This is a genomic window from Leucobacter sp. USHLN153, from assembly GCF_037145615.1.
GTDB lineage: Bacteria > Actinomycetota > Actinomycetes > Actinomycetales > Microbacteriaceae > Leucobacter.
In genome coordinates, this window is record NZ_JBBCXE010000005.1 from 56,907 (window position 1) to 170,055 (window position 113,149).

At 68.7% G+C, this 113,149-nt stretch carries 102 protein-coding genes, 1 tRNA gene and 1 riboswitch (1 of these 104 running past the window's edge); of the genes, 66 read left to right on the forward strand and 37 right to left on the reverse strand.

The window, feature by feature from the left end; translation table 11 throughout:
- The 5 genes in view from WFH00_RS10150 to WFH00_RS10170 are tightly spaced (each overlapping or abutting the next) and all read right to left on the reverse strand, a layout consistent with a single transcriptional unit that may run on beyond the window.
- Window positions 1-25, reverse strand: the 5' portion of a protein-coding gene (locus WFH00_RS10150; RefSeq protein WP_336660720.1) for a D-sedoheptulose-7-phosphate isomerase. It extends 644 nt beyond the left edge of the window; the window shows 25 of its 669 coding nt (coding positions 1-25); its start codon is at window positions 23-25; its stop codon lies off the left edge, out of view.
- Entirely contained in the window at window positions 22-1,311 is a 1,290-nt protein-coding gene (locus tag WFH00_RS10155; protein ID WP_336660721.1) for a glycosyltransferase, read from the reverse strand. Before WFH00_RS10155 ends, WFH00_RS10150 begins: the two co-directional genes overlap by 4 nt.
- The gene (locus WFH00_RS10160; RefSeq protein WP_336660722.1) at window positions 1,308-2,429 is read right to left on the reverse strand and encodes a glycosyltransferase; all 1,122 of its coding nucleotides are present in this window, start codon (window positions 2,427-2,429) and stop codon (window positions 1,308-1,310) included. Before WFH00_RS10160 ends, WFH00_RS10155 begins: the two co-directional genes overlap by 4 nt.
- Complete coding sequence (locus WFH00_RS10165; protein WP_336660723.1) at window positions 2,429-3,511, reverse strand: glycosyltransferase family 9 protein; 1,083 nt, start codon at window positions 3,509-3,511, stop codon at window positions 2,429-2,431. Before WFH00_RS10165 ends, WFH00_RS10160 begins: the two co-directional genes overlap by 1 nt.
- A complete protein-coding gene (locus tag WFH00_RS10170) occupies window positions 3,508-4,068 on the reverse strand; it encodes a D-glycero-alpha-D-manno-heptose-1,7-bisphosphate 7-phosphatase (protein ID WP_336660724.1) in 561 nt (186 codons plus the stop codon). The genes WFH00_RS10165 and WFH00_RS10170 overlap by 4 nt, the downstream gene beginning before the upstream one ends.
- 123 nt (window positions 4,069-4,191) lie before the next feature.
- On the opposite strand from WFH00_RS10170, the gene WFH00_RS10175 reads away from it, so the two are divergent.
- A complete protein-coding gene (locus tag WFH00_RS10175; protein ID WP_336660725.1) occupies window positions 4,192-5,169 on the forward strand; it encodes a glycosyltransferase family 9 protein in 978 nt (325 codons plus the stop codon).
- A 15-nt stretch (window positions 5,170-5,184) separates the two neighbouring features.
- On the opposite strand, the gene WFH00_RS10180 is transcribed toward WFH00_RS10175, so the two are convergent.
- The gene (locus tag WFH00_RS10180; protein WP_336660726.1) at window positions 5,185-6,021 is read right to left on the reverse strand and encodes a sigma-70 family RNA polymerase sigma factor; all 837 of its coding nucleotides are present in this window, start codon (window positions 6,019-6,021) and stop codon (window positions 5,185-5,187) included.
- 231 nt (window positions 6,022-6,252) lie between these two features.
- Here WFH00_RS10180 and WFH00_RS10185 point away from each other — a divergent pair, with 231 nt between their 5' ends.
- Window positions 6,253-7,773, forward strand: a complete 1,521-nt coding sequence (locus tag WFH00_RS10185) for an FAD-dependent oxidoreductase (protein WP_336660727.1) — start codon at window positions 6,253-6,255, stop codon at window positions 7,771-7,773.
- Here WFH00_RS10185 and WFH00_RS10190 read toward each other — a convergent pair.
- Window positions 7,770-8,291 (reverse strand): DUF6098 family protein, encoded by a 522-nt coding sequence (locus WFH00_RS10190; RefSeq protein ID WP_336660728.1) that lies wholly within the window; start codon window positions 8,289-8,291, stop codon window positions 7,770-7,772. The two genes, WFH00_RS10185 and WFH00_RS10190, sit on opposite strands and share 4 nt — an antisense overlap.
- Window positions 8,292-8,676: 385 nt before the next feature.
- Here WFH00_RS10190 and WFH00_RS10195 point away from each other — a divergent pair, with 385 nt between their 5' ends.
- From WFH00_RS10195 to WFH00_RS10205, 3 genes are all read left to right on the forward strand, one after another.
- Window positions 8,677-8,943: a DUF7218 family protein gene (locus tag WFH00_RS10195; protein WP_336660729.1), complete on the forward strand. Its 267-nt coding sequence runs from the start codon at window positions 8,677-8,679 to the stop codon at window positions 8,941-8,943.
- 57 nt (window positions 8,944-9,000) lie between these two features.
- Window positions 9,001-9,882, forward strand: a complete 882-nt coding sequence (locus tag WFH00_RS10200) for an SDR family oxidoreductase (RefSeq protein WP_336660730.1) — start codon at window positions 9,001-9,003, stop codon at window positions 9,880-9,882.
- Between the two features lie 183 nt (window positions 9,883-10,065).
- Window positions 10,066-10,626, forward strand: a complete 561-nt coding sequence (locus tag WFH00_RS10205) for a TetR/AcrR family transcriptional regulator (protein ID WP_336660731.1) — start codon at window positions 10,066-10,068, stop codon at window positions 10,624-10,626.
- Window positions 10,627-10,695: 69 nt separating this feature from the next.
- Here WFH00_RS10205 and WFH00_RS10210 read toward each other — a convergent pair whose 3' ends face one another.
- Together WFH00_RS10210 and WFH00_RS10215 are read right to left on the reverse strand one after the other, a co-directional pair.
- The gene (locus WFH00_RS10210; protein ID WP_336660732.1) at window positions 10,696-12,720 is read right to left on the reverse strand and encodes an NADPH-dependent 2,4-dienoyl-CoA reductase; all 2,025 of its coding nucleotides are present in this window, start codon (window positions 12,718-12,720) and stop codon (window positions 10,696-10,698) included.
- 199 nt (window positions 12,721-12,919) lie between these two features.
- Window positions 12,920-13,123 (reverse strand): cold-shock protein, encoded by a 204-nt coding sequence (locus WFH00_RS10215; RefSeq protein WP_336660733.1) that lies wholly within the window; start codon window positions 13,121-13,123, stop codon window positions 12,920-12,922.
- A 314-nt stretch (window positions 13,124-13,437) separates the two neighbouring features.
- On the opposite strand from WFH00_RS10215, the gene WFH00_RS10220 reads away from it, so the two are divergent.
- The 5 genes from WFH00_RS10220 to WFH00_RS10240 are packed head-to-tail and all read left to right on the forward strand — an operon-like array spanning window position 13,438 to window position 19,761.
- Window positions 13,438-14,451 carry an NUDIX hydrolase gene (locus WFH00_RS10220; protein ID WP_336660734.1) on the forward strand — a complete coding sequence of 338 codons (1,014 nt, stop codon included), beginning with the start codon at window positions 13,438-13,440 and terminating at the stop codon, window positions 14,449-14,451.
- On the forward strand, window positions 14,448-15,800 hold the full coding sequence (nadA, locus tag WFH00_RS10225) for a quinolinate synthase NadA (protein WP_336660735.1): 1,353 nt from the start codon (window positions 14,448-14,450) through the stop codon (window positions 15,798-15,800). Before WFH00_RS10220 ends, nadA begins: the two co-directional genes overlap by 4 nt.
- Window positions 15,797-17,617, forward strand: a complete 1,821-nt coding sequence (locus tag WFH00_RS10230) for an L-aspartate oxidase (RefSeq protein WP_336660736.1) — start codon at window positions 15,797-15,799, stop codon at window positions 17,615-17,617. Before nadA ends, WFH00_RS10230 begins: the two co-directional genes overlap by 4 nt.
- On the forward strand, window positions 17,611-18,459 hold the full coding sequence (gene nadC / locus WFH00_RS10235; protein WP_336660737.1) for a carboxylating nicotinate-nucleotide diphosphorylase: 849 nt from the start codon (window positions 17,611-17,613) through the stop codon (window positions 18,457-18,459). The genes WFH00_RS10230 and nadC overlap by 7 nt, the downstream gene beginning before the upstream one ends.
- A 45-nt stretch (window positions 18,460-18,504) precedes the next feature.
- Complete coding sequence (locus tag WFH00_RS10240) at window positions 18,505-19,761, forward strand: cysteine desulfurase family protein (protein WP_336660738.1); 1,257 nt, start codon at window positions 18,505-18,507, stop codon at window positions 19,759-19,761.
- Here WFH00_RS10240 and WFH00_RS10245 read toward each other — a convergent pair.
- The 4 genes from WFH00_RS10245 to WFH00_RS10260 form a co-directional block, all read right to left on the reverse strand.
- The gene (locus WFH00_RS10245; RefSeq protein ID WP_336660739.1) at window positions 19,721-21,073 is read right to left on the reverse strand and encodes a DUF4192 family protein; all 1,353 of its coding nucleotides are present in this window, start codon (window positions 21,071-21,073) and stop codon (window positions 19,721-19,723) included. The two genes, WFH00_RS10240 and WFH00_RS10245, sit on opposite strands and share 41 nt — an antisense overlap.
- A gap of 170 nt (window positions 21,074-21,243) precedes the next feature.
- Window positions 21,244-21,714, reverse strand: a complete 471-nt coding sequence (gene sufU, locus WFH00_RS10250) for a Fe-S cluster assembly sulfur transfer protein SufU (protein ID WP_336660740.1) — start codon at window positions 21,712-21,714, stop codon at window positions 21,244-21,246.
- Window positions 21,711-23,030, reverse strand: a complete 1,320-nt coding sequence (locus WFH00_RS10255; RefSeq protein WP_336660741.1) for an aminotransferase class V-fold PLP-dependent enzyme — start codon at window positions 23,028-23,030, stop codon at window positions 21,711-21,713. Before WFH00_RS10255 ends, sufU begins: the two co-directional genes overlap by 4 nt.
- A gap of 104 nt (window positions 23,031-23,134) precedes the next feature.
- Window positions 23,135-24,439 (reverse strand): MFS transporter, encoded by a 1,305-nt coding sequence (locus tag WFH00_RS10260; RefSeq protein ID WP_336660742.1) that lies wholly within the window; start codon window positions 24,437-24,439, stop codon window positions 23,135-23,137.
- A 211-nt stretch (window positions 24,440-24,650) separates the two neighbouring features.
- Between WFH00_RS10260 and rsmI the strand changes: the two genes are divergently transcribed.
- From rsmI to WFH00_RS10290, 6 genes are all read left to right on the forward strand, one after another.
- Window positions 24,651-25,469 (forward strand): 16S rRNA (cytidine(1402)-2'-O)-methyltransferase, encoded by an 819-nt coding sequence (rsmI, locus tag WFH00_RS10265; RefSeq protein WP_336660743.1) that lies wholly within the window; start codon window positions 24,651-24,653, stop codon window positions 25,467-25,469.
- Window positions 25,470-25,667: 198 nt separating this feature from the next.
- The gene (locus tag WFH00_RS10270; protein ID WP_336660744.1) at window positions 25,668-26,720 is read left to right on the forward strand and encodes an FKBP-type peptidyl-prolyl cis-trans isomerase; all 1,053 of its coding nucleotides are present in this window, start codon (window positions 25,668-25,670) and stop codon (window positions 26,718-26,720) included.
- Between the two features lie 237 nt (window positions 26,721-26,957).
- The gene (gene dxr, locus WFH00_RS10275; protein ID WP_336660745.1) at window positions 26,958-28,046 is read left to right on the forward strand and encodes a 1-deoxy-D-xylulose-5-phosphate reductoisomerase; all 1,089 of its coding nucleotides are present in this window, start codon (window positions 26,958-26,960) and stop codon (window positions 28,044-28,046) included.
- A gap of 58 nt (window positions 28,047-28,104) precedes the next feature.
- The gene (locus tag WFH00_RS10280) at window positions 28,105-29,535 is read left to right on the forward strand and encodes a M50 family metallopeptidase (protein WP_336660746.1); all 1,431 of its coding nucleotides are present in this window, start codon (window positions 28,105-28,107) and stop codon (window positions 29,533-29,535) included.
- A gap of 116 nt (window positions 29,536-29,651) precedes the next feature.
- The gene (ispG, locus tag WFH00_RS10285; RefSeq protein WP_336660831.1) at window positions 29,652-30,782 is read left to right on the forward strand and encodes a flavodoxin-dependent (E)-4-hydroxy-3-methylbut-2-enyl-diphosphate synthase; all 1,131 of its coding nucleotides are present in this window, start codon (window positions 29,652-29,654) and stop codon (window positions 30,780-30,782) included.
- Window positions 30,783-30,931: 149 nt separating this feature from the next.
- A complete protein-coding gene (locus WFH00_RS10290; protein ID WP_336660747.1) occupies window positions 30,932-32,011 on the forward strand; it encodes a TIGR00730 family Rossman fold protein in 1,080 nt (359 codons plus the stop codon).
- Here the strand turns inward: WFH00_RS10290 and WFH00_RS10295 are convergent.
- On the reverse strand, window positions 32,008-34,362 hold the full coding sequence (locus WFH00_RS10295; RefSeq protein ID WP_336660748.1) for an excinuclease ABC subunit UvrA: 2,355 nt from the start codon (window positions 34,360-34,362) through the stop codon (window positions 32,008-32,010). The genes WFH00_RS10290 and WFH00_RS10295 overlap by 4 nt on opposite strands.
- 81 nt (window positions 34,363-34,443) lie before the next feature.
- On the opposite strand from WFH00_RS10295, the gene WFH00_RS10300 reads away from it, so the two are divergent.
- The gene (locus WFH00_RS10300) at window positions 34,444-34,830 is read left to right on the forward strand and encodes a hypothetical protein (RefSeq protein ID WP_336660749.1); all 387 of its coding nucleotides are present in this window, start codon (window positions 34,444-34,446) and stop codon (window positions 34,828-34,830) included.
- Window positions 34,831-34,917: 87 nt separating this feature from the next.
- Window positions 34,918-35,751, forward strand: a complete 834-nt coding sequence (locus tag WFH00_RS10305) for a CPBP family intramembrane glutamic endopeptidase (RefSeq protein WP_336660832.1) — start codon at window positions 34,918-34,920, stop codon at window positions 35,749-35,751.
- A 31-nt stretch (window positions 35,752-35,782) separates the two neighbouring features.
- Here the strand turns inward: WFH00_RS10305 and aroQ are convergent, their stop codons facing one another.
- Window positions 35,783-36,223, reverse strand: coding sequence for a type II 3-dehydroquinate dehydratase (gene aroQ / locus WFH00_RS10310; RefSeq protein ID WP_336660750.1), 441 nt, complete (start codon window positions 36,221-36,223; stop codon window positions 35,783-35,785).
- 163 nt (window positions 36,224-36,386) lie between these two features.
- Between aroQ and trmB the strand changes: the two genes are divergently transcribed.
- Window positions 36,387-37,133, forward strand: a complete 747-nt coding sequence (trmB, locus tag WFH00_RS10315; RefSeq protein ID WP_336660751.1) for a tRNA (guanosine(46)-N7)-methyltransferase TrmB — start codon at window positions 36,387-36,389, stop codon at window positions 37,131-37,133.
- Between the two features lie 196 nt (window positions 37,134-37,329).
- Window positions 37,330-38,313, forward strand: a complete 984-nt coding sequence (locus WFH00_RS10320; protein WP_336660752.1) for an NAD(P)H-dependent flavin oxidoreductase — start codon at window positions 37,330-37,332, stop codon at window positions 38,311-38,313.
- A 144-nt stretch (window positions 38,314-38,457) separates the two neighbouring features.
- On the opposite strand, the gene WFH00_RS10325 is transcribed toward WFH00_RS10320, so the two are convergent.
- The 5 genes from WFH00_RS10325 to WFH00_RS10345 all read right to left on the reverse strand — a co-directional run bounded on the left by WFH00_RS10325 (window position 38,458) and on the right by WFH00_RS10345 (window position 43,599).
- Window positions 38,458-39,201, reverse strand: coding sequence for a FadR/GntR family transcriptional regulator (locus WFH00_RS10325; protein WP_336660753.1), 744 nt, complete (start codon window positions 39,199-39,201; stop codon window positions 38,458-38,460).
- Between the two features lie 11 nt (window positions 39,202-39,212).
- Window positions 39,213-40,004, reverse strand: a complete 792-nt coding sequence (locus WFH00_RS10330) for a 3-oxoacyl-ACP reductase (RefSeq protein ID WP_336660754.1) — start codon at window positions 40,002-40,004, stop codon at window positions 39,213-39,215.
- Between the two features lie 58 nt (window positions 40,005-40,062).
- Complete coding sequence (locus tag WFH00_RS10335; protein ID WP_336660755.1) at window positions 40,063-41,418, reverse strand: aldehyde dehydrogenase family protein; 1,356 nt, start codon at window positions 41,416-41,418, stop codon at window positions 40,063-40,065.
- A complete protein-coding gene (locus tag WFH00_RS10340; RefSeq protein ID WP_336660833.1) occupies window positions 41,415-42,140 on the reverse strand; it encodes a gamma-glutamyl-gamma-aminobutyrate hydrolase family protein in 726 nt (241 codons plus the stop codon). The genes WFH00_RS10335 and WFH00_RS10340 overlap by 4 nt, the downstream gene beginning before the upstream one ends.
- An 88-nt stretch (window positions 42,141-42,228) precedes the next feature.
- Window positions 42,229-43,599, reverse strand: a complete 1,371-nt coding sequence (locus tag WFH00_RS10345; RefSeq protein WP_336660756.1) for a glutamine synthetase family protein — start codon at window positions 43,597-43,599, stop codon at window positions 42,229-42,231.
- Window positions 43,600-43,808: 209 nt separating this feature from the next.
- Between WFH00_RS10345 and WFH00_RS10350 the strand changes: the two genes are divergently transcribed.
- The 6 genes from WFH00_RS10350 (at window position 43,809) to WFH00_RS10375 (ending at window position 53,400) form a co-directional block, all read left to right on the forward strand.
- A complete protein-coding gene (locus WFH00_RS10350; RefSeq protein ID WP_336660757.1) occupies window positions 43,809-45,359 on the forward strand; it encodes an amino acid permease in 1,551 nt (516 codons plus the stop codon).
- Window positions 45,360-45,648: 289 nt separating this feature from the next.
- Window positions 45,649-45,748, forward strand: a riboswitch (glycine riboswitch).
- A gap of 154 nt (window positions 45,749-45,902) precedes the next feature.
- Window positions 45,903-48,779 (forward strand): aminomethyl-transferring glycine dehydrogenase, encoded by a 2,877-nt coding sequence (gene gcvP / locus WFH00_RS10355; RefSeq protein ID WP_336660758.1) that lies wholly within the window; start codon window positions 45,903-45,905, stop codon window positions 48,777-48,779.
- Window positions 48,780-48,789: 10 nt separating this feature from the next.
- Window positions 48,790-49,989 carry a glycine cleavage system aminomethyltransferase GcvT gene (gene gcvT, locus WFH00_RS10360; protein WP_442918834.1) on the forward strand — a complete coding sequence of 400 codons (1,200 nt, stop codon included), beginning with the start codon at window positions 48,790-48,792 and terminating at the stop codon, window positions 49,987-49,989.
- Window positions 49,990-50,067: 78 nt separating this feature from the next.
- Window positions 50,068-50,454: a glycine cleavage system protein GcvH gene (gcvH, locus tag WFH00_RS10365; protein ID WP_336660759.1), complete on the forward strand. Its 387-nt coding sequence runs from the start codon at window positions 50,068-50,070 to the stop codon at window positions 50,452-50,454.
- Window positions 50,455-50,471: 17 nt separating this feature from the next.
- A complete protein-coding gene (locus tag WFH00_RS10370) occupies window positions 50,472-51,914 on the forward strand; it encodes an L-serine ammonia-lyase (RefSeq protein ID WP_336660760.1) in 1,443 nt (480 codons plus the stop codon).
- A 91-nt stretch (window positions 51,915-52,005) separates the two neighbouring features.
- Window positions 52,006-53,400: an MFS transporter gene (locus WFH00_RS10375; RefSeq protein ID WP_336660761.1), complete on the forward strand. Its 1,395-nt coding sequence runs from the start codon at window positions 52,006-52,008 to the stop codon at window positions 53,398-53,400.
- A 216-nt stretch (window positions 53,401-53,616) separates the two neighbouring features.
- Here the strand turns inward: WFH00_RS10375 and WFH00_RS10380 are convergent, their stop codons facing one another.
- On the reverse strand, window positions 53,617-55,725 hold the full coding sequence (locus WFH00_RS10380) for an NAD-dependent epimerase/dehydratase family protein (RefSeq protein WP_336660762.1): 2,109 nt from the start codon (window positions 55,723-55,725) through the stop codon (window positions 53,617-53,619).
- A gap of 208 nt (window positions 55,726-55,933) precedes the next feature.
- Here WFH00_RS10380 and WFH00_RS10385 point away from each other — a divergent pair, with 208 nt between their 5' ends.
- Window positions 55,934-56,434: a CinA family protein gene (locus WFH00_RS10385; protein ID WP_336660763.1), complete on the forward strand. Its 501-nt coding sequence runs from the start codon at window positions 55,934-55,936 to the stop codon at window positions 56,432-56,434.
- Window positions 56,435-56,505: 71 nt separating this feature from the next.
- Window positions 56,506-57,684, forward strand: a complete 1,179-nt coding sequence (locus tag WFH00_RS10390) for a zinc-dependent alcohol dehydrogenase (RefSeq protein ID WP_336660764.1) — start codon at window positions 56,506-56,508, stop codon at window positions 57,682-57,684.
- A gap of 113 nt (window positions 57,685-57,797) precedes the next feature.
- Here WFH00_RS10390 and WFH00_RS10395 read toward each other — a convergent pair whose 3' ends face one another.
- The gene (locus WFH00_RS10395) at window positions 57,798-58,604 is read right to left on the reverse strand and encodes a DUF1206 domain-containing protein (RefSeq protein WP_336660765.1); all 807 of its coding nucleotides are present in this window, start codon (window positions 58,602-58,604) and stop codon (window positions 57,798-57,800) included.
- A 77-nt stretch (window positions 58,605-58,681) separates the two neighbouring features.
- Here WFH00_RS10395 and WFH00_RS10400 point away from each other — a divergent pair, with 77 nt between their 5' ends.
- Both WFH00_RS10400 and WFH00_RS10405 read left to right on the forward strand, forming a co-directional pair.
- The gene (locus WFH00_RS10400) at window positions 58,682-59,098 is read left to right on the forward strand and encodes a GNAT family N-acetyltransferase (protein ID WP_336660766.1); all 417 of its coding nucleotides are present in this window, start codon (window positions 58,682-58,684) and stop codon (window positions 59,096-59,098) included.
- A 168-nt stretch (window positions 59,099-59,266) separates the two neighbouring features.
- Window positions 59,267-60,628 (forward strand): APC family permease, encoded by a 1,362-nt coding sequence (locus WFH00_RS10405; protein ID WP_336660767.1) that lies wholly within the window; start codon window positions 59,267-59,269, stop codon window positions 60,626-60,628.
- Window positions 60,629-60,813: 185 nt separating this feature from the next.
- Here the strand turns inward: WFH00_RS10405 and WFH00_RS10410 are convergent, their stop codons facing one another.
- Window positions 60,814-61,695 carry a manganese catalase family protein gene (locus WFH00_RS10410; protein ID WP_336660768.1) on the reverse strand — a complete coding sequence of 294 codons (882 nt, stop codon included), beginning with the start codon at window positions 61,693-61,695 and terminating at the stop codon, window positions 60,814-60,816.
- A 318-nt stretch (window positions 61,696-62,013) separates the two neighbouring features.
- Here WFH00_RS10410 and WFH00_RS10415 point away from each other — a divergent pair.
- The 10 genes from WFH00_RS10415 to WFH00_RS10460 all read left to right on the forward strand — a co-directional run bounded on the left by WFH00_RS10415 (window position 62,014) and on the right by WFH00_RS10460 (window position 74,450).
- A tRNA-Arg gene (locus WFH00_RS10415) sits at window positions 62,014-62,086 on the forward strand.
- Window positions 62,087-62,213: 127 nt separating this feature from the next.
- On the forward strand, window positions 62,214-63,884 hold the full coding sequence (gene argS, locus WFH00_RS10420) for an arginine--tRNA ligase (protein WP_336660769.1): 1,671 nt from the start codon (window positions 62,214-62,216) through the stop codon (window positions 63,882-63,884).
- 26 nt (window positions 63,885-63,910) lie between these two features.
- Window positions 63,911-64,678 carry an LmeA family phospholipid-binding protein gene (locus WFH00_RS10425; RefSeq protein ID WP_336660770.1) on the forward strand — a complete coding sequence of 256 codons (768 nt, stop codon included), beginning with the start codon at window positions 63,911-63,913 and terminating at the stop codon, window positions 64,676-64,678.
- Window positions 64,679-65,049: 371 nt separating this feature from the next.
- Window positions 65,050-66,486 carry a diaminopimelate decarboxylase gene (lysA, locus tag WFH00_RS10430; protein WP_336660771.1) on the forward strand — a complete coding sequence of 479 codons (1,437 nt, stop codon included), beginning with the start codon at window positions 65,050-65,052 and terminating at the stop codon, window positions 66,484-66,486.
- 69 nt (window positions 66,487-66,555) lie between these two features.
- Complete coding sequence (locus WFH00_RS10435; protein ID WP_336660772.1) at window positions 66,556-67,875, forward strand: homoserine dehydrogenase; 1,320 nt, start codon at window positions 66,556-66,558, stop codon at window positions 67,873-67,875.
- A complete protein-coding gene (thrB, locus tag WFH00_RS10440) occupies window positions 67,872-68,855 on the forward strand; it encodes a homoserine kinase (protein ID WP_336660773.1) in 984 nt (327 codons plus the stop codon). Before WFH00_RS10435 ends, thrB begins: the two co-directional genes overlap by 4 nt.
- A 153-nt stretch (window positions 68,856-69,008) precedes the next feature.
- On the forward strand, window positions 69,009-71,222 hold the full coding sequence (gene rho, locus WFH00_RS10445) for a transcription termination factor Rho (RefSeq protein ID WP_336660774.1): 2,214 nt from the start codon (window positions 69,009-69,011) through the stop codon (window positions 71,220-71,222).
- 94 nt (window positions 71,223-71,316) lie between these two features.
- Entirely contained in the window at window positions 71,317-72,396 is a 1,080-nt protein-coding gene (prfA, locus tag WFH00_RS10450) for a peptide chain release factor 1 (protein WP_336660775.1), read from the forward strand.
- 56 nt (window positions 72,397-72,452) lie between these two features.
- Window positions 72,453-72,992, forward strand: coding sequence for a GNAT family N-acetyltransferase (locus WFH00_RS10455; RefSeq protein WP_336660776.1), 540 nt, complete (start codon window positions 72,453-72,455; stop codon window positions 72,990-72,992).
- A 69-nt stretch (window positions 72,993-73,061) separates the two neighbouring features.
- Complete coding sequence (locus tag WFH00_RS10460; protein ID WP_336660777.1) at window positions 73,062-74,450, forward strand: MFS transporter; 1,389 nt, start codon at window positions 73,062-73,064, stop codon at window positions 74,448-74,450.
- Between the two features lie 84 nt (window positions 74,451-74,534).
- Here WFH00_RS10460 and epsC read toward each other — a convergent pair whose 3' ends face one another.
- Both epsC and cysK read right to left on the reverse strand, forming a co-directional pair.
- Window positions 74,535-75,104 carry a serine O-acetyltransferase EpsC gene (gene epsC / locus WFH00_RS10465; protein ID WP_336660778.1) on the reverse strand — a complete coding sequence of 190 codons (570 nt, stop codon included), beginning with the start codon at window positions 75,102-75,104 and terminating at the stop codon, window positions 74,535-74,537.
- 10 nt (window positions 75,105-75,114) lie between these two features.
- Window positions 75,115-76,050 (reverse strand): cysteine synthase A, encoded by a 936-nt coding sequence (gene cysK, locus WFH00_RS10470; RefSeq protein WP_336660779.1) that lies wholly within the window; start codon window positions 76,048-76,050, stop codon window positions 75,115-75,117.
- 200 nt (window positions 76,051-76,250) lie between these two features.
- Between cysK and prmC the strand changes: the two genes are divergently transcribed.
- From prmC to WFH00_RS10535, 13 genes are all read left to right on the forward strand, one after another.
- Window positions 76,251-77,159 carry a peptide chain release factor N(5)-glutamine methyltransferase gene (gene prmC / locus WFH00_RS10475; protein WP_442918835.1) on the forward strand — a complete coding sequence of 303 codons (909 nt, stop codon included), beginning with the start codon at window positions 76,251-76,253 and terminating at the stop codon, window positions 77,157-77,159.
- 34 nt (window positions 77,160-77,193) lie between these two features.
- Window positions 77,194-77,859, forward strand: a complete 666-nt coding sequence (locus WFH00_RS10480; protein WP_336660780.1) for an L-threonylcarbamoyladenylate synthase — start codon at window positions 77,194-77,196, stop codon at window positions 77,857-77,859.
- Between the two features lies 1 nt (window position 77,860).
- Window positions 77,861-79,066 carry an MraY family glycosyltransferase gene (locus tag WFH00_RS10485; protein ID WP_442918837.1) on the forward strand — a complete coding sequence of 402 codons (1,206 nt, stop codon included), beginning with the start codon at window positions 77,861-77,863 and terminating at the stop codon, window positions 79,064-79,066.
- Window positions 79,063-79,542, forward strand: a complete 480-nt coding sequence (locus WFH00_RS10490) for a 3-oxoacyl-ACP reductase (protein WP_336660781.1) — start codon at window positions 79,063-79,065, stop codon at window positions 79,540-79,542. The genes WFH00_RS10485 and WFH00_RS10490 overlap by 4 nt, the downstream gene beginning before the upstream one ends.
- A 136-nt stretch (window positions 79,543-79,678) precedes the next feature.
- Window positions 79,679-80,503, forward strand: a complete 825-nt coding sequence (gene atpB, locus WFH00_RS10495) for a F0F1 ATP synthase subunit A (protein WP_336660782.1) — start codon at window positions 79,679-79,681, stop codon at window positions 80,501-80,503.
- Window positions 80,504-80,551: 48 nt separating this feature from the next.
- On the forward strand, window positions 80,552-80,776 hold the full coding sequence (gene atpE / locus WFH00_RS10500; protein ID WP_336660783.1) for an ATP synthase F0 subunit C: 225 nt from the start codon (window positions 80,552-80,554) through the stop codon (window positions 80,774-80,776).
- A gap of 37 nt (window positions 80,777-80,813) precedes the next feature.
- A complete protein-coding gene (locus tag WFH00_RS10505; protein ID WP_336660784.1) occupies window positions 80,814-81,365 on the forward strand; it encodes a F0F1 ATP synthase subunit B in 552 nt (183 codons plus the stop codon).
- The gene (locus WFH00_RS10510; protein WP_336660785.1) at window positions 81,365-82,141 is read left to right on the forward strand and encodes a F0F1 ATP synthase subunit delta; all 777 of its coding nucleotides are present in this window, start codon (window positions 81,365-81,367) and stop codon (window positions 82,139-82,141) included. Before WFH00_RS10505 ends, WFH00_RS10510 begins: the two co-directional genes overlap by 1 nt.
- A gap of 54 nt (window positions 82,142-82,195) precedes the next feature.
- Window positions 82,196-83,824: a F0F1 ATP synthase subunit alpha gene (gene atpA / locus WFH00_RS10515; RefSeq protein WP_336660786.1), complete on the forward strand. Its 1,629-nt coding sequence runs from the start codon at window positions 82,196-82,198 to the stop codon at window positions 83,822-83,824.
- A gap of 81 nt (window positions 83,825-83,905) precedes the next feature.
- Window positions 83,906-84,796, forward strand: coding sequence for a F0F1 ATP synthase subunit gamma (locus WFH00_RS10520; protein ID WP_336660787.1), 891 nt, complete (start codon window positions 83,906-83,908; stop codon window positions 84,794-84,796).
- A 22-nt stretch (window positions 84,797-84,818) separates the two neighbouring features.
- Complete coding sequence (atpD, locus tag WFH00_RS10525) at window positions 84,819-86,279, forward strand: F0F1 ATP synthase subunit beta (protein ID WP_336660788.1); 1,461 nt, start codon at window positions 84,819-84,821, stop codon at window positions 86,277-86,279.
- Between the two features lie 3 nt (window positions 86,280-86,282).
- A complete protein-coding gene (locus WFH00_RS10530) occupies window positions 86,283-86,540 on the forward strand; it encodes a F0F1 ATP synthase subunit epsilon (protein ID WP_336660789.1) in 258 nt (85 codons plus the stop codon).
- Between the two features lie 79 nt (window positions 86,541-86,619).
- Window positions 86,620-87,396, forward strand: coding sequence for a YaaA family protein (locus tag WFH00_RS10535; RefSeq protein ID WP_336660790.1), 777 nt, complete (start codon window positions 86,620-86,622; stop codon window positions 87,394-87,396).
- Window positions 87,397-87,424: 28 nt separating this feature from the next.
- On the opposite strand, the gene WFH00_RS10540 is transcribed toward WFH00_RS10535, so the two are convergent.
- From WFH00_RS10540 to WFH00_RS10575, 8 genes are all read right to left on the reverse strand, one after another.
- Window positions 87,425-88,669: a M20 family metallo-hydrolase gene (locus WFH00_RS10540; protein ID WP_336660791.1), complete on the reverse strand. Its 1,245-nt coding sequence runs from the start codon at window positions 88,667-88,669 to the stop codon at window positions 87,425-87,427.
- Complete coding sequence (locus tag WFH00_RS10545) at window positions 88,666-89,631, reverse strand: PfkB family carbohydrate kinase (protein WP_336660792.1); 966 nt, start codon at window positions 89,629-89,631, stop codon at window positions 88,666-88,668. Before WFH00_RS10545 ends, WFH00_RS10540 begins: the two co-directional genes overlap by 4 nt.
- Window positions 89,624-90,571 carry a nucleoside hydrolase gene (locus WFH00_RS10550; RefSeq protein ID WP_336660793.1) on the reverse strand — a complete coding sequence of 316 codons (948 nt, stop codon included), beginning with the start codon at window positions 90,569-90,571 and terminating at the stop codon, window positions 89,624-89,626. The genes WFH00_RS10545 and WFH00_RS10550 overlap by 8 nt, the downstream gene beginning before the upstream one ends.
- Window positions 90,571-91,320: a glutamine amidotransferase gene (locus WFH00_RS10555; protein ID WP_336660794.1), complete on the reverse strand. Its 750-nt coding sequence runs from the start codon at window positions 91,318-91,320 to the stop codon at window positions 90,571-90,573. The genes WFH00_RS10550 and WFH00_RS10555 overlap by 1 nt, the downstream gene beginning before the upstream one ends.
- Before the next feature lie 12 nt (window positions 91,321-91,332).
- On the reverse strand, window positions 91,333-92,394 hold the full coding sequence (locus WFH00_RS10560; RefSeq protein WP_336660795.1) for a phosphotriesterase family protein: 1,062 nt from the start codon (window positions 92,392-92,394) through the stop codon (window positions 91,333-91,335).
- Window positions 92,391-93,395: an ABC transporter permease gene (locus WFH00_RS10565; RefSeq protein ID WP_336660796.1), complete on the reverse strand. Its 1,005-nt coding sequence runs from the start codon at window positions 93,393-93,395 to the stop codon at window positions 92,391-92,393. Before WFH00_RS10565 ends, WFH00_RS10560 begins: the two co-directional genes overlap by 4 nt.
- A gap of 6 nt (window positions 93,396-93,401) precedes the next feature.
- Entirely contained in the window at window positions 93,402-94,136 is a 735-nt protein-coding gene (locus WFH00_RS10570; RefSeq protein ID WP_336660797.1) for an ATP-binding cassette domain-containing protein, read from the reverse strand.
- A gap of 71 nt (window positions 94,137-94,207) precedes the next feature.
- Window positions 94,208-95,173, reverse strand: coding sequence for a substrate-binding domain-containing protein (locus WFH00_RS10575; protein ID WP_336660798.1), 966 nt, complete (start codon window positions 95,171-95,173; stop codon window positions 94,208-94,210).
- 116 nt (window positions 95,174-95,289) lie between these two features.
- Between WFH00_RS10575 and WFH00_RS10580 the strand changes: the two genes are divergently transcribed.
- Together WFH00_RS10580 and WFH00_RS10585 are read left to right on the forward strand one after the other, a co-directional pair.
- Window positions 95,290-96,318 (forward strand): LacI family DNA-binding transcriptional regulator, encoded by a 1,029-nt coding sequence (locus WFH00_RS10580; RefSeq protein WP_336660799.1) that lies wholly within the window; start codon window positions 95,290-95,292, stop codon window positions 96,316-96,318.
- 85 nt (window positions 96,319-96,403) lie between these two features.
- A complete protein-coding gene (locus tag WFH00_RS10585) occupies window positions 96,404-97,324 on the forward strand; it encodes a PP2C family protein-serine/threonine phosphatase (protein ID WP_336660800.1) in 921 nt (306 codons plus the stop codon).
- A gap of 122 nt (window positions 97,325-97,446) precedes the next feature.
- Here the strand turns inward: WFH00_RS10585 and WFH00_RS10590 are convergent, their stop codons facing one another.
- Window positions 97,447-98,823: an aminotransferase class III-fold pyridoxal phosphate-dependent enzyme gene (locus tag WFH00_RS10590; protein WP_336660801.1), complete on the reverse strand. Its 1,377-nt coding sequence runs from the start codon at window positions 98,821-98,823 to the stop codon at window positions 97,447-97,449.
- A 48-nt stretch (window positions 98,824-98,871) separates the two neighbouring features.
- Between WFH00_RS10590 and WFH00_RS10595 the strand changes: the two genes are divergently transcribed.
- The 4 genes from WFH00_RS10595 to rsmA all read left to right on the forward strand — a co-directional run bounded on the left by WFH00_RS10595 (window position 98,872) and on the right by rsmA (window position 102,893).
- The gene (locus tag WFH00_RS10595) at window positions 98,872-99,348 is read left to right on the forward strand and encodes an OsmC family protein (protein ID WP_336660802.1); all 477 of its coding nucleotides are present in this window, start codon (window positions 98,872-98,874) and stop codon (window positions 99,346-99,348) included.
- Between the two features lie 112 nt (window positions 99,349-99,460).
- Complete coding sequence (gene metG, locus WFH00_RS10600) at window positions 99,461-101,047, forward strand: methionine--tRNA ligase (protein WP_336660803.1); 1,587 nt, start codon at window positions 99,461-99,463, stop codon at window positions 101,045-101,047.
- Entirely contained in the window at window positions 101,044-101,958 is a 915-nt protein-coding gene (locus tag WFH00_RS10605; protein ID WP_336660804.1) for a TatD family hydrolase, read from the forward strand. Before metG ends, WFH00_RS10605 begins: the two co-directional genes overlap by 4 nt.
- Window positions 101,955-102,893: a 16S rRNA (adenine(1518)-N(6)/adenine(1519)-N(6))-dimethyltransferase RsmA gene (rsmA, locus tag WFH00_RS10610; RefSeq protein WP_336660805.1), complete on the forward strand. Its 939-nt coding sequence runs from the start codon at window positions 101,955-101,957 to the stop codon at window positions 102,891-102,893. The genes WFH00_RS10605 and rsmA overlap by 4 nt, the downstream gene beginning before the upstream one ends.
- 37 nt (window positions 102,894-102,930) lie before the next feature.
- Here the strand turns inward: rsmA and WFH00_RS10615 are convergent, their stop codons facing one another.
- Together WFH00_RS10615 and WFH00_RS10620 are read right to left on the reverse strand one after the other, a co-directional pair.
- Window positions 102,931-103,419 (reverse strand): MarR family winged helix-turn-helix transcriptional regulator, encoded by a 489-nt coding sequence (locus tag WFH00_RS10615; RefSeq protein ID WP_336660806.1) that lies wholly within the window; start codon window positions 103,417-103,419, stop codon window positions 102,931-102,933.
- 3 nt (window positions 103,420-103,422) lie between these two features.
- Window positions 103,423-105,165 (reverse strand): MDR family MFS transporter, encoded by a 1,743-nt coding sequence (locus WFH00_RS10620; protein ID WP_336660807.1) that lies wholly within the window; start codon window positions 105,163-105,165, stop codon window positions 103,423-103,425.
- 217 nt (window positions 105,166-105,382) lie between these two features.
- Here WFH00_RS10620 and WFH00_RS10625 point away from each other — a divergent pair, with 217 nt between their 5' ends.
- From WFH00_RS10625 to WFH00_RS10645, 5 genes are all read left to right on the forward strand, one after another.
- Window positions 105,383-106,309, forward strand: a complete 927-nt coding sequence (locus tag WFH00_RS10625) for a 4-(cytidine 5'-diphospho)-2-C-methyl-D-erythritol kinase (RefSeq protein WP_336660808.1) — start codon at window positions 105,383-105,385, stop codon at window positions 106,307-106,309.
- A gap of 97 nt (window positions 106,310-106,406) precedes the next feature.
- Entirely contained in the window at window positions 106,407-107,123 is a 717-nt protein-coding gene (locus WFH00_RS10630; RefSeq protein WP_336660837.1) for a DsbA family oxidoreductase, read from the forward strand.
- A gap of 19 nt (window positions 107,124-107,142) precedes the next feature.
- Window positions 107,143-107,352: a hypothetical protein gene (locus WFH00_RS10635; protein WP_336660809.1), complete on the forward strand. Its 210-nt coding sequence runs from the start codon at window positions 107,143-107,145 to the stop codon at window positions 107,350-107,352.
- Window positions 107,353-107,495: 143 nt separating this feature from the next.
- Window positions 107,496-108,374 (forward strand): hypothetical protein, encoded by an 879-nt coding sequence (locus WFH00_RS10640; RefSeq protein ID WP_336660810.1) that lies wholly within the window; start codon window positions 107,496-107,498, stop codon window positions 108,372-108,374.
- Window positions 108,375-108,472: 98 nt separating this feature from the next.
- Window positions 108,473-110,320: an ABC-F family ATP-binding cassette domain-containing protein gene (locus WFH00_RS10645; protein ID WP_336660811.1), complete on the forward strand. Its 1,848-nt coding sequence runs from the start codon at window positions 108,473-108,475 to the stop codon at window positions 110,318-110,320.
- Window positions 110,321-110,368: 48 nt separating this feature from the next.
- On the opposite strand, the gene WFH00_RS10650 is transcribed toward WFH00_RS10645, so the two are convergent.
- Window positions 110,369-111,259, reverse strand: coding sequence for an FAS1-like dehydratase domain-containing protein (locus tag WFH00_RS10650; protein WP_336660812.1), 891 nt, complete (start codon window positions 111,257-111,259; stop codon window positions 110,369-110,371).
- Between the two features lie 287 nt (window positions 111,260-111,546).
- On the opposite strand from WFH00_RS10650, the gene WFH00_RS10655 reads away from it, so the two are divergent.
- On the forward strand, window positions 111,547-112,251 hold the full coding sequence (locus WFH00_RS10655) for a hypothetical protein (protein ID WP_336660813.1): 705 nt from the start codon (window positions 111,547-111,549) through the stop codon (window positions 112,249-112,251).
- Window positions 112,252-112,339: 88 nt separating this feature from the next.
- Entirely contained in the window at window positions 112,340-113,116 is a 777-nt protein-coding gene (locus WFH00_RS10660) for an electron transfer flavoprotein subunit beta/FixA family protein (RefSeq protein WP_336660814.1), read from the forward strand.
- Window positions 113,117-113,149: the final 33 nt, after the last annotated feature.

Sequence of the window (113,149 nt, forward strand, 5' to 3'; positions counted from 1 at the left end):
TGGGGAGAGTCTGGGTCGTAGTCACAGTGCGGCCTCCGCGAGTCGTGCGCCCGAGGCGCTGGTGGGGTGCTGGCTGCGATCCTGGCGGACGCGCTGCAGCACTCGTTCATAGATGCGTTCGGTGCGGGAGGCGACGCGCTCCCAGCTGTAGCGGGACTGCGCGCGGGCCTGACCTGCGGCGCCGAGGGCCGAGCAGAAGACGGGATCGGCACGGAGACGCTCGACGGCACCCGCGAGCGCCTCGGGATCCTGCGGCGGCACCAGCAGGCCCGTGCCGCCGTCGACGACGCTGTCGCCGAGACCGCCGACGTTCGCGGCGATCACGGGCGTGCCGCACGCCATGCTCTCAAGCGGGACGATGCCGAACGGCTCGTACCAGGGCGTGCAGACGACGGCGTCGGCCGCGCGAATGAGGGAGGGCACGTCCGCCCGATCCACGCGGCCGAGGAAGTGGATCTGCTCCGCCACCCCGAGGCTTTCTGCGAGCTCGCGAAGGCGCAGCGTCTCGGCGTCCGGCCCGATCCACCCCTCGGGAGCATCGCCCGTGCCGACGATGCGCAGTTCGACATCGGTCACCCCGCGCGAGCGCAGGAGCGCGATCGCGCGGATCGCGAGGTCGACGCCCTTTCGCGGCACGAGGCGGCCGAGGCTGAGCAGTTGGAAACCGGGTCCTCGTTCGGCGACCGGGCCGGTCGCGTGGAACACCGAGAGGTCGACGCCGCACGGGGCCACGTCGATCCGCTCGCTCGGGATGCCGAGCGCCGTGAGCTCCGATACCTCATCGGGACAGGTCGCGATCACGGTGTCGACGCGCTGGCCCACGAGAGGCTCGAGGTGTTCGCGCTCCGCGGGGCTCGTGTCGGCCGCGCCCTGGTGCCGGCGCTTCACCGAACCGAGGGCGTGGAAGGTGTGCAGCACGGCCGGGCGGCTGCCGCCCCGCGCCGCGAGCGACTCGACGGCGTCGAGGGCGGCGATGCCCGACATCCAGAAGTGGCTGTGCACCACGTCCGGCGGGTCGAAGCGCCACGCCGCTGCGAGGCCCTCGGCGAGGGCGGGGAGGTGGGGGAGGAGCTCATCCTTCGGTACGTGCCGCATCGGGCCCGCAGTGAGGTGCACGACCTCGACTCCCGGGCACATCTCGACGCGCGTCGGCGTGTCGGGGTTGTCGCGGCGGGTGAACACGGTGACGCGGTGGCCGCGTTCGGCGAGAGCCCGTGAGAGGGCGGCGACGTGCACGTTCTGACCCCCGGCGTCGACGCTTCCGGGCGTCGCGAGCGGGTTGGCGTGTTCCGAGACCATGGCGATGTTCATCGAGCGATCCCTTCCGTGATCAGTGAGGGCTCGGCGCCGGGTGTGGCGTCGTGCGGAGCGCTGTCGGCCGCGTGGGCGCCGCGGGCGCGGGATACAGAGGCAGTGACCGCTGACGCTGCGGCGATGTCCGGCACCGCGAGATCCGGCACCGCGAGCAGCGGCCCGCGACGCCCCCGCGTGTCCAGGGTGTCCGCGAGCACGGCGTCCCAGTCCTCCAGGAAGCGCGTCAGGTTGTAGCGCGAATGCACGGCCTCGCGGGCGATGACGCCCCGTCGCCGCGCCTCGTCGGGATCCGCGAGCAGCAGGTCGGCCGTCGCCACGAGCTCTGCGGGATCGGCCGAGATCGCGCCCGCCTCCGGCGGTACGGCTCGCGCGGCCTCGGTCGTCGCGAGCGCGAGCACCGGCATTCCGAGGTACATCGCCTCGAGCAGCGACAGGCCGAGCGAGGTCCAGCGCATGGGGTGCACGTACGCGCGGCGGCGGGCGAGCGCGGCGTGCATGTGCGCCGTAGGGAGGTCGCCGACGACGCGCAGCTGATCCTCACCCAGCCCGAGCGCCTCGGGGAGCTGATCCGTGTGGATGCCGAAGCAGTCGAGCCGGCCCGCGCTCGCGAATGCCGGCAGCAGGTCGGTCCCCGTGATGCGCCCGCGCCGCACGGGCTCGTTGATGACGACGCCGAGCGCGCGCTCCTCGCCCGTGTAGAGGGCGCCCGGGTCCGGGATCCCGTGCTCGATCACCACGGTCGGCGCGTCGCCCGAGTCCCACGCGAGGCGGTTGAAGTGCGTGACGTGCACGACCGGGATGTCGGTGCGATCAGCGAGGAAGTGGCGCTCCGACACCGGGGACTGCTTCGGCGTGTTGTGCTCGATGAAGATGGCCGGGACGTCGCGGCCGAGACGGCGCCCGAGCATGTCCTCGGCCCATCCGAGCTCCTCTGTGCGCTGCAGCACGACAACGTCGATCTCTGCATCCGCGACCTCGCTCGGCTCGATGCGGCGAGCGTTCGGCGGGAGCTCGGGGAGCTCGCGGCCCGGCTCAGCCGGCACGAGATACTCGTGCGAGCCGCGCAAGAACGCCTGCATGTAACCGCCGTGGAGATACCACACGAGAATGCGCATCAGTGTCCTTCCTGCTCGGGCGTCGCGGAGGAGGCGGCCTCAGCCGCGCTCTCATCTCGCGAGCGGCCCAGCGGTTCGAGTTCGAGAGCGGCGGCGAACGCCGTCTCGGGGGTGACTCCGGCGAGGCACGGGTGCCCGGTGATCGGGCACTCCCTCGCGCGGGAGTTTCTGCACGGAGCGTTCTGGTCTCCGAGGAGCCGCACGGGCACGCCGTAGGGCGCCCACTTCACGGCGGGAACGACCGGGGAGAACAGGCTCACGACCGGGGTCCGCACGGCCGCTGCGAGGTGCGCGGGGCCGCTGTTGCCCGACACAAGCACGTCGGCACGAGCGAGCACCCCCGCGAGTTCCTGGGGCGTGCACGCGCCCGCGAGGTCCACGGCGTCAGGCGCCGCATCGCGCACCCGAGCGGTGAGCATCGCCTCGCCCGCGCCTCCCGTGATTACGACGCGACGCCCGGAATCGGTGAGGAGCCGCGCCAAACGCGCGAAGTGTTCGACGGGCCAGCGGCGAGCGGGCACGGCCGCTCCGGGGTGCAACACGATGTATGGTGCATCCCCCGTGAGCGCGGTCGTTTCGGGCGGAGGCACGACCGCGAGGCGCCCGTCGTCGAGGCTCGGGAACCCTGCCGCCTCCGCGATCGCGAGGGCGCGCTCGGGCTCGGGGAGATCCTCGGGCAGGTCCTCGCCCGGGCGCAGCCGCACATCGAGCAGCGATCCCGCGTGATCGACCGAAGCCCCGGTGATCCGGGCCACTCCCGCGAGCCGCAGCAGCATGGCGAGCGGCAGGGGCGACTGATGGAACGAGGTGAGGATCACCGCTTCTTCGGCACCCGTCGCCCGCACGGCGGAAATGAGGTGCTCGGTGTGGGCCCGGCTGACTTCGCGCCACGGCTCGGAGATCCACGGCGCCTCCCACACCAGAGTGCGGCTCACGCCCGGCAGGAGCGCGGCACCGCCGGCGCCGAGCGGGCCGCACAGCAGCACGACCTCCGACTGGTGCGCCACGGCGCGGATCGCGGGCCCCGAGATGAGCACATCGCCCATGCTGTCGAGGCGCGCGACGATCACCGGCCCGCTCATCGCGCCACCGCCCCGTGCCACGAGAGCGCGATCTCGACGGCTTCCTCGATGTTCTCCGCTACCGTTTCAGCTGCCTCGCACTCCTGCGCAAGCGTGAGGCGGGTGGGAACGAGAATCCCGCGGGCGCCGGCGGCCTTCGCGGCCTCGACGTCCGCCCCGATATCCCCGATCATCACCATGTTCTCCGGAGCGATGCCGAACTCTCGAGCAACCGAGAGGATCATGCCGGGCTGCGGTTTGCGGCACTCGCAGCCCTCGAACGGCGCGTGCGGGCACACCCGCCACGTGTCGAAGCGACCGAGCTCGGCCTCGACCCGCCCGTTGACCGCGCGCACCTGCTCCTCCGTGAGGAGGCCGCGGTTGATGCCCGACTGGTTGCTGATGACCCCGACGGGAATGCCGAGCTCGCGCACGCGATCGACCGCGGCGCGCGCGCCTGGCATCGGGCGCACGGCCTCGGGGTCTCCGTTGTACGGCACGTCCACGATGAGCGTGTCATCGCGGTCGAACAGCACCGCGAGCACGGGCGCTTGCGCGGCTTCCTCGGCTTCACTCATATCTCACCCATGCCCCGAAGCAGCAGGAGTAAACGAGGTCGCCGACCCCTTGCGCGGCGCTGAGCAGTGCGGTAGTCCAGAGGGCAATGCGGCTGGTTACGGCCGCGCAGGGGGAGGAACTGCATGTCGCATCGGCCGAAACCGACGCTGCTCGTGCTGCGCACGCTCAAACTCGGGGACCTGCTCGTCGCGGTCCCGGCGCTCAGGGGGCTCCGAAAGCGCTTTCCGGATCACCGGATCGTGCTCGCAGCGCCCGGATGGTTGTCTCCGATCGTGCGGCTGGTCGACGCGGTCGACGAGCTGCTGCCGACGCCGGGCCTCGACGAGCTGCTGCCGCTCGCTCCCGGCGAGGTCGACATCGCCGTGAATCTGCACGGCAACGGGCCCGAGAGTCGCACCGTCATCGACGCGCTCGAGCCTCGGGTGCGGATCGTGCATCACGTGCCGAGCGACACCGGAGCGACCCCGCCCGGGCCCGAAGACCCCGTACCTCCCTTGTGGGTCGACGGCATGCTCGAGCGCGAACGGTGGGCCCGGCTCGTGCGGGCCGCGGGCGCTCCCGCCGACGCTGACGATGTGCGGATTGCGGTGCCCGAGGCGCTGCCCCCGGTGAGCGGAGCGGCCGTCATACACGTGGGCGCGTTCTACGGCTCGAGGCAGTGGCCGGTCGAGCGCTTCGCCGAGGTCGCCCGCGCGCTGGTCGAGGCCGGGCATCACGTCGTCGTCACGGGGGACGAGCGGGATCGCGAGCGCGCGGAACAGGTGGCCGCACTGGCGGGCCTCGCCGAGGATGATGTGCTCGCGGGGCGTATCGGCCTCGCGGAGTTCGCGGCGGTCGTCGCGCGAGCCGTGATCGTGGTGACCGCCGACACCGGGGCGGGCCATCTCGCGTCGGCGTACGGCATCCCCTCGGTCATCATCTTCGGGCCAGCGTCCCCCGAGGAGTGGGGGCCGCCTCCGGGGCCCCACATCGTGCTGACGGACGCCTCGGCGCGGCGCGGCGAGGCCTTCGCGACGGATCCGGACCCCGCGCTCCTCGCGGTGAGCGCGGCCGATGTCATCGCGGCAGCGCGACGCGTGCTCCCTCGACGGGTCGCGTAAGCGCTAGACCATCGTTTAGACCACCGTCATTTCGGCGACCAGGGTTGCCCGGAGCCTCGCGAGCATGTTCGTGAGCATCCGCGAGACCTGCATTTGGCTGATGCCGCACTCAATGGCGATTTCGTCCTGAGTGAGCTGATCCTCGAAGCGCAAGTTGAGCACGCGACGTTCCTCGCTCGTGAGCACCCGCGACGCGCGCTCGAGCGTCAGTGCGAGTTCGGTGCGAGAGAACCCTGGATCCGTCGTCGGAAGCATCTCAGCGAGTGACGCGGTGTCATCGCCCTGACCGAGGGGAGCGTCGAGCGAGAGCGGGGCGCGGGACGCGGCGCACTGCAGGGCTTCCGCGATGAGCGGCGCGGGACGATGCAGCGCGCCCGCGAGGTCTGCGACGCCGGGGGTGCGGCAGAGCTCCCGTTCGAGCTGATCCTGCACCGCGGGCACCTCCTGCGCGAGCTCCTGCAGACGCCGGGGTGGGCGCACGATCCATGAGGTGTCGCGCAGGTACTGCTTGATCTCTCCCGTAATGGTCGGCACCGCGAAGGACACCAGGTCGTCGCCGAGACTCGGGTCAAAGCGCTGCACCGCCTTGGCGAGCCCGATGCAGGCGACCTGGACGATGTCTGCGGTGTCGTCGGGGCGACCCCGAAAACGATTCGCGATCGAGCGTGCCACCGGGAGGTACTCCACGATGACGCGCTGCTGCAGGCGTCGGCGCCGCTCGGGCCCCGAGCGTGCCGCAGCTTCGAGAAGCGCGAGCGCGTGCGCATTGCGCGCGACGTCGGCGTTAGCGCGCGTGCTTCCGCTGCGAGGCGGGAATTCATCTCGGTCGAATGCGGGGTTCGGAGCAAGCATGAGCCTCCTTCAGGGGCGACGAGCGAAGCCGGGCGGGCACCGGTTTCGCTCGCAAATTCGGCGGGGCCGCAGCATGCAAGCGGAGCGGCCCAGAGCATCAGCTTCGCCGCACTTCCGGTTCTCGGGGAGCGCCTTGACCCAGTGCTCGCAGTCGCCTAGCATTCCTCAACCGGTCGCGCCCCGCGGTGTCAAGGGGCTGCGCGGGCGCCGCACGGCACGTAGCGTCGGAGCATGGCTTCTCTGTGGCAGCTCACCGGCGCACCCATCCCGACGTCCGATTCCCGGCCGACGTTCGACAGACCCTACGACACGATCGTGGTGGGAGCCGGTCTCACCGGGCTCGTCACCGCGGTGCTGCTCGCTCGCGCGGGTCAGCGGGTCGCCGTCTTCGAGGCCCGCACGGTGGGCGCCGTGGCGACGGGCAATACGACCGCCAAACTCAGCCTGCTGCAGGGCAGCGTGTACTCGTCGCTCCGCACACACCTTGGTGACGAGGCCGTGCGCGAATACGCCGAGGGCAACCGCGAGGGTCAGGCGTGGCTCGTGCGCGAACTCGAACACCTCGGGATGCCCGTGGAGCGGCAGCGGGCGGTCACTTTCGTGCACTCGGAGTCGCAGCGCAGCGCGCTCGAGCAAGAGCTCGAGGCCTGCCAGACGGCAGGGGTGGGCGCGGAGTGGACGACCGACACGGGCCTGCCGTTCGCGGTTGCAGCCGCGATCGCCCTGCCGGACCAGGTGCAGCTGCAGCCCATCGACGTGCTCGCGGCGCTCGCCGCCGAGTTGCTCGCGCGCGGCGGGGAGCTGCACGAGGGCGTGCGGGTGACGGGTGCGAACGTCAGCGGAACGCGGGGCGACGACGCGGGTGGACCGTCACGGCGGGTGCGGCTCAATACCCCGCTCGGCGTGGCCACGGCGGACCGCTGCGTGCTGGCGACGGGCGTGCCGATCCTCGACCGCGGTATGTTCTTCGCCCGCGTCGAGCCGAACCGTTCGTTCGTGGGAGCGTACTCGGTGCCCGAGGCGTATGTGCCGCGCGGCATGCACGTGTCGATCGATGAGCCGAGCCGTTCGCTGCGGACGGCCCGCGGCGCTTCCGGCGAGACGCTCGTGCTCGTCGGTGGTGGCGATCACACGACGGGTCGCGGCGGTGACACCCGGCGAGCGTTGGCGGATCTCGACGCGTTCGCGAAGGCGAACCTCCATGCGGGCCCGCGCGTCACGTGGTGGGCGGCGCAGGATTACCGGCGTCACGCCTCAGCGCCCTACGCCGCCCCGCTTCCCGGTGGTCACGACCGCGTGTTTGCTGCGACCGGTTACAACAAGTGGGGCATGACCAACGCGGTCGCCTCGGGTCTCGCCATCGCCTCGCAGATGCTCGGCGGGCGCACGGACTGGGCCGACGTCTATCGGCGCACGACGCCGGGCGTCGCCGGGGTTGCTGACGCGGCGCGCGTGAACGCGAGCGTTGCGGGGCATGTCGTTGCGGACTGGGCGGGTGCGATGCTCGGCGGGTCGGAGGGCGAACTCGCCGAGGGCGAGGGCTCCGTTCGTCGCGAGGGAAGGAAGCCGGTGGCCGTCGCGCAGGTCGATGGGCGTGAGTGCCGCGTATCCGCGGTGTGCACACACCTCGGCGGCATCGTGAATTGGAATCCCGCAGAACGCAGCTGGGACTGCCCGCTGCACGGATCGCGCTTCGCCGCGGACGGCACGATCCTCGAGGGGCCCGCGACGAGCGACCTCGCCGCGAGCTAGTCTTCCCGGCCCTCCGGGCCCTTCCCCGCATCGAACCGCCGCTCGTATCGCTCGGCGGCTTCGCTGATCGCTCCGCCTCCGAGACGAGCGATGGGCACGACGTTCTTCAGGAGCGGTTCGCAGTCAGGGCCGCGCCCGACGAAGTGGCCCGTGAGCACCCAAGGGAATCGCTGCGGGTTGCGCTCCTGCAGGTGCCGGTATTGGCAGACCTGTCTCGCGAGCCAGTCAGCGACGGGTCGAAACCACCAGCGCTCAGGCTGCAGGGGGTTGACCGAAATGCCAGGGAGTTCGAGCCCGCTCTCCGTGTCGACGCTGCCGCGCTCGCTGTCAGCCTCCGGACCCTCCGAGTAGCGGATGTGGAGCTCCGGGTAGCGGCGCAGCATCGATTCGAGGTCGTACATCGACTCGAGCGGCGCGATTTCGAACGCGCCGAATGGGCGCTTCCCATCGTGCGAGGATTCGAGGTGTGACAACTCTTCGGTGATGCCGAAGTGAGGCTCGAAAGCGAGTTCGGTCACGGTGCGGTCCCTTCATGATTGTTGCTCGGGCGCGGCGTGACGGTCGAACTATCCGAGCACCGCTTTGGGCGCAGACCTCGGTTATCAGTCCCACCACCCCTGCGTTCACCAGAGCGTACGCTCCGCTTCCTCGTGAGCAGAGGCCCTTGCGCTCCGGGGGGAGCGTCGGTTAAGAATCATGCACAGTGTCCGGCTTTTTCCCAAGGAGCGCAGAGGTGCCGCTGATGTGTCTCCGAGGTCACGCTGAAACGGATAGCCGGGGCGGCCTCGAGCGGGCCGCAACTGGGTCGGAGCCGACTCAGGCTAACGAGCGCGCGTGCCTATGTCGAGGGGCTCGTCGGCGGAGCGGGAGCGACATACGCTCGGCACGACGAAAGGACGATTCATGCCGAAAACGAAGACACCGCAGCTGAAGGATCCCGAGCTCTACGACCGACTCCGCGACGAGGGGAACTCCGCGGAGAAGGCCGCGCGCATCTCGAACGCGGCCGCGAAGGAGGGCCGCTCGAAGGTCGGCAAGCGCGGCGGCCACGCGGAAGATTACGACGAGCGCACCGTTCCCGAACTCAAGCAGCGCGCCAAGGAGCTTGGTCTCTCGGGCTATTCGAAGCTCCGCAAGCCGGAGCTCATCAAGAAGCTGCGCGAGCACTGAGCTCGAGCACCGAGCGCTCTCAGCCGCTGACACCACACGACACCTGGAGGAGACCCGATGACCCCGAATCTCGATCCGCGAACCAAATACCCGAGCGCCCCGCTGCCCCAGCAGGAGCAGGAATCGCAGCCGGGCCTGACCGGTGCAATGCAGCCGCAGCCTGACCACGGGGAGGACACCTACCGAGGGTCCGGGCGCCTCGCCGGCATGCGCGCCCTGATCACTGGCGGCGACTCAGGCATCGGCCGCGCTGTCGCAATCGCCTACGCGCGGGAAGGCGCCGATGTCGCGATCGCGTATCTCCCCGAGGAACACGAGGACGCGCAGGCGACGCTCGAGCAGATCGAGCTCGCAAACCGGAGGGGCGTGCTCCTGCCGGTCGACCTGCGCCGTGAAAGCGACTGCGTCGAAGCGGTGGAGCGCACCGTCCGGGAGCTCGGCGGTCTCGACATTCTCGTGCTCAACGCAGGCACGCAGCGGGAGCGCGACGAAAACGCGCAGGTTTCGCGCGATGCCATCGAGAACGTCTTCTCGACGAACCTCGTCGCGCCGATCCTGCTCTTCCGCGAGGCCGCTCCGCACCTCGGACCCGGTTCGAGCGTCATCGTCACCGCCTCGATTCAGGCCTACAGCCCGTCGCCGGACCTGCTAGATTACGCCATGACGAAGGCGGGTCTCGTCGCGTTCACGGAGGCGCTCGCCGAGCAGCAGGGAGAGCGGGGCGTGCGCGTCAACGCGGTCGCCCCCGGCCCCATCTGGACGCCGCTGATTCCGGCGACCGGCTGGGACGAGAAGCAGGTGAAGTTCGGCGCGGATACGCCGCTCGGGCGCCCCGGGCAGCCGGCCGAACTCGCGGGCGCGTACGTGTACCTCGCGTCCGAGGAGGCCTCGTACGTCTCGGGCGCCGTCGTTCCCGTGACCGGCGGCAAGCACCTCTGAGCCCCCGCGCGCTGTGCTCCGCGCCCGTTCGCGTCGCACACGCTCTGCAGTCCGCGCTGCTCTGCACCGCGCCCGCCAGACAGTGGATAGCTCCACGTGCGGGCCGACACGCCGGTGAGTCGTCCGAGCGAGCGGTGATCCACTGTCTAACGGGCCCCGGTGCAGCCTGGATACAGTAGGAGGATGACTGCGTCCCGAGGCCGGCCGCGCGCCTCCTCGCGCGAGATCCTCGCCGACGCCGCGTGCGAGCTCTTTCTCGAGCGAGGGTACGAGGAAGCCTCGGTAACGGAGATCGCGCGGCGGGCGGGGGTCAGCCGCTCCAGCTTCTTCAACTACTTCGCTTCGAAATCCGACGTCGTCTGGCACGTCTTCGATGAGCGGATCAGCGCGCTCACGAGCGCGCTCGCTGACCGTGGCACGCCGCTCCCGCAGGCCCTGCGGGCGTTCGCAGCGGGGGAACAGCCCGACACCCTCGCGCTCGCCGTCGTCGAGTCCCGCACGATGGGCGTCGAGGCCGAGCTCGGCGCGGGCCGCGCGGAACGGCAATGGTGCATCTCCGAGGCGATCGCGGGGCGGCTCCGGCGAGACGGCGTCGACGAACTGCGAGCGGAAATCGTAGCAGCGGGATACGCCGCGGGGCTCGTCGGCACGGTGTGGCGCTGGGCGAACCGGGGCGCGGGCCGTTACCCGCTCGACAAGATGCTCATCGACGCGATCGCGGCGGTCGAGAAGCTCCTGAGCTAGGTGCAGTTCCCTTCGCTCTCGGGTGGGCCACGCGGGCCGCGCCACGAGGGTGGGCCTCACTGGCACCGCTCACAGTGCGGCCGCGAGCCTCGTCCCCTGGTCGATCGCGCGCTTCGCGTCGAGCTCCGCTGCGACGTCGGCCCCGCCAATGAGGTGCGCGTCGATGCCGCGCGCAGCGAGCTCCGCGTGCAGCTCTCGCGCCGGATCCTGCCCCGTGCACAGCACGATCGAGTCGACCGTGAGCGTGCGCGCCTCGCCGCCCACCCCGACGTGCAGGCCCGCGTCGTCGATTCCGCGGTACTCGACACCGGCGACCATCTCGACGCCTCGGCGAGCGAGCTCCGTGCGGTGAATCCAGCCGGTCGTCTTGCCGAGGCGCGCCCCGAGCTTGCCCGCCTTGCGCTGCAGCATCACGACCGAGCGCCGAGCCCGCGGTTCCGCGACCGCGGTGAGCCCGCCGCGGCGCGCGTATTCGGTGTCGACACCCCAGTGGGCGAGGAAGCCGGGGACGTCCCCGGGATCCTCTTCGCCCTCGCTCGTCAGGAACTCCGCCACGTCGAAGCCGATGCCGCCCGCCCCCAAGATCGCGACGCGCTCGCCGACCGGCACCCGATCGCGCAGCACGTCGAGGTAGCCGACGACGCTCGGGTGATCGAGCCCCGGGATCTCGGGGCGGCGGGGGAGCACGCCCGTCGCGAGCACGATCTCGTCGAATCCGCCCGCGAACAGGCTCTCGGCGGTCGCCCGCTCGTTCAGGCGCAGCTCGACGCCGGTCTCCGCGATCCGCACCCCGAAATAGCGCAGCGTCTCGCGGAACTCGCTCTTTCCCGGCACCTGCAGGGCCACGTTGAGCTGCCCGCCGACGCGCTCGCCGGCCTCGAAGAGCACCACGTCGTGGCCGCGCGAGGCCGCCGTGGTCGCGCACGCGAGGCCGGCGGGCCCCGAGCCCACGACCGCGATGCGGCGGCGGATCGCGGGGGCGATCACGAGCTCCGTCTCATGGGCGGCCCGCGGGTTCACCAGGCAGGAGGCGACCTTGCCCGCGAACGTGTGATCGAGGCACGCCTGATTGCAGCCGATGCAAGTGTTGATGCGCTGGGGAGCGCCGTCCCGCGCCTTCGCGACGAACTGCGGATCGGCGAGGAACGGGCGCGCGAGGGAGACCATGTCGGCGGATCCCTCGGCCAGGATGCGCTCCGCCACCTCGGGGGTGTTGATGCGGTTCGTGGCGATGACCGGGATCGATACCGCGCCCATAATGCGATGCGTCACCCAGGCGAACGCGCCCCGCGGCACGGAACTCGCGATGGTCGGGACGCGGGCCTCGTGCCAGCCGATGCCGGTGTTGAGCATTGAGGCTCCCGCGGCCTCGATCGCGCGCGCGAGATCAATGACTTCGTCGAGCTCGGAGCCGTCGGGCACGAGGTCGAGCATGGAGAGCCGGTAGATCAGGATGCCGTCGTCGCCGATCGCCGCGCGCACTCGGCGCACGATCTCGAGGGGGAAGCGGGCTCGGGCGGCAGCGTCGCCGCCCCAGCGGTCGGTGCGCTGGTTCGTGCGAGGTGCGGTGAACTCGTTGATGAGGTAGCCCTCGGAGCCCATGATCTCGACACCGTCGTAGCCGGCGTCGCGCGCGAGCTTCGCGGTCCGGGCGAAGTCCTCGACGGTCCGTTCGATGTCGGCGTCCGTGAGCTCCCGCGGCGTGACGGGGGAGAGCGGCGCCTGCAGCGGGCTCGGCGCGACGATGTCACCGTGTGCTCCGTAGCGACCGGCGTGCAGGATCTGCAGCAGGATGCGGCCGCCCTCTTCGTGCACCGCCGTGGTGATGAGTCGGTGGTCGGCGACGTCGCTCGCGCTCGCGAGCATCGCAGCGTGCTCGGTGAGGCGCCCCTCGGTGTTCGGTGAGACGCCTCCGGTGACGATCAGCGCGGCTCCGCCCTGAGCGCGCTCTCGGTAGAACGCGGCGAGTCGCTCGAAGCCGCCAGGTAGTTCCTCGAGCCCCACGTGCATGGAGCCCATGAGTACGCGATGGGGAAGCGTGATCGCGCCGAGCTGCAGCGGGGTGAACAGGTGCGGGTACGTCTGCGTCGACATCTCTCTCCCGGGCGAATCAGGGTCGGCCCGCTGATCTGCGGCCGAGCCGCCCGGCTGGTTCTCAGCAGCGAGCGCGTGTCGGTGACACTCGCACGACTGTACTGATGCAGCAAGCTGGTGTCGACGGCGCTGTGCAACGCCTACAAAAAAGTGAGGCGCAGGGGCTTCACGCCCCCGCGCCTCACTTCACAATCGCGACTTAGAGTGCGCGGATGTTGCTCGCCTGCAGACCCTTGGGGCCCTGCTCGACGTCGAACTCGACGCGCTGCTCTTCGAACAGGTCGCGACGGCCGTTGCCCTGGATCGCGCTGAAGTGCGCGAAGACGTCGGATGCTCCGTCATCAGGAGTGATGAAGCCGAAGCCCTTTTCGGAGTTGAACCATTTCACGGTGCCGGTGGCCATACTGTATTTCCTTTGTGTTGCTGGTCGCTGAGCGACCGAGATACCACGGCGACGGCGCCGACGTGGAGACTGGTAGCGTGCCGCAACAGTGCGGCAGTTAAAACGTGCTGGAGAATCCCCTACGTTCGGCATTACTGGTCTTACCCCCAAAGCCTATCCCAGCATTGCCGGAAGCGCGAGGGTTTCGTGGAAAAAGGGTGCGCCGGCATCACCCGGGCCCGGTTTGACTTTCTCGATCTGTAAGGTGATGCTACTTAAAGTCAGTCTGACTCGAAGTGGTGCCGGGTGGTGTGCATGCGGCAGGAGAGGCGCGCATGGATAGCTTCGCTGCGGCGAGCGCGAGCGAACGGCGCTTCATGCCGCCTGCGGTCGCCGTCTCGACCGTCGCCTTCGCACTGCAGCCGCCCGCCGGCGCGTATCGCATCGACGCCGACGACATTTCGCGGCGCGCTCCCGGGGGAGCGGGACGCGTCGCCGACGAGCCAGGAGGCGCGACCACCCTCTGGATTCCTCTGGTGCGCCGCACCCGTGCCCCGTTCCGCGGGCGCTGGGCGCTGCCGGGCGGGCCGACGCGCTGGAACGAAACGCTCGCTGACACGGCGCTGCGGTCGATTCGCGCGGCGACGCTGCACGCGCCCGGTTATCTCGAGCAGCTCTACGCCTTCGGCGGTATCGAACGCTCCGCGGACGCTCAGCGCCTCGTGACGATCGCCTACTGGGCGCTCTACGGCGAGGCTGACCTGGCCGAGGGCGGGGAGCGGCGCGAACCCGCGACGGCCGGGAGCGCTGCAGGTGGGACGCCGGGGATGAGCGGCGGGGGCCGGGCGGCGGGCGTCGGGCCGTTACGGCGCTGGGACGATCCGGCGCCGGCCGAAGGCGCTCTGAACGAGGCACCCGACGCTGCCGACGTTCCCGACGCTCCCGATGCACTCGCCGCTCCTGAGCCGCGAGTCGGCGAACTGCCTCATGACGAGAACGTCGCGTGGTGCTCGGCCGATCGCCTCCCGGAGCTCGCGTTCGATCACGAGGAGATCGTTTCGTACGCCCTCGCGCGGCTGCGAAGCAAGACCGAGTACGCCGCGGTCGCCCATCGCTTTCTCGGCGCGACCTTCACGATCGGCCAGCTGCGCGCCGTGTACGAGGCGGTGCTCGGGCGCGCTGTGGACCCCGCGAACTTTCGACGCCAAATGCTTGCGCAGGGCACGCTCGTCGACACCGGCGAGCGCGAAACCGGCACGCCGCATCGGCCCGCCCGCCTGTACCGCTTCCGCGAAGACGCGGCGCGCACCTTTCCCACTGATCGACCCGAGCCGAGGAGCACGACATGACGAGCGTTCACGAACTCATTCGCGGGGCCGTCTCCCGCGAGGAAGCTGCGGCCGAGGAATCCGGCGTTCCCGGGCTTTCGCTGCCCGGTGCCGCTCGGCCTCGATCGACTCGTCCGATCGCACTGCGGGCCGTCGGCGGATCGACCTGCGGTTCGGAGCTGGCCCAGGTTCCCTGGTCGTTCGACACCGCTCCGGGGTACGGGCCGGGGGCGTCGGTCGCCGACGCGATCCCGACCGACGCACCCCGGCAGGGCGTGCTGCCAGCGCGATACCGGGAGGCGAGCGAGGAGCAACTGCACGAGTGGATCGTCGAGGCGCGCGCGGAGCTCGGCGACCGGGTGCGGATCCTTGGCCACTTCTACCAGCGCGATGAGATCGTGCAGTACGCCGATTTCGTGGGCGACTCGTTCATGCTCGCGCAGGCGGCGAAGAGCAGCCCGGAGGCGGAGGCGTTCGTCTTTTGCGGCGTGCACTTTATGGCGGAGACCGCGGATATCCTCTCGGGACCAGAGCAGGCGGTGATCCTGCCCAACCTCGCGGCCGGGTGCTCGATGGCCGACATGGCGACGATCGAGCAGGTCGAGGAGTGCTGGCGCGAGCTGACCGAGGTGCTCGGGGAAGGATCCGATGGTCTGCAGAGCGTGATCCCGGTGACCTATATGAACTCTTCGGCCGCGATCAAAGCATTCTGCGGGCGCAATGGCGGGATCGTCTGCACGTCGTCGAACGCGCGCGCCGTGCTCGACTGGGCGTTCGCTCGCGGGCAGCGGGTCGTCTTCTTCCCCGACCAGCACCTCGGGCGCAACACCGCGACCGCGATGGGAGTCGCCGAGGAGCAGATGCCGCTGTGGCGGCCGCACCTGCCGCTCGGCGGAAACACGGCGGAGCAACTGCGCGACGCGTGGGTCATTCTGTGGAACGGCTTCTGCTCGGTGCACAAGCGCTTCTCGGTCGCGCAGATCGAGCAGGCGCGCGCGGAGCACCCTGGCGTGCGCGTTATCGTGCACCCGGAGTGCCCGGCTGCCGTCGTCGCGGCGGCGGACGGCGCGGGGTCGACCGAGTACATTCGGCGCGAGGTCGAGGCGGCTGAGCCCGGCAGCGTGATCGCGATCGGTACCGAGATCAACCTCGTGAACCGGCTGCAGCAGCAGCACCCCGAGCTCACCATCTTCTGCCTCGACCCGGTGGTGTGCCCCTGCTCGACGATGTATCGCATTCACCCGGCCTATCTCGCGTGGACTCTGGAGTCGCTGCTCGCCGGCGAGACCCCGAACCGCATTCGCGTGCCCGACGCGGTCGCCAGCGACTCGCGCGTCGCGCTCGAGCGGATGCTCGCGGCCCGGCCGTGATCGTCGTCGTCGGCTCGGGGGTCGCGGGGTGCTCCGCGGCGCTCGCGGCCGTGCGCGCTGGCGCGGACGTGACGCTCGTGACGGCGGGGTCGCTCGATGCTCGTGCGGCCGGCAACTCGCCGCTCGCGCAGGGCGGCGTCGCTGCGGCGATCGGGCCTGAGGATCGCGTGGCCGATCATCTGGCCGACACCCTCTCGGCGGGCGCGGGACTCACGGACGCTGTTGCTGCCGAACAGCTGGTGCGAGCGGGCGCTGAGGCGATGCGAGCGCTCTTGGCGGATGGTTTCGCAGCGGATCGGGATCGCGACGGGCACGTCATGCTCGGCCTCGAGGGCGCGCATGGCCGCCAACGCATTGTGCACGCCGGTGGGGATAGGACCGGGGCGGTGCTGCACGCGCACCTGACCGCGCGGGTGCGAGCGGCCGTCGATGCCGGCCTGATCGCGCTGCGGGAGTGGAGCGAGGTGTCGTCGCTCGTCGTGCAGGACGGCGCGGTCTGCGGGGTGGTGCTGCGCGATGCGGTGTCGCATGGACGCGGCCGTGGCCCGGCTTCGAGCGCTGCTGTCGCATCTGCTTTCAGGGCGAGTGATTCCGCGAACGGAGAGCTGTGCGGTGACGCGGTGGTGCTCGCGACGGGCGGGTATGCGTCGCTCTACTCCGTGAGCTCGAACCACCCGGGCGCTCGGGGGCAGGGCCTGCTGCTGGCCGCTCGTGCGGGGGCGATGCTCGCGGACCTCGAGTTCGTGCAGTTCCACCCGACGGTGCTCGCGCCGGTGAGCCGCGATGCGGCGTCCTCCGGGGCGAAGTGGCCTGGCGCGACGCTGCACGAGGGGGAGTTGTCGGGGCCGGAATATGCAGGGGCAGAGTATGCAGGGGCAGAGTCGCGTGCGCCGGGCTTTCTGATTTCTGAAGCGGTGCGCGGTGCCGGGGCGGTACTGCGCGATGGTTCGGGCGAGCGCTTCATGCGGGGTCGGCATGAGGCGGAGGAGCTCGCCCCGCGCGACGTGGTGGCGCTCGAGATACATCGTCGGATGCGGGAGCGCGGCGACAGCGCGGTGTGGCTTGACGCGACGCAGATCGAGGCTCGCGAGGGAGCGGGAGCCCTCGAGCGGCGCTTCCCCTCGCTCACCCGCGGACTCCTCGAGCGCGGCTGGGACTGGCGCCGAGAGGCCGTGCCGGTCGCGCCCGCGGCCCACTTCACGATGGGCGGCGTCGCGAGCGACCTCGACGGGCGCAGCAGTTTGCCCGGGCTCTTCGTCGCGGGGGAGGTCGCGGCGAACGGCGTGCACGGCGCCAACCGGCTCGCCTCGAACTCGCTGCTGGAGGGACTGGTGTTCGGCGAGCGCGCCGGCCTCGCCGCCGCGCGTCACGACCCCCGGCGCGACGCCTGGAACCTGCTCGGAGCCGGAATGCGTGCGCTCGTGCGCACCGCGCCCGCCGTGGAGATCCCCGGGCCCGCGACGCCGGGCGCGGCGCTCGCCGCGCCCGCGAGCACGGTTGCCCGCGCCCTGTCGCGGCACCTCGGCATCGAACGCGATGCCGAAGGCTTAGCTCTCGCGCGGCGAACGGCGAGCGCTGCGCTCGCGAATTCGGAGGAGCGCGACGCCGCTGAACTCGCGATCGCGATCGCGTTCGCCGCCGAAGCTCGAACGGAATCCCGGGGCGCACATCGGCGAGCAGACTTTCCCGAGCCGTCACCAGACGTTCCCGCCCGCCGCGCGCTGCGCCTGGCCTACCGCTCACCGCAGGCGGATGTCGCCGCCGCCATCACACACGTCGACCCCGCACACGAACCCAGGAGCGTACCCGCATGCTGACGAAAGCCCACATCGAATCCGTAGTCCGCGGCGCCCTCGCCGAGGACGCTCCCTGGGGCGACATCACCTCGGAGCTCGCTATCCCGGAAACCGCCACGCTGGCGACACGCCTGGTCGCGCGCGAGCCGGGAGTGTTCGCGGGCGGGGACGTGGTGGCCGAGACGTTCCGCCAGGTCGACGAGCGGGTACAGCTTGCGGACCTCCTCGCCGACGGAACTCGGTTCGCCGCGGGGGACACCCTCGCCCGCATCGAGGGACCGGCCCGGGGAGTGCTCACGGGAGAGCGCGTCGCGCTCAATTTCGCGCAGCGCATGAGCGGGATCGCGACGCTCACCTCGGAGTTCGTGGACGCCGTTGCCCACACCTCCGCACGCATCGCGGACACGAGGAAGACGACACCTGGGCTCCGCGCCCTCGAGAAGCACGCGGTGCGCGCGGGTGGCGGGAGCAACCACCGATTCGGCCTCTCCGACGCGATCATGATCAAGGACAACCACCTCGCGGCGCTCGGCGCGATCGACGACGCGACCACGACCGCCGCCCTGCGCCGGCTCCGCGCTGAAGCGGGCCACACGGTGTCGATCATCGTGGAGATCGACCGTCTCGACCAGTTGGACGCGGTGCTCGAGGCGGGCCCCACCGGCGTGCTCCTCGACAACTTCTCGACCGACGATCTCTCGCTCGCCGTTGCTCGCGTCGCGGGACGTGCCGTGACGGAGGCGAGCGGCGGCGTGCATCTCGGCTCTGTGGCCGCGATCGCGGAGACGGGGGTCGATGTGATCGCGGTCGGCCTCCTCACCCATGGCGCGCGCGCACTCGACCTCGGCCTCGACGCTGAGTAGCGGGGAATCGTGACGCTCGAGGGACGCCCGCGCGAGGTGGGCGCAGTGGACGCAGCGGTTGAGAGACAGGTCGGCACTGGGCCTGGGGCCAACGCCGAGGACGGAGGCTGGTATCTCGACGCCGCGGCGACGGCGCCGCTTCGAAGCGAGGCGCGGGCAGCGATGCTGGAGGTGCTCGCGGGCGACGCGGCGAACGCGTCGAGCGTGCACCAGGCCGGGTACCGGGCGCGAGTCACGCTCGATCGCGCGCGCTCCGACATCGCGGTCAGCTTCGGGGCGCGGGAGAGCGACCTCGTCTTCACGTCCGGCGGAACCGAGGCGAACAATCTCGCGATCATCGGCCTCGCGCTGGCGCGACCGCGCGGTCGGCACATCGTCACGACCCCGATCGAGCACCCGTCGGTTCTCGAGAGCTGCCGGTACCTCGAGCGCGTATTCGGCTTCGATCTCGACTTCGCGCCCGTCGACCCCGGAGGACGCGTGCTGATCGAGCCGTTCGAACGTCTGCTCCGTGACGACACCACGCTGGTCTCCGTCGGCCTCGCGAACGCCGAGGTCGGTACCGTGCAGGACGTGCCGCGTCTCGCTGCCGCGGCCCGAGCGCGCGGCGCCCTGGTCCACAGCGACGCGGTGCAGGCCGCGCCGTCGCTCCCGGTGGAGTTCGGCCGAGAGCCGGGCGGCGACGAATGGCCCGGGCTCGGCGTCGATGCGCTTTCGGTCGCCGCGCACAAGTTCGGGGGACCGCAGGGGGCCGGCGCGCTGTTCGTGCGCGGCGGGCTCGCGCTCGAGCCGCTCCTGCACGGTGGCGGGCAGGAGGGCGGGCGCCGCTCGGGCACCGAGAACGTCGCCGCGATCGCCGGCTTCGCCGCGGCGGTGCGAGCATCCCGCGAGAACGTGGGCCGGCGTGCCGCGGAGGTCATGGCGTCCCGTGACGCGCTGGTGACGCGCGTCCTCGCCGCGATTCCGAGCGCCCGGCTCACCGGCGACCCCGAGGAGCGTCTGCCCGGCCACGCATCGTTCGTGTTCCCCGGGGTGAGCGGCGAGTCTCTCCTCGTCGCACTCGACGCCGCGGGGGTCGCTGCGTCCTCGGGCTCGGCCTGCGCCGCTGGGCACGACGGGCCGTCGGAGGCGCTGCTCGCTCTCGGGATGCCCGCGGAGCTCGCCGACACCGCGGTGCGATTCACCCTGCCCGGGCCGATCCCCGAGCCGGTGGTCGAACGCATCGTTCGGGTTATTTCGGCCGAGGTCGAGGCCGGGGGACTCATGCGGCGTCCGCAGCCGGGTGCGGGAGGGAGCGCGTAGAGGGCGGGAGGCCCGCGATAAGCCGTTCGTACAGCGGCTGATCCGTCAGCCGACGGAGCATCAGCGACATCTCATGCGCCTCGTCGATCTCGAGCGCCGCGTCGAGCTGGCGCTGCGCGACCGTCTGGGTGCCGCTGAGCCACCACAACCACGAACTGAACGCGAGCAGGCCGGGCCGATGTTCGCGCGGGCACGCGCTGAGCGCGTCGAGGAGTCGTCGTTGCAGCGGGGGCAAACGCGCGTGCTCGGTGAACTCCGGGCAGATGCTTGCGAGCAGCCGGTAGATCGACCACCCGGGAGGCGGCGAGTGCATTCCGCGTCGGCACACCCCATCGGTATCGACGGGGCCGTGCGCGCAGGTCGCTGCCCAACCCGCAGCGGCGGTCATTTCGCGGAGCTCCTGCGTGCTGCGAGCGGTGCCGAGACCGCGGTCGAGATCCAGGTCGATCGGCACGCCGATGAAGTTGCCGAGCGGGTGCTCGTGCCCGAGTTCCACGGGGAAATCCGGCCGCGTGAGCACGCCCATCGCCAGGACGAGCCAGCGATCGGAGTCGGTGGTGCAGCGTATGAGCTCGGCAATGCACAATGCGTCGAGATCTTCCTCACCGAGCAGGGTGCGCGTCACCTCCGCAGTGTCTTTCATCCAGGCGAGCGCCCGATGGGCGAGGTTCCCGGCCCCGGGAGAGAGCGGGGGGTCACTCTCCGGGGCCGGGAAGTCTGGGGCCGCGAACCCTGCGAAGGCGGCGGCGACCTCCGCGGCGCGCTGCGCGTCGACCTCGGGGATCGCGCCGAGGGAGGCGAGGGGCTCGGGCCGCGGGCCGAGCTGCTCGAGATCGGCGGCGATCGGGCTCGCCGAGATCTCGCTGAGCGGCCGGCCCGAGCGCGGGGCGCGCGGGTCAAGGAAACTCACCCAGCCGTCGGCCGCCAGCACGCAGAGCTCGCGCACGGCGACGCGATCTCGGCGCAGTCGTCGCTCGATGCGGCGGGCGAGTCGGCGCCACGGGGCGTCGCCGAGCGCGGAGAACGTGTCGTCGGTCGAGATGACGATGGCGAGCGCGCACGGTAATCCGCTGGAACTCTCGATGTCGCTCGCAAGCTCGCTGATGAAGTCGAGGATCGCCCGTGAGTCCTGCGGCTCCTCGGTCTCGGGGAGATCGATCCGCACGGCTTGCCCGGAGCGCGAGCCCGAAAAGCAGACGACGAAGATGCTGTTGCATGCCGTGAACCCCGTCAGTCGGGGAAGCGCGGCAAGGAAATCGGCGGTGGTGGTGCACCGGACGACGGGGCGGGGATCGTGCAGCGTGTGAGTCATGCCCCGATCCTGCGCCGCCGCGAAGCGCTATTCGGGGTTATGCACAGCGCTCGCTCCGGAAGCCGCACAGGGACGCAAAATCGCAGCCTGTGCACACATCATCAGCTCAGACCGCGGCGAGACCGCAGCAGCACACTTCAGTCGCGACCCGCGGCAACACCGCGAATCGACTACGCGCGCTGCGCCTCCACCTGAGCGAGATCGGCCTCCAGCGCGACCCAGCCGAGCATCGCGCACTTCACGCGCATCACGTACTTCGAGACGCCCTGCAGCGCGACGGCGTCGCCGAGCAGTTCCTCGTCGGGCTCGCCCTCGCCGCGCGACTGGATCATCTCCCGGAACGCGCCCACGCGCTCGCGTGCGTCTTCGATCGTGAGCGTCTCGTCGCGCACGAGCTGGGAGAGGATCGACGCCGAGGCCATTGAGATGGAGCAACCCTGACCCTCCCACGCGAGCTGTTCAATTCGACCCGTCTCGGGGTCGACCGCGATCGACAGGTCGATCTCGTCACCGCAGCTCGGGTTGAACTCGTGGTGCGACGCCGTGAGCGACTCAGCGGCGGCCTGCAGCTCGCCCTTGCCGATCGGCCGCTTCGAGTGGTCGAGAATCAGCTCTTGGTACAGTCCGTCGAGCGCGCTCACGCCGACACCTCCGCTCCGAAGTACCGCTGTGCGCCGCGGAGCGCGTCGAGGAACCGATCCACCTCGTCTTCGGTCGTCGTCACATGCACGCTGGCCCGGGTGCTCGACGTGATGCCGAGTGCACGGTGCAGCGGCTGTGCGCAGTGGTGCCCGACGCGCACCAGAACGCCCTGGTCGTCGAGATACTGGCCTACATCGTGCGCGTGCACCCCATCGACCGACACCGCGGCGAGCGCCACACGCTGCGTCGTGTCGGCGGGGCCGAGCAGGCGCAGCCCGGGGGTCTCAGCAATACCTGCGACCAACCGCTCGACAAGCTCGTGCTCGCGTGCCGCCACGCGCTCCATGCCGATGTCCTCGAGGTACGCGACCGCGGCGCAGAGACCGACGACCTGGGACACCGGCTGCGTGCCGGGCTCGAAGCGCTGCGGAGCCGGCATGAAGAGGGCGCTCTCCATCGTCACCTTCGTGATCGCCGAGCCGCCGGTGCGCGATGGCGGCAGCGCGTCGAGCATCTCGGCGCGACCGTAGAGCACGCCGATGCCGTTCGGCCCGAGCATCTTGTGGCCGGAGAAGGCGGCGAAGTCGACGCCGAGCGCGCCGAAATCGACGGGGATGTGCGGCACGGATTGGCAGGCGTCGAGCACGGTGATGGCGCCGGCCGCGCGCGCGAGCTCGACGAGCTCCGCGACCGGAGCGACAAGGCCCGTGACATTCGAGACGTGCCCGAACGCGAAGATGCGCGTGCGGTCGGTGAGGGCTTCCCGCGCGTCGTCGAGCGTCCAAGTGCCGTCTTCGCGAGCGGGAATGTACTTCAGTGCGGCGCCGGTCTTCGCGGCGAGACGCTGCCACGGGATCAGGTTCGCGTGGTGCTCCGCCTCGGTCACGAGAATTTCATCGCCCGGCTCGAGTCGATATCGCTCGCTCCCCGCGACTCCGAGCCCCGCGTTCGCCTCGCCGATGCCGAGCGCCACGAGATTCAGCGCGTCGGTCGCGTTTTCAGCCCACACGATCTGCTCCGGCGTCGCGGCCCCCACGAAGCGAGCGACCGCCGCGCGAGCTCCCTCGAAGGCCGCGGTGGCCTCGCCGACTGCGCCGCTCGTGCCTCGGTGCACCGCCGCGTTCGCGGTTTCGAGGAACCGGCGTTCGGCGTCGAGCACGCGGGCCGGGCGCTGCGAGGTCGCCGCCGAGTCCAGGTACGCAGCGGGTTCGTCGCGCTGGTCGTTCGCCGCGAAGTACGGGAATCCGGCGCGCAGTTCCGCGATGTCCGCGCCGGTGAGCGCGGCGGTCTGAGCGAGAGCAGGCATGTTCTCCATTCTTCCACCTGATGGGTGGGGCTGCCGATGTCCCGTGCAACGTGCACTGGACGCACAGTATTCCGCGCCGCGCGATCCGCCCGCCCCCGCAACGCTGGCCGCGCTCAGGCCTGTTCGCTTCGCGCCGCCACCGAGACGGGCGCCGTGTTGCGCCCGGTTCCCGCGCGATCCCGTGGCCTGCTGAGCGGCCAGTTCACGGCTCCCGCGACAAGCGCGAGCGCAGCCGCCGCGAGCGGGAGCGTTAGCGCGGCCCGCGTGCCGAGCTCCGCCGCGATGGTCCCCGTCACCGCAGCGCCCGCGGCCTGCCCGACCATGAGCGCCGAGCCGAGCATCGTCATCACCGTCGCCGAACGGCCGACCGGGCTCCGCTGCGCACCGAAGCTGTACAGCGTCACGAGCAGCGGCCCGATGCCGACGCCCATCACCGCAAGGCCGGCAACCATGAGCGGCAGGTTGTCCGCGAACTGCACCATCAGCGTGCCCGCAACGATGCACGCCGCGAAGACCGGCCACCGCGCGCGTAGGGAGAAACGCGGCGGGAGGAGCGCGACGCCGATCGCGAAAATAGCGGATCCGACGCCCATCGCGCCATAGACGAGGCCCGCGCTCTCGGCGCTGCCGCGATCCTGCATGAACGACGTCAGCGAGGTGAGCGTCGTACCGAAGCACAGACCCACCGTCGTGATGCCCGCGACCGTGATGAGCAGCGCCGGTCGCCGCAGCTCAGCAGCCGGCGCGAGCACCGCGGCGCGCTCCTCAGCCGACAGATCGGGGGCCGCGGTTCGATGCAGCGCGAAGGCCGTGACGAAGAGCAGGGTGAGGATCGCCGCACCCACGATCGGCGCCCCCGCGCCGAGGGCGGTTGCGAGCGCTCCCACGATGACGGGGCCGAACACGAAGATGACCTCGTCGGCAGCCGACTCGTACGCCATGAGGTTCGAGAGCGTGCGGGGTCGACGCTGCGGCGGGATGTCGTGCGACACGATCGCCACGAGCCTCGTGCGCGACATCGGAGAGATCTGCGGCACGGTCGCGCCCGTGAGAAAGGACACGATGAAGAGCAGCCACACGGGCGCGGGCGAGAACGCCATCCAGGCGAGCACACCGAGCAGCGCACTGTTGATCACGGCGGTGATGAGCAGCGTGGGCCGCTGACCGTAGCGATCCGCCGCGGCGCCGATGAGCGGCCCGAAGCACGCGACACCGATGCCGACCATGGCCGAGTTCACGCCGCCGAGCTCGACGGAGCCGCGCGCCGAGACGACGAGGGTGAGCACGCCGATCACCATCATGGCGAACGGCAGTCGGGCGACGAGCGCGAGCGGGAAGTACGCTTTCCCGGCGCGCGAGATGAGCGACGGCGCGTTCGAAGACGGGGCCGGGCTGTGGGAAGTGCTCGCAGGGTGCATAGCCGACCGAGTCTACCAGTCACGCGGGTGAGCGGGGCGGATCGCGGGTCGGCCGCTGCGGGTGCGCGCCGAGGCGCTGTGCTGCGCTGTTGTCTCTCGGCGTCGCGCTCTGTCCGGTCGTGGGGCGCGCCGATCGCGCATCGGCGCGCCGGGCTCAGCGGGATCGCCGGGCTCAGCGGGATCGAACCCATGCGCCGCCTACGATGGGGGGATGATCCTCCTCGCCGCGACCCCCATCGGCAACCTCGGCGACGCCTCGGCGCGCCTGCGCAGCACGCTCGAGGAGGCGACCGTCGTCGCGGCGGAGGACACGCGGCACACGGCACAGCTGCTGCGGCTGCTCGGCATCGAGAACCGGCCCGAGCTGATCGCGCTGCACGATCATAACGAGAATGAGCGCGCCGCGAGCCTCGTGGAGCGGGCGCGTTCGGAAGACATCGTGCTCGTGAGCGACGCGGGCATGCCGACGGTCTCCGACCCGGGGTTCCGCGTCGTGCAGCTCGCCGCGGAGTCGGGGGTACCCGTCACTGCGATCCCGGGCCCGAGCGCGGTCATCACGGCCCTTGCCGTTGCGGGCCTCCCCACGGACCGCTTCGCCTTCGAGGGTTTTCTACCGCGCAAATCGGGCGAGCGAGGCAAGGTGCTGCGTGAGCTCGCTCCCGAGCGGCGGACGCTCGTGTTCTTCGAAGCGCCGACTCGATTGGCGACGACGCTCGCCGACCTAGCAGGGGCCTTCGGATCGGAGCGGCGCGCGGCGGTCTGCAGGGAGTTGACGAAGTTGCACGAGGAGGTGCGCCGGGGGAGTCTCGAGGAGCTGGCGGCCTGGGCCGCCGACGGGGTGCGCGGCGAGATCGTGGTTGTGGTCGGCGGTGCGGAGGCGAGTGAGGTGTCGCCGGAGGCCGCGCTCGCCGAAGTGCAGGAGCGCGTGCGGGGTGGCGAGCGGCTGAAAGACGCCACTCGGGCCGTTTCCGAGGCGACCGGACTCTCTGCGCGAGAGCTCTATGCAGCGGCGCTCGCCGATCGCGCCTGAGGGGGTCGGCGTACCGCGATTTTGACTGATTTTGCAGCGGAGCGATACTGCATCTTCCGAGGCTCGTGCAGGACTCCCATAGGAGTCTCTCAGCGGACAGGCAGACCCGTGCGCGATACTCGTGATGCACCTCCGGCCGTTTGCGCGCATTTCTTTGCGGGACCGGCCGCCCCCGCGAATCGAAGGACTGCTATCACCGTGAAATTGACGCGCGCTCTCGCTCCGGTCGCCCTCACCGGCGCACTGCTGATGGTCGGCTGCGCCGGCGGAGGTTCGGCGAACGCCGATGCCTCGGGAACCGACTGCCTCGCCGAGGGGGACGCCAGCGCGAGCATCAAGGTTTCCGGTTCAGTCGGTGATGATCTGAAGCTCACCTCGAAGACGCCCGTCTCCGCGAAGGAGGTGCAGCGCTCGGTCCTGACCGAGGGCTCGGGCGATGTGGTCGAGAAGGGTCAGACGGTGCAGACGTCGATGACCCTCTTCAACGGCTCGGACGGCTCCGTGCTGCAGCAGCTTCCCGCCAGCGCGGTGACGCTCGACGAGAACCAGCTGAACGGCTGGGCCTATGAGGGCGTGCGATGCGCGACCAAGGGCGAGCAGATTGCGCTCGCCGCGCCGTACAAGGAAGTCTTCGGCGACACGGATCCGGCGCAGAGCGGGCTCGAGGGTGTCACGAAGAAGGACTCCCTCGTGATCGTGATGGAGTTCGGTGAGATCAAGGACGCCGATGAGGCTGCGGCCGCCGCTGGCGAGCCCGGCACGCTGAGCGACGACGAGTTGCTGCAGAAGGCCGAGGGCAAGGCGGTTGCCGCTCCCGAGGGGTTCCCGGAGGTCGAGCTCGCTGAGAACGGTGAGCCGACGATCACAATCCCGAAGGGTCTCAAGGCTCCCGACAAGCTGAAGATCGCCACGCTGATCGAGGGCAAGGGTGAGGAAGTGCAGCCCGGCGACCGCGTCTACGTGAACTACCGCGGCGTGATCTGGCGCACCGGCGAGGAATTTGACTCGAGCTGGAGCCGCGGCGAACCGATCGACTTCCTGACGACCGGCGTGATCGGCGGTTTCCAGAAGGCGCTCGAGGGGCAGAAGGTCGGCTCCCAGGTGATCTCGGTCGTGCCGGCTGAAGACGGCGGCTACGGCGCTGCCGCGCTGAAGCAGCAGGGGCACAAGGCGGACGACGTCATGGTGTTCGTGCTCGACATTCTCGGCACCGTCCACGCTGACGACGCGAAGGCTTCGGACGAGAAGTAGGCTTCGGCGCTTCTTCTGAGCGAATGCCCCTGGCACCCACGCGGTACCGGGGGCATTCGTGTGCGTATGCGCCTCTGTGCGTCTTTCGCGCGTCGTTCCGTGCGTCGTCGCGTGCGGTTCGTCGCCTGTTCCCTTTGTATCTTTCGTGCGTCGTCCCGTGCGCTTCGTCCCCTGTGTATCTTCGGCTGTGCTTCGCCTGACCCGATGCGTATCGGTGGCCCCGGCTAGCCTGGACCCATGAAACGCGTCATCATCCTGGGATCAACCGGTTCCATCGGCGAGCAAACGCTCGATGTCATTCGCAAGTTTCCGTCGCGGTATCAGGTGTCGGGCATCATCGCGGGGTCGCGCGCGGATCGGATGCGCGAGCAGGCCGAGGAGTTCAACGTCGAGCACACGGGACTCGGCGCGGCCGAGGCGGTGCGCATGATCCGCGACGTCCAGGCCGACGTGGTGGTCAACGGCATTACGGGCTCGGTCGGTCTCGGCCCGACGATCGCGGCGCTGAAAGAGGGGCGCACGCTGGCGCTCGCGAACAAGGAATCGCTGATCGTCGGGGGCGACCTCGTCACGGGCCTCGCCGCGCCCGGCCAGATCGTGCCCGTCGACTCCGAGCACTCCGCGATTGCCCAGGCACTGCGCTCCGGCAACGCGGGCGAGGTGCGTCGGCTGATCCTGACGGCATCCGGAGGGCCGTTCCGTGGGCGAACGCGCGGTGAGCTGCGAGACGTCACCCCGGAGCAGGCATCGGCCCACCCGACCTGGAATATGGGTCGCGTCGTCACGACGAATTCGGCGACCCTCATGAACAAGGGCCTCGAGGTCATCGAGGCGCACCTGCTCTTCGGAGTGTCTTACGGAGACATCGAGGTCGTGGTGCATCCGCAGTCGATCGTGCACTCGATGGTCGAGTTCGTGGATGGGTCGACGATTGCGCAAGCATCCCCACCCGACATGCGGCTGCCGATCGCGCTCGGGCTGTCGTGGCCTGATCGCCTCGCCGGCGTCGGGGCTCCGCTCGACTGGCGTTCGGCGAGTGCGTGGGAGTTCGAACCGCTCGACACCGAGACCTTTCCCGCGGTGGCACTCGCGAAGGAGGTCGGTCGGGCGCGCCTCACGTATCCGGCGGCCTTCAACGCCGCGAACGAGGAGGCCGTCGATGCCTTCCACGCCGGTCGCATCGGCTTCCTCGACATCGTCGACATCGTGCGCGACGTGGTCGAGGCACACACCGCGCCGACGGCGCTCACGCTCGAAGCGCTGGGCGAAGCGGAATGCTGGGCCCGCGAGCGGGCGCAGCAGGTTATCGCGGCCCGCTCTCGTTGACGGCGAAGTCGGGGGAGCCTCCCCGAAACTCCACAGCGCCGCGCAGTAGCCTGAGCAAGTGACTGAGGTGCTGCTCTACGTGCTCGGAATCCTGATCTTCGTGGTCGGGCTCGCCGTTTCCATCGGCCTGCACGAGATCGGGCACCTCGTTCCCGCAAAGCTCTTCGGCGTCAAGGTGACCCAGTACATGCTGGGCTTCGGGCGCACGATCTGGTCGAAGCGCCGCGGCGAGACCGAGTACGGGGTCAAAATGATCCCCCTCGGCGGCTACGTTGCGATGACCGGAATGTACCCGCCGAAGCCCGGCGAGGCGCCCCGAGCGTCGACCACAGGGTTCCTGAATACCGTGGTGCAGGAGGGGACGCCGCGCGGCGCCTCGAGCGCAGTCGCTACGGCGGATGATCTGGAGCAGGGCGAGGCGCCGGAGCGGAAGCGCGGCGTCGTCGGGATGGTCGAGGATGCGCGGCTTGCGAGCGCGCAGTCGATCGCGGCGGGGGAGGACCACCGCACCTTCTACAGACTTCCGCCGTGGAAGAAGATCATCATCATGCTCGGTGGCCCGATCATGAACCTCGTGCTGGCGTTCGTGTTCTTCGCGATCGTGCTGGTCGGCTTCGGCGTGCCGCAGAACAGCACCACGCTCGGCCAGGTGAGTGAGTGCCTCGTGCCCGCGTCGAGCACGGCGACGCAATGCGGCACCGGCGATCCCGCCGCTCCCGCTGCCGCGGCCGGTTTGCGCCCGGGGGATCGGATCCTCTCGGTTGACGGGACGAAGATCGCGAGCTGGGAGCAATTCCGCACGCTCGTTGCAAAGTCACCCGACGACGCGCTCAGCGTGCGGATCGAGCGCGACGGTGGCGAGCAGACCGTCGACCTCACCCCGGTCGAGAACGCGCGCGCCGTGACCGACGCGGTCGGCAAGGTCGTGACGAACGCTGATGGATCGGTGCGCACCGAGGTCGTCGGCATGATCGGCGCGACGCCCGCGAGCGAGAACGTTCGCCAGCCAATTACGGAGGTGCCGGCGTTCGTCGGCGAAAACGTGAAGAGCGTCGCGGGCATCATCGTGCGGCTACCGCAGCGCATGGTCGACGTGTGGAACGCCGCCTTCGGCTCGGAGGCCCGCGATCCGAACGGGCCGATCAGCGTCGTCGGCGTCGGCCGCATGGCGGGTGAGATCGCGAGCCTCGAGGACGCGCCGGTGGCGGCCCGCGCGCAAACGATGATCGGGCTCGTCGGCTCGCTGAACGTCGCGCTCTTCGTCTTCAACCTCGTGCCACTGATGCCGCTCGACGGTGGCCACATCATCGGGGCGCTCTACGAGTGGCTGAAGCGCGGCTTCGCGCGCCTGCGCGGGAAGCCGGATCCCGGTCCGATCGACACGGCGAAGATGGTGCCGATCACGATGGCGGTCGCGATCGTGTTGGGCGCAATGACGGTGCTGCTCGTCTACGCCGACATCGTGAAGCCGGTGTCGCTCTTCGGGTAAGCCGGGCGTAAGCTCGCTGCGTGTCGTTCGCAGCGCGTTCGCTGCGCTGCGCTGTGCTCGGGATGACGCCAGGACCCGCGGGTAGACTCTCGGTCGTGCCAGCAGTCAACTTGGGGATGCCGAAGGTCGCGGAGGTTCTTGCCCCGCGCCGCAAGTCCCGCGCCATTCAGGTCGGTTCCGTGACGGTCGGAGGCGACGCTCCCGTGTCGGTGCAGTCGATGACCACCACGCCGACCACCGACATCAACGCGACGCTGCAGCAGATCGCCGAACTCACCGCTGCCGGGTGCGACATCGTGCGCGTCGCCTGCCCGAGCCGTGATGACGCCGAGGCGCTTCCGATCATCGCGAAGAAGAGCCAGATCCCCGTGATCGCCGACATCCACTTCCAACCGAACTACGTATACGCCGCGATCGACGCGGGCTGCGCCGCGGTGCGAGTGAACCCGGGCAACATCCGGAAGTTCGACGATCAGGTCGGGGAGATCGCCCGTCGTGCGCAGGCCGCTGGCGTGTCGCTCCGCATCGGCGTGAACGCGGGGTCGCTCGATCCGCGACTGCTCGAGAAGTACGGCAAGGCGACTCCCGAGGCACTCGTGGAGAGCGCGGTGTGGGAGGCGTCGCTCTTCGAGGAGCACGACTTCCATGACTTCAAGATCTCGGTCAAGCACAACGACCCGATCGTCATGGTGAAGGCGTACCGACAGCTCGCGGAGCGGGGCGACTGGCCGTTGCACCTCGGCGTCACCGAGGCCGGCCCGGCGTTTCAGGGGACGATCAAGAGCGCGACCGCGTTCGGGATTCTGCTCTCCGAAGGCATCGGCGACACCATTCGTGTGTCGCTTTCGGCCCCGCCGGTCGAAGAGGTGAAGGTCGGCCTGCAGATTCTGCAGTCGCTGAATCTCCGGGAGCGGAAGCTCGAGATCGTATCGTGCCCCTCGTGCGGCCGCGCGCAGGTCGACGTCTACACGCTTGCCGAGGAGGTCACTGAGGGCCTCGCTGGCATGACCGTGCCGCTGCGAGTCGCCGTCATGGGGTGCGTGGTGAACGGTCCGGGCGAGGCGCGCGAGGCCGATCTCGGCGTCGCCTCGGGCAACGGCAAGGGCCAGATCTTCGTGAAAGGTGAGGTCATTAAGACCGTGCCCGAGTCCGAGATCGTCGCGACGCTGATCGCGGAGGCCAGCCGCCTCGCCGACGAAATGCCCGCGTCGGCCGGCACCGGCGCGCCGGAGGTCGTCACGGCGTAGCGCACGGCCCGCGCACCGCGCGCCTTGCGCTCCCGCCGGGCTCATTCCGCGCCGATGGGACGCGGGTGGCCGTTTCCCGCGGGAATAGCGGCCACGCGCGTCCCATCGATGACGAAACCAGGGCCCGCGCTGCTCCGTAGACTGGGCGCGTGACCAACGACAGCGCCGACTCCCTCACCGAACCCCTGAACCAGCTCCTCGACGAGGCGGGGATCTCGTCGCAGCGCACCCTGATTCGCCGCATCCTCAGCGCGGGCATCGGGCTCGGCCATGACGACGCCGAGCGGCTCGACCTCAAGATCACCGCCGCGGCCGTCGAAGAGATGCGCGCGGCCTTCCGCCTCTTCGCGCCCTACCGCGGCATCCCGAAGGTCACGATCTTCGGATCCGCGCGCACGCAATCGCACGACCCGCTGTGGCGGAGCGCCGAGTCCGTCGCGCGCGAGCTCGCGTCACAGGGGTGGATGGTCGTGACCGGCGCCGGGCCGGGAATCATGGAGGCCGCGGCGACGGGCGCCGGCCCGGAGCGCTCGCTCGGTATCTCCATTCGGCTCCCATTCGAGGAGTCGCCGTTGGACGCCGCGAGCGACGCCGATCACCACGTCGCGATGAAGTACTTCTTCACCCGCAAGCTCATGCTCATGAAGGAGTCGCGCGGCTTCGTCTGCCTCCCCGGTGGTTTCGGCACCATGGACGAGACGTTCGAGCTGCTCACGCTGCAGCAGACCGGCAAGATGGAGCCGCAGCCGATCGTGCTGCTCGATCGGCCCGGGGGCACCTACTGGCGGGGCTTCGCCCGGTTCGTGACCGAGGAACTCGCGGGATCGGGCCTCATCGCCGTGAACGACCTCGATCGGGTGCTGATCACGGACTCGCCCGAGGCCGCCATCGCCGAAGTGACCGGGTTCTGGCGCAACTACGACTCGCTGCGGTGGCAGCACGACCAGCTCGTGCTGCGCCTCCGAGCTGAGCCGACCGATGCCGAGCTCGCGGATCTCAACGAGCGCTTCTCCGGGCTCTGCGAAGCCGGCGCGATCGAGCGCTCGGAACCGCTCGCCTCGGAGGTCGCCGACGACGACGTGCTCCACCTCCCGCGTCTCGTGCTCACGCCGCGGAGGCGGGCGGTGGGGGACCTGTACCGGCTGATCCGTGCGCTCGGGGAGCTCGGGAGCGCCCCGAAGACGGCTCCGAACGGGCTCGAACCGGCGGATCGCGGCGAGGCCGCCTAACGCCCGACGTACGCCGCAAGGTGCTCGCCGGTCAGCGTCGACTGCGCCGCGACCAGATCCACGGGCGTTCCCTCGAACACGATTGTGCCGCCCTGCTGCCCGGCCCTGGGGCCGAGGTCGATGATCCAGTCGGCGTGCGCCATCACCGCCTGATGGTGCTCGATCACGATGACGCTCTTGCCCGCATCGACGAGCCGGTCGAGCAGCCCGAGCAACTGCTCCACGTCAGCGAGGTGGAGGCCCGTGGTCGGCTCGTCGAGTACGTAGATATCGGCGTCCTCCAGCATGTGGATCGCGAGCTTTAGCCGCTGCCGCTCGCCGCCCGAGAGCGTGGAGAGCGGCTGGCCCAGCTTGATGTAGCCGATGCCGACGTCGACGAGGCGTCCGAGGATTTTCACCGCCTTCGGGATCTTCGTGTCGGGGGCCGAAAAGAACTCGAGCGCCTCAGCCATGGACAGGTCGAGCACGTCCGCGATGCTCTTGCCACCGAAGGCGTACTCGAGCACCTCGGCCGCGAAGCGGCGACCCTCGCACACTTCGCAGACGCTTTCCATCGTCGCCATCATGCCGAGGTCGGTGAAGATGATGCCTGCTCCCTTGCACTCGGGGCAGGCCCCCTCCGAGTTGGCGCTGAAGAGGGCCGGCTTCACGCCGTTCGCCTTCGCGAACGCGGTGCGCACCGGGTCGAGGAGACCCGTGTAGGTCGCGGGATTGGATCGGCGCGACCCCTTGATCGCGCCCTGGTCGACGGCGACCACTCCTTCTCGGTTGGCGACGTAGTTCGAGATGAGCGTGCTCTTGCCTGAGCCCGCGACCCCGGTCACCGCGCAGAGGACACCGAGAGGCACGTCGACGTCGATGTTCTGCAGGTTGTGCCGATCCGCGCCCCGCACCTCGAGGGCACCATTCGCCGAGCGCACCGACTCCTTGAGCCGTGCCCGGTCGTCGAGGTGCTTGCCTGTGAGCGTGCCCGACGCTCGGAGGCCGTCGACAGTGCCCTCGAAGCAAATCTCGCCGCCGCCACTGCCCGCGTGCGGGCCGAGGTCGACCACGTGGTCGGCGATCGCGATCATCTCGGGCTTATGCTCGACGACGAGCACGGTGTTGCCCTTATCGCGGAGCTTCAGCAGCAGCTGATTCATGCGTTGCATGTCGTGGGGGTGGAGCCCGATCGAAGGTTCGTCGAAGACGTAGGTCGCGTCGGTAATGGGGGAGCCGAGGTGCCGGATCATCTTCGTGCGCTGCGACTCGCCGCCTGACAGCGTGCCGGTCGGGCGCTCCAGGCTGAGGTACCCGAGCCCGATCTGCACGAACGAGTCGAGCGTGTCGACGAGTTTCACGATGAGCGGTGCGAGGCCCGGGTCGGTGATGCCGCGCACCCACTCGGCGAGGTCGGTGATCTGCATCGCGCAGACGTCGGCGATCGACTTGCCTGCGACCTTCGAGGAGCGCGCCGTCTCGTTCAGTCGCGTTCCGTCGCAGTCGGGGCAGTCGTGGAACACGATCGCGCGATCCACGAACGCGCGGATGTGCGGCTGCATCGCCTCGCGATCTTTGGAGAGCATCGACTTCTGGATGCGCGGAATCAAGCCCTCGTACGTGAGGTTGACGCCCTCGACTTTGATCTTGGTCGGCTCCTTGTAGAGCAGGTCTTCGCGCTCGCGCTCCGTGTACGTGCCGATCGGCTTGTCCATGTCGAAGAGGTCGGCGAAGAGGCGCCCCCACCAGCCATCCATGCTGTAGCCGGGCACCTTTAGCGCGCCCTCATTGAGCGACTTCTCCGCGTCATACAGCTCGTCGAGCGCGAAGTCGCTCACCGACCCTCGCCCCTCGCACGTCGGGCACATGCCGCCGAGAATCTCGAAGCTCCTCCGCTCCTTGACCTTCTTGCCGCCCTTCTCAATTGTGACGGCCCCGGCCCCGCTGATCGAGGCGACGTTGAAGGAGAACGCGTTGGGGGAACCGATGCGTGGGCTGCCGAGGCGCGAGAAGATGATGCGCAGCATCGCATTGACATCGGTGGCCGTGCCGACGGTCGACCGCGGGTTCGCGCCCATGCGCTCCTGATCGACGATGATCGCCGTGGTGAGCCCCTCGAGCACGTCGACGTCGGGGCGGCTCTGCGAGGGCATGAACCCCTGCACGAACGCGCTGTAGGTTTCGTTGATGAGGCGCTGGGACTCCGCGGCGATCGTGCCGAACACGAGCGAGCTCTTACCCGAGCCCGAGACGCCCGTAAATGCGGTGAGGCGGCGCTTGGGGAGGTCGACGCTGACGTCCTTGAGGTTGTGCTCGCGTGCGCCCTGCACTCGGATGCGATCGTGCGAGTCTGCGATGTGCGTGGTGGTCATGGAGTCAGCGTAATCGGAGCCGCCAACATTGCACTTCTTCATTCGTGATCGGTTCGAGGGTCGACTTGCTAGGGTCGTCGCATGCCCCTTCCCGAGACCTGGATGCCGCAGCGCCGCGAAGACGGCGAGCTGGTCGGCTGGATCGTGCCACAAGGTGACGGGTTCGTCACGCACGACCTGCTGGGACGCGCGCGGCAGGAGGCACCGCTCGACTGGCTCGACGCGGAGGAAGACCTCGAGAACCTCGGGATCGGTTACCTCGCCGAAATATACGCGCTGCGCACGGGCGCGGGCGAGTGGGTGCGCGTGCGCGTCGTCGAGGTCTCGACCGACGGCATCGGGCTCAAGGACGACGACTTCGGAGACATCGGAGCTCCGGTCTCGAGCTATCGCCTTCCGTTCCCCGTCGGCGACCGGCTCGTGCCTCTCGCTGATGCGCCCGCCCCGGTGCGCAGCCTGATGAGCTGACGCGTGCCGAATCCGGGGCCCAGCGCGCGCGAGCCAGAGACCAGCGTGTCCGCGCTACCAGCGCTCGCCGCGCTGTCGGTATGCCTCATGGCGCCCGCGTGGTTCGTGCTGCACTGGATCTGGCTCGGGATCGCGCTCGGCGTCGTGGGCCTCGCGCTCGCCGCGGTTGCGGGTCGCACGGCTCAGCGGCGCGCGCAGGCGCCCGCACCGGCTCGAACGGGCGTCGCGGCTCCCCGCCCGCCGTCACTCCTCCGCGACCTCTCCCTCATCGTCATCGGGCTCGGCATCGTCCGAACGATTCCGCTCGCAGCGCAGCTCGACACCTGGTCCATGGTGAAGTTCACACTCGCACTCGGCGGGGCGGTCGCGGTGCCGTACGTCGTCTCGCGGTTCGTCTACCGAGATCGCGCGACCGGCTTCCCGTGGCTCGGGAGCGCTGGCGGATCGCGGGGCGCGCGATGGACGACCGCGCAATGGGCCTGGCTCGCGGCGGTGCTGGTGCTCGGGTGGCTGATCCTGCCCTGGTATTTCATCAGCTCGGGCGTCTACCAGAACTGGCCGGTCGTCGACACGCCGAATCTCGTCGCCCGGCTGTTCATCGGAGTCGGTGCGGTCGGGATCTGGGACGAACTGTTCTTCATCTGCACGGTGTTCGCCGTGCTGCTGAGGCACTTCCCGGCGTGGGCCGCGAACGTGCTGCAGTCGATCGTCTTCGTGTCGTTCTTGTGGGAGCTCGGTTACCGCGCGTGGGGGCCGATCCTCACGATTCCGTTCGCGCTTGTGCAGGGGTACATCTTCTTACGCACCCGGTCGCTCACGTACGTCGTCACGGTGCACCTGCTGTTCGACGCGGTGGTGTTTGCGGTGTTGGTCTACGCGCACAACCCAGCGCTATTCAACATCTTTCCGACCGCGCCGTAGCGGTCAGCGGGCGCGAGCAAGCGGCAGGCGGTTAGCCCGCCAGCAGCGCGGCGATCCTGCGCACCGCGAACTCGTAGCCCTGCACACCGCAGCCGACGATGACGCAGGCAGCGACGCCGGAGATGTACGAGTGGTGGCGGAACTCCTCGCGCGCGTGCACGTTCGAGATGTGCACCTCGGCGGTCGGCAGCGCGACCCCGGAGATCGCATCGCGGAGCGCGATCGAGGTGTGCGTGAAGGCGCCCGGGTTGATGATGATGGCGGCGCAGTCCTCGCGGGCCTCGTGGATCGCATCGACGAGCGCACCCTCGTGGTTGCTCTGCACGGCTCGCACCTCGAGGCCGAACTCCGCGGCGACGCGCGACGTGAGTGCCTCGACGTCGGCGAGCGTGTCCTCCCCGTAGACCTCGGGCTCGCGGGTGCCCAACAGATTGAGGTTCGGCCCGTTCACCAGCAGGATCCGCCTGGTCATGATGCACCCCTTCGTTCGGCACTCCTCTTCTCATGGTAGCGGTCGGCCGAAAGCGCTCGGCCGGCGCGGCCCGCGTGCGGCAATGGGCCCCGGCACCTACGTGGACATGACCCGGCGAACACCCCGCTTTGCCCCCGCACGCGGGCGCGACTACCGTTATGGGGTGACCGAGCAGCAGCCCCTCCCGTACAAGAGCTTCGATCCGACGACGTTCCGCGAAAAGCCTGTCTCGTTCGTGCGACGCAGCGGGCGCATGACCCCCTCGCAGGAGCGTGCCTGGGCCGACCACCACGCGAAGTACGTGCTCGACATTCCGCACGGGCCCGCCGCGACCAGCGTCGCCGACGGCGCGCACAGCGACCCCTCGGAGATCTTCGGTCGCAGCGCGCCGCTCGTCGTGGAGGTGGGGTCGGGTCAGGGCCACGCGATCCTGCACGCCTCCGAAACCCGCCCCGACACGAATTTCCTCGCGATCGAGGTGTTCCGCGCCGGCCTCGCGCGTACCATGATTCGCGCGGAGATCGCCGGCACCGAGAACCTGCGCCTCGCCGAGGTGAACGCGCCCGAGCTGCTCGAGAAGTACCTGCCCGTAGGGTCTGTCGACGAGATCTGGGTGTTCTTCCCGGACCCGTGGAAGAAGGCGCGTCACCACAAGCGCCGCCTCGTGAGCGAGGATTTCGCTCGCATCGCCGCCCGCGCGCTCAGGCCCGGAGGGGTGCTGCGACTCGCGACCGACTGGGAGGACTACGCGGAGCAGATGCGCGAGGTGCTCGACGCGGCACCCGGCTTCGCTCGCGATTTCTCGGGGGAATGGGCGGATCGCTTCGACGGTCGCATCCTCACCGCCTTTGAGCAGAAGGGCATCGACAAGGGTCGCCACATCCGCGACCTCACCTACCGCGCGGCGTGACGCGGGGCGGGCCTCGGCTGGTGGGCGCTCTCGCTGCTGACCGGTGGGCGCGCGCCCATCAGACAGTGGAAGGCCCCATGTGCGGGTCGAATCTCGGCGTGTCGCTCCGAATGGGTGGTGATCCACTGTCTGACGGGCGGGGCGGGGCGGCTGAGCGCCCTGGATCAGCACGCCCAGCGAGGAGTAGCGTGGCGGCATGGGTGCAGAACGGGTGACGGAGTGGGCGCGCGACCTCGGGCTGCGCGTGCCGGTCGTCTGCGCGCCAATGGGAGGCGCGGCGGGCGGCGAGCTCGCGACGGCGGTCTCGCGCGCGGGCGGCCTCGGCATGATCGGCATGGGAAGCGCCGCCTCGGTCCCCGCGCTGGAGCGCGAGCTCGCGGCGCTCGGCGAGGACATCGGGGGCGTTGACGGGCACCCCTTCGGCATCGGGCTGGTCGCGTGGGGTATCGAGCGGGATCGCGTGCTGTTCGAGCGCGCACTCGCGGCAGGTCCCGCCCTCGTCTCGGTGAGTTTCGGCGACTGGGTGGGTGCCGAGCGGGCGCCCGAGTGGATCGCCGCGGTGCACGACGTCGGCGCCGTCGCGGTGACGCAGGCGGCGACCGCGGAGGAAGCGGAACGCGCGGCCGAAGCCGGGGTCGATGTGATTGTCGCGCGCGGCCGCGAGGGCGGCGGGCACGGCGATCACCAGGAGCCGCGCGACGAGCTGTTGCAGGCGGTGCTCGCCGTCGTCGACGTGCCGGTGCTCGCCGCCGGGGGGATCGTGACAGCGACCGACCTCGAGCGGGTGCTCGACGCGGGGGCGGCGGGAGCCTGGGTCGGCACCGCGTTCGCGGCCTGCGCCGAGGCGCTCACGCCACCAGCCGCGCGGGAAGTGATGTTCGCCAGCGATGCCGGCGACACCCTCGTGACGCGGGTCTTCGACGTCGCGCTCGAGCTGCCGTGGCCGAGCCGGTTCCCGGAGCGGCTGATCCGCACCCCGTTCATCGACCGTTGGCACGGCCGCGCGAATGAGTTGGCGCGGGATGCTGCTGCGCGCGCCGAGTTTCGCGCGGCCGTGGAGGCCGGCGATTACACGGTGGTGCCGGTCGATGCGGGCGAGGGGGTGGGGCGGATCGAGCGCCTGCGCACGGCCGCTGAGGTCATCGAGGCGCTGACCGCGCCGACTCCCTCCGCGAGCTAGCCGCCCGCGCATGGCTGCTTGCTGCTTTAGCGCCCACCCATCAGACAGTGGAAAGCTCCACGTACGGATCGATTCTCGGCGTGTTGCCCCGTATTTGTGGTGATCCACTGTCTGATGGGCTCTGTGACCAGCCGCCCGCGCGCCCTACGCCTTGCCGCTCGGCGCGCCGGACAGGAAGCCCCTGAGCAGCGCCGTCGACCCCTCGATGTGCTCGTTCATCGCCTCGGCCGCGGAGTCCGGTCGACCCGCGAGAATCGCGGTCACGATCGCCTCGTGCTGCGCATTCGAGTGGGACAGGTTGGGCGTGAGCATCGGGATGGCGTCGAGGAGCGCGTTCACGCGCGTCCGCAGGTTCGCGACGAGCGGCACGAGGCTCGGCGATCCTGAGAGCTCCGCGATGAGCACGTGCAGGCGGGAATCGAGCCGGCGGTGATCCGCCTGTGCGCAGCCCGAGCACTCCTCGAGCGCCCGCATGAGTCGCGCGCGCTCGTCGGCAGGCAGGTCGCGCCCCGCCGCCTCACGTGCCGCTCCCACCTCCAGCACGCGGCGCAGGCGGGTCACATCCTCGACCTCCTCGCTGCCGAACTCTCGGGAGGTGGCGCCGGGCGGGAGCTCCTGGGGCAACGAGTCCACGACGAACGTTCCGCCGTACCGCCCGCGCCGCGAGACCACGAAGCTCGCGTCGACGAGCGTCGCGAGTGCCTCGCGCACGGTATCGCGGCTCACCTTGAGCATCGACGCGAGGTCGCGCTCGGGAGGGAGCTGCTCGCCCGGGCCGATGAGCCCGAGGCGAATGGACTGCAGCAGCCGCTGCATCGTCTCCTCGTACGCGTTCGTCGGTCGCACCGCGCGCACGAGGAGTTCGATGCCGTCACCCGGCCCGGTCACTGCTTGACTCCCTAGAGCGGCGTCGTGTACGCGCTCGTGAGTCCGCCGTCGACGAGGAACGTCGATGCGGTGATGAAGGAGGCGTCGTCGCTCGCGAGGAAGGCGACGGACGCGGCGAGCTCCTCGGGGCGCGCGAAGCGACCGACCGGCACGTGCACGAGGCGGCGAGCCGCGCGCTCGGGGTCCTTCGCGAACAGCTCCTGCAGCAGCGGGGTGTTCACCGGTCCGGGGCAGAGCGCGTTGACCCGGATGCCCTGACGCGCGAACTGCACGCCGAGCTCACGGGTCATCGCGAGCACGCCGCCCTTCGACGCCGTGTACGAGATCTGCGAGGTGGCGGAGCCCATGACCGCGACGAACGACGCGGTGTTGATGATGGATCCGGATCCCTGAGCCGTCATATGGCGCAGCGCCGCACGGGAGCACAGGTAGACGCTCTTCAGGTTCACGTCCTGCACCTTCTCCCAGGCCGGGAGCTCGGTGATCTCGATCGAGTCGTCGTCGTCGGGGGAGATGCCCGCGTTGTTGAAGGCGATGTCGACGGAGCCGTACTCGCGGGCGGCCGTGTCGAACAGGTTGTTCACCTGCGCCTCGTCGGTCACGTTGACCTGCACGAACAGCCCGTCCACCGAAGCGGCAGCCGCCTCGCCGGCCTCGGGATTCATATCGCCGATCACGATCCTCGCACCCTCCGCGCGCATGCGCTTCGCGGTCGCGAGTCCGATGCCGCTGGCGCCGCCGGTGATGACGGCGACCTTGCCGGCGAGGCGCTGGGTGAGATCGATGGGGGTGATGTCGCTCATGAGGGGATCCTTCGGGTGTGGTGCGGGCGGAGGTGTAAAGCGGGGAGGGAGTCGCGGGTCATTCGCTCGCGAAGAACACGTTCTTCGTCTCGGTGAAGTGCTCGGTCGCGTCGGGGCCGAGCTCGCGCCCGAGGCCCGACTGCTTGAACCCGCCGAACGGTGTCGAGTAGCGCACGGAGGAGTGCGAGTTCACCGAGAGATTGCCGCCCTCGACGCCGCGGGCAACGCGAATGCCCCGGGCGAGATCGTTCGTCCAGATCGATCCGCTGAGCCCGTACTCGGAGTCGTTCGCGAGCTGCAGCGCGTCGGCCTCGTCCTCGAACGGCAACACCGACACGACGGGCCCGAAAACCTCCTCGGTCGCGATGCGAGAACCGCGCTCGGGCGTCACGACGGTCGGTGCGAACCACGAGCCGGGCCCGTCGGGGCAGCTGCCGCGGAACGCAACGGGGACGTCGTCGGTGAGGAAGCCCGCGACGCTCTCGCGGTGGGCCTCGGTGACGAGCGGGCCGACCTCGGTCGATTCGAGCGTGGGATCGCCGACCTTGACCCCCTGCACCGCTGCCTCGAAGTGCTCCATGAAGCGGTCGTAGACGCTCCGCTGCACGAGGAGGCGGCTGCGCGCGCAGCAGTCCTGCCCCGCGTTGTCGAAGACGGAGTAGGGGGCGGTCGCCGCGGCACGCTCGATGTCGGCGTCAGCGAAGATGATGTTCGCGCTCTTGCCCCCGAGTTCGAGCGTGACACGTTTCACCTGCTCGGCGCACCCGGCCATGATCCGCTTTCCGACCGACGTCGACCCGGTGAACACGACCTTGCGCACTGCCTCGTGCGTGACGAAGCGCTCGCCCACGACCGAGCCGCGCCCGGCGAGCACCTGGAACAGGCCCTCGGGGAGCCCTGCTTCGAGCGCGAGTTCGCCGAGGCGCATGCTCGTGAGCGGCGTCCACTCAGCGGGCTTCAGTATGACCGCGTTACCGGCCGCGAGCGCCGGTGCGAAGCCCCAGGAGGCGATGGTCATCGGGAAGTTCCACGGGGTGATGACGCCGACGACGCCGAGCGGCTCGTGGAACGTCACGTTCATGCCGCCCGCGACGGGAATCTGCTGGCCGATGAGGCGCTCGGGGCCCGCGGAGTAGTACTCGAGCACGTCGCGCACGTGCCCCGCCTCCCAGCGGGACTGCGTGCTGGGGTGCCCGGAGTTCGTGGTTTCGAGCTGCGCGAGGTGCTCGACGTCGCCGTCCACGGCGTCGGCGAAGCGGCGGAGCGCGCGGGCCCGGTCGGCGGGCGCCACGCCGGCCCACTCGCGCTGCGCGCGGAGGGCCGCCTCAATGGCGCGATCGGTCTGCTCGAGGCCCGCGTGCGCGACCTCGGTGACCGCTTCGCCGGTCGCGGGGTTGATGACGGTGTAGCTCATGAGTGCTCCTTGCCGAGACGATAGGTAGTGGCGGCGTCGACGAGCCCCTGGAAGAGGCGGCGGTCCTCGCGGTTCTCCTCCGGGTGCCACTGCACCGCAACGCCGAAGGGGAGCGCATCGAGCTCGATCGACTGGATGATGCCGTCTGCCGTGCGGCTCGTGACCGTCACGCCCGGGGCCACGCGGTCGATGGCCTGGTGATGGTAGAGGTGGGCGCGCGCGCTGCGCTCGTCGCCGAGCACCTGGGCGATCCGCGATCCCTCGTCGACCTCGACGTCGATCTCGTTGAACACGCCCTGGCCCGCTTGATAGCGGTCGTCGCCCACGAGGTCGGGGAGATGCTGGATCAGGCTGCCGCCCAGTTCCACGTTGACGACCTGCGCGCCCCGGCAGATACCGAGCAGTGGCAACTCGGCCTCGATGGCCGCGTCGAGCAGTGCGGCCTCGAATGCGTCGCGGTCGGTGCGGGGCGCACCGGTGCGCTCGTGGGGAACCTCGCGATAGCGGGCAGGATCGACGTCGGCGCCGCCCGAAAGGATCAGCCCGTCGAGCCGCGCCACGATCGCGCGCGCGATGTTGGGCGTGACCGGCTGCGGGGGGAGCACGAGCGCGATGCCGCCGACTTCGGTCACGGCGTCGAGGTACACCTGGGGCAGGAACGACGCGCGGACGTCCCACACGCCCGTCTGCGCCTGCTCGAGGTAACTGGTGATTCCGATGATGGGAGCGACGGCAGTGCCGGAAGCCGCGGTGCCGGAAGCCGCGGCACCGGCACCGGCCGCAACCGAGCCCGCGCCCGGAAGACCCGGCTCAGAGACGTTCGAAACCACGCACCCGCTCCCAGTCCGTGACGGCGGCGTCGTACGCCGCGACCTCGATGCGTGCCGCGTGCACGTAGTGCTCCACGACGTCGTCGCCGAACACCTCGCGCGCGAGCGCCGACTGCTCGAACAGATCCGCGGCCTCGCGCAGCGTCGTGGGCACCCGCTCCACATCGCTCGCGTAGGCATTGCCCGAGAGCGGATCGCCGAGCTCGAGCTGCTGCTCGATGCCCCAGAGGCCCGAGGCGAGCATCCCGGCGACCGCGAGGTACTGGTTCACGTCGCCGCCCGGCACGCGATTCTCGACGCGCATCGCGTGGCCGCGCCCGACGACGCGAAGCGCGCAGGTGCGATTATCGTGGCCCCAGGCCACCGCCGTCGGGGCGAAGCTGCCGTCGGCGTAGCGCTTGTAAGAGTTGATGTTCGGCGCGTACAGCAGCGTGAACTCCCGCATCGCCGCGAGCTGCCCGGCAATGAAGTGGCGGAACATGCTCGACATTCCGTCGGACGCGGACGAGTCGGCGAACACGGGATCGCCCGCCTCATTGCGCAGGCTCGCGTGCACGTGGCAGCTGTTGCCCTCCCGCTCATTGAATTTCGCCATGAACGTGATGCTCTTACCGTGCGCGTCAGCGATCTCCTTCGAGCCGCTCTTGTAGATCGAGTGGTTGTCGCATGTCGGGATGGCGTGGGTGTACCGGAACGCGATCTCCTGCTGGCCGAGGTTGCACTCACCCTTCACGCCCTCGCAGTACATGCCCGCGGCATCCATCGAGTTGCGGATGTCGCGTAGCAGCGGCTCGAGTCGCGTCGACGCCTGGAGCGCGTAGTCGGTGTTGTAGTCGGTCGCGGGGGTGAGGTCGCGGTAGCCGTTCTTCCATGCCGAGCGGTAGTCGTCGTCGAAAACCAGGAACTCGAGCTCGGTGCCGATGAAGGGCTCGAGGCCGTGCTCGGCGAGGCGATCGACCTGGCGCTGCAGCACGGCTCGGGGCGACACCGGGATCGGCGTGTGGTCGCCCGCCGTGGTGAGGTCGGCGATGACGAGGGCGGATCCGGGAATCCAGGGGACCCGTCGTAGCGTCGACAGGTCGGGCATCATCGCCATGTCGCCGTAGCCGCTCTCCCAGCTCGTGAGCTTGTAGCCGTCGACCGTGTTCAGCTCGACGTCGACCGCGAGCAGGTAGTTGCAGCACTCCGCGCCGTGCTCCATCGCGTCCTCGAGGAAGAGACGCGCCGAGACGCGCTTGCCCACGAGTCGTCCCTGCATGTCGGTGAACGCGACGATGACGGTGTCGATCTCGCCCGACGCGACCGCCTCGCGCAGCTCGTCCGGGGTGAGATTTCCGCTCGCGGGGGTCATGTGCTCTCCTTGCTCGTCGTCGAGTCGCAGGTGCGTGGCCGTGAACGAAGCGAACGCGGCCGAGGTGAAAAGGTCGGTGCGAAGACCATTACATCACAGCCCCTCGGCTCCTCCGCAAGCCTCCGCCCGATAAAGGTGGTGCCAAACGACCAATGCGCGGCTATAGTCGCAGTGATCGTATCCATCACAACGAAGTGAAAGAGGTCGATATGGCCAAGGACACCCTGAAGGTCTCGGGCGCCACCTACACGACAGCCGAAGACGGCTACTTCGAGAAGCGGCGCCTCAAGCGCTCCGCGGGAGTCTGGGGATTGTGGGGGCTCGCCGTCGGCGCCGTCATCTCCGGCAACTTCTCGGGATGGAACTTCGGCATCGAGGCTGCCGGATTCGGCGGCATGCTGATCGCCTTCGCGATCCTCGTCGTCATGTACTACGGCCTCGTCTTCTCCATCGGTGAGATGGCCGCGGCCATGCCGCACACGGGCGGTGCCTACTCCTTCGGCCGCGCGGCGATGGGGCCGTGGGGCGGCTTCGTCACCGGTCTCGCCGAGACCATCGAGTACGTCGCGACCACGGCGGTGATCGTCTACTTCTCCGCGGGCTACGCCAACGGCGTGACCGAGGGTCTCATGGGATTCACCCTCCCCACGTGGCTCTGGTGGATCATCCTCTACGCCGCATTCGTCGGCCTCAATACGGCGGGCGCCGCAATCTCGCTGAAGTTCGCGATCATCGTCTCCATCATCTCGATCGGCGTGCTCGTGCTCTTCGCGATCATGGCCTTCGCGAGCGGTTCGATCGAGTGGGGCAGCCTCTTCGAGATCGAGGCGGATCCGGGCCAGAGCGCGTTCCTCCCGCACGGCGTGCTGCCGATCCTCTTCGCCATGCCGTTCGCGATGTGGCTCTTCCTCGGCATCGAGGAGCTTCCACTCGCCGCCGAGGAGTCGCACGATCCCGTGCGCGACATCCCGCGCGCCGGTCTCTGGGCTCGCGGCACGCTCATCGCGACGGGCCTCCTCGTGCTCATTCTGAACACGGGCGTGCTGGGCGCTGAGGCGACGGGCGTCGCGGGCGAGCCGTTGCTCGACGGCTTCCGCGCGATCCTCGGTGACGACCTCGCGTGGGTGGCCGGCCTGCTCGCGCTCTTCGCCCTGTTCGGCCTGCTCGCCTCGCTGCAGGGCATCATGTTCGCGTACGGGCGCAATATGTACTCGCTCTCGCGTGCGGGCTACTACCCGAAGTGGCTCTCGCTGACGGGCAAGCGCCAGACTCCGTGGGTGGCGCTCCTCGCCGGTGCGCTCATCGGCTTCGCGGCGCTCGTGATCGTCGAGCTGACGGGCGGCGACAGCGGCGTCGGGGGCGCGATCGTGCTGAACATCGCGGTGTGGGGCGCGGTGCTCGCGTACTTCATGCAGATGCTCTCGTTCGTGATCCTGCGTCGCAAGTACCCGAATGCCAAGCGCCCGTACCTCAGCCCGTGGGGCGTGTTCGGCGCAGTGGCAGCCGCGATCATCTCCGCGCTCATCTTCCTCGGGTTCCTGCTTAACGAAACCTTCCGCCCCGCGATCGTCGCAATCGTCGTCGTGTACATCGTCGGCCTGATCATCTTCGGTCTGTACACGCGGCACCGCCTGATCCTCTCGCCGGAGGAGGAGTACGCGGTGTCGGGCGGCCTCCACGGTGACCCGCAAGCGGAGGGGTACGGCGGAGCGGTGGAAGAGGAGCTGCTGGCGACCGACGGGCGCGACGCGGATCGCTGAGCGCCGGGCTGGGGCACGCTGAGTGTCCCGGCCCGCCTGCCTCCCCGCTCCTCGCGGCCCATGCGCATGGGCCCGTGCGCGCCCAAGCGCACGGCCCGCGCGCCCATCAGACAGTGGAAAGCCACACGGGCGGATCGATTCTCGGCGTGTCGCTCCGTTTGTGTGGCGATCCACTGTCTGACGGGCGCGGGTGCGGTCGCCGGACCAGCTGCAGCCGCGCGCCCCGACGCCCCTATTCGCGCTCTCGCCGCGATGCTAGACTCGGCCGAACCAAGTGAATATCGGCCATCAAGCTGTGGCGGGAGAGTTCGGTCGCCGGCAACGGCACCGGCGCCGTAGGAGCAAATCCTCCCCGGGAATCTCTCAGGCCTCCGTACCGTCACAGCGAGGCAACTCTGGAAAGCAGCGTGCATTCGCCCGCTCACCGACGGTGCAAGGACGCCCGCAGCGATAGCGGAACGTTCGAATCTCTCAGGTCACGGTACAGAGCGGGGAGGATCCCTGTATTTCTGGCGCCCCGCGTCACTACCACCGGAGATCCTCGTGAGCATCACACCCGCCGTACGCACCTTCACCGACCGGCACATCGGCGTCACCTCCGAGCGCGACGTCCGCGCGATGCTCGATGCCGTCGGGCACGAGTCGCTCGACGCACTCGTCGATGCGGCGGTGCCCGCGTCGATCCGCAAATCGGAGCCCCTCGACCTGCCCGCCGCCCGCAGCGAGGAGCAGATCCTCGCCGACCTCCGCGCGCTCGCGGCGAAGAACGAGCTGAAGACCCAGATGATCGGACAGGGCTTCTTCGACACGCATACCCCGCCCGTGATCCGCCGAAACGTGCTCGAGAATCCGGCCTGGTACACGGCGTACACGCCCTACCAGCCCGAGATATCGCAGGGTCGGCTCGAGGCACTCCTCAATTTTCAGACGATGGTGGCAGATCTCACCGGCCTCGACATCGCCAACGCCTCGATGCTGGATGAGTCCTCTGCGGCCGCCGAGGCGGTGCTCCTCATGCGCCGCGCGGGCCGCGCGCCCGCGACCGCCCGCGCCGTGATCGACCGGAACATCTACCCGCAGACGATCGCCGTGATCCGCGGCCGCGCCGAGGCGCTCGACTTCGAGGTCGAGGTGGCGGACCTGTCGCAGGGGCTGCCGGAGGGCGAGATCTTCGGCCTCGTGCTGCAGCAGCCGGGCGACGACGGCGCGGTGGTCGACCACTCAGAGGTGATCGCGGCGGCGAAAGATCGCGGAGCCATGGTCACGGTTATCGCCGACCTGCTCTCGCTCACCGTGATCGTGCCGCCGGGAGAGCAGGGCGCCGACGTCGCGGTGGGCAACACGCAGCGCTTTGGCGTGCCCCTCTTCTTCGGCGGGCCGCACGCCGCCTACCTCGCGACGCGGGCCGGGCTCGAGCGCTCGCTCCCGGGCCGCCTCGTCGGCGTCTCCCGCGACTCCGCCGGCCGCACCGCTTACCGGCTGGCCCTGCAGACCCGCGAGCAGCACATCCGCCGCGAGAAGGCCACGAGCAACATCTGCACCGCGCAGGCGCTCCTTGCGATCACGGCTTCGATGTATGCGGTCTACCACGGCGCGGACGGGCTCACTGCCATCGCCGAGCGCGCCCACGCCCATGCGTGCGCGATCGCCCAGTCGCTCGAGGCGGCAGGGATCCCGCTCGCGAGCCGCTCGTTCTTCGACACCGTGCGCGCGAGCGTGCCGGGCCGAGCCGACGAGATCGTCGCGCGTGCGGCCGAGGCGGGCGTGAACCTGCGCCGCGTCGACGCCGACACCGTGAGCGTCTCGACCGACGAGACGACGTCCGCGGAGCACCTCGCTGCGGTCGTGGGCGCGTTCGGAGTGGAGCTCGCGGGCGCTCCGGAGGCCACCGGGTCTCCAGAGGCGTCGGGGGCGGCGGATCGCGGCTTCCCGAGCGAACTCGCGCGCACCAGCGCATTCCTCACGCACCCGAACTTCACCTCGATCCGCTCCGAAACGCAGATGCTCCGCTACCTGCGGCGCCTCGCCGATCGCGACCTCGCGCTCGATCGCACGATGATCCCGCTCGGCTCCTGCACGATGAAGCTCAACTCGACGGCCGAGATGGAGTCGATCTCGTGGCCGGAGTTCGCCGGGATCCACCCGTACGCGCCCGAGTCGCAGACGCGGGGGTGGCGGGAGCTCATCGCCGACCTCGAGCGCAGGCTCGTCGAGATCACGGGGTACGCGGGCGTCTCGCTGCAGCCGAACTCGGGCGCGCAGGGAGAGTACGCGGGGCTGCTCGCGATCCGCGGCTACCACCGCTCGCGGGGTGACGAGCAGCGGACGGTGTGCCTGATCCCGGCGTCCGCGCACGGAACGAACGCCGCATCGGCGGTGCTCGCCGGCATGCGCGTGGTCGTGGTCAAGAACACCGAGTCGGGCCACATCGACCTGAGCGATCTGGCCGCGAAGATCGAGGCGAACCGCGACGAGCTCGCCGCGATCATGCTCACGTACCCCTCGACCTACGGCGTCTACGACACTGACGTGCGCGAGGTCTGCGAGCAGGTGCACGCGGTGGGCGGGCAGGTGTACATCGACGGCGCGAACATGAACGCCCTCGTCGGGCTCGCGCAGCCGGGCCGCTTCGGCGGGGACGTGTCGCACCTCAACCTGCACAAGACGTTCGCGATTCCGCACGGCGGCGGCGGCCCCGGCGTCGGCCCGATCGGCGTCGCCGAGCACCTGCTGCCGTTCGTGCCGAACGACCCGACGGGCACGTACTCCGTGAGCGACGGCGTGCCGGTCGTCGCAACCCTCTTCGGCTCCGCGGGCGTGCTGCCGATCTCGTACGCGTACATCGCGATGATGGGCGGCGAGGGGCTCACGCAGGCGACGAAGACCGCGCTCCTCGGTGCGAATTACATCGCGGCTCGCCTCACCGAGCACTTCCCGGTGCTCTTCACGGGAGAGACCGGGCTCGTCGCGCACGAGTGCATTCTCGACCTCCGCGAGCTCACCGCGAAGTCGGGCGTCAGCGCCGAGGACGTGGCGAAGCGGCTCATCGACTTCGGCTTCCACGCTCCGACGCTCGCGTTCCCCGTCGCGGGCACGCTCATGGTCGAGCCGACTGAGTCGGAGGACATCCACGAGATCGATCGCTTCATCGAGGCCATGATCACGATCCGGGGTGAGATCGAGGCCATGATCGTCGGCGAGATCGCGGTCGAGGATTCGCCCATCCGCAACGCCCCGCATACCGCCGCGAGCGTGGTGACGAGCGAGTGGGATCGCGCGTACACGCGAGAGCAGGCCGCGTACCCGGTCGACGCGTTGCGCACGGACAAGTACTTCCCGCCGGTGGGGCGGATCGACGGCGCCTACGGCGACCGTAATCTCGTCTGCGCCTGCCCGGCGCCCGAGGCGTTCGAGAACTGAGGAGACGAGCATGAACGAGATGGCATCGCGCTCTGGTGAGACTGGCACTGGCGCGACTGGCTCTGCGTCCACTGACACCGCCGGGATCGACATCGCCACCGATGGCCCGCGGCGCACCGCTTTGCACGAGGAGCACTCCGCGCTCGGCGCGCACTTCACCGACTTCGGCGGCTGGGACATGCCGCTGCGGTACGGCTCCGAGCTCGCCGAGCACCGCGCCGTGCGGCAGGCCGCGGGACTCTTCGATCTCTCGCACATGGGAGAGATTCGGGTGACAGGCCCCGATGCCGCCGTGTTCTTGAACACCGCGCTCGTCGGCAATCTCGGTGCGGTCGCGATCGGTCGCGCGAAGTACTCGCTGATCTGCGCGGAGGACGGCGGGATCATCGACGACCTCATCAGCTATCGACTCGGTGACGACGAATACCTCGTGGTGCCGAACGCGGGCAACGCGCTGACGGTCGCCGCGGCCCTCGCTGAGCGCGCCGCAGGCTTCGACGTGCGCGTCGCTGACGAGTCCGGCGAGACGAGCCTCATCGCGGTGCAGGGGCCGCACGCCGTGGCGATCCTGCACGAAATTGTCGCCTCGGATCAGCGCGACGCCGTGAGCGAGCTGAAGTACTACGCGGCGACGCCGGTCGAGGTCGCGAGCGTCAGCGTGCTACTCGCGCGCACCGGGTACACCGGAGAAGATGGCTTCGAGCTGTACCTGCCGAACGCGGAGGCGCCCGCGCTCTGGCGTGCGCTGCTCGATGCCGGCGCCGCGCACGGCCTCGTGCCCGCGGGGCTCGCCGCGCGCGACTCACTGCGCCTCGAGGCGGGCATGCCGCTCTACGGCAACGAACTGAGCCGCGAGGTCACGCCGTTCGATGTCGGGCTCGGGCCCGTCGTATCGTTCAAGAAGCCGGAGCAGTTCGTGGGTCGGGCCGCCCTTGAGGCGCGCCGCGAGCAAAACGGCGAGTTCGTGCTGGTCGGTCTCGCGGGAACGGGCCGCCGCGCCGCGCGCTCGGGGTACGCCGTGCTGGCTGGTGGCGAGACCGTCGGCCGCGTCACGAGCGGGCAGCCGAGCCCGACGCTCGGGCACCCGATCGCGCTCGCGTACGTGCAGCCGCAGCACGCAGCCGTCGGCACCGCGGTCGAGGTCGATCTGCGCGGGAAGGCCGAACCATTCACGGTCGTCGAGCTGCCGTTCTATCGACGCGACGCCTGATCCGCCCCTCTGCCCGTACCCGCTTCGTCACCCATTTCCATTCATCTGCACACGCATCACAGTAAGGACACCCGCATCATGAGCAACGTCAAGGCCGGACTTCGATACTCCTCCGAGCACGAGTGGATCTCGGGCGACGACCCCTCCGTCGTCGGTATCAGCGAAGTCGCTGCCGACGCCCTCGGTGAGATCGTGTACGTCGATCTGCCCGAGGTGGGCGCCACGATCGCGATCGGCGCGGTCGTGGGTGAGGTCGAGTCGACCAAGTCAGTCTCGGAGCTCTTCTCGCCCGTCGCCGGAGAGGTCGTCGAGGTCAACAGCGCGGTCGTCGACGACCCGGCGCTGCTGAACTCGGACCCCTACGGCGCCGCCTGGCTCTTCAAGGTCGCGGTCTCGGAGGAGGGGCCGCTGCTCGACGCCGAGCAGTACGCCGCCGACAACGGCGCGGAGATTTCGGCCGCGTAACCACGCGGGCGCCGCGCATGTCCGTCAGCATCTTCGACCTTTTCTCGGTCGGCATTGGTCCCTCCAGTTCGCACACGGTGGGGCCGATGCGAGCGGCGCGAGCATTCGCGTCGAAGATCGCGGAGCGGCCCGATGGGGTGACGCGTGTCGCCGAGCTGAGCGTCGACCTCTACGGCTCGCTCGCCGCGACCGGGCAGGGTCACGGCACGTTCCCCGCGGTGCTGCTCGGTCTCGAGGGCTTCGACCCCGAGACCGTGCTGCCCGACGCAATCGAGGCCGCCCGCGCGCGGCAGGAGGCGAGCGGGGAACTGCGGCTCGGTGCGGAGCTGGGCGGGGGCGAAAGGCTCGGCGCGGATGCTGACGACGGCGCCGCGATCCTGCCCTTCACCGTCCGCGACATCGTGCTGCACCCGCTCACGCTGCTCGAGCGCCACACGAACGGCATGCGCTTCGCCGCGCGCGACGCCGCGGGGGAGACGATCGCGTACGAAACCTATTTCTCGATCGGCGGCGGCTTCATCGTTCGCGAGGGCGATGAGGCAGGCGCTGGCGAGGAGGCGGCAGCGGAGGCAGGCCCGCCGTACCCCTTCACCACCGCGGCGGAGCTGCTCGCCCACGCGAACGCGGCGGGACTGAGCATCGCCGAGGTGATGCTCGCGAACGAGCGCGCGGCCCGCGACGAGGGTGAGGTGCTCGCCGGGCTCACCCACATCTGGGAGGTCATGGAGGCGTGCAAGAACTCCGCGCTCGCGCGGACCGGGGTGCTTCCGGGTGGGCTCGACGTGCGACGACGGGCGCCCGAGTGGCATCGGCAGCTCACCGAGCGGGATCCTGACCGCGATCCCGTGTACTGGCAGGAGTGGATCAACCTCGTCGCGCTCGCGGTGAACGAGGAGAACGCGTCGGGTGGGCGAGTGGTGACGGCGCCGACCAACGGGGCGGCCGGCATCATCCCCGCGGTGCTCTTCTACGCCACGCACTACGCGCCGGGCGCGCGGGAGTGGTCGGAGGAGCAGCGGCAGCGCGTCGTCGCGGAGTTCCTGCTCGCAGCGGGGGCCGTCGGCGTGCTCTACAAGTCGCAGGCGTCGATCTCGGGTGCCGAAGTCGGGTGCCAGGGCGAGGTCGGCTCGGCGTCGTCGATGGCGGCCGCGGGTCTCGCGCAGACGCTTGGCGGAACGCCCGAGCAGGTGGAGAACGCTGCGGAGATCGCGATGGAGCACAACCTCGGACTTACGTGCGACCCGATCGGCGGGCTCGTGCAGATCCCGTGCATCGAGCGCAACGCGATCGCCGCGTCGAAGGCGGTGAACGCGGCGAAGATGGCGCTCATGGGCGACGGGCAGCACCGGGTGAGCCTCGACGAGGTGATCGTCACGATGCGCGAGACGGGCAAGGACATGAGCGACAAGTACAAGGAGACCGCACTCGGCGGGCTGGCCGTGAACGTGCCCTACTGCTGAGCCGCCGCGATCCGCCGCGCCCTGCGTGATTGCGGCTCGAGCTTCGGGCCGCGCCGCCACGAATGTCCCCGGCGCGCTCTACGATGTTGGCATGACCGGAACCTCGACGACCGAGCCCCGCTCGCTCGCGCAGCGCCTCGACGCGCTCCCCTTCACCCGCAAGCACGGCAAGATCCTCGGCGGGTCCGGCATCGGCTGGGCGCTCGACGCGATGGATGTCGGGCTCATCTCCTTCATCATCGCCGCGCTGACGCAGCAGTGGGGGATCGACAAGGCCGAGAGCGGGCTCATCGCGTCGGTCGGCTTCGCGGGCATGGCGATCGGCGCGAGCCTCGGCGGCCTGCTCGCCGACCGCTTCGGGCGCCGTCATGTCTTCGCGATCACGCTGCTCATCTACGGCGTCGCAACCGGGGCGAGCGCGCTCGTCGGGGGCATCGCGGTGCTGCTCGTGCTGCGCTTCTTCGTCGGACTCGGTCTCGGAGCCGAGCTGCCGGTCGCGTCGACGTACGTGAGCGAGTTCGCGCCCGCGCGCATCCGCGGCCGACTCATCGTGATTCTCGAGGCGTTCTGGGCAGTCGGGTGGACCGCGTCGGCGCTCATCGGCTATTTCGTCGTGCCGGCATCAGAGAACGGGTGGCGGTGGGCCTTCGCGATCGGCGCGGTGCCAGCGATTTACGCGTTCGTGGTGCGGTGGGCGCTGCCCGAGTCGCCGCGCTGGCTCGCCGGTCGCGGGCGCACGGCGGAGGCGGACAGCATCGTCGCGTCGTTCGAGGCGGGAGCGGCGTCTCGCCCGGCGTCGGGCGGGGCAGCGCCGAGTGCGGCTGCGTCGACGGAACGGGTGTCAGCCGCAGAAGCCGCACCTGCCGCGCCCATCGCGCCCTCGAGCGGCAAGCGCCTCGCGGCGCTCTGGTCGTCGGAGTTCCGCGGCCGCACGCTCTCGATCTGGCTCGTCTGGTTCTGCGTCAACTTCGCCTACTACGGCGCCTTCATCTGGATCCCGAGCATTCTGGTCGACGCAGGCTTCAGCCTGGTGCGCTCCTTCGGCTTCACGCTTATCATCACGCTCGCGCAGCTGCCCGGGTACGCCGTCGCGGCCTGGCTCATCGAGGTGTGGGGTCGGCGTCTCACGCTGTCGGTGTTCCTCGTGGGCTCGGCGGCCTCCGCGATCGTGTTCGGCACCGTGCACGCCGAGTCCGCGATCATCGCGTCGGGCATGGCGCTCTCGTTCTTCAACCTGGGCGCGTGGGGCGCGCTCTACGCGGTGACTCCCGAGATCTATCCGACCTCGCTCCGCGGAACGGGAGCGGGCTGGGCCGCGGGGGTCGGGCGCATCGCGTCGATCGTCGCGCCCATGCTCGTGCCGGTGATGCTCACCGCGGGCGGCCCCGGCCTCACCTTCACGGTCTTCGCAGTGTTCTTCGTGATCGCCGCGGGCGCCACCTGGGGCCTCGTAGATCGCAGCGGGCGCGCGCTCGACGATCGCTGAGCGCAGCGCCGCGCCGGGCCGGGCCCGCGGCGCCCCGCGCTGGTGCGCAGCGCCCGGCGCCTCGCGCGCCCGCGCCGGAGGCCTCGCGGGCCCGGCGCCTCGCGCTCCGGCGCGCCATCATCGATGGGACGCGTACGGCCGGTTCGTGGAGCGCGAACCGGCCGTTTGCGTCGCATGGGGGACCGTCGGCGCTTCCGCAGGCGTGACGCTTGCCAATTAGTAGTGCCCGGGCGGGTCGCTGCCCGGGAAGGACTCCTCGCCCCACTCGTCCGCGAGCGCATCGTCGTGGTCGTGCGCGGCGCGCTCCGCGTTAGGTCCGCTTGTCGACCCATCGCCCAGCACGGCGGCGACTCCCGTCACCGCGGCGGAACCGGTTGCGGCGGCGGCCCCCGCGGCCGGCTTCGCCGGGGCGCCCGCGTCGGGGAGGGGGTCGGGGCCGGACGGCGCGGCCGTCGCCGGATCCTCGTCGCTGCCGAACGTATCCGGATTCTGTCGGAACGCCCGCGCTCGTGCGTACTCGTGGGCGGCGTCGAGCACCGAGGCTTGTGCCAGCGCACGATCGCTGAGCGACGAAAAGACGTCCGCGTCGAGCCCCAGCTCATCCGCGTGCTCGCCGAGCGTCTGCCAGAGGCCGAGCTTGCCGATCACCGCGCTTCGCAGCAGCTCGAGTTCGAGCAGGAGCGAGAGCGGGGAGCGCGAGAACACGCGGCCGTTGAGCTTCAGCCGCCCGACGTGCTCGCCGACCCAGGCAGCCGCTTGGCGGTACGGGCGGCGCCTCACCTCGAGATCGTCGATGAGGTGCGCGAGGAACGCGCGCTCCAGCCGCAGCTCCTCCGCCAGCTCGGAGAGCCCGGCGTAGACCGGCGTATCGATGTACGAGGCCGACATGCGTTCCATGCGCTCGGCACCGGCCGTCGCTCCCGTCAGGTGGTCCGAGAGATACAGGCCGAAGATCTCCCAGTCGAACTCGTTCTCCGAGTTCTCGCTGGTCTTTTCGTGGCTCGGGGAGTCTCCCGCGTCACTCCCGGCGGTCGGTGACTCGGCCGCTGATCCGCCCGCCGCATTCGTCTCACCGGCGTTGGCGGCGGATCCCGTGGGCGCGTGCGACCCACCGTCGGCCGGGGCGCCCGCAGTGCCGCTGCCAGGCTCCGCCCCGCTCGGCTCGCTGCCGTTCCCCTCGCCGCCGTTCCCCTCGCCACCGTTCACGCGCCCATCGAGCGACGACAGGCGCGCCTCGTCTATGTCGCGAGCGCGCAGCGGAATCGAGTCGGCTCCGCGGCCGTCGATCATGCCCTGGATCAGCTCGCGCAGGGCGTCCGCGGCGGTGCGCGTGGGCTGCCAGCCGAGCTCCTGTTTCGCGCGCGAGTTGTCCATGTGCGCGGCGCCGAGCCCGAGGTCGAACCAGCCCGCGTCGACCGAGATCAGCCCCGAGCGGTACGCCGCGGTGACGAAACCGCGCACGATCGGCGTCGGCAGCTCGAAGTACCGGCCGTGATCGATGATGTCGGCGAGCTGCTGGGGTCCGAGTACGTCGTCGGCGCAGATGTTGAACGCGCCGGGGGCGCGCCGCACGATCGCCCGGGTGTACGCATCCGCGAGGTCCTCGGCGTGCACCGCTTGCACCCCGCGCCACCCCTTGGGGAGCGGCAGGGCCGGCGGGCGCGCGTGCTTCAGTGCCTGCACGGGAACGGCCCCGCTCAAGAAGTACCGCTGGATCGACGAGGCCGCATCGCCCTGGAACACGAGCGCGGGCCGCAGCCGCGTCACCGCGATCTCGGGGTGTTCCACTTCGAACGCGTCGAGCACCTCCTCCTGCGCGACCTTGTCGACGCTGTACTGCGAGGTCTCGATTCCGCCGCGTTCCCAGTGCTCGTCGCGGAGCGCGGTGGACGGGTCGGCCGCGTACACGCCGACCGACGACGCGACGACCACCTGCGTCACCCCGGCGGCGGCAGCGGCGCGGAGTACCCGCCGCGTGCCCTCGACGTTCACGCGACGGAGCAGCTCGCGCTCCGGCAGCGGCTGGATCAGCCAGGCGAGATGCACGACCGCGTCGACGCCCTGGAAGAGTTCGGTGAGCCGCTCGACCACCGCGCTTTCCGGGGATGCCGCCGCCACGTCCACCGACGCCCACTCCGCCGATGCGTAGGGTTCGGCCGTTGCGTCCGGCATGCGCCGGGCGATCCCGAGAATGGAGGTCACCTCCGGGGCCTGCGCCAGCGCCCGGAGCAGCGCCGTTCCCGCGTTGCCGGTGGCGCCGACCACCGCCACTCTCAACCCCTGCGACGCGGCGGCGCCCTCGTGTGCGTTCTGCGGATCGGGCATCGGGATCCTCCTCGGTCGCTCGTGTGCACAGATGTGCGGTGTGTCTTCTACGGTCGCCGAAATGCGCGCGAAACCCCAGGGGGTTGCGCTGCGGGGTGCGGGCCGTCAACCCCCCTGCGCCGCCGGGATCGCGTCCGTAGTCTCGGCGCAACGGTGGGAGTGCGCGCGTCGACCGTCGCACTCGAAACACGCGAGAAGGGAAGCATGCATGGTGGATTCAGTGCTCGGAGGGCGTGTGGATCGCCTCGCGGAGCAGATCGCAGAGCTTGCCGGGCGGTCCCGCCGCTCGGTGGCCGTGGCCGAGTCGCTCACGGGCGGTCAGCTCGGCGCTGCGCTGTCGGCGGCTCCCGATTCCGGCAGCTGGTTCCACGGGGGTGTGATCGCCTACCACCCGGAAGTGAAGTACACGCTGCTCGGCGCGCCCCGCGGTCCCGTCGTCACGCACGAGACCGCGACCGCGATGGCCGAGTCGACGCTCCGCCACCTGCTCGCGGACGTGGCGGTCGCCGTGACGGGCGTGGGCGGGCCCGAGCCCGACGAGGGCAAGCCAGCGGGCACGGTCGTGCTCGCGATCTCGGGCGGCGATGCGCCGACGCGCACGGAAGAGTTCGTGTTTGACGGCGAGCCGATCGACGTGATGCGCCAAACCGTCGAGGCCGCGCTCGAGGCGATCATCGATCGCCTCGGCTCCGCCCCCACCGAGGCCTGACGGCAGCACCCGAACATCGAGGGCCGCGCGGGTCGCGGCCGTTTTAGAGAGACGAACGAGAGGAACAGCACATGCGCGCAGTGACCTGGCAGGGAAAACGAAAGATCTCGGTGGAGGAGGTGCCGGATCCGCGGATCGAAGAGCCCGGCGACGCGATCATCCGTGTGACGTCAACCGCTATCTGCGGATCGGACCTGCACCTGTACGAACTGTTTGGGCCGTTCCTCGATGCCGGCGACATTCTCGGGCACGAGACGATGGGCGTGGTCGAGGAGGTGGGCCCCGGCGTGACTTCCCTTCGGGTGGGACAGCGCGTCGTGGTGCCCTTCAATATCTCGTGCGGCGAGTGCTGGATGTGCCGCCGCGGACTGCAGTCGCAGTGCGAGCGGACCCAGGTCACCGAGTACGGATCGGGCGCCGCGCTCTTCGGCTACACGAAGCTCTATGGCCAGGTGCCAGGCGGGCAGGCGGAGTACCTGCGCGTGCCGCTCGCCGACTACAACACGATCCCCGTCGGCACCTCGCTGCCCGACGAGCGCTACCTCTTCTTGAGCGACATCCTGCCGACCGCGGCGCAGGGCGTCGCGTACGCGGGAGTGGGTGCGGGTGACACTGCGCTCGTGCTCGGGCTCGGGCCGGTCGGACAGTTCGCTGCTCGGATCGCCGCGCACCGCGGCGCGCGGGTGATAGCAGCGGACCCCGTGCCGGAGCGGCGCGCAATGGCCGAGCGGTATGGGGTCACGGTGTGCGACCCCGACGAGGTGCCCGACGCCGTCGCCGAGTTCACGAGCGGGCGCGGGGCTGACGCGGTAGTTGACGCGGTCGGCATGGAAGCCCACGGGAGCCCGGGCGTGCACGCGGCGCACACCGCGATCGGGGCGCTGCCCGACGCGGTCGCGCGGCCCATGATGGAGCACGCGGGCGTCGATCGCACCGCGGCCCTCCTACAGGGGATCGACGTGGTGCGGCGCGGTGGCACAGTGTCGATCAGCGGCGTGTACGTCGGCAATGCCGATCCGCTGCCGATGAAGACGCTGTTCGACAAGCAGATCACGCTGAAGATGGGCCAGTGCAACGTGAAGCGGTGGATCGGGGATCTGCTGCCGCTCGCCGAGCGAGATGACGACCCGCTCGGCACCGCGGATTTGACGACCCACCGCGTGCCGCTCGACGAGGCGCCCGCGATGTACGAGACCTTCCAGAAGAAGGAGGATGGCTGCATCAAGGTGGTGCTCGACCCGGCGCGTTGAGGCCGGTGGGCGGGCGAGATGCTGCTCCCGCCCGCGCACCGCAACGTGAAGCCCCGCTCGCCCGGCACTGTGCTTGGAGAGCGGGGCTTCAGCTCGCTGCCGATCCGCCGCTTCTAGAGCTCGGCGTAGCGCGCGCGGAACAGGCAGAAAATGCCGTACGCGATGAAGCCCGCGCCGATCGCGACGATCGCGCCGGGTCCGCCCGGCCAGCCGTAGAGCGAGGTTATCGCGGCGTCGAGGGCGCCGGCCGACTCCGAATCGCGGTGCAGCCCCGCGAAGCCGATGATGAACCCGACGACGAGGAGCGCCGCGCCCTTTCCGATGAAACCCACCGCGCCGAGCGCCGAGATCGCCTTCCCGGCGGCGCCGTGAGGCAGTTGCAACTGCTTACGGAAGCTGCGCCGCACACCCATGTACACCCACACCGCACCGACGGCGGCGACCCCGAGCCCCGCGATGACGAGCAACACCGGCCCGCCGGGGAAGGTGAGGAGGCCGCGGCTCGCGTCCTCGGCGGTCTTGTCCGGGTCGGGGCGCGCGCCGAGCACCACCGCGACCGCGACGCCGCCCATGAAGCAGAACGCCGCGCCCTGCCCCCACTCGGCGATGCGCCGGCCCCAACGCTTCGTGCGGGAGGAGCGCTCCACCGAGAAGCCGTGCACGATGTGGAAGACGCCGAGCGCGAGCAGCAGGGCGGCCACCGCCCAGAGCGCCGCGACGCCGAGGGGCGCCTCCGCGATCGCCGTCAGGGCGCCGATCTGGTCGGCCTCGGCCGATCCGCGCCGCACGACGATCCCAAACGCGAGCCCGCCGATCAACCCGTGCACCAGCCCCGTCGCGACGTAGCCGCCGCGAGCGAGCACGCGGAAGGTCGTGGTCTGCTCGGTCTTCTGAGCAGCGGCTTTCACGCGGTCATCCATGCGACGAGGCTAGTGGATCGCCGCGCGGTGTGCGGCCCCCTGGCATCGAGCCGCTCCGGTCGCTAGCGTGGCGTGACATGAACCATCGGATCCTCGACCGCGTCGCGACCCCGACCGAGCACGCTGCGCTCGCCGCTTCCGTCGGCTGGCAGGGGCACTTCGACGACGAGGTGCGCGCGGCGTCGCTCCGCGCGTCGCTGGCGGGGGTCGTCTGTGTCGACGAGGACGGTGCTGCGATCGGTATGGCGCGCGCTGTCGGTGATGGGTTGCAGTACGCGTACGTGCAGGACGTGATCGTCGCGCCCGAGTACGCGGGCGAGGGTGTCGCGACGGAACTCGTCGAGCGGCTGCTGGAGCTGCTGAAGCCGACGGGTGATGTGGAGTTGTTCGTGGGGTTGTTCGCGAGCCCCGAGGCGGTGGGGGTGTACGAGTCGCTCGGGTTCACGAGCGAGGATGCCCTCGGGATGCATCAGCGGTTGTCGGCGGGGGCGTAGGGGTCGGGCGCGCGTCGAGCCCGGCGTGTGGTCGTTGGGCTCGGCGGGTGGCGTCACCGTGTAGTCGGTGGGTTCGGGCGTGTAGTCGTCGGATTCGCCGTTTAGTCGTTGGGTTTATGCCGTGTCAAGGCCGTGCTGGGAATACACAGGCTGCCCTAATCTGGCGCAATGACGAGTGAAACGCGCGCCCCCGAGGCGCAAGACGATACGAAGCTCCGGCGTTCCGTCACGGGCCTGTTGCTGTTCGCCTTCATCCTCGGCGACGTGCTCGGCGCTGGAATCTACGCGCTGATGGGCGTGCTGTCCGAGGAGGTCGGCGGCATGCTCTGGGCACCGCTCCTGCTGGCGTTGCTGCTCGCGCTGCTGACCGCGGGGTCCTACGCCGAGCTCGTGACGAAGTACCCGCGAGCCGGTGGGGCCGCGGTGTTCGCGGAGCGGGCGTTCAAGCGGCCCGTCGTGTCGTTCCTCGTCGGATTCTGCATGCTCGCGGCCGGCGTCACAAGTGCCGCGGGCCTCGCGATCGCCTTCGCGGGGGAGTACTTCAGCACCTTTATTGACCTCCCGACGACGCCCGTCGCGATCGCGTTCTTGGTCGTTGTCGCGGCGCTGAACGCGCGGGGCGTGCGCGAGTCGCTCGGCGCGAATCTCGTGATGACCGCGATCGAGGTGAGCGGCCTCGTGATCGTCATCGTGGTCGTCGCCCTGATGCTGGGTGGCGGCGAGGGCGATATCTCCCGCGTGGTCGAGGCCCCGCAGGGCGTGAACACGGCCGTCGCCGTGCTGGGCGGCGCGATCATCGCGTTCTACTCGTTCGTGGGCTTCGAGACCTCGGCGAACATGGTGGAGGAGGTGCGCAACCCGTCGCGCACCTACCCGCGCGCGCTTTTCGGCGCGCTCGGGGTCGCCGGCCTCATCTACGTGCTCGTCGGGCTTGCGAGCTCCATCGCGCTGCCGCCCGAGGAGCTGTCGGAGTCGACCGGGCCGCTGCTCGCGGTTGTCGAGGCGTCGGGCGCGCACATCCCGTCGTGGATCTTCAGCGCGATCGCGCTCATTGCGGTCGCAAACGGTGCGCTGCTGACCATGATCATGACGAGCCGCCTGGCCTTCGGTATGGCGGAGCAAGGGCTCATGCCGAGTGCGCTCGGACGCGTGCTGCCGAAGCGGCGCACCCCGTGGGTGGCGATCCTCGCGACGACCGTGGTGGCCGCGCTCCTCACACTCGTCGGTGACCTCGCGACCCTCGCAGAGACCGTCGTGTTGCTCTTGCTCTTCGTGTTCCTGAGCGCGAACGTCTCGGTGCTCGTGCTGCGTCGCGACCGGGTGGAGCACAAGCACTTCCGCGTTTGGACCTTCGTGCCCGTGCTCGGGATCATCTCGTGCATCGTGCTCATGACGCAGCAGAGCGGTACCGTGTGGCTGTTCGGCGCGATCCTCATCGCGGTCGGTGTTGTGCTGCACCTGCTGGCGCGCTGGGGCCACAATCGCTCGGAGCGGGGCCGGATCGAGCAGGCGGGCGCGCGCCCCGAGTAGCGGACTGCTCGCTCATACGCAGAGAAACGGGGTTTCGCGCGATGCGCGGGCCCCCTTTCTCGATCCGCCGCCTGCCCTTTCTTGTGACCGCGAGATCGACCCCCGTCCGCGAGATCGACCCCCGATGTGCGCCAGGGGCAGTCGATCTCGGTGACGGGAGTCGATCTCGCGCGGCCGGCGGGTCGCTACTCCTTGTTCAGCGCGTCCTGCACGCGCCCCGCAACCTTCTCCATCGAGTTCGGGAGCTCGGTGGTGCCGTAGAAGCGGGAGTCGGGGTGCGTGGGTGGAGGCATCGGAACGCCCGACTCGGGTGCCGCGTGATAGCTGAACTCGCCGAGCCCGTCGGGCGTGGGGCCCGATGCCCAGCTGCCCTCGGCGGCCGCAACGCCGTCGGAGAAGTTGATGTACTGGTACGACACGTCGCGCTCCTCCTTCTTGATCGGGAAGTTGCTCGGCACGGGGAGCGTCTCGGCGCCCTCGGCCTGGAGCTCAGCGGCCGCCGCAAGCCACTGGTTCTGGTGCATCGTGTCGCGCGCGAGGAGGAAGCCGAGCAGGTCGCGCACCCCGTGGTCGTCGGTCATGTGGTACAGCCGGGCGACCTGCAGCCGCCCCTGCATCTCGGCGTTCGCGTTCGCCTGGAAGTCGGCGAGCAGGTTGCCGCTCGCGGTGATGTAGCTGCCCATCCAGGGGTTGCCGTTGCTGTCGACCGGGCGAGCGCCCGCGCCCGCGACGATGCCCTGCTGCACGTCGGTGCCGCCGATGACGGCCGCGACGGTGGGGTCACTCTGCACCGCTTCATCGGTGATGCCGAGCGGCGACTTCTCGAGCAGCTGGGCGATCATCACCGCGAGCATCTCGACGTGGCCCATCTCCTCCGCCCCGATGCCGAACACGAGGTCGCGGTACTTCCCCGGAATGTGCATGTTCCAGGCCTGGAACTGGTACTGCAGCGCGACGGTGATCTCGCCGTACTGGCCGCCGAGCACCTCCTGCAGCTTGCGAGCATAGACGGCGTCCGGCTTCTCCGGGGTGGCGCGGTGTTGGAGTTCTTGCCGATGAAAATACATGGTGACGGTCCTCCTGATCCTGTGCCGACCGGAACGTCGGGGCTCGGCGCTGCTGCGATCGACGACGGGACCAGCCCACACCGTGACGGCTCATCAGACGATGGGGTTGCACGACCGAGAAGCTTGGCCTACGTGGGGTGGGTGGGGCGCGGATCCCGGGCGCTTACGCAGTTGCACCTTTTGGGCGTCGGAGTATCACTTCCCATGGATAGCGGTAGTTGCTCGCTGAATCGGTGCTTGAAGGTCAGGGAAGAGGCCCCCGCCCCATGGCTCGAACGCCGGCGGTTGTGCGCTAGGCTGGTCGAGTTGCATTTGCTCGCCTCCGTAGCTCAGGGGATAGAGCGCCGGTTTCCGGTACCGTAGGTCGGGGGTTCGAATCCCTCCGGGGGCACTGCAGCACTGGCTCTCACTGTTTCGGCAGTGGGGGCCTTTTTCGTGCGCCGACCCAGGCAAGGTCGTGGGCGGCCAGCACCCGCCCCCACACGGCCGCCGTGCGCGCCCGAGTAGAATCGATCCTCGTGACGCCACAAGAACTCTCCGCCGCTCTCGCCGATATCCTCTCCGACCTGGTCGCCGCCCGCGGCGGCGATCTCGTCATCACCGCGCAGGACACGCAGGTCGAGCGACCGAAGAACCGAGAGCACGGCGATTGGGCCTCGAACGCCGCGATGAAGTTCGCGAAGCGGATCGGCGTCAACCCGAGCGAGCTCGCCGCCGACATCGTCGAGCGCGCCGTGCAGATCGAGGGCGTTGCCAAGGCCGACGTCGCGGGCCCGGGTTTCATCAACCTGACGCTCGATGCAGCGAGCGCGGGGGAGACCGCGCGCCGGGTCGTCGAGCAGGGCGAGCAGTATGGCCGCAGCGACACCCTCGCGGGCCAGAACATTAACCTCGAGTTCGTCTCCGCGAACCCCACCGGCCCGCTCCACATGGGGCACACGCGCTGGGCGGCGCTCGGCGACTCGACGGCCCGCGTGCTCCGCGCGGCGGGCGCACGCGTCACGAGCGAGTACTACATCAATGACGCCGGTTCGCAGATGAACAAGTTCGGCCGCTCGGTGCTCGCCGCGGCCCTCGGCGAGCCCGCTCCCGAGGATGCCTACCCGGGCGCCTACATTCAAGAGCTCGGCCGCAAGGTGCGCGAGCAGGTGCCGAACCTCGCGGAGCTCGCCGCGAGCGACCGCGACGCCGCGCTGAATGAGGCCCAGGAGCACGGTTACCAGATCCAGCTCGCCGAGATCAAAGACTCGCTCGAACGCTTCAACGTGCACTTCGACGTGTTCTTCTCCGAGCGCACCCTGCACACCCCGGGAGAGAACGGCGAGCCGAGTCCCATCGAAGCGGCGGTGGATCGCCTCCGCGAACAGGGCTACGTCTTCGAAGAAGACGACGCGATCTGGGTCCGTACCACCGCCTTCGGCGACGACAAGGATCGCGTGTTCACGCGCGGCAACGGCATCTACACCTACTTTGCCGCCGACGCCGCCTACTACCTCTCGAAGATGGACCGCGGCTTCGGCGAGAAGATCTACCTGCTCGGCGCCGACCACCACGGCTACATCGGCCGACTCACCGCCATCGCGGGCGCGGCCGGCGACAATATCGAGACCGACGTCACGGTGCTCATCGGGCAGCTCGTGAACCTCAACGGCGCGCGCCTTTCGAAGCGCGCGGGCAACATCATCGAGCTCGACGACCTGCTCGAGTGGCTCGGCTCCGACGCCCTGCGCTACTGGCTCGCCCGCTACCCGGCGGACTCGCCGCTCGCGCTCGACGGTGAGAAGGTGCGCAGCCGCACGAACGATAACCCAGTCTTCTACGTGCAGTACGCACACGCGCGCACCTGCGCCGTCGATCGCAACGCCGCCGCCGCGGGCGTCGACCGCAGCACATTTGCGCCAGAGCTGCTCACGCACGAGACCGAGACGGATCTCCTCGGCAAGCTCCAGCAGTACCCGGGAATCGTGGCGGGTGCCGCCGAACTGCGCGAGCCGCATCGCATCGCGCGCTTCCTCGAAGAGCTCGCCGCCGCCTATCACCGCTGGTACGACAACTGCCGCGTGCTCCCGCTCGGTGACGAACCGGTCGGTGACCTGCACCGCACCCGCCTGTGGCTGAACGATGCGGCGGGCCAGGTGCTGCGCAACGGCCTCGACCTCATCGGGGTGTCCGCTCCCGAGCGGCTGTAGCGTCGAGGAACGGCAAGGAACCGCGCATGGGGAGGCGCAGGCGCTCGTCGCCGTGGTGGGTCAAGCTCATCGCGGTGGTGGCGGCGATCGGGCTGCTCGCGGGGGCGGCGGAGGTCGCGCTGCGCCTCATCATCCCGGGCGTCATCTCGGGGATCGTGCGCGACGAGCTGCGGCTCACCGACGATCACCCGGTCGACGTCTCGCTCGGGGGCTCCGCGCTGCTGCACGCGCTCGGCGGCGGGGTCGGCGATGTCACCGTCGAGGTGCCGGACGCTCCGCTGATCGAGGGGATCACAGCCGACGGCTCGTTGTCGGCAGATCGGGTGCCCTTCGACCCGAGTACCGGCGAAATCTCGGGCGGCACCGTCAAGGTGGTGTTGGGGGCGGATCAGCTGGACCCGGTCATCTCGCTGCTGACCCAGGGTGTCGCGCAGTCGGGGGAGGTGCGAGACCGCGAACTCGTGGTCGGTCGCACGATCGAGACCTTCGGACAGGAGCTCACGATTTCCGCTCGCCTCGGGGTGCAGGCGGTCGACGGCGCCGTCAAGATCGACCCGCTCGGGCTCAAAGCCGCCGGCTTCGACCTATCGGCCGAGCAGCTCGCGCAGTCGACGGGCTCGCTGCTCGATCCGATCCTCCAACCGCAGACGGTGTGCATCGCGGATCAGCTCCCTGCGGGCGCGACACTCACCGACATCACGCTCTCGAGCACCGGCTCAGTGCGGCTCGAGGCGGCGCTCGCGCCCGGCATTCTGTCGGACCCCGCGCAGCAGGAGCTCGGGAGCTGCGGCTAGCCCGATCCCGCACCCGCGTCGGTGCTCCGCCCGAGTCACGAGCGACCGCCTCAACCCGGCCCGGTCAGTAGTTGTGATTCAGCCAGCCGATACCCACAACTACTGACGACCCCCGAGCTTGGTGCGCTTGGTACGTGTCCACCGGGCCAGCGGCGCCGTCGACGACCCGCTGCGCGGTCCCGGGCGCGGGCGCGCAGCCGAACGGCGCGCGCCGGTCCCGCCGGTCCCGGTAAACTGATCGGGTCCGTTCAGAGGCAACCCTCCGTGCGCACGGCTTCAGGGGCCAATCCGGGTCCGCTCGCCACTGGCTGACCTCGCCGCGAGCACGACGGACACGATGACGACCGACGAGATCATCCCAGGAGCGAGCTATGTCAGAGCCGACCGAGGCGACGGGCCCGAACGCGATCGATCCCCGCGTATTCCCGCCCGGAGCGCGCCGCGGCCGCGAGTGCCGACAACTGAAGCTCGGCGGCGTGCGCGCCACGGAACTCACCGCGGAGCACGGATCGCCCCTCTACGTCATCGACGAGGACGCCGCCCGCGCCCGCGCCCGCGAGGTGCGCTCCGCCCTCGAGTCGGAAGCCGCGCGCATCGGCACGAGCGCGACCGTCTACTACGCGGGCAAGGCGTTCCTGTGCGTCGAGGTCGCCCAGTGGATGGTCGAGGAGGGTCTTGCGATCGACGTCGCGAGCGGGGGAGAACTCGCCGTGGCGCTCGCCGCGGGCGTCGACCCGGCGCGTATCGGCTTCCACGGCAACAACAAGTCGGTCCGCGAGATCGAGCGGGCCGTCGAGGTGGGCGTCGGCACCATCATCATCGACAGCGAGATCGAGACCGAGCGCGTCGCTGCTGCGGCGGCGGCTGCGGGGCGACGCCAGCGCGTGCGGCTCCGGGTCAACAGCGGCGTGCACGCCTCGACGCACGATTTCCTCGCGACCTCGCACGAGGACCAGAAGTTCGGGCAGCCCCTCGAGGATGCACCGCAACTGGTCTCGGCGATCCTCGCCCACGACAGCCTGGAGTTCGTCGGCCTGCACTGCCACATCGGCTCGCAGATCTTCGCGACCGACGGCTTCCGCGAGTCGGCGAGGCGCCTGCTCGGCGCGTACCCGGAGCTCGAGCGGCTCGCCGGTCGCCCGGTGCCCGAGCTGAATCTGGGCGGTGGCTTCGGCATCGCGTACACCTCTGCTCAGGCGGACGCGGCGCCCGACATCGCCGATATCGCGCGCGAACTCGCGAACATCGTCGCGGAGACCGCGGCGGAGGTGGGCGTCAGCGTGCCGAAACTCGCGTTCGAGCCGGGCCGGGCGGTCATCGGGCAGTCGGGCGTCACGCTCTATACGGTCGGCACGACGAAGCCCGTCGCGCTCTCGGGTTCCAACGCCGCGGCCGATCCTGCCGACCTCGGCTTTGCTGAGCGCCTCTACGTGAGCGTCGACGGGGGCATGAGCGACAACGCACGACCGGCGCTCTATGGCGCCGACTACCAGGTGCGGATCGCCAACCGTGAGAGCGCGGCCGCCCCGGCGCTCGTGCGCGTGGTCGGCAAGCACTGCGAGTCGGGCGATATCGTCGTGCAGCGCGACGTGCTTCCGGGCGACGTGCGCCCCGGCGACACGCTCGCGGTCGCGGCGACCGGCGCCTACTGCTGGTCGCTCTCGAGCAACTACAACTACGTGCCGCGTCCGCCGGTCGTCGCCGTCTCTCAGGGGGCGTCGCGCGTGATTGTCCGTGGTGAGAGCGAGGATGAGCTCGTGGCGAAGTCGGTCATTCCGGCGCCGGTGGCCCCGGCTCGCGCAAGCTGACTCTCGCTTGCCCCTGACTGCATTCAGCGCCGCTCGCGGCGAAACGAACCGATACCAAGGAGAACACCCATGAACGGATACCGCGACCTTCGCGTGGCACTGCTGGGCTGCGGCTCGGTCGGCGCCCAGGTGGCACGGCTGATCCTCGAGCACGGCGACGAACTGGCCGCGCGCATCGGCGCGCGCCTCACCCTCGCGGGAATCGCGGTGCGCGACGTCAGCGGCAAGCGCGATGTCGAGCTGCCGCAGGAGCTCTTCACCACCGACGCCGAACGACTCGTGCAGGGCTCCGACATCGTCGTCGAGCTCATGGGCGGCATCGAGCCCGCGCGCACGCTCATCACCCAGGCGCTGCAGGGCGGCGCTGACGTCGTGACCGCGAACAAGGCGCTCATCGCGGCGCACGGCCCCGAGCTCTCCGAGGTCGCGGAGCAGGTCGGCGCGCAGCTCTCGTACGAGGCAGCGGTGGCGGCGGCGATCCCGATCCTGCGTCCGCTCCGCGAGAGCCTCGCGGGCGACCACATCACCCGGGTGCTCGGCATCGTCAACGGCTCGACCAACTACATCCTCGATCGCATGGACCGCTTCGGCGACAGCGCGGAGGACGCGGCGCGCGTCGCAAGCGAGCTGGGCTTCCTCGAAGCCGACCCGACGCTCGACGTCGAGGGCTACGACGCGGCGCAGAAGGCGACGATCCTCGCGAGCATCGCGTTCCACACCGAGGTGCCCGTCGACGCGGTGCACCGCGAGGGAATCACGAGCATCACCGCGCAGCAGATCGAGGCCGCGAAGAACGCCGGTTACGTCATCAAGCTTCTCGCGATCGCGGAGCGGCTGCAGGCGGCGGACGGCACCGACGGCGTATCGGCGCGCGTGTACCCCGCGCTGATCCGCCGCGATCACCCGCTCGCCGCGGTGCACGAGGGCAAGAACGCGGTGTTCGTCGAGGCCGAGGCCGCGGGCGAGCTCATGTTCTACGGCGCCGGCGCCGGCGGAGCGGAGACCGCCTCGGCAGTGCTGGGCGACCTCGTGTCGGCCGCGCGACGCCACGTCGCGGGCGGGCCGGGCATCCCCGGTTCGCTGCACGCCGAGCTGCCGATCCTGCCGGTAGGCGAGGTCGTCACGGCCTACCAGATCATGCTCGCCGTGCGCGACCAGCCGGGCGTGCTCGCGAGCATCGCCGGCATCCTGGCCGAGCACGGGGTATCGGCCGCGAGTGTCGAGCAGACCGTGGCCTTGGGCGCTCACGGCGAGGAGCCGAGCGCCGCGCTCGTCATCGGCACGCACCGCGCTCGCGAGGCCGACCTCGCGGCGACCGTCGAGGCGCTCCGCGCTGCCGAGGTCGTGACCGCGGTGACCAGCGTGCTGCGGCTCGAGGGTCAGGCGTGAGCGCGGCCCCCGCAGCGGCGGGAGCGACGGGAGCTGCCGCGGGCGAGCACCGCGCGGTGCGAGTCCGGGTGCCCGCGACGAGCGCGAATCTCGGGCCGGGCTTCGACACCCTTGGCATCGCGCTCGCGTACGGCGACGAGCTCTTCGCGACGGTGCGCGACGCGCCCGGGGCGACGGTCGCGGTCTCCGGCGTTGGCGAGGGTGAGGTGCCGACCGACGAGACGAACCTCGTCGTGCGGTCGGCCGCCTACGTCTACGAGCAGCTAGGGCGCGACCTGCCGGGGCTCGACCTGCAGGCGACGAACCGCATCCCTCACGGGCGCGGCATGGGCTCCTCTGGCTCCGCGATCGTCGCGGGCGTCATGATCGCGGCGGGGCTCCTCCAGAGCGACCCCGACGCACCGCTCGCGCTCACGGAGGATCAGCTGCTCCGGTTCGCGACCGAGCTCGAGGGTCACCCCGACAACGTCGCTCCCGCGCTCTTCGGCGGTCTCACGATCGCGTGGACGACGGACGAGGGTCCGCGCTTCAAGCGCCTGATGGTGCACCGAGGCGTAGCACCCCTCGTGCTCGTGCCGAACTTCACCATGTCGACGGAGCTCGCGCGCAGCCTGCAGCCCGAGCACGTGCCCTACGAGGACGCGGTCTTCAACGTCTCGCGATCCGCACTGCTCATCGCGGCCCTCACGCAAAGCCCCGAGCTGTTGCTCGAGGCGACGGAAGATCGACTGCACCAGAACTACCGCGGCGCCGCGATGCCCGAGACGCGCGACCTCGTCGGCGAGCTGCGAGCCGCGGGATTCGCGGCCGTCGTGTCGGGCGCCGGTCCCTCGGTGCTCGTGCTCTCGAACGGTCCGCTCGAGCGGCTCCAGGCGGCCGACCAGGTCGCTGAGGCGCACCCCGACTGGCGCGTGCTCACCCTGGCGGTCGACACCCGGGGTGCTACAGTGGAATCGATCCCCGCGGGTTCAGCGCTCTAGCCGAATTCGTCGATGTCCGCTCTTGCGGAATGGTGGATCGTTCTCTCACCGCGATGACATCGCGCGGTGATCCCGAAGCACTTAGGTGCACCTCCGCGGGAAGGCGAGGCCGAACGCGCCAGCCAAGCCCGTGGCGTTCCGAAAGGTACAGACGTGGAATCCAACGTTGACAACACGAACCCCGACGCTGCAGAAGCAGCGCCGACCCGCCGCCGCGCTTCGCGCCGCGTGAGCACCGCAGCTGCAGCTCCGAGCGCTGAGGCGACGACGAACGAGGCACCGGCCGCGGCTCCGGCAGAGGCGGCCGCTCCTGCCGCGGAGGCGGAGGCCCCGGCCGAGGCCCCCAAGAAGCGCGCGACGCGCAGCCGCAAGAAGGTGGAGGCTCCGGAAGCGAGCGCGGCCGAGGGCGCTGAAGCCCAGGCTGAGAGCGGGGCTGCGGGCACTGCCGCTGACGCTTCGGCTGAGGCTCCCGCCGAGGCTCCGAAGAAGCGCGCGACGCGCGGCCGCAAGAAGGCTGACGCGCCCGAGGCGGCCGCTGAGGTCGAGCAGGCCGCTGGCGCTGCTGACGCGGCAGCGAGTGTTGATGCTGCCGCCGAGGCTCCCGTGAAGCGCACGCGCCGCCGCGCTTCCGCGGCAACCGCTGCGCCGCAGGAGGAGACCGCTGCGGCGGCCGCACCGGCCGAGGCCGCGGCGGAGGCTCCGGCAGCGCCGGCCGCTGGTGAGCAGGCCGAGGCGCCGAAGTCGGCCCGCGGGCGTGGCTCGCGCCGCTCGGCGAAGGCCGCGGCTGACGCCGACGGTGCGAAGTCCGAGGCCTCGCAGGCTGAGGCGCAGCAAAGCGAGTCGTCGCAGGGTCAGGCTCAGCAGGGTCAGGCTGCGCAGAGTCAGGCCGGGCAGACCGAGAAGCAGCAGAACGGTGGGCAGCAGGCGGAGTCGTCGCAGGCCGCCGCGGGCAGCGATGACGGCGAGAAGTCCGATTCGGGCGAGAACGAGCGCTCGGGCCGCAACCGCCGTGGCCGCGGTCGCGGACAGAAGAACGACGCCGCAGAGGCGAACGAGTCGAGCGACGCTTCGTCCGAGGACGAAGGCAAGTCCGGTCGCGGGCAGAACGGCTCGAACAACCAGAACGGCCCGAAGGGTGGCGACGGCAAGAACGGCGACAACGCGAGCCGTTCGAGCCGCACCCGCCAGCGCGACCGCAAGCGACGCGGCCAGGGCGACGATCTCGAGCCCGAGATCACCGAGGACGACGTGCTGCTGCCGATCGCGGGCATCCTCGACGTGCTCGAGAACTACGCCTTCGTGCGCACGAGCGGCTACCTGCCCGGCATGAGCGACGTCTACGTCTCGCTCGGCCAGGTCAAGAAGTACGGCCTGCGTCGCGGTGACGCGGTAGTGGGCGCGATCCGCCAGCCCCGCGAGGGCGACAGCTCGAGCCGCCAGAAGTACAACGCGATCGTCAAGATCGACACCGTAAACGGGCGGCCCGTCGACGAGCAGGAGCAGCGCGCCGATATCGCCGACCTCACGCCGATCTACCCGCAGGAGCGCCTCCGCTTCGAGACCGAGCGCGAGGGCCTGCTCGGCCGCGCGATCGACCTCGTGGCCCCGATGGGGCTCGGCCAGCGCGCAGCGCTGGTGCTTCCGTCGCGCGCCGACGGCACCGCGATCCTGAGCGAGCTCGCCGAGGCCATCAGCGCGAACCGCCCGGATGCGCACCTCGTCGTCGTGCTCGCTGACGCGCAGCCCGAAGAGGTGACACGCCTGCAGCGCTCCGTGCGCGGTGAGGTCGTCGCGGCATCCTTCGACCGCAGCGCCGAAGACCAGGCGACCATCGCCGAGCTCGCCGTCGAGCGCGCGAAGCGTCTCGCCGAGCTCGGGCACGACGTCATCGTGCTCGTCGACTCGCTCGGTCGTCTCGCTCGTGCATACGCCCAGGCGCAGCACGCGCAGAGCCGCCCCGCGCTCGACGAGATCGACGCGTTCGCGCTCGCCCAGGTGAAGCGCCTCCTCTCGGCCGCGCGCAACCTCGAGAACGGCGGCTCGCTCACGGTGCTCGCCACCGTCAACGCCAAGACCGGACTCGAAGCAGACGAGATGCTGCTGCGCGAGGTGCGTCACATCGTCAACAGCGAGGTGCGCTTCAAGAAGACCGCGCCCGGCCTGGTGCCCGCGGTCAAGTTCACTGCTTCGCGCACCCGCAACGCCGACGCCGTGTTGAGCGCCGACGAGGCTCGCGTGCTCGCGCAGCTGCGTGCCGAACTCGCGAGCGACGATGACGCGCAGGAGCGACTCCAGAAGCGCCTGAGCTCGTCCGACTCCAACGCGGCGCTCCTCGCCGAGCTCCAGCGCACGGGCAAGCTGTCCTAGCAACTCAGAGCCCGCCCCGGAACCACCCGGGGCGGGCTCTGCTGTCGGCGTAGATTGGGTGGCGTCGCTGCCGCAGAAAACGTAAGGAAGATACATGTTCGAACAGGTCGCGGGGCTCCTCGCAGAACACGCGAAGCTGCAGGACGAGCTTGCTGATCCTGCGCTGCATGCCGACGCCGGTCGTGCGAAGCGGGTTAACCGCCGCTATGCCGAGCTCAGCAAGATCAAGTCGGCGTACGAGCACTGGCACGCGACGAACGATGACCTCGAGGCTGCGCGCGAGCTCGCGAAGGAGGACGAGGCCTTCGCCGAGGAGGTGCCCGCGCTCGAGGCGGAGCTCGCGGAGGCGCACGAGCGGGTGCGCCGACTGCTGATCCCGCGCGACCCCGACGACGCGCGCGACGTGATCCTCGAGATCAAGGGTGGCGAGGGCGGCGCCGAGTCCGCGCTCTTCGGCGCCGATCTGCTGCGCATGTACATGCACTACGCCGAGGCGAAGGGCTGGAAGACGGAGCTCCTCGAGAAGGACGAAAGCGACCTCGGCGGCTACAAGAACGTGCAGATCGCGATCAAGTCGAACGCCTCCGACCCCTCGCAGGGCGTGTGGGCGCACCTCAAGTACGAGGGCGGCGTGCACCGCGTGCAGCGCGTGCCCGTGACCGAGTCGCAGGGGCGCATTCACACCTCGACGACGGGCGTGCTCGTCTACCCCGAGGTCGACGAGCCCGAAGAGGTCGAGATCAATCAGAACGATCTGAAGATCGACGTGTACCGCTCGTCGGGCCCCGGCGGACAGTCGGTCAACACCACCGACTCCGCCGTACGCATCACGCACCTGCCCACGGGCATTGTCGTGGCCATGCAGAACGAGAAGAGCCAGCTCCAGAACCGCGAGGCGGGCATGCGCGTGCTCCGCGCGCGGATCCTCGCGCGGCAGCAGGAGGAGGCCGCGGCAGAGGCGAGCGCTCACCGGTCGAGCCAGATCCGCACCATGGATCGCTCCGAGCGCATCCGCACGTACAACTTCCCCGAGAACCGCATCGCCGATCACCGCACCGGGTACAAGGCCTACAACCTCGACCACGTGATGAACGGTGCGCTCGACCCCGTCATCGAGTCGTGCATCCGGGCCGACGAAGAGGCGCGACTCGCGGAGCTGGGGGAGTCGAACTAGGCGCTGGCGGGCGGTACACGCCCGCATTGTGCGCCCGGCACCGCTACGATGAGCGCATGTCCGAAGATGCACTGCCCCTCGTGGGCCCCCTCGTCACCCTCCGCGCTCCGGAGTCCGCAGACCTCGACCCGCTCGTCGAGATCCTCGACGAGCCGGAGGTATCGCTCTGGTGGGTCGGCTACACCCCGCAGCGCGTGCAGGAAGAGTTCATCGACGCTCCCGCGGTGACCCGCATCATCGAGGTCGAGGGCCGCACCGCCGGCGCTATGTTCGTGCTGCGCGGGGAGGATCCCGAGTACCCGACGACGGTGATGCACCTGTTCATCGGCACGGCCTTCCGTGGCCGTCGCATCGGTGAGGAGGCGCTCGCACTCGCGATCCGCACTGAATTCGACGCCGGAATCAGGCGCGTCACCCTCGACCCGAACATCAATAACGACGGAGCGATCCGCAGTTACGAGCGACTCGGGTTCCGGCGGATCGGCGTGCTCCGCGACTACCAGGTTCGTCCAGGCGGTCACCTCGAGGACGCGCTCTTCCTCGACCTGACGCGCTCGGACTTCCCAGACGGTCCTCCGCTCCCGCCGCGCGACTGACGCGAAAGCAGCGCCGTCCATAGGGTTCGCATGGCAACTCCGGGCGCGCTCCGGCTGTAGCATTGCACTATGCGTGCATCCCGACCCATCCTCCCGTGGGTGGTGTGGGGAGTAGCCGCGATCGCCTACGCGGTGGCCGTGATCAACCGCTCGTCGCTGTCGGCGCTCGGTCCCGCGGCGCAGGAGCATTTCGGGATCGACGCGACCACTCTTTCGATTTTCCCCGTGATCCAGTTGCTCGTGTACGCGGGGCTGCAGATCCCCGTCGGCGTGCTGCTCGATCGCATCGGCGCGACGCTGATGATCCTGATCGGTGGGGGCCTCATGATCGTGGGCCAGGTCGCGATGGCGACCGTGCCCGACGTGTGGCTCGCGATCCTCGCGCGCGTGCTCGTCGGCGCGGGGGACGCGTGCACGTTCATCAGCGTGATGCGCATGCTCCCCGAGTGGTTCTCGCTTCGGCAGCTGCCGACCATCAGCCAGGTCACCGGACTCATCGGGCAGGGCGGCCAGCTCGTCTCGGTGGTTCCGCTCGCTCTACTCGTCTCGGGCACGAGCTGGATGGGCGGCTTCGTGGGCCTCGCCGCGCTCGGCGTGCTCATCACGATCCTGGGTTTCGCGGTGCTGCGCAACGAGCCCGGCGACGCGACGCTCATCGAGCGGATGCTCGGTCGACGCGGCAAGATCACGGAGAACGCGCGGTCGTTCGCCGACACGAGCACGGCCGCGCTGCGCTCCGTGCCGCCGCCCCCGACGGAGCTCATCACGGTAGCCCCGACAACATCGCGCGGGATGAGCTTCTGGCACCGCGCGCGCGGCCTGCTGCAGATCCCGGGTGTGCGCCTCGCTTACTGGCTGCACTTCCTCTCGCCGTTCGCGTCGAACGTGTTCATCCTGCTGTGGGGCACGCCGTTCCTCACCGGTGGGCTCGGACTCGACGACTCTGCCGCGCGCGGGCTCCTCAGCCTCACGGTGATCTCGTCGATGGCGGCAAGCGTGTTCCTCGGCCCGCTGAGCTCCCGATTCATTGAGCGACGCGTGTGGATGAACGTGGCGATCACCGTCGCAATCGCGATCATCTGGATCGCCGTCATGCTGTGGCCCGGCAAACCGCCGCTCGCCGTCGTGGTCGTGCTGCTCATCGTGATCCCGATCGGCGGCCCTGCCTCGCTCATCTCGTTCGAGGTCGCCCGCTCGCACACCCCGCGGAGCTACTCCGGCTTCGCGACGGGACTCGTGAACACGGGCGGATTCACCTCGTCGCTCGGCGTGCTCCTGCTCATCGGGCTCGTGCTCGATCTGCTCGGCGCGGGATCGCCCGAAGACTACTCGCTTGCGGCGTTCAAGGTGGCGTTCTCCGTGCAGATTCCGTTCTGGGTGTTCGGGATCGCGATGGTCGTCATCGAGCAGCGCCGCACGAAGCGCTGGATGGAAGACAACGGGCGGACGCTGCGCTGACGGGCGGGCCCGGGTCGCAATGCTGTTTCGGGAGCACGAAGCACCGCGAAGACCTGGGTCACGCGAGCAGCGCAGCTCGAGTGCTCAGATCACGTAGAAGTCGGCCATGTCCGGCTGCTCGGCGACCGGCGCGCCGCGGCGCGGCCGCCCCTTCGCGGGAATGCCGGTGAGCGTCGTCCACGGGGGAGCGGAGTGGACGACGACGGCGTTCGAGCCGATCGCGCTGTCGTGACCGATCTCGATGTTGCCGAGCAGTTGCGCACCCGCGCCGATCACCACGCGGTCGCCGACCGTGGGGTGGCGCCGGCCGCGATCGTGCCCGGTGCCGCCCAGCGTCACGCCGTGGTAGATCAGCACGTCGTCGCCGACGACCGCGGTCTCCCCGATCACGACGCCCATTCCGTGGTCGATGAAGAGTCGCCGACCGATCGTCGCGCCCGGGTGAATCTCGATGCCCGTGCAGAAGCGCGCCGCCTGCGAAATCGCACGAGGCACGAATCGGAGCCCGCGGCGCCACAGGCCGTGCGCGAGCCGGTGCCACCACACCGCGTGCAGGCCGGAATACACGAAGAACACCTCTGCCGCACCGCGCGCCGCGGGGTCGTGGGCGCGGGCGGCAGAGATGTCCTCGCGAATGCGGGAGAGGACCTTCACTGCTCGGAACTCAGGAGTTCAGGTCCTCGAACAGCACGGTCGAGAAGTAGCGCTCGCCGAAGTCGGGAACGACGACGACGATCTTCTTGCCGGCGTTCTCGGGGCGCTTGGCGACCTGTGCCGCGGCCCACACCGCGGCGCCGCCCGAGATGCCGGCGAGGATGCCCTCGTCGGTGGCGAGCGCGCGTGCGGTAGACATCGAGTCGGGGAGCGTCACGTCGATGACCTCGTCGTAGACCTCGCGGTCCAGGATGTCGGGGACGAAGTTCGCGCCGAGTCCCTGGATCTTGTGCGGGCCGGCCTTGCCCTCGGTGAGGAGCGGCGAATCGACCGGCTCGACCGCGATCACCTGGACGTTCGGGTTCTGCTCCTTGAGGTACCCACCCCCGCCCGAGATGGTGCCGCCGGTGCCGATGCCCGCGACGAAGATGTCGACCTCGCCGTCGGTGTCGTTCCACACCTCCGGGCCGGTGGTCTTACGGTGGATCTCGGGGTTCGCGGGGTTCGAGAACTGCTTCGCGAGCACGGCGCCCGGAGTGTTCGCAGCGATCTCCTCCGCCTTCGCGACGGCGCCCTTCATGCCGAGCGGCCCCTCGGTGAGCACGATTTCGGCTCCGTAGGCGAGGAGCATCTTGCGGCGCTCGATGCTCATGGTCTCGGGCATGGTCAGGATCACGCGGTAGCCGCGCGCTGCGCCCACGAAGGCGAGTGCGATGCCCGTGTTCCCGCTCGTGCCCTCCACGATCGTTCCGCCCGGCTGCAGCTCGCCCGACTGCTCAGCGGCGTCGATGATGGCGATGCCGATGCGATCCTTCACCGAACCCGCGGGGTTGTAGAACTCGAGCTTGGCGAGCACCTCGGCATCACTGCTGTCGACGACTCTGTTCAACCGCACCAGCGGGGTGTTGCCGAACGCCTGAGTGATGTTGTCGTAGGTCCGTGCCATGGTACTGCATCCTCCTGAAGTCGTGTGGGTTGCCGATCGCGCGGGCGGCCGGCACTCTCCAAACTATAGCCATTCCTTATCGAAGTTGTTCAGTTGCGTTATGCGGCGAGCGAACGTTCCCCGGCCCGGTGCGCGCTCGGGCGGCGTTCGCGGCCTGCCGGGTGGTTCGGGGTACGACCGTCGTGTGTCAGGCTACTGGGGTGCATGGTGAGGATGGGGCCGAAGATCAGGCGTGCAGTATTGGAGCTTCCGCCTTACTGAGCGAGATCCGGGCGGAGCTCGAAACGGCAGGCATCGAGCAGCCCGAAGTCGACGCGGAGCTCATCGTCGCGCACGTGATCGGCGTCTCGCGCGGCCGTGTCGGAGTGCTCGCGATTCTCGACGAGCCGATCTCGAGCGATGCCGCCACCCGCGCTCGCGACCTCGCGGAGGAGCGCGCACGTCGGGTGCCGCTGCAGCACCTCACGGGTCGGGCGCCGTTCCGCGGGATCGAGCTGTCGGTCGGCCCCGGGGTCTTCGTGCCGCGTCCCGAGACGGAGATGGTGGCGCAGCTCGCGATCGACGCACTGCAGAAGGTGCCGGATCCCGAGCTCATCGCCGTCGACCTCTGCACGGGGAGCGGCGCCCTCGCCCTCGCGATTGCGGCGGAAGTGCCGGCCGCGCGCGTGTGGGCGGTCGAGAAGAGCCGAGAGGCGCACGCCTGGGCCGAGCGAAACGTGGCCGAGTGGGGCGATAGCCGCGTGCGGTTGCTCCTCGGCGACGTTGCCGAGCTCCACGCGATCCCGGAGCTCAGTGCGCTCGCCGGCCGCGTGCACGTGCTCGTCTCGAACCCGCCGTATGTGCCGAGTGGCATGGTGCCGCGCGATCCGGAGGTGCGCGATCACGACCCTGCGCTCGCGCTCTACAGCGGCGCCGACGGCCTTGACCTCATCCGCGTGATCAGTCGTTCGGCGCGGGAGTGGGTGGTGCCCGGCGGGTTCCTCGTGCTCGAGCATGCGGAATCGCAGGGGCGCGCGATCCGCCAGCTGCTCACCGCCGATGGCTGGCGTGCAGCCGCGACCCACCAGGACCTGACCGGGCGGGATCGGGCGACGACCGCCGTGCTCTGAAACTCAGCGGATCTGAAGGGTAGACTGGCGAGCTATGGCCGAAGTCTTCGATTGCAGCGACAGCTCCCAGCTCCTTGCCGGCACACGCACCGCGCGCCAGGCGATCGGGCGGGGAAAGCTCGTCGTGATCCCGACCGACACCGTCTACGGCGTCGCGGCCGACGCTTTCAGCCCCGAAGCCGTGCAGCGACTGCTCGACGCCAAGGGGCGCGGTCGTCAGTCGCCGCCCCCCGTGCTGATCCCGAACACCGACACGCTCGCCGCGCTCGCGGCGGAGGTGCCGTCGCCGGTGCTCTCGCTCGCCGAGACCTTCTGGCCGGGTGCGCTGACGATCATCGTGCAGGCGAATCCGTTGCTGAGTTGGGATCTCGGTGAGACGGGCGGCACGGTGGCGCTGCGCATTCCGGATCAGCCGCTCGCACTCGAGCTGCTCCGTGAAACGGGCCCGCTCGCCGTCTCCTCCGCGAATCTCACCGGTCAGCCGGCCGCGCGCACGGCCGCTGCGGCGCAGGAGATGCTCGGCGACTCGATTTCCGTGTACCTCGAGGCGGGGGAGTCGGAGTCGGAGGGGGTTGCCTCGACGATCATCGATGCGACGGGGCTCACCGAGGCCGGCGGCACGATCCGCGTGCTGCGCCAGGGTGGCGTGCCGCGCGACGCGATCGTGCAGTTGCTGCCGCAGGTGGCAATCGAGGAGTGACATGCTCGCCTACGTGACGGTGGTCGCGGTCGCGGCAATCGTCACTGCGGTCGCCTCCTGGGGGGTGCTGCGGCTGAGCCGACGTTTCCGGCTCGCTCCCGAAGTGCGGGCACGCGACGTGCACGACGCTCCCACGCCCCGGCTCGGCGGTGTCGCGATGTTCCTCGGGATCATCGCTGCGTTCATCACGGCGAGCACGCAGCGCGAGTTCGCATCGCTCTTCAGCGGCAGCAATCAGGTGTGGGCGCTACTCGGGGCCTGCGCGCTCATCGCGGTCGTCGGCGTGATGGATGACCTGCTCGACCTCGACTGGATGATCAAGCTCGCCGCCCAGCTCGGCGCGTCGGGCCTCCTCGCTTGGAGCGGCGTGCAGATCGTCTCGCTGCCGTTCGGCAACACCCTGATCATCGGCTCGCCCGTTGTGAACTTCGTGCTCACCGTGCTCCTGATGACGCTCGTGATGAACGCGGTGAACTTCGTCGACGGTCTCGATGGCCTGGTCGCCGGCGTCGCGATCATCGCGAACTCTCTCTTCTTCATCTACACCCTGCTGCTCAATGAGCAGATCGGCCGAGTCGACTCCGTCATCCTCGCGAGTGTCATCGCCATCGTGATCGTCGGAGTCAGCGCGGGCTTCCTGCCGTTCAACTGGCACCGGGCGCGCATGTTCATGGGAGACACGGGCGCGCTCCTCGTCGGCCTGCTCATGGCGACGTCGACCGTGCTGGTGACGGGTCAGCTCAATCCGGCCGCGCTCGACCAGAAGCTCGTGCTCGCGAGCTACATTCCGATCATCCTGCCGTTCGCGGTGCTGGCACTGCCCCTCGCGGACTTCACTCTCGCGGTGCTGCGGCGCCTGCGCGCGGGCAAGAGCCCGTTTACGGCGGATCGCCTGCACCTCCACCATCGGCTCCTCGACATGGGGCATTCGCCGCTGCAAGCCGTCTGCATCTTCTACGCGGGAACCGCCGTGCTCTCAGTCGCGGTGCTGCTCGTCTTCACGACGCAGAGCTTCGTGTTCCCGGTCATCGTGCTCGTCGCCGGGGGAGCCGCGACGCTCGCTCTGCTCCTCCTTCCCGGGCGGCGCCTCCGCGCAGCTATCGAGCAGCGGAGCTTGGTACCGTTGAAGCGGCGGCACCGCGCCGCCCGAACCCTCCCGGCTGGATCCGTTTCTGCGGTCAGCTCGACCGAAAGGACCCCCGAGTGAGCACTCCTGCGCTGCCCGAACCGAGCGGCGATGCACCGTCCGAGGAACGCCGGCTGCCGAGCTCGCAGCCGATTCTGCTGCGTGCGCTCAAGTGGGGGGTCGTTGCCACGGTTGCGCTGATCGTCGTGTTCGGTGTGATCGGCTGGCTCGTCTCGGGGTCGTCCGGGCTCATCGGCGGGGTGCTCGGCTCCGCGTTCGCGGGTGTCTTCCTCGCGATGACGATCGGGAGCATCACCTTCGCGAACCGCTTCATCGAGAGCCCCTCGTACGTCGCGATCTTCTTCGGGCTGGTGATGGGGAGCTGGCTCGTGAAGTTCATCGCGTTCATCGTCGCTGCGCTGCTGCTCCGCGATCAGCCCTGGCTCAACCCGACGATCCTGTTTCTCGGTGTCGTGTCGGGCGTGATCGTGTCGCTCGTCATCGATGTCCTCGTCGTGGTGAAGTCCCGCTTGCCCGTCGTTTCGGACCCGCAGTAGCGGTTTCGTTACCCGCGTAATCCTTGCTAGACTGGTCTCAGTTCCCTTCGGGGCCACGCTTGACGTGTGCTCAAATTCAGCCGGGGGCACGACCACCGTTCGTCATCGTGCAGCATGCTGCACCTGAATCAGGAGAATGGCGCTGTTCGCTTTCGCTACGCACCTCGTGACCCCTGTACTTAACACGGCCGAAGAGGGCGGGTTCCACCCGCCGTCGATCGACGAGTTCTTCCCTGATGCGCTGCTCTTCGAGGGCACGCCCTTCGAGATGAACCGCATCATGATCATTCGCGTGATCATGATGGTCGTGCTGCTCGTCCTCTTCTGGCTCGGCACCCGCAAGATGCGGGTCGTGCCGACCCGCGGTCAGTCGCTGACCGAGATGGCGCTCGACTTCGTGCGCGTCAACATCGCGGAGGACCTGCTCGGAAAGGTTGACGGGCGTCGCTTCCTGCCGATCCTGATGTCGATCTTCTTCACGATCCTCGCCTTCAACATCACCGGTATCATCCCGTTCTTCAACATCGGTGTCTCCGCGACGATCGGTCTGCCGCTCGTGCTCGCAATCGTGGCGTACGTCACGTTCATCTACTCCGGCATCAAGAAGAGCCCCGGGAACTTCTTCAAGAACTCGCTGTTCCCGGCGGGCGTGCCCTGGCCGCTCTACATCATCGTGACGCCGATCGAGTTCTTCTCGACCTTCGTCCTGCGTCCGGTCACGCTGACGCTGCGACTCCTGATGAACATGATCGTCGGCCACCTGCTCCTGGTGCTGTTCTTCTCGGCGACGTGGTTCTTCCTCTTCGAAGCGGACGGCATCATGAAGGCGTTCGGCGTCGGCACGTTCGTGGTGGGCTTCGCGTTCACCCTCTTCGAGATCCTGGTGGCATTCCTCCAGGCCTACATCTTCACGATTCTCACTGGCGTCTACATCCAGCTCGCGCTGGCTGAAGAGCACTAAATAGGGTTCGGCCACCGCCGCACTCACAACCGGAAGGAAACACATAACGTGTCTGTTCTCGCAGAAGTCTCGGGCAGCATCTCGACCGTCGGCTACGGCCTCGCGGCCATCGGCCCGGCTATCGGCCTCGGCATCGTGGTCGGCAAGACCATCGAGGGCGTTGCTCGTCAGCCCGAGCTCGCAGGTCGTCTGCAGGTCCTCATGTGGATCGGTATCGCGTTCACCGAGGCGCTCGCGCTCATCGGTATCGCGACGCACTTCATCTTCGCCTAAGCAGTCAACCTTTCCCTAGTCTCGAAAGGGAGGCTCGATGAATCACGCAGTCTTCGTCGCTGCGGAGGAGGGCGCGGCCCACAATCCGCTCATCCCCGCGACGTACGACATCGTCTGGTCTGCGGTCGTCTTCGTCATCATCCTCATCGCGTTCTGGAAGGTGTTCCTGCCCAAGCTGCAGGCCATGCTTGATGCGCGCGCTGAGGCGATCGAGGGCAACATCGCCAAGGCGGATGAGGCCCAGGCCAAGGCCGAAGCCGCGCTCCAGGAGTACACCGCTCAGCTCGCCAGCGCTCGTCAGGAGGCCGGCGAGATTCGCGAGGCGGCTCGCCTGGACGCCAACAAGATCGTCGCCAAGGCTAAGGACGACGCGACGACCGAGCAGGCTCGCATTGCGCAGGCCGCTCAGGCTCAGATCGAGGCAGAACGCCAGAGCGCGGTCGTCTCGCTTCGCAAGGACGTGGGCTCGCTCGCCATCGACCTCGCTTCGAGCGTTGTCGGAGAGTCGCTCACTGACGATCAGAAGGCCTCCGCGCTCGTTGATCGCTTCCTCGCTGAACTCGAAGCATCAGAGAAGGCGGCACAGTAATGGGCAGCGCGTCACGCGAAGCACTGGCTCAGGCGCGCTCCGCGCTGAACGCCGGACTCGACACGAACGCCGGGGGCGAGCTGCTGCAGGCTGCACGTCAGATCGCTGAGAGCCCCGCGCTCGCGGCGGCGCTCGGCGACGCCTCGGCCTCAGCTCAGGCCAAGACGCAGGTGGTCGAGCGACTGTTCAGCGGTCTCTCCGCTGGCGCGCGCTCTGTTCTCGCCGCTGCCGTTCAGGGCCGGTGGTCGAATGTCGACGAGTTCGTCTCGGGTGTCGAGGAGCTCGGCATCCGCGCCGTCGGCGCTGCCGACGCGACGCTCTCGGACGAGCTGCTCGCCGTGGTCGACGTGATCGATCGTCACCACGAGCTGCAGCTCAGCCTCGGCAGCAAGCTCGCCGATCCCGCGGGCAAGGTCGCGCTGGTCCGCAGCCTGTTCAGCGGAAAGACGTCCGAGGCGTCGCTCTCGGTGCTTGCGCACCTCGTGGCGAGCCCTCGTGGGCGTCGGCTCGATGCGTCACTCCGCCGCGCCGCGCGCATCGCCGCGGATGAGTCGGGGAGCGAGCTCGCGACCGTCACCGTTGCGACTCCGCTGACCGCGGAACAGCACGCTCGCCTGGGCCGCGCACTCTCCGCTTCCGCGGGGCGACCGGTTCGCATCACGACCGTGGTCGATCCCGAGCTCGTCGGCGGCATTCGCGTGCAGATCGCGGATGACGTGATCGACGGCAGCGTCCGCGCCCGACTCGACGATCTGCGCCAGCAGCTCGCTGCATAGCGACAACTTTTCACCCCCGGGGGCGGCGCTTCCGGAACAGACAGAGGAAACGAAATGGCAGAACTCTCAATCAGCCCGGACGAGATTCGGAGCGCGCTGCAGCAATTCGCAGCCGACTACGAGCCGACCGACGCTGGCAAGACCGAGGTCGGAACCGTGGTCGATGCGTCTGACGGCATCGCGCACGTCGAGGGCCTCCCCGGTGTGATGGCGAACGAGCTTGTCCGCTTCGCGGATGGCACGCTCGGCCTCGCGCAGAACCTCGAAGAGAACGAGATCGGCGTCGTCGTGCTCGGTGAGTTCACCGGCATCGAGGAGGGCCAGCAGGTCACCCGCACCGGCGAGGTGCTCTCGGTTCCCGTGGGCGAGGGCTACCTCGGCCGCGTGGTCGACCCGCTCGGCAAGCCGATCGACGGCCTCGGCGAGATCGCCGGCATCGAGGGTCGTCGTGCGCTCGAGCTCCAGGCTCCCGGCGTCATGCAGCGCAAGTCGGTGCACGAGCCGCTGCAGACCGGCATCAAGGCAATCGACGCGATGATCCCCGTCGGCCGCGGCCAGCGTCAGCTCATCATCGGCGACCGCCAGACCGGCAAGACCGCTATCGCGATCGACACGATCATCAACCAGAAGGCCAACTGGGAGTCGGGCGATGTGACGAAGCAGGTGCGCTGCATCTACGTCGCCATCGGCCAGAAGGGCTCGACCATCGCTTCGGTGAAGGGCGCGCTCGAGGACGCCGGCGCCATGGAGTACACGACCATCGTGGCTTCGCCGGCATCCGACCCCGCGGGCTTCAAGTACCTCGCGCCGTACACCGGTTCGGCCATCGGTCAGCACTGGATGTACGCAGGCAAGCACGTCCTGGTGATCTTCGACGATCTGTCGAAGCAGGCCGAGGCATACCGCGCCGTGTCGCTGCTCCTCCGCCGTCCGCCGGGACGCGAGGCGTACCCCGGCGACGTGTTCTACCTGCACTCCCGTCTGCTGGAGCGTTGTGCGAAGCTCTCGGACGAGCTCGGTGCCGGTTCGATGACGGGTCTCCCGATCATCGAGACGAAGGCGAACGACGTCTCGGCGTACATTCCGACCAACGTGATCTCGATCACCGACGGCCAGATCTTCCTCCAGTCGGATCTCTTCAACGCGAACCAGCGCCCCGCGGTCGACGTGGGCATCTCGGTGTCGCGCGTGGGTGGCGACGCTCAGGTGAAGTCGATTAAGAAGGTTTCGGGCACCTTGAAGCTCGAGCTCGCGCAGTACCGCGCGCTCGAGGCCTTCGCGATGTTCGCTTCGGACCTCGACGCCACGAGCCGCAAGCAGCTGGAGCGCGGCGCACGCCTCACCGAGCTGCTGAAGCAGCCGCAGTACACGCCGTACCCGGTTGAAGAGCAGACCGTTTCGATCTGGGCGGGCACCAAGGGCTTCCTCGACGAGGTTCCGGTCGAGGACATCCTCCGCTTCGAGCGCGAGTTCCTCGACTACCTCGGACGCAACTCGGAGGCCCTGGCGAAGCTTCGCGCGACCAACGTGCTCGATGACGACATCGTCGCCGAGCTCGAGGCGCAGATCGCGAAGTTCAGCGGCGAGTTCCGCACCTCGAGCGGCAAGACGCTCGCGGAGCAGTTCGACGCGATCGACGAGGCCGAGATCCAGCAGGAGCAGCTGGTCGTTTCCAAGAAGTAGGGCCCTCCGGGGGTGCGAGCCCAGCTCGCACCCCGGCCCGAACCTTGATCACCAGCCAGCCCCAACTACTACAGGAGAGACATGGGAGCGCAACTTCGGGTCTACCGGCAGAAAATTCGTTCTGCCCAGACGACCAAGAAGATCACCCGTGCGATGGAGCTGATCGCGGCATCTCGCATCCAGAAGGCAAAGGCGCGCGTCGAGGCTTCGACGCCCTACGCCACGGCGATTACTCGCGCTGTGTCGGCAGTTGCCACGCACTCGAACACTGATCACCCGCTGCTGCAGGAGGCCGAAACGGTCACGCGTGCAGCAGTCGTGATCTTCACTTCCGATCGCGGCCTTGCGGGCGCGTTCAACTCGCAGGTGCTGCGGGAGGCCGAGGAGCTCAGCGAGCTGCTGCGGTCCGAGGGCAAGGAAGTCGTGTACTTCCTTATCGGCCGTAAGGCGCAGGGGTACTTCTCCTTCCGTCGTCGCGCTTCCGAGCGCATCTGGACGGGCGACACCGAGAACCCGACGTTCGAGACGGGCGCCGAGGTCGCGGAGGCGCTTCTCGACATCTTCGGCCGCTCCGCGGACGAGGGCGGCGCGCAGGAGATCCACCTTGTTTACAACCGACTCGTGAGCATGGTCAGCCAGGTGCCGCAGGTGCACCGTCTGCTCCCGCTGCAGATCGTCGAGGGTGTGGCCGCAGCGACGGACGCGCCGGAGCCGCTGTACGAGTTCGAGCCGGACGCGGACACGGTGCTCGACCGCCTGCTCCCGGCGTATATCGAGTCACGCGTCTACAACGCCCTGCTCGAGTCGGCCGCTGCCAAGCACGCGGCGACGCAGAAGGCGATGAAGTCCGCGAGCGACAACGCTGATTCGCTGATCCGGGACTACACCCGCCTCGCGAACAACGCGCGTCAGGCGGAGATCACCCAGCAGATTTCCGAGATCGTGGGCGGCGCTGACGCGCTGTCCGGTTAATACAGCACGAAGAGAGAGAATCATGACCGAAACCGCCGCAGTGGCGACTGAGGCCACCAAGGTTGTCGGGCGGATCGCTCGAGTTACCGGGCCCGTCGTCGACATTGAATTCCCCCACGATGCGATTCCCGCCGTGTATAACGCGCTCGAGACCACCGTCGACTTCGGTGACGGCACCGAATCGTCGAAGCTCGTGCTCGAGGTCGCGCAGCACCTCGGTGACAACCTCGTTCGCGCCATCGCGCTGAAGCCGACCGACGGCCTGGTCCGCGGCCAGGAGGTCATCGACACCGCTGGCCCCATCAGCGTGCCGGTCGGCGACGTTACCAAGGGCAAGGTCTTCGACGTCGCCGGTAACGTGCTCAACCTGCCCGAGGGCGAGAGCATCGAGATCACCGAGCGCTGGGGCATCCACCGCACCCCGCCGGCCTTCGACCAGCTCGAGTCGAAGACGGAGCTCTTCGAGACCGGCATCAAGTCGATCGACCTCCTGACGCCGTACGTGCAGGGCGGCAAGATCGGTCTGTTCGGTGGTGCGGGCGTCGGTAAGACCGTCCTCATCCAGGAGATGATCCAGCGTGTTGCGCAGGATCACGGCGGCGTGTCCGTGTTCGCCGGCGTCGGCGAGCGTACCCGTGAGGGCAACGACCTGATCCACGAGATGGAAGAGGCGGGCGTCTTCGACAAGACCGCGCTCGTGTTCGGCCAGATGGATGAGCCGCCGGGGACGCGTCTGCGCGTCGCGCTGTCGGCCCTGACGATGGCGGAGTACTTCCGTGACGTGCAGAAGCAGGACGTGCTGCTCTTCATCGACAACATCTTCCGCTTCACGCAGGCCGGTTCCGAGGTCTCGACGCTGCTCGGCCGTATGCCCTCTGCTGTGGGCTACCAGCCGAACCTTGCCGACGAGATGGGTGTGCTCCAGGAGCGCATCACCTCGACCCGCGGTCACTCGATCACCTCGCTGCAGGCGATCTACGTCCCCGCGGACGACTACACCGATCCGGCCCCCGCGACGACCTTCGCGCACCTCGATGCGACCACTGAGCTCTCGCGTGAGATCGCTTCGAAGGGTCTGTACCCCGCGATCGATCCGCTGACCTCGACGTCGCGTATCCTCGATCCTCGCTACTTGGGCGAGGACCACTACCGCGTGGCGACCACCGTCAAGGCGATCCTGCAGAAGAACAAGGAGCTCCAGGAGATCATCGCGATCCTCGGTGTCGACGAGCTTTCCGAAGAGGACAAGATCACCGTGGCCCGCGCACGTCGGATCCAGCAGTTCCTCTCGCAGAACACCTACATGGCGAAGAAGTTCACCGGTGTCGAAGGTTCGACGGTTCCGCTCAAGGAGACCATCGAGTCGTTCGACGCGATCGCCAAGGGCGAGTTCGACCACGTCGCCGAGCAGGCCTTCTTCAACGTCGGTGGCATCTCCGACGTCGAGGAGAACTGGGCGAAGATGCAGAAGGACCTGGCGTAAGCCATGGCACTCAGCGTCAGCGTCGTCTCGGCCGAGCGCGAAGTCTGGACGGGCGAAGCCTCCCAGGTCAGCGCGAAGACGGTCGAGGGCGAGATCGGTATCCTCAGTGGCCACGAGCCGCTGCTCGCCCTGCTCGCGCAGGGCGAGGTTCGCGTGACCACCGCCAGTGGCGAGAAGGTCGCGGTCGAGGCTGAGGGGGGCTTCCTCTCGATCGACCACGACACGATCACCATCGTGGCGGGCCGCGCCAGCGTCGCGTAATCACCTGTTTCGGCTTCGAGGCCGATCGCACTCCTCACGGAGCTGCGGTCGGCCTCTGGCATTTCTCCGAAAGGAACTCATGCTCGTTCTGCTTCCGCCCTCTGAAACAAAGCGTGCCGGCGGCTCGGGGACGTTCGCTCCGGAGCGACTGACCCACGCGGAGGCGCTGCAGGAGTCACGCGCCCGTGTGCGCGAGGCGCTCGTCGCGCTCAGCGAGGATCCCGAGCAGGCGGTGAAGTCGCTCAAGCTGGGCGTGAAGAACCGTGACGAGCTGGAGCACAACCTGCGGCTCGAGACGAGCGGGGTGCTTCCCGCGATCGAGCGCTACACGGGCGTGCTCTACGACGCGTTGGACGTGAGCAGTCTGAGCGCGCCGGCGCGGCGGTGGATCGAGGCGCACGTCTCGGTGCAGTCCGCGCTCTTCGGCCTGATCGGCGCCGCTGACCCCATCCCGGCCTACCGGCTGTCTGCGGGATCGCGCCTCCCCGAGTTGGGGGTGCCGCTGAAGCGGATCTGGGCGGAGGCGCACCGCGACGCCGCGTGGTCGGACGCCGCGTCGTTCGTGCTCGATCTGCGCTCGCAGGACTACGCCGCGCTTGCGCCGCTCCCGGCGGACCGAGGCTGGTTCTTGCACGTCGCTCAGCTCGGTGCCGATGGGGCGGTGCGCGCGCTCAACCACTTCAATAAGGCAGCCAAGGGCGACCTCGTGCGTCGCCTGGCACTCGCCGACGCGGAGATCGATGATGTGGGCGCCCTGCTCGAGTGGGCTGAAGCCGCGGGTCTCGACCTGCGCGCCGACGATGAAGCTCGGGTGGTCACCTTGGTGACGGATCTCGGCGCACCGGCGAGGCGGTAGCCCGCGGTTTCGGGCACGCGGCCTGGCCTTAGAGAGACGCGTCGATGCGGAGCACCGTTTCAAGCAATACGTTGATTCCGCGCTCAACGTCCTCGAAGTCGCTCCATTCCTCAGGGCAGTGACTTCTGCCGTCGCGTGAGGGGATGAAGATCATCGCCGTGGGAGCCAGATCGGCAATGGCCACACCATCGTGCGTTGCACCCGAGTACAGCTGCAGCGTGTCATAGCCGAGATCAGTGGATGCCGCGTGAGCGAGTCGAGAGAGGCGCTCGTCCATCGGCGTGGGCGCGTCGAAATGGCCCCAGGTGAGCGCGCTCTGCGTGCGGTGGAGCTCATCGAGGTGGGCCGTCCTCTGCGCGAAGCGCGCTTGCATGTCTTGGAGGGCTGCCAGGTCGGGGCTGCGGAACTCTCCTGTGACGGTCGCCTGCTCCGAGATCGTGTTCGTGAGCGGACTCGAGGTCGTGACTTGGCCGACCGTGCCGACAGCACCCGCGCCAGAGGCAGCAACCTCCCGCACCGCGAGCACGGCGTCAGCGGCGCAGCACATCGCATCTTGACGCACGTTCATCGGCATCGTCCCTGCGTGGTCGCGGCGGCCGCGGACGTCGAGCGAAAAGGTAGAGATGCCGCAGATACTTGTGACGATGCCAATATGAGCGGAGGATTGCTCGAGGTGTGGTCCTTGCTCGATGTGGAGCTCGATGTAGGCGGCAATGTCTCGCGCCTTCCAGCGGGCCCGCGACACCTCGTCGGGGCGGAGGCCCGCGCGCTCCATGAGCGTTGCCAATGTCACGCCCTCGGGGTCGGTGCTCCCCAGCGCGTGCGCATCAAGGCTTCCAGCGGCGGCCCGTGAGCCGACAAGCTTCACGCCCTGCGGGTTGCCTTCCTCGTTCGCAAAGTCGACGATGCGCAGTCCGCGACGGAGCCGTGCGCCGGAGCGGGTCAGTGTCCTCGCCACCTCGATCGCGCCGAGTACGCCGACGATACCGTCGAAACGACCGCCGCCCGGTACCGTATCGGAGTGACTTCCGATCACGATATCGGGGGCTCCGGGCATGTCTCCCTCAAGGTACCCAACCAGGTTTCCGGCCGCGTCCTGAACGGCCTCGAGTCCGGCCTCGCGCATCTGCCGGAGTAACCAATCGCGCGCGGCGCGGTCTGCATCGCTGAACCCAGTGCGGGACCAGCCCGGCAGTTCAGGATCTACAAGTCTGCTGAGATGCTGCCACTCCCGCTCGACGCGGTCGATTTCTACTTGGCGTTCGGCCATCATTCGCCTGCCGTCAGCGTTGGCGCGAGCTGCGCGCGTGCGATTTCGGTGCTGTGAGCGGAAGCTTCGACGGCGGCGACGACCGCGCGCTCAAGGTCATCGTGCTCGGCGAGCTGCCTCGCGAGTGTGCCGCAGAAGACATCGCCCGCGCCCGTCGTATCGATGGGCGTCACCAAAGGCGGAGCGATCACTCTGGGAGCTTGCGCCCCCGAGCCGTCTGCCGCATATCCCGCAGGGAATATTGCTGCTCCGTCTGCGCCGAGCGTCACCACGACGTCGCCTGCAAAGTGGAGCGACGCGACGCACTCTCGCACCTCGTCGATCGTCCGAGGGACGACGTGATTCGTGAGTTGCGCGAGCTCTGTGCGATTCGGCACGAGCAGAGTGAAGTTCTGGAGCAGCTCGGGCAGACGCGGATCCCTCGAGATGGGCGCGGGATTGAGGATCCGCCGCGTGAACGGGGCGGCACTGCACGCCTCTAGCACGGTGATCGGAGTCTCGAGCTGCGTCAAGAGCACCCTCCCCGGTGTACTGCTGAGCGCCTGCGCGACCGTTTCAGGATCGAGGTGGGCGTTGGCTCCGGGCGAGACGAGAATCAGGTTCTCAGCGTCGTCGGCGACGACGACGGTTGCCGATCCGCTCGGCACCCCCTCGACGCGTTGGAGAGCATCGAGTTCGACGCCGAACGCGCGAAGGCCCTCGAGTGCTGCGTCCCCGATGGGATCTGCACCCATCGCGCCGATGAAGCGGACTGCGGCACCAGCCGCAGCTGCGGCGGCGGCTTGATTCGCGCCCTTGCCGCCTGGTGACGTAGTCGAGTCCGTCGCGAGTATCGTTTCGCCCGCGACCGGGATGTGCGGCACGCGCACCGTGGTGTCGAGGTTCACCGACCCCACGACGGTGACGGAGGGAATGCCATTTCCGTGGGTCCCAGAAGGCGAACTGCCGGGCCCCTGCTCAGTCACCGCGCGCTCCGAGTCGATCGAGCGCGTCGAAGACGAGACTCCAGAAACGCTGCACGTCGAGGGTGAGCGCGACTCGAGCGTTCGGCCGCCGATCCGCGTAGCGCCCGTGCAGATCGACCACCGTCTCGCCGCGCGTCCAGGTGCCATCGAGTTCGACGGCGAGGAAGGCATCGCGCCACTCGATCACTTCGGGATCGATGAGCGCCGCGATCGTGCAGGGATCGTGGACCGGGGGAGCATCGAACTCCCACACGCGATGATAGGAATCTCCGAAGAAACCCATCCACGCCGCGCACGTCTGCCCGACCTGGTGCGGCATCGCCCGCATCCGGTCGACGACCGCCTGAGTGGCGAGCGCCTGGTGTGTGAGGTTCAGTCCGACCATGCGCACCGGGAGCCCGGTCTGCAGTACTTCGTCGAGCGCCTCGGGGTCGGCGTATGTGTTGAACTCCGCAGAGGGAGTGTGATTACCGCGTTCGGTCGATCCGCCCATGAAGATCACCTCTGTGATGCTGCTGATAAGGTCGGGCCGATCGCGCAAGAGCTGGGCCGCGTTCGTCATGGGTCCGGTGACGACGAGGGTGACTGCCTCGTCGGCAGCATCGAGCACGCTCGCCATCAGCGCGACGGCACCCTGCGGATCCGCGGCGCGGCTTGGCGGCGGCAGCTCAGGCCCGTCGAGGCCGCTTGCTCCGTGCACGTAGTTGCCGAGCGCCTGGTCGCCGGAAAGCGGCCCGGACGCGCCGGCGGCGACCGGAACCTCGGGCGCCCCGGCAACATCCAGTATCTGAAGGGCGTTCCGTGTTGCGTCCTCGAGCGCGCAGTTGCCGAAGCATGTCGTTACGGCTCGGAGGTCGATCTTTGGTGAAGCAACGGCGAGCAGGATCGCGACGGCGTCATCGTGCCCGGGGTCGCAATCGAGAATGATCGGGATCGGCATCACGCCTCCTCGCCCGCGAGCCAGCGAAGCATGCCGCCGACCAGCGGAGCGAAGCCCTTCCAGTCAAGGAAGGGCTGGGGGCACCAGTGCGGCCCGATATCCGACGTCCAAGCGAGCGAACGACCCTGACCTACCTCGCGGGTGGCGAGGAGCGGGTGCGCGCCGACCGTTGCAACGACGCGTGATTCGTCGCCCGCCGTCACCTCATTGAAGCCGAGGAGATCCGGCGCGCCCGAGACCAGCTGCGCGAGCGGGTGGGTCTCGTCCGCGACCGCGACCGCCGCACCCTCTGGCGCTTCGACGCGATCATCGCACATCAGCATGTCGACGGGGAGCACCTCGGTGAGCGGGGTGCGGGCGAAGTTCGCCGCCGCGTTGATCCCCTGGAAACTGAGGTAGCCGCCGGCCATCATCAGTCCGCCGCCCTGCTGCGTCCATTCGACGAGCGCGCGGAGCGAGTTTTCACTGCGCTCGCCGCGCTTCCACGTTTCGGGTGTCAGGAGGAATGAGTTCGCGCCGATATCCGAAATGATCACGACGTCGTAGTCGGCGAGTGCTTCGGCGGTTCGCGGGAACTTCGCGGGCACATCGTGCCCGTACATCTGCTCGACTTCGATGCCCTGTTGAGCGGCGGCTGCGATGAACGCGTCGGCACCGGTGTCGAAAGAGGTGCTCGTGAAGGTATCGAAGCCCTTCTGGTGGATCTCGTGAACAGTCCAGCTCTCTCCGGCAAGCAATACGCGAGGCATGGTGGTATCTCCTTAGTGGTGTGCTGCAGCTGATGCGCGGGCGGTGCCGCCCTCGAACAGCGAACGAGGATTGTCGATGAGAAAACGGTCGATTGCGGCCTGGTCGAGACCGTGTCGCAGGAGGCGCGGAACGAAGTACTGCAGGATGTGCCCGTATCCCGGACCGCCGTACGCTCGAAGCAGCGACTTGATAAAAATGTCCTGCGATATGAGCAATTGCTCCTCGAAGCCGGCGTCGACAAGCCCCACGAGGTGACGAGCATTGTCCTCGTCAGAAGGGCACTGCACGCCCTGATCCGCGTAGAAGACTTCCATGCCGATCATGTCGTACTGCACCCATGCGCCGCGGCGCAAGAGCTCGAGCTGGTACGAGCGATCCTCGCCTGATGGGCCCATGTGGCACAGAACGATCGCGGCGGGGTCGACGCCAACCTGCTCCGCAAGATCGAGCACTTCATGCCCGCGGCGGAACCACCCGGGAAGGTGCACCTCGACCGGCAACCCGGTTTCTCGCTGCGCAAGCAACGCGCCGTGCAGGCTCGTGCGCTCGCGCTCGGTGAAGTCGGCACTCACCCCAATCTCGCCAATGATCCCGGGGCGAATACCGTGCTCGCCGTGCGCGATATCGTTCAGGATCTGCTCGGCGACATCGACCGCGCTGAGAGCGGCGAAGTCTTGCGGGAGGCTGGGATCGAGGTAGTAGCCGGTTCCCGCGATGATCGTGACACCGCTTCGAGTACTGAGGTCGGCGAGACCGCGCAGATCCCTGCCGCTGTTCATGCTCGTCGTGTCGATGATCGTGCGACCGCCGAGCGACGCATAACGCCCGATTTCCTCCAGTGCGAGCTCCACGTCGTCGAGCCGGCAGTTGTCGAGATTGCCGAAAGGATCATTGCGCAGTTCCCAGAGCAGATCCTGCGCCACCGGCCGATGCAGGTATTCCTCCGCATCGATGCCGGGTGTGGTGGACTGCTGCGCCCAGGAGCTCGCGTCATTGATGAGGTGCTCGTGCGTGAGCGTGATACCGAGGTCTGCCGCGTTACGCGGACCCGTGACCGTCATCACCGTCGTCATGAACCGCTCCGCGAGAATCGACTGAAGAGTCGGGTGTTCACGAGGATGGCGACCACCAAAATGAGACCCTGCACGATGGGAATCCAGTACACGTCGACCCTGAGGAGAACGAGTCCGTTGCTCAGGATGCCGAGCGTCAGCGCGCCGATCGCTGAACCCATGATGGAGCCGCGACCTCCCATGAGCGAGGTTCCTCCGAGCACGACCGCCGTGATGACTTCGAGCTCGAACATCGTGCCGGAGTTGGGGGAGCCGCTCGACAGGCGTGACGCGGTGATGACACCCGCGAGTGCAGCGGCGAACCCGGTCATGCCGAGCACCGCCATCTGGATCTTGCGGATGTCGACGCCGGAGCGTCGCAGCGATTCGGAGTTCGAGCCGGTGGCCGTGACGTAACGGCCGAAGCGCGTGTGGTTGAACACGTACCAAGCCAGGGCAACGACGACCACCGCGATCCAGGTCGGGGTGTAGAGGCCGAGGAACTTGCCCTGGCCGATCGGGATGAGGAACGGCGAATCGATCGGCGTGCTGTAGCCCTCGGTGAGGAAGAGCGCCACCCCGCGGAGCGCGGTCAGCGCCGCGAGGGTCACGATGAAGGACTGCATGCGGCCGTACGCGGTGAGGCCACCGCTGACCAGACCGACGACCAAGCCCATGAGCAGCGTCAGGATCAGAGCCACGAGCCCGTTTCCGGAGACGGCCCAGATTCCGAGGGTTGCGGCGGAGAGGCCGACGATCGACCCCACCGACAGGTCGATCTGGCCGGTCGTGATGACGAACGTCATCGCCATGGCGACGATGACGGTCGGTGCGATCTGGCGCGCGACGTTGACGAGGTTCTCCGCGGAAAAGAAGGAGTCCGTGGCAACGGAGAAGATGACGAAGAGGATCAGGAACACGAGTGCGATCGAGAGCACCCCGAAGTGACGCCCGATGAAGCCCTTCGAGCGGGCGGGCTTGGAGACGATGGTTTCGGTGTGGTTGGCGTTAGCGTTGGTCACGGCGAGCTACTTTCCCATCATCGCGGTCACGAGTTCAGACAGCGAGGTTTCGGCGGGGTCGAGATTCTTGTGCAGGACGCCCTCGTAGAGCACGACGAGTCGATCGCAGACCTCGAAGAGGTCCTGCAGACGGTGCGTGATGAGGATGACGCTCACCCCTCGGGCCGAGACGTCGCGGATGAGCTGCAACACCATCTCGACCTCTCGAGCGGCGAGGGCAGCGGTCGGCTCGTCGAGCACGAGTACCTTCGGATCGAACGCGATTGCACGCGCGATCGCGATCGCCTGCCGTTGGCCACCGGAGAGTGTTCCGACCTCCTGAGTCGTGTCGCTGATACGAATATGGAGCTTCTGCAGGTCCTCTGCGGCCTCACGGTGCATACGCGCGAGGTCAAGTCGTCGCGAGATCGGGTGGTACGGTTCGCGGCCCAGGAAGAGATTGCCGGCGACATCGATGTCATTGCAGAGCGCAAGGTCCTGATAAACCATCTCGATGCCCGCTTTCCGCGCGGCGCGAGGATCGGAGGTCGTGAGGGCCTCACCGTCGACGAGGATGCTGCCGGAGTCGGGATTGACCGCGCCGGCCAGCATCTTCATGAGCGTTGATTTGCCCGCGCCATTATCACCGACGAGCCCGATCACCTCTCCCTGACCGACCGAGAGATTCACTCCGCGCAGTACTTTCACTGCGCCGAAATGCTTACGGATGTCGACCATTTCGACTCGCGGTGGAGCGTTCATCGCTTCCCTTTCCTGATTCTGAACACGGCGAATCGTGGGCGGCCTCGTCCGAAGCCGCCCACGACCGAGACTTACTCGAAGGTCTTGCGGAAGTCGTCGACGTTTTCCGAGGTCACGATCGTGATCGGAACGTCGATGAACTCCTTGGGCTCTCCGCCGTCGAGGATGCTAGCGACCTCGTTCACGGCTTCAACACCCTCTTGGCGCGGATCCTGCTGAATGACGGCAGTCACCAGTCCGTTGTCGATCCCTTTGATGACCTCCGCGGTGAGGTCCCAGCCGATAACCTTCGTCTTGCTGTCTGCGGGGAGCGCAGCAACAGCGCCGACGGTCGCGGGCTCGCCGGTCGTGTAGATGAAGTCCAGATCAGGCTGTGCCGTCACCAGGTCCTGCGCGGCGGTCGCGGCCTTCTCCTGAACGTTATCTCCATTGACGCTCTGGGTGTACTTGGCGCCCGCTTCATCGATCACCGCACGGAAGCTGTCTTCGCGCTGGTTCTGGATAAACGAGTTCTTGGCATTGACTACTCCGTAGCTTCGGCCTTCGATGAGGTCCGCATCCACCGCCCACTTTGCTGCTTCGGCACCGGCCGCCTCGTTATCGACGCCGACGAAGGTGTCGACGCCCTCGACCTCCGCGTCGATCGCAATAACGGGGATGCCCTGCGACTGAGCCGCTTCGACGGCGGGGGAGACGCCGTTCACGTCAATCGCGACCACGATGATCGCGTCAACACCCTGCGTCACGAAGTTTTCGATATCCGAGCTTTGACGGGCCGAGTCATTGTTCGCGTTGGCGATCGTCAGCTCGCAGCCCAGCTTGTCGGCGGCTTCCTGCGCGCCCTCGTTCATCTCAGTGAAGAAGATCGCGGTCTGGTTGATCTGCGTCATGCCAATGGCGCAGGAGTCGCTTTCCTGTGCGTCGCCGGCTTCCTTCGAAGGGGATTCGTTACCGGTGGTGCAGCCGGTGAGCAGAGCGATGGTCGCACCGACGGCGACTGCGGCGCCAGCCGCCCGTCGCGGGAACCGAGTGTGCATGAGTACCTCCATTGGTATGTGCTCGGAAATCGATTGCCAAGTCGAAAACGAGACTAGTCTGGGCCGTAACCCTCCGCAATGCGAGGGACGATATCGATTTGGTAACGGAAGCGATCATGAGCGAACGGTCACAGAGCATCACGATGCGGGACGTGGCGGAGCACGCGGGGGTGTCTTCTTCTTCGGTTTCCCGAGCGCTGAGCGGCAGCCGCTCGATGAACCCCGACGTACGCGAGCGCGTGCTGCGCAGCGCGGAAGTGCTCGGGTACGAGGTGAACCTGCTGGGTCGAGCTTTGCGCCAGCAGCGCCTGAACGTCGTCGGGCTGATCCTTCCCGATTTTTCGAACCCCTTCTTCGCGGCAATGGCAGAGCATCTGGGTGAGGTGTTTCGGGCGGCTGGCTTCGAGCTTCTCGTGAGCAGCGCAGGCGACGACCTCAGCACTGAGCGTCACGCCGTCTCGTCGTTCCTGGGCCAGCAGATTCAAGCGCTCGTCATCATTCCGAAGGATGAGACCGAGAGCCGTGAAGCCCTCGAAGCGGCGAGTCGGCGCATACCGACGGTCCAGTTCGACCGCAGAGTGGCAACCTCGGGTGTTCCGTACGTCGGGTGCGACAATCGCGCAGGTATCGAATTGATCGCCCGTCACGTGAGGGACGTCACGCCGCAGGGCGAGCGTGTTGTCTTTGTGGGCGCAGGTGTCTCTTCGTCGTCCGCACGAGAACGGCGAGAAGCGTTCGCGGCCTTGATGCCCGATGCGCTCTTTCTTGACGGCACCTTCGATGTTGAATGGGGGCACCAGGCCGCGAGACTGCTTCTCGAGCGGTCGGAACGCGGCGGTACCATCGTCGCGTCTGCCGATGTGATCGCTCTCGGACTGCAGAGTGAGCTGCAGGCGCGTGGCCGAAGAATCCCGCAGGACTTCCGGGTGATCGGCTTCGACGGTATCGGAGTAACGGGATACGCGCTTCCTGCACTCACCACCGTGCGCCAGCCGATCGAAGAGATGTGCGCGGCGATCTTGGAACTTATCTCGAGAGACGGGTTGCATCCGGAGTCCACAGAAGTACTCCTCGCGCCAGAGCTCGTGCACGGCAAGTCAACTGTTCTCGAAGAAGATGGCGCGGTTGCCCCGCTCGGCGGCTGACGACGCGTCCTGGCCCGGGCGCCGTCCAGCGACCCCGAGCTTCGACGCAGGGTAATATGGGTCGGGTGTCTATGAGAAGGAAGCCGTGACGGCTCGGGGAGAGAACGGCGTGCGCCGTCGATTGACGTACCGCGCCGGTGGTGACCTCGAGATCGAACTCTCATGGTTCGCGCTGACCGACGTGGGTCGGCGACGCGAAGTGAACCAGGACAGCTACGTCACCGCGCCTCCCGTCTTCGCGATCGCGGACGGCATGGGTGGGCACTCTGCCGGCGAGATCGCCTCCGCCGCGGTGGTGCGGCGCCTCGCGGAACTCGGCGGGCGGGACTCCGTGACCGAGGCCGACATCGATGAGACCCTGAGCGATGCGGTCGACGACATCGAGCTCGACGCGGGGGACACGGAGCTCGGCGCAGGAACCACGGTCTCCGGACTCGTGCTCGGCACGGACGCCGAGCCGACGTGGCGGGTCTTCAACATCGGCGACTCCCGCGTGTACCAGTACTTCAAGGGCGCACTCAGCCAGATCACCGTGGATCACTCGGTCGTGCAGCACCTCATCGACACCGGCGCGATCACGGAGGACGAGGCCGAAGTGCACCCGCACGCCAACGTGATCACGCGCGCCGTGGGCTTCAACGAGGCACCGGTGCCCGATTACACCTCGCTCGCGCTGATTCCGGGCCAGCGGATCCTCGTGTGCTCTGACGGGCTCACGAAGGAGCTCACCGATATCGGGATCCAGCACTTCCTCGCGACGGAGACGACTGCCGAGGCTGCCGCGGAGGCGCTCGTGCACCACGCGCTCGAGAACGCGGGCCGGGACAACGTCACCGTGATCGTGATCGATGTGCACGCCGTGGGCGATGTCGTGGACACGGGCAGCATCGCGAACTCGGGGATCGATACCGAAGATCTCGACGCCGAGGACATCGCAGACGCGGGGACGCGCACGGGCCCGGTGATCCTGCCCGGCGGCCCGGAGTTGCACCGCCCGACGGCCTAGGGCCTGAGCGGCCCGACGGCTCCAGCACGGCGCGGCCCTGCGGCCTCAGCACGGTTCAGCCCGACTGCAAAACGACGGGGCCCGAGCCATTCGGCCCAGACCCCGTCACCTCGCCTCACGCCTTAGCTCGCTGCGGTGAACGCCTCCTCGAGCACGCTGAGCACGTCCGCGATGAGCTCGTCGCTCATCTTCAGCGACGGCAGGAAGCGAATCGCCTGGTTGTGCACCCCGCTGCTCAGCAGCAGCACGCCGCGCTGCGCCGCCTCGTCCATGACGCGCGCGACCAGATCGGCGTCGGGCTCGAGGGTGCCCGGCCTTGTGAGCTCGATCGCGAGCATCGCACCGCGCCCGCGCACCTCGGCGATCGCGGGGAAGCGTTGTTGCAACTCGCGCAGGCCCGCGCCGAACACGCGCTCGATGCGCTGCGCCTCCGCGAGCAGGTCGAGCTCCTCGATCTGCTCGAACACCGCGACCGCTGCCGCGCACGACACCGGGTTGCCGCCGAACGTGCCGCCGAGCCCGCCGGGTTGCGAGGCGTCCATGATCTCGGCGCGACCGGTGATGCCCGCGAGCGGCAGCCCACCCGCGATGCCCTTCGCGGAGAGCACGATGTCGGGCTGCACGCCGAACTGCTCGATGGAGAAGACCGTGCCGGTGCGCGCCATGCCGGCCTGCACCTCATCGGCGATGAAGACGACGCCGTTCTCGCGGCACCAGTCGGCGAGCGCCGGGAGGAAGCCGTCGGCCGGGACGATAAAGCCACCCTCGCCCTGAATGGGTTCGACGACGAGGCACGCGAGATCCGCCGCGCCAGCCTGCTTCTCCAAGAAAGCAATCGTGCGAGCCGCGGCCTCAGCCCCCGACAGACCGTCGTGGAGCGGGTAGGAGTTCGGCGCCTTGTAGACGTCGCCGACGCGGGGACCGTAGCCGAGCGCGTAGGGCGCGGCCTTGTGGTTCATGCTGCTCGTGAGCAGGGTGCGGCCGTGATAGGCGTGCTCGAGCACCGCGACGCCCGGGCGGCCGGTGTACTTGCGCGCGATCTTGACGCCGTTCTCGACCGCCTCGGCGCCCGAATTCATCAGCAGGGTCTTGTAGGGAGCCGCCACGGTCGAGCCGGGCACGTGCTTCGCGAGGTGCTCGGCGACCTCGACGTAGGGCTCGTAGGGAGTCATCGTGAACAGGGTGTGGGTCACGCGCCCGAGCTGATCGGCGGCCGCTGCGACTACGCGGTCATCGGTGTGCCCGACGGTCATGACGCCGATGCCGCCGCAGACGTCGATGATCTGATTGCCGTCGACGTCGACGAGAATCGCGTCGTGCGCCCGCTCGATGTAGACGGGAAGCACGCTGTGCACTCCCGGGGGCACCACGGCGCGGCGTCGCTCGTGAATCTCTCGGGAGCGGGGCCCCGGGATCTCGGTTCGCACGAGTCGCTGCTGCGACACGGACGACTCGTCGGAGGCGGTGCTGACGGCTGCGGTGCTGGGAGCTGAACTCATGGTCTCGATCCTACTCGCGGCCGTCACGACCTCGCCTAGGCTGGAGCGATGAAGGATCGCCACGAGTACTCCATCGGCATCGAGTGGACGGGCAACCGCGGGAGCGGCACCAGCGGGTATCGCGATTACGGTCGCGAGCTGCTCATCCGCGCTGCGGGCAAGCCGCCGCTCGAGGGGTCGGCGGACCCGACATTCCACGGTGACCGCGACCGGTGGAACCCTGAGGAGCTGCTCGTCACGGCGCTCGCGCAGTGCCACATGCTGTCGTACCTGCACATGGCGGTGCGGGCCGGGGTCGTCGTCACTGCGTACGAGGACGCGGCGAGCGGCGTAATGCGGCAGCAGGGGATCGGCGGCGCGTTCGAAGAGGTCGTGCTGCGACCGCGGGTGACCGTCGCAGATGCGAGCATGGTCGACGCCGCGCGCGCGGCGCACGCGGAGGCGCGCGACGCCTGCTTCATCGCGAACTCGGTTAACTTCCCCGTGCGGCACGAGCCCGAGATCATGGTCGCGTCCGAAGTGTAGGGGCGCGAGCCGCTCGGGAGCCACGAGCCCGAGATCGTGGTCGCCGCCGGAGCGTGAGGGCCGGGTGCGGCTCGGAGTCGGGATGTCGGCGGTTCCCAATAGAATGGAACCCATGGCCAACCCCTCCTCGTTCTTCCTGACGACGCCGATTTTCTACGTCAACGACGCCCCGCACATCGGGCACGCCTACACCGAGGTGGCCGCCGACGTGCTGGCGCGCTGGCACCGCCAGGCGGGCGACGACACATGGTTCCTCACCGGCACCGACGAGCACGGCCAGAAGATCCTGCGCACTGCAACCGCGAACGGCGTCGCCCCGAAGGAGTGGGCTGATCGGCTCGTCGAGTCGTCGTGGAAGCCGCTGCTCGACGAGATCAACATCTCCAACGACGACTTCATCCGCACCACCGATGCGCGCCACGAGGAGGGCGTCGCGAGGTTCCTGCAGAAGCTGTACGACGACGGTCACGTCTACGCCGGAGAATTCGAGGCGCTCTACTGCGTCGGCTGCGAGGAGTTCAAGCCGAAGAGTGAGATCGTCGACGGCGTCGGTGAGTTCGAGGGGCAGAAGGTCTGCGCGATCCACTCGAAGCCGCTCGAGCTACTGCAGGAGAAGAACTACTTCTTCAAGATGAGCGCGTTCCAAGACCGCCTACTCGCTCTGTACGAGGAGCGGCCCGACTTCGTGCAGCCCGCGAGCGCGCGCAACGAGGTCATCGCGTTCGTGCAGCAGGGACTCGAAGATCTGTCGATCTCGCGCACCTCGTTCGACTGGGGCATCCCGATTCCGTGGGACTCGTCGCACGTCACGTACGTGTGGTTCGACGCTCTGCTGAACTACGTGACCGCGATCGGCTACGGCCAGGACGACGCAGAGTTCGGGCGCCGCTGGCCCGCGACGCACCTCGTCGGCAAAGACATTCTGCGATTCCATGCGGTGATCTGGCCCGCCATGCTGATGGCCGCGGGGCTCGAGGTGCCGAACCACGTGTTCGCGCACGGCTGGCTGCTCGTCGGCGGCGAGAAGATGTCGAAGTCGAAGCTCACCGGCATCGCGCCGAACGAGATCACCGACACCTTCGGTTCCGACGCGTTCCGCTACTACTTCATGCGCGCGATCTCCTTCGGTCACGACGGTTCGTTCAGCTGGGAAGACCTCGCGGCGCGCTACCAGGCGGAGCTCGCGAACGGCTTCGGCAACCTCGCGAGCCGCGTGCTCGCGATGAACGCCAAGTATTTCGAGGGGCGCGTGCCCGAGGCGTCGGCCGAGACTCCCTCCGATGTCGCGATCCGCGAGCTCGCGGCATCGGTCGCGAGCCGAGCCGATGAGCGGATCGAGGCCTTCGCGATCCACGAGGCCATCGCCGCGATTTGGGAACTCGTCGACGCGCTGAACGGGTACATCACGGAGCAGGAGCCGTGGGCGCTCGCCAAGGATCCCGAGAAGCGCGAGCGCCTCGCGACCGTGCTGTACACCGCGACCGAGGGGCTCCGCGTGCTTGCCGTGCTGCTCGCTCCGGTGCTCCCGATCGCGACTCGCAAGCTGTGGACGGCGCTCGGTGCCGAGGCAACGCTCGGAGCGCTTGAGGCGCAGCCGATCCGCCAGGCCGGCACCTGGGGTGCGCTCCCCGCGGGCACCGAGCTGCAGCCGCTTGCCGTGCTCTTCCCCCGAATCGAGACGGACGAGACGAGCAAGTGAGCGAGCCTACTGCCGCCACGCCCGCGGGCGGCCTGCGCAAGCGCGCGGCGTCGAACGGGCGGGATCTCACGCGCCCGGAGCTGCCCGAGGCGCTGCCGATCCCGATCTACGACAATCACACGCACCTCGAATTCGAAGACGGGGTGGATCAGCTCGACCCCATCGATTCCCTCGACCGTGCCGAGGCCGTGGGCGTGCGCGGGGTCGTGCAGGTCGGCACCGACCTCGAGACGAGCCGCTGGGGTGCACAGCTCGCGGAGAGCGATTCGCGCGTACTCGCCGCGGTCGCGCTGCACCCGAACGAGGCGCCCCGCGTCGCCGCGGCAGGCGCGCTGATCGAGCAGCTCTCGGAGCTCTCGCGCCTCGCGGCTCAGCCCCGCGTACGCGCCGTGGGCGAGACCGGACTCGACTTCTTCCGCACGGCGGAGGACGGGCGCGACGCGCAGATCGAGGCGTTCGAGGCGCACATCGATATCGCGAAGGCCAACGGCATCGCGTTGCAGATCCACGACCGCGACGCGCACGACGAGGTCGTATCGACCCTGCTGCGGGTCGGAGCGCCCGAGCGCACGGTCTTCCACTGCTTCTCCGGCGATACACGGCTCGCCCGCATCTGCAACGAGCACGGGTGGTATCTCTCGGTCGCGGGCACGTCGACGTTCAAGAACGCGCCCGCGCTGCGGGAGGCGCTCGCGATCGCGCGACCCGAGCTGCTGCTCGCGGAGACTGACTCGCCATTCCTCACGCCCGAGCCGTACCGCGGGCGACCCAATGCGCCCTACCTGCTGCCGTACACCGTGCGGAGACTCGCCGAGACGCTCGACATGCCGCTCGATGAGCTGTGCGCGCTCCTCGCCGAGAACACGGAGCGCGCGTACGGCACCTGGGACGCGGCCGAGGCGGACGCGTGACCGAGGAAGGCACTGACTCGGCGGGCCTGCTCGGGCCCGCGCAGGTGCGCGAGCTCGCTGAGCGCCTCGGCGTTTCACCGACCAAGAAGCTCGGTCAGAACTTCGTCATCGACCCGAACACGGTCCGCAAGATCGTGCGCCTCGCGGGGGTGCAGCGGGGCGAGAGCGTCGTTGAGGTGGGCCCCGGGCTCGGCTCGCTGACGCTCGGGCTCACCGAGGCCGGCGCCGCGGTCACCGCGGTGGAGATCGATCACCGCCTCGCGGCCGAGCTCCCGGCGACCATGCGCGCGATGCAGCCCGACGTTTTCGCCGACGAGGAGCATCCGCGGTTGCGCGTCGTGCGCAGCGACGCGCTGGATGTGACGGCGGCGGACTTCGAGAGCGGGTCGGATGCTGGTTCAGGCTCGCCGACGCTGCTCGTCGCGAATCTGCCCTACAACGTCTCTGTGCCGATCCTGATGCACCTCCTCGAGCTGCTGCCGACGCTGCGCGGCGGGCTCGTCATGGTGCAATCGGAGGTCGGTTACCGCATCGCCGCGGGGCCGGGCTCCAAGGAGTACGGCGCTCCGAGCGCGAAGGCCGCGTGGTACGGGGCGTGGCGGATCGCGGGGAACGTGAGCCGCCGCATCTTCTGGCCGGTGCCCGGTGTCGACTCCGTGCTCGTCGGCTACGAGCGCCGGAGCGAGACGCTCGGCTCAGAGGCCGAGCGCAAGCTGACCTTCGAACTCGTGAGCGCCGCGTTCGCGCAGCGTCGGAAGATGCTGCGACAGGCGCTGCAGTCTGTGCTCGGCGATTTCGAGCGAACCGTCGCGGTGATCGAGGCGGCGGGGGAGACGCCGACCGCTCGCGCCGAACAGCTCGGAATCGATGCGTTCCTCGCGATCGCGCGAGCGGCCGTGACAGGCGCGGGCCGGAACTCCGACGCCTCGGCGTAGAGCGCCGCGCCGCGATCCGCACCCGCGTAGGTGTGGCTCAGGGAGCGATGCCCTTGCCGAGCGCGTGCAGCAGCTCGCTGAACCGCTCGATGTCGGAGACCGACCAGTCCTCCATCGCTTCACGGAGAGCGCCCGCCTTCTCCCCGCGCGTCGCGGCGAGGCGCTCCCGGCCGAAGTCACTCACGGTGATGCGGACGGAGCGACCGTCGCTCGGGTCGGGCGTGCGGTTGATGAGGCCGCGCTCGTCGAGGTCGCGAAGCGTGCGACTCATCTGGCCCTTGTCGACGACCATGACCTCGGTGAGCTCCGAGAGCGTTGCGCTCTCGAGGTGCGCGATCGTCGTAAAGACCTTGTATGCGCCGGGGAGCATCCCCTCGCTCACCGCGTGAGCGTTCACCATGGTAAGGCGGCGGAACTGGGCGAACAGCGTCTGGAACTCGTTTTCGAGCGCCGTCATCGCCTGAGAGCGGGCGTCGCCCCCGTCGCTGCCAGAGGTAACGGGGGCGCACGCCGACTGGTGAGTCATGATCTACTTCTCGTTCCCGTCGCGAGCCTCATCAGCGGGCTCACCGACCACGGGCACGCCGCCGGTCGCGGTCAGCACGGACATGCCCTCGCTTGTCGACACCGTGGCGAAGTCCGCCTCCGTCGCCTGGCGGCGCTCAGACGTGGTCATGCGCGTCAGCGGCACGTTCGGCAGGAAGATGATCGCGATCAGGCTGATCACCGCGAACGGCACGGCGATCAGGAAGGAGTGCGAGATACCCTGGGCGTAGACGTCCTCGACGATCACACGGACCGCCTCGGGCAGCTTCGAGACCTCGGGGAGCGAGCCGGACTGCAACTGCTTCGCAACCGCCGCGCCCTCCTCGCCGAGCGACATGATGGCCGCCTGCATCTTCGCGAGAATGCTGTCGGAACCCATGAGGTCCGTGACCTTCGCGGCGAGTGCGGCGCCCATGACGGAGACGCCGATCGTGCCGCCGAGGCTGCGGAAGAAGGTGACGCCCGAGCTCGCGACACCGATCTGGCTGGGAGCCGTGGTGTTCTGCACGACCAGCACGAGGTTCTGCATCGTCATGCCGACACCCGCGCCGAGCAGGAACATGTAGACCGAGACGAGCGCGAAGTTCGTGTCGTAGTGGATCGTCGACAGCGTGTACGAGCCCGCGATCAAGAAGACGCCGCCCACGATGAGGTAGCCCTTCCACTTGCCGAAGCGCGTGATGAGCGCGCCGACGATGATGGACGACAGCAGCAGACCGCCGATCATCGGGATCGTCATGAGACCCGCCTGCGTCGGGGTCGCGCCGCGCGAGAGCTGCATGTACTGGCTCAGGAAGACGGACGAGCCGAACATCGCGATGCCGGTCGAGATCGAGGCGACGACGGAAAGCGTGAAGGTGCGGTCGCGGAAGAGCGTGAGCGGAATCAGCGGTTCCTTCGACTTCAGTTCGACGACCACGAAGATGATCGCGGCAAGGAGACCGCCTCCGACCATGAGCACGGTGAGGAGGCTCCACCAGTCGTTGTTGCCGAGGTCCCCCCAGGCGAGGTCGTGGCCCTGGCCGTCGACGGTGGTGGTGCCGGCGTTCGTCACCCAGATGAGGAGCAGCGCGACCGCGGTCGAGAGCAGCACAATGCCGAAGTAATCGATGCGCGTCTGCTTCTTCGGGTGCTTCGGCAGGTGGAGGGCCTTCTGCACGACAATGAGCGCGATGATCGCGAACGGCAGCGAGATGTAGAAGTTCCAGCGCCAGTTGATGGTGTCGGTGATGACGCCGCCGAGCAGCGGCCCGCCGACGGTCGAAACCGCCATGACCGCGCCGAAGAGGCCCATGTACTTGCCGCGCTCACGCGGGCTGATGATGTCGGCCATGATGACCTGGCTCAGGGCGGCGAGGCCACCGGCGCCGAGGCCCTGCACTGCGCGGGCCGCGATCATCATGCCAGGATCCTGCGACAAACCAGCGACCGCGGTCGCGAGGACGAAGATTGTGATCGCGAGCTGGAAGAGCACCTTGCGATTGAAGAGGTCGGACAGCTTGCCCCAGATCGGGGTCGAGATCGCCGTCGTTAGCAGTGTCGCGGTGACGACCCAGGTGTAGGCGGCCTGGTCGCCGCCGAGGTCGTGGATGATGACCGGGAGCGAGCTCGAGACGACGGTCGATGCGAGCATCGAGACGAACATGCCGAGCAGGAGGCCCGACAGTGCGGTGAGTACTTCGCGGTGGCTCCGCGTGGACTCACTGGGAGTGATGTTAGAGGACATACGGGGGTGACGTGTTCCTTTCGGGCGCGGGCCTCCAGCTCGTGCATCGGAGCGATGCAGAACGTACGGCTCGGCGACAGCGACGGTTCGGTTGATGCGAGTCAACAGTTGATGACGGTCAACCATATCGAATTGGTTGAGGAGTGTCAACTAAGGTCGATTACCGCCTGTCGACTGCAGTGCCGGGTGCCGGTGCATCTTGCGCTAACTTGGTGTCATGGGTGGGACTCGGGGCGGATCGGTGACGGTGAAAGCACCGGGCAAGATCAACGTGTTTTTTCGCGTGGGCGCACTCCAAGAAGACGGGTATCACGACGTCGCCTCCCTCTATCAAGCGGTATCGCTCTTCGAAGAGGTGACCGCAACGCACGCGGACGGATTCTCGGTGCGGTTCGCCGGGCCGGTCGATGGCTCCGAGCTCCCGTGCGACGACTCCAACCTCGCGATCGCCGCGGCCAAGCTGCTCGCGGCCCGCACCGGGTACTCGGGCGGGGTCGACCTTACGGTGCTAAAACGGGTGCCGATCGCCGGCGGCATGGGTGGCGGGTCTGCTGATGCTGCCGCGACGCTCGTGGCCTGCGATGAGCTGTGGGGCACCGGCCTCGGCCGATCCGGTCTCCTCTCCCTCGCCGCGGAACTCGGCGCCGACGTTCCCTTCGCTCTCGAGGGCGGCACCGCGGTGGGCACGGGTCGCGGCGATGAGCTCAGCCCCGCTCTCGCGCAGGGCACCTTCCACTGGGTGCTCGCGCTTTCGGACGCCGGCCTCAGCACCCCCGTCGTGTACCGCGCCCTCGACGAGCACCGCGACCGGCACGTGAGCGATCTCGGCCCGCAGCCCGACCTGGTGAAGGTGGAGACCGCGGTGCTGCAGGCGGTGCGGGTCGGCGACGCGAGCTCTCTCGCGGAGGCGATGCACAACGACCTGCAGGTGGCCGCGCTCAAGCTCGCCCCCGAGCTCACCGAGATCCTCGAGCTCGGCGAATCCCGCGGCGCGCTCGCCGGCATCGTCTCGGGCTCCGGCCCGACGATCGCGTTCCTCGTCGGTTCCCCGCAGGAGGCCGCCGAGCTGCGCACCGTGCTCGGGCGGCGGGGCATGCGGGCGCTCACGGTGACCGGGCCGGTGCCCGGCGCGCGGGTCATCTGAGTTTTTCGGGTGGAGGATCGCGGGGCTGCAGTGTGGCCCGCCGATCCGCCGCGGGAATATCGTGGGGCACCGCGGCGCTGCACTCCTCGTGAGCACAATGATTCGCGTCGACATCTGGTCCGATATCGCCTGCCCGTGGTGCTACCTCGGGAAGCGCCGCTTCGAGGCGGCGGTGGGCGCCTTCCGCGAGGAGCACCCCGAGGTCGCGATCGAGGTCGAGAGCCACAGCTTCGAGCTGGCCCCCGATACCCCGCTCGACTTCGCGGGCAGCGAGATCGATTTTCTCGAGCGGCACAAGGGCATGCCGCGCGAGCAGGTGGAGCAGATGCTCGGGCAGATGACGGAGCTCGGTGCCTCTGAGGGCGTCGACTTCGACTTTCACCGCGTGCGGCACACCAACACGCAGCGGGCGCATCGAGTGCTGCACCTCGCGCGTGAGCGGGGCGTGCAGGCGGCGGTGCTGGATCGGCTGTTTCGCGCGTACTTCTCCGAGGGGGAAGACCTGGCGGATCCCGACGCGCTCGCGCGGCTCGGCGCCGATGCGGGGCTCGACGCCGATGAGGCGCGGGCGGCCCTCGACGACGAGGCGTACGGTCATGCGGTGTGGCGGGATATTCGGCGAGCGCAGCAGCTCGGCGTGACGGGCGTGCCGTTCTTCCTGCTGGAGCACAAGTACGCGGTCTCGGGCGCGCAGTCGGCCGAGGTGTTCGTGAATGTGCTCGAGCAGGTGCTCGGGTTGCAGGCGGGTGCTGGTGCGGGTGCGGGTGCTGCGTCCGGTGCGGGTGCGGCGTCCGGTGCGGGCGCGGCAGAATAGCTTCGAAGCAAAGGAGAACATGATGGCGGAACAGCGTGAGACGGTTGCAGAGGCGTCCTCGGTCGAGACGGAGTCCGCGGCTGCGGATGTCAGCATTGATCAGGAAGACGGCGGGGCCTTCGTGGGGGCTGCTTCGTTCGCGGATGCCGAGTCGCGGGAGATTCTGAACCTCCTCGCCGACGGGAGCGCGGGTGGATCCTGCTGCGGCGGATCCTGCTGCGCCGGTTAGCGAGGTTCAGCGGCGATCCTGCTGCGCCGGTCAGTGACCTCGCGCCGCGTCCCGATCAGGCGACGCGCACGAATATAACGAAAAGGTCTCAGGTAGCTCGTCGTTTCCTATGAGTGTCCTAGGTGCTGTGCATGATCGTCGGTATGACCGCACAGCCCAGCGTCGACGCGCAAGACGCCACGCCCCTGCCCAGCCAGCCCACCCCGAACGATGCGATTCCGCCCGCGCGGAAGCAGAAGAACGTTCTCGGCATGGTGGCGTTCGTTATCTCAGTTGTCGGGTTCGTCTTCGCATGTATCCCCGGGGCGCTCTTCGGCGGGTGGATATTGCTCCCGGTCGCGTTCATTCTGTCGCTCGTGTCGCTCTTCGTGAAGGGCAAGGGCAAAGCGCTGGGCATTTCGGCGCTGACCATTTCGGTCGTTGGCACGGTCGTCGGAGTCAGTGTGTTCTTCTTCGTGATCGCGTCCTCGTTCGAGAAGGCCTTCACGACCGGCGACAGCAGCTTGATCGACGAACTCGACGACGAGATCGCCGCGGAGCTCGATGCCGAAGAGGCTGACGAAGCGCAGTCTGATGAGCGCGACGTCAACCGAGCGGGCTCGCGAGGCAACCCGTATGCGCTCGGCACCGAAATCACTCAGGGGGACTGGACCGTGACGGTGAACTCGGTCAATCTCGACGCCAATCAGATCATCATCGACGAGAACCCGTTCAACAAGCCCGCGCTCGAGGGCAGCACGTGGATTCTCGCGAATGTAACGGCGACCTACACCGGCGACAACCCCGACGGCGAGTTCCCGCTGGTGCTCGTCGACTATGTGACCCCGGGCGGAAACACCGTCTCGATGACGGACGCGATCGCCGTCGCACCCGAGCCCTTCTCACTCGTCGGAACGCTCTACGAGGGCGCCTCGGCCACGGGCAATGTTCCGCTCGCGGTGCCGAAGGAGGGTCTCTCGGAGGGGCTCCTTGCGATCACCCCGGGGATGGGTGGGGAGAAGGTGTTCGTCGCCGTGAAGTGAGCCGAACCGGGGTCTCGTCATCGGTGTGGCCACGGTCGAGGACGAGACCCCCGGCAGTGTCGCCCGTCATCAGCGTGCACGGCTACGCTTAGGGGGTTATGGCGCATCTCTTGGGGGCCGAGGCCCTGCACCTCGAAGTACCGACGAAGACCGTGTTCGACTCGGTGACGCTCGGCGTCGCCGAGGGGGATCGCATCGGCATCGTCGGCCGCAACGGCGATGGCAAGTCGAGTTTGCTGATGATGCTCGCGGGCCGTCGAGAGCCCGATGGCGGGCAGGTGACGATGCGCGGCGGCACGACGATCGGGGTGCTCGATCAGGCCGACGTCTTTGCTCCAGGGGAGACGGTCGGCAGTGCCGTCGTGGGTGACCGGGAGGAGTACGAGTGGGCGAGCGACGCGCGCTCGCGCGATGTCATCGAAGGGCTCGTCTCCGATCTCGAGTGGGATGCGCCCGTGGACGCCCTCTCGGGTGGACAGCGGCGTCGCGTCGCGCTCGCCCGTCTGCTCGTGCAGGACTTCGACATCCTGTTCCTCGATGAGCCCACGAACCACCTCGATGTCGAGGGGATCGCCTGGCTCGCCGACCACCTGAAGCGACGCTGGCAGCCCGGCCAGGGTGCGCTCCTCGTCGTGACCCACGACCGGTGGTTCCTCGACGAGGTGTGCAACACGACGTGGGAGGTGCACGACCGCATCGTCGAGCCGTTCGAGGGCGGGTACGCGGCCTACATTCTGCAGCGCGTGGAGCGCGACCGCCAGGCCGCGACGATCGAGCAAAAGCGACAGAATCTCGCCCGGAAGGAGCTCGCATGGCTCCGGCGCGGGGCGCCCGCGCGCACTTCGAAGCCGAAGTTCCGCATCGACGCCGCGAACGAACTCATCGCCGACGTCCCCGAGATTCGGGATCGCGTTTCGCTGCAGTCCATGGCCGTTACGCGGCTCGGCAAGGAGATCGTGAACCTCGTTGACGCGGGTGTGGCGTATGGCGATCGGGTGATCCTCGAAGACATCGAGTGGATGCTCGCTCCAGGCGAGCGAACCGGCATCCTCGGGGTGAACGGCGCCGGCAAGTCGACCCTGCTCGGGCTCATCTCCGGAGCGGTCGAGCCCACCTCCGGGCGGGTGAAGCGGGGCAAGACCGTGCAGGTCGCGACGCTCACGCAGCGCCTCGACGAGCTCGAGGAGCACCTGCAGGAGCCCGTGCGCACGGTGATCGGGCGCCTTCGCACGAGCTTCACGGTCGGCAGCGGGTCGAAGGCCCAGGAGCTCACTCCCGGGCAGCTGCTCGAGCGCATGGGTTTCACGAGCGCGCAGCTCTCCACGCCGGTGAAGGACCTCTCGGGTGGGCAGAAGCGGCGTCTGCAGCTGCTCCTGATTCTGCTCAACCAGCCGAACGTGCTCATTCTCGACGAGCCTACGAACGACCTCGACACCGACATGCTCGCGGCGATGGAGGACCTGCTCGACTCGTGGCCCGGCACGCTGATCGTCGTGTCGCACGACCGCTACTTCCTCGAGCGCGTCACCGACCAGCAGTACGCGATTCTGCAGCGACGCCTGAGGCACCTCCCCGGCGGTGTCGATGAGTACCTGAAGCTGCGTGCGACCGAGGAGCGGGCAGAGGCGGCGGATCAGGCCGCGCGTTCGACGGGCTCCGCCGGTTCCTCCGGCTCAGGTGGCGCTGGGGGAGCGTCGGCTGCCGCCGCAACGGCACCCGGGCTCTCGGGTGCTGAGCTGCGGGCTGCGCAGAAGGAGCTTGCCGCGGTCGAACGCAAGATGGAGCGCTTACAGGCGGACGCCGCGAAGGCGCGCGATGGCCTCGCTGACCTCGACCAGGCGGATTACGCGTTGCTGAACGCGGAGATGACCAAGATCACCGCGATCGAGGACGAGGTCGCGGCGCTCGAGGAACGCTGGCTAGAGCTGTCGGAGGCCCTGGACTGACGCTTCCGAGCGTGACATGTATCTCGGCTTGAAAGTGGCACGAACTTCTTATGCTGTGCGGTAAGAGATCCGCGCCGAGATAGCGACGGTACCTTCAGGACTGATCAACGCGAGTTCCTCCCGGCCTGAACCGTCCCAGCGGCCCACCACATGAATTTGCTCGCCGGCGAAGATGGGGGCTCGCGCCGAGAATTCGAACGTCTTCAACTCGGCGTCGGGATGGGCCTGAAGGAAGCCGTCCACGATATACGTCGCCATGAGCGGACCGTGGACGACGAGGCCGGGATACCCCTCGACGGTCGTCACGTACGGCCAGTCGTAGTGGATGCGGTGGGTATTGAATGTCAGGGCTGAATAGCGAAACAAGGTCGTCTCGATCGGCCGCTGCTCCCGTACCCAGTCCCAACCCTCCGGTGCCGGGCCGTCGGCCCGCGCGGGGCGCGGCGAAGGCGCGGCGTTCGGGTCTACTTCCACGGCCTCGCGGTAGACGATCGTGTGACGATCGGTGAGGGCGGGAACGCCGTCGGCCGATATCTCGTGCCGCAGCACGACGAAGCAGAGTCGCCCAGTGGAACCGGTCTTCGGAGTGATCGACTCGATCGTCGTGACGCGTTCGAGTTGCTGGCCGACCGAGATAGGAGCGTGAAACTCGATCTTGCTCCCGGCCCACATTCGCCGTGGGAGATCGAGAGGCGGCATGAAGTCGCCGAGTTTCGGGTGGCCGTCGGGGCCCAGTTCGCTCATCGGGGCGGTCGGGGTGAACTGCAGCCAATGTCCGAGGGGGAAGAGTTTCGCATTATCAGCATCGCGAACATCAAGAGGATGGTCGAGCACCGCATTGAGCCCGACTACCGCGGACCTTGAAGCCACATCGACGAGGGTCTCGCTTCGTCCGATCCACTCGGAATAGTCGGCTTCTGGGGAAAGTCTGTCGGTCACTACGCCTCCTCGTTGCGGGTGTGCGGTCGTTCAGAATGCGGGCTTTCGCATCCTGGATCTTTAAATATAATATAGAACATATTCAAGACGAATGTGAGGCCGGAATGGTAGCCAAAACTGGCGGGGCCGCGGCAGCTGCTGCGGTGCTTGAGCCGATCGTGGTTCCAGGCTTTTTCACCCGGTCTTCGCGGCAAGGCGAGTTTTTCCCAGTCGGTGAGGTGCTTTCAGGATGGAATCCGAACCGACTCACCGGACCATCAGTGACCGGGTTGCTGACCCTCTGCGGTGTGGAAGCCATGCGAGACGTGGCCCCAGCGAGGCGTCTGGTGCGCGCCTCGTACGATCTGCACTCGGTGGCGCGACTGGAGCCGACCGAGTCCGGAACTACCATCGTCAAGCACGGCGGACGGGTGACCCTCGTCGATGTATGGATTTCTCAGCTCGGCAGTGAGTGCGCCCGGGCTCGACTCTACTTCGCTGACGATCTCCCCCCTCGGGAGAACGAGATCTGGACGAGCGCGGATTCGATCGACCCACCGGCACTCGGCAGCGAGAAGGACTACCACGGGCGACAGTATTACAGCGACTCCACCGGGTGGACCGCACTGGGCTCTCAGATTCCCGGCGACGAGCGCAAGGCGATATGGGTGGGTGGCGTGGAGCTCATCCGTGGCGAGTGTCTCGAAAGTACCGTTCTCGCCGGCTTTGCGGCCGACGGCGTGAATCCCATCATGAGCTGGGGGCGCGACGGAATTCAGCACATCAACCTCGACGTGTCTTTGCATCTGGCGCGGCAGCCGGTGCCGGGAGGAATCGGGCTGCTCTCTGCTCGTGTCCTCGTGAGCGGGGGAACGCTCGTCGGGAGCGCGCAGGTGTTCGATCGTCTGGGGGCGCTCGGAGTCGCTTCAATGACATCGATAGCTCAGGAGCGACGAGTGGATCCCTCGCGGTGGCGACCGCAGGGTGCCTCTCCCAGCATCGGGTCCGCCTAATGGGAAAGTCGGCAGTCATGTCAATGGTGTTCGAACGTACAGCGTGGGGATCCTGCAGGAGCGCGGACCTACGCGGAAAGGTGTCTCAATGAAGATCGTGGTGTTAGTAAAAGAGGTTCCGGATACCTACGGGGAGCGCAAACTGAACCTCGAGACGGGGCTCGCGGAGCGAGGCGCATCGGAAGCCGTGATCGATGAGATCGGAGAGCGCGCTCTCGAAGCCGCGCTTTCCCATGCAGACACCTCCGAGGGGATTCAGGTGTCGCTACTCTGCGTGGGGCCGGAGACCGCGACAACGAATCTGCGGAAGTCGCTGGCGATGGGCGCCGAGTCGGCCACCCATGTCGTGGACGAAGGACTCGTCGGCGCGGACATGGGACTCACCGCAGAAGTGATCGCCGCCGCGCTGCGCGAGGAGGGAGCGGATCTCGTGATCGCGGGCAACCAGTCGACCGACGGAGTGGGCGGCATGCTCCCGTCGATGGTCGCAGAGCTGCTTGAGTGGCCCGTGCTCACGAATCTCAGCGAGCTTTCAATTTCCGCGGACGCAGTATCCGGGCGTTGCGCTGGAGATGACGCCGTCATGCAGGTGTCGACCTCGTTGCCTGCCGTGATATCCGTGACCGAACAGTTGCCCGACGCGCGTTTCCCGAACTTCAAGGGAATCATGGCGGCCAAGAAGAAGCCGATCGAGGTGAAGAGTCTCGCCGATCTCGGCATTGATGCCGATGACATGAGCGCATCGCGATCCATCATGCTGTCAGTCGTCGAGCGCCCGCCGCGCGCGGCCGGAATACAGGTCACGGATGATGGGAGCGCCGTGCAGCAGCTCATGACGGTGCTGTCCGAGCGCCGCTTGATCTGAACCCCTGTGAGTTTTGATTCACACTCGTCGTCG

Coding starts and splice junctions, on each gene's coding strand:
- WFH00_RS10350 (WP_336660757.1), top strand. CDS start 43,809: ATGGCCAAGGACACCCTGAAGGTCTCGGGCGCCACCTACACGACAGCC.
- WFH00_RS10185 (WP_336660727.1), top strand. CDS start 6,253: ATGGCTTCTCTGTGGCAGCTCACCGGCGCACCCATCCCGACGTCCGAT.
- WFH00_RS10320 (WP_336660752.1), top strand. CDS start 37,330: ATGGGTGCAGAACGGGTGACGGAGTGGGCGCGCGACCTCGGGCTGCGC.
- WFH00_RS10195 (WP_336660729.1), top strand. CDS start 8,677: ATGCCGAAAACGAAGACACCGCAGCTGAAGGATCCCGAGCTCTACGAC.
- WFH00_RS10535 (WP_336660790.1), top strand. CDS start 86,620: ATGCTCGTTCTGCTTCCGCCCTCTGAAACAAAGCGTGCCGGCGGCTCG.
- WFH00_RS10245 (WP_336660739.1), bottom strand. CDS start 21,073: ATGACTCACACGCTGCACGATCCCCGCCCCGTCGTCCGGTGCACCACC.
- atpA (WP_336660786.1), top strand. CDS start 82,196: ATGGCAGAACTCTCAATCAGCCCGGACGAGATTCGGAGCGCGCTGCAG.
- WFH00_RS10295 (WP_336660748.1), bottom strand. CDS start 34,362: ATGACCACCACGCACATCGCAGACTCGCACGATCGCATCCGAGTGCAG.
- WFH00_RS10330 (WP_336660754.1), bottom strand. CDS start 40,004: ATGAGCGACATCACCCCCATCGATCTCACCCAGCGCCTCGCCGGCAAG.
- dxr (WP_336660745.1), top strand. CDS start 26,958: ATGAAACGCGTCATCATCCTGGGATCAACCGGTTCCATCGGCGAGCAA.
- WFH00_RS10540 (WP_336660791.1), bottom strand. CDS start 88,669: ATGATGGCCGAACGCCAAGTAGAAATCGACCGCGTCGAGCGGGAGTGG.
- WFH00_RS10215 (WP_336660733.1), bottom strand. CDS start 13,123: ATGGCCACCGGCACCGTGAAATGGTTCAACTCCGAAAAGGGCTTCGGC.
- WFH00_RS10455 (WP_336660776.1), top strand. CDS start 72,453: ATGTCCGAAGATGCACTGCCCCTCGTGGGCCCCCTCGTCACCCTCCGC.
- WFH00_RS10160 (WP_336660722.1), bottom strand. CDS start 2,429: ATGCGCATTCTCGTGTGGTATCTCCACGGCGGTTACATGCAGGCGTTC.
- WFH00_RS10640 (WP_336660810.1), top strand. CDS start 107,496: ATGACCGCACAGCCCAGCGTCGACGCGCAAGACGCCACGCCCCTGCCC.
- WFH00_RS10155 (WP_336660721.1), bottom strand. CDS start 1,311: ATGAACATCGCCATGGTCTCGGAACACGCCAACCCGCTCGCGACGCCC.
- WFH00_RS10335 (WP_336660755.1), bottom strand. CDS start 41,418: ATGAGCTACACCGTCATCAACCCCGCGACCGGCGAAGCGGTCACCGAG.
- WFH00_RS10590 (WP_336660801.1), bottom strand. CDS start 98,823: ATGAGTTCAGCTCCCAGCACCGCAGCCGTCAGCACCGCCTCCGACGAG.
- WFH00_RS10580 (WP_336660799.1), top strand. CDS start 95,290: ATGAGCGAACGGTCACAGAGCATCACGATGCGGGACGTGGCGGAGCAC.
- WFH00_RS10180 (WP_336660726.1), bottom strand. CDS start 6,021: ATGCTTGCTCCGAACCCCGCATTCGACCGAGATGAATTCCCGCCTCGC.
- WFH00_RS10255 (WP_336660741.1), bottom strand. CDS start 23,030: ATGGAGAACATGCCTGCTCTCGCTCAGACCGCCGCGCTCACCGGCGCG.
- WFH00_RS10300 (WP_336660749.1), top strand. CDS start 34,444: ATGCCCCTTCCCGAGACCTGGATGCCGCAGCGCCGCGAAGACGGCGAG.
- gcvT (WP_442918834.1), top strand. CDS start 48,790: ATGAACGAGATGGCATCGCGCTCTGGTGAGACTGGCACTGGCGCGACT.
- WFH00_RS10165 (WP_336660723.1), bottom strand. CDS start 3,511: ATGAGCGGGCCGGTGATCGTCGCGCGCCTCGACAGCATGGGCGATGTG.
- nadC (WP_336660737.1), top strand. CDS start 17,611: ATGCTGACGAAAGCCCACATCGAATCCGTAGTCCGCGGCGCCCTCGCC.
- WFH00_RS10305 (WP_336660832.1), top strand. CDS start 34,918: ATGGCGCCCGCGTGGTTCGTGCTGCACTGGATCTGGCTCGGGATCGCG.
- WFH00_RS10560 (WP_336660795.1), bottom strand. CDS start 92,394: ATGACGACGGTGATGACGGTCACGGGTCCGCGTAACGCGGCAGACCTC.
- WFH00_RS10260 (WP_336660742.1), bottom strand. CDS start 24,439: ATGCACCCTGCGAGCACTTCCCACAGCCCGGCCCCGTCTTCGAACGCG.
- aroQ (WP_336660750.1), bottom strand. CDS start 36,223: ATGACCAGGCGGATCCTGCTGGTGAACGGGCCGAACCTCAATCTGTTG.
- WFH00_RS10485 (WP_442918837.1), top strand. CDS start 77,861: ATGCTCGCCTACGTGACGGTGGTCGCGGTCGCGGCAATCGTCACTGCG.
- metG (WP_336660803.1), top strand. CDS start 99,461: ATGGCCAACCCCTCCTCGTTCTTCCTGACGACGCCGATTTTCTACGTC.
- WFH00_RS10220 (WP_336660734.1), top strand. CDS start 13,438: ATGGATAGCTTCGCTGCGGCGAGCGCGAGCGAACGGCGCTTCATGCCG.
- WFH00_RS10210 (WP_336660732.1), bottom strand. CDS start 12,720: ATGTCGACGCAGACGTACCCGCACCTGTTCACCCCGCTGCAGCTCGGC.
- gcvH (WP_336660759.1), top strand. CDS start 50,068: ATGAGCAACGTCAAGGCCGGACTTCGATACTCCTCCGAGCACGAGTGG.
- WFH00_RS10345 (WP_336660756.1), bottom strand. CDS start 43,599: ATGACCCCCGCGAGCGGAAATCTCACCCCGGACGAGCTGCGCGAGGCG.
- WFH00_RS10425 (WP_336660770.1), top strand. CDS start 63,911: ATGGGGAGGCGCAGGCGCTCGTCGCCGTGGTGGGTCAAGCTCATCGCG.
- WFH00_RS10555 (WP_336660794.1), bottom strand. CDS start 91,320: ATGCCTCGCGTATTGCTTGCCGGAGAGAGCTGGACTGTTCACGAGATC.
- WFH00_RS10380 (WP_336660762.1), bottom strand. CDS start 55,725: ATGCCCGATCCGCAGAACGCACACGAGGGCGCCGCCGCGTCGCAGGGG.
- WFH00_RS10660 (WP_336660814.1), top strand. CDS start 112,340: ATGAAGATCGTGGTGTTAGTAAAAGAGGTTCCGGATACCTACGGGGAG.
- WFH00_RS10405 (WP_336660767.1), top strand. CDS start 59,267: ATGACGAGTGAAACGCGCGCCCCCGAGGCGCAAGACGATACGAAGCTC.
- WFH00_RS10635 (WP_336660809.1), top strand. CDS start 107,143: ATGATGGCGGAACAGCGTGAGACGGTTGCAGAGGCGTCCTCGGTCGAG.
- WFH00_RS10615 (WP_336660806.1), bottom strand. CDS start 103,419: ATGACTCACCAGTCGGCGTGCGCCCCCGTTACCTCTGGCAGCGACGGG.
- WFH00_RS10170 (WP_336660724.1), bottom strand. CDS start 4,068: ATGAGTGAAGCCGAGGAAGCCGCGCAAGCGCCCGTGCTCGCGGTGCTG.
- nadA (WP_336660735.1), top strand. CDS start 14,448: ATGACGAGCGTTCACGAACTCATTCGCGGGGCCGTCTCCCGCGAGGAA.
- WFH00_RS10390 (WP_336660764.1), top strand. CDS start 56,506: ATGCGCGCAGTGACCTGGCAGGGAAAACGAAAGATCTCGGTGGAGGAG.
- WFH00_RS10410 (WP_336660768.1), bottom strand. CDS start 61,695: ATGTATTTTCATCGGCAAGAACTCCAACACCGCGCCACCCCGGAGAAG.
- WFH00_RS10620 (WP_336660807.1), bottom strand. CDS start 105,165: ATGTCCTCTAACATCACTCCCAGTGAGTCCACGCGGAGCCACCGCGAA.
- WFH00_RS10480 (WP_336660780.1), top strand. CDS start 77,194: ATGGCCGAAGTCTTCGATTGCAGCGACAGCTCCCAGCTCCTTGCCGGC.
- WFH00_RS10370 (WP_336660760.1), top strand. CDS start 50,472: ATGTCCGTCAGCATCTTCGACCTTTTCTCGGTCGGCATTGGTCCCTCC.
- WFH00_RS10435 (WP_336660772.1), top strand. CDS start 66,556: ATGAACGGATACCGCGACCTTCGCGTGGCACTGCTGGGCTGCGGCTCG.
- atpD (WP_336660788.1), top strand. CDS start 84,819: ATGACCGAAACCGCCGCAGTGGCGACTGAGGCCACCAAGGTTGTCGGG.
- WFH00_RS10385 (WP_336660763.1), top strand. CDS start 55,934: ATGGTGGATTCAGTGCTCGGAGGGCGTGTGGATCGCCTCGCGGAGCAG.
- WFH00_RS10460 (WP_336660777.1), top strand. CDS start 73,062: ATGCGTGCATCCCGACCCATCCTCCCGTGGGTGGTGTGGGGAGTAGCC.
- ispG (WP_336660831.1), top strand. CDS start 29,652: ATGCCGAAGGTCGCGGAGGTTCTTGCCCCGCGCCGCAAGTCCCGCGCC.
- WFH00_RS10400 (WP_336660766.1), top strand. CDS start 58,682: ATGAACCATCGGATCCTCGACCGCGTCGCGACCCCGACCGAGCACGCT.
- WFH00_RS10175 (WP_336660725.1), top strand. CDS start 4,192: ATGTCGCATCGGCCGAAACCGACGCTGCTCGTGCTGCGCACGCTCAAA.
- WFH00_RS10520 (WP_336660787.1), top strand. CDS start 83,906: ATGGGAGCGCAACTTCGGGTCTACCGGCAGAAAATTCGTTCTGCCCAG.
- WFH00_RS10505 (WP_336660784.1), top strand. CDS start 80,814: ATGAATCACGCAGTCTTCGTCGCTGCGGAGGAGGGCGCGGCCCACAAT.
- atpB (WP_336660782.1), top strand. CDS start 79,679: ATGGCGCTGTTCGCTTTCGCTACGCACCTCGTGACCCCTGTACTTAAC.
- WFH00_RS10375 (WP_336660761.1), top strand. CDS start 52,006: ATGACCGGAACCTCGACGACCGAGCCCCGCTCGCTCGCGCAGCGCCTC.
- WFH00_RS10510 (WP_336660785.1), top strand. CDS start 81,365: ATGGGCAGCGCGTCACGCGAAGCACTGGCTCAGGCGCGCTCCGCGCTG.
- WFH00_RS10625 (WP_336660808.1), top strand. CDS start 105,383: ATGGGTGGGACTCGGGGCGGATCGGTGACGGTGAAAGCACCGGGCAAG.
- WFH00_RS10395 (WP_336660765.1), bottom strand. CDS start 58,604: ATGGATGACCGCGTGAAAGCCGCTGCTCAGAAGACCGAGCAGACCACG.
- cysK (WP_336660779.1), bottom strand. CDS start 76,050: ATGGCACGGACCTACGACAACATCACTCAGGCGTTCGGCAACACCCCG.
- WFH00_RS10630 (WP_336660837.1), top strand. CDS start 106,407: ATGATTCGCGTCGACATCTGGTCCGATATCGCCTGCCCGTGGTGCTAC.
- prfA (WP_336660775.1), top strand. CDS start 71,317: ATGTTCGAACAGGTCGCGGGGCTCCTCGCAGAACACGCGAAGCTGCAG.
- WFH00_RS10530 (WP_336660789.1), top strand. CDS start 86,283: ATGGCACTCAGCGTCAGCGTCGTCTCGGCCGAGCGCGAAGTCTGGACG.
- WFH00_RS10205 (WP_336660731.1), top strand. CDS start 10,066: ATGACTGCGTCCCGAGGCCGGCCGCGCGCCTCCTCGCGCGAGATCCTC.
- rsmI (WP_336660743.1), top strand. CDS start 24,651: ATGATCCTCCTCGCCGCGACCCCCATCGGCAACCTCGGCGACGCCTCG.
- WFH00_RS10595 (WP_336660802.1), top strand. CDS start 98,872: ATGAAGGATCGCCACGAGTACTCCATCGGCATCGAGTGGACGGGCAAC.
- WFH00_RS10645 (WP_336660811.1), top strand. CDS start 108,473: ATGGCGCATCTCTTGGGGGCCGAGGCCCTGCACCTCGAAGTACCGACG.
- WFH00_RS10200 (WP_336660730.1), top strand. CDS start 9,001: ATGACCCCGAATCTCGATCCGCGAACCAAATACCCGAGCGCCCCGCTG.
- WFH00_RS10575 (WP_336660798.1), bottom strand. CDS start 95,173: ATGCACACTCGGTTCCCGCGACGGGCGGCTGGCGCCGCAGTCGCCGTC.
- WFH00_RS10570 (WP_336660797.1), bottom strand. CDS start 94,136: ATGAACGCTCCACCGCGAGTCGAAATGGTCGACATCCGTAAGCATTTC.
- WFH00_RS10550 (WP_336660793.1), bottom strand. CDS start 90,571: ATGCCGATCCCGATCATTCTCGATTGCGACCCCGGGCACGATGACGCC.
- lysA (WP_336660771.1), top strand. CDS start 65,050: ATGTCAGAGCCGACCGAGGCGACGGGCCCGAACGCGATCGATCCCCGC.